Annotated in this window: 89 protein-coding genes, 3 tRNA genes and 3 pseudogenes; 61 read left to right on the top strand and 34 right to left on the bottom strand. The window is 43.5% G+C overall.

What is annotated here, in order from left to right:
- Window positions 1-241: 241 nt before the first annotated feature.
- From E2R66_RS29015 to E2R66_RS18885, 3 genes are read right to left on the bottom strand one after another with little or no spacing between them, the layout of a single operon-like run.
- Window positions 242-1,405, bottom strand: a complete 1,164-nt coding sequence (locus tag E2R66_RS29015) for a DUF892 family protein (protein WP_133233293.1) — start codon at window positions 1,403-1,405, stop codon at window positions 242-244.
- A gap of 43 nt (window positions 1,406-1,448) precedes the next feature.
- Window positions 1,449-1,991 carry a YciE/YciF ferroxidase family protein gene (locus E2R66_RS18890; RefSeq protein WP_133233295.1) on the bottom strand — a complete coding sequence of 181 codons (543 nt, stop codon included), beginning with the start codon at window positions 1,989-1,991 and terminating at the stop codon, window positions 1,449-1,451.
- A 59-nt stretch (window positions 1,992-2,050) separates the two neighbouring features.
- Complete coding sequence (locus tag E2R66_RS18885) at window positions 2,051-2,956, bottom strand: manganese catalase family protein (protein ID WP_133233297.1); 906 nt, start codon at window positions 2,954-2,956, stop codon at window positions 2,051-2,053.
- Window positions 2,957-3,156: 200 nt separating this feature from the next.
- On the opposite strand from E2R66_RS18885, the gene E2R66_RS18880 reads away from it, so the two are divergent.
- The 10 genes from E2R66_RS18880 (at window position 3,157) to E2R66_RS18835 (ending at window position 13,072) form a co-directional block, all read left to right on the top strand.
- Entirely contained in the window at window positions 3,157-5,361 is a 2,205-nt protein-coding gene (locus E2R66_RS18880; protein ID WP_133233299.1) for a glycoside hydrolase family 88 protein, read from the top strand.
- Between the two features lie 822 nt (window positions 5,362-6,183).
- On the top strand, window positions 6,184-6,597 hold the full coding sequence (locus tag E2R66_RS18875; protein ID WP_133233301.1) for a hypothetical protein: 414 nt from the start codon (window positions 6,184-6,186) through the stop codon (window positions 6,595-6,597).
- 7 nt (window positions 6,598-6,604) lie between these two features.
- Window positions 6,605-7,738, top strand: coding sequence for a hypothetical protein (locus tag E2R66_RS18870; RefSeq protein ID WP_133233303.1), 1,134 nt, complete (start codon window positions 6,605-6,607; stop codon window positions 7,736-7,738).
- A 6-nt stretch (window positions 7,739-7,744) separates the two neighbouring features.
- Window positions 7,745-8,659, top strand: a complete 915-nt coding sequence (locus E2R66_RS18865) for a peptidase inhibitor family I36 protein (protein ID WP_133233305.1) — start codon at window positions 7,745-7,747, stop codon at window positions 8,657-8,659.
- A 67-nt stretch (window positions 8,660-8,726) separates the two neighbouring features.
- Window positions 8,727-9,908, top strand: a complete 1,182-nt coding sequence (locus E2R66_RS18860) for an LGFP repeat-containing protein (RefSeq protein WP_133233307.1) — start codon at window positions 8,727-8,729, stop codon at window positions 9,906-9,908.
- Between the two features lie 17 nt (window positions 9,909-9,925).
- Entirely contained in the window at window positions 9,926-10,540 is a 615-nt protein-coding gene (locus E2R66_RS18855; protein WP_133233309.1) for a hypothetical protein, read from the top strand.
- 266 nt (window positions 10,541-10,806) lie between these two features.
- Complete coding sequence (locus E2R66_RS18850; protein ID WP_133233311.1) at window positions 10,807-11,343, top strand: hypothetical protein; 537 nt, start codon at window positions 10,807-10,809, stop codon at window positions 11,341-11,343.
- Window positions 11,344-11,757: 414 nt separating this feature from the next.
- Complete coding sequence (locus tag E2R66_RS18845; protein WP_240049352.1) at window positions 11,758-12,384, top strand: hypothetical protein; 627 nt, start codon at window positions 11,758-11,760, stop codon at window positions 12,382-12,384.
- A 23-nt stretch (window positions 12,385-12,407) separates the two neighbouring features.
- Window positions 12,408-12,728, top strand: a complete 321-nt coding sequence (locus E2R66_RS18840; protein WP_133233315.1) for a hypothetical protein — start codon at window positions 12,408-12,410, stop codon at window positions 12,726-12,728.
- A 29-nt stretch (window positions 12,729-12,757) separates the two neighbouring features.
- Window positions 12,758-13,072, top strand: a complete 315-nt coding sequence (locus E2R66_RS18835; protein ID WP_133233317.1) for a hypothetical protein — start codon at window positions 12,758-12,760, stop codon at window positions 13,070-13,072.
- 562 nt (window positions 13,073-13,634) lie between these two features.
- Here the strand turns inward: E2R66_RS18835 and E2R66_RS18830 are convergent.
- Window positions 13,635-16,034: a glycoside hydrolase family 127 protein gene (locus E2R66_RS18830; RefSeq protein ID WP_240049351.1), complete on the bottom strand. Its 2,400-nt coding sequence runs from the start codon at window positions 16,032-16,034 to the stop codon at window positions 13,635-13,637.
- Window positions 16,035-16,058: 24 nt separating this feature from the next.
- Window positions 16,059-18,428, bottom strand: a complete 2,370-nt coding sequence (locus E2R66_RS18825; protein ID WP_133233321.1) for a glycoside hydrolase family 127 protein — start codon at window positions 18,426-18,428, stop codon at window positions 16,059-16,061.
- Between the two features lie 805 nt (window positions 18,429-19,233).
- On the opposite strand from E2R66_RS18825, the gene E2R66_RS18820 reads away from it, so the two are divergent.
- Together E2R66_RS18820 and E2R66_RS18815 are read left to right on the top strand one after the other, a co-directional pair.
- Entirely contained in the window at window positions 19,234-20,997 is a 1,764-nt protein-coding gene (locus E2R66_RS18820; protein ID WP_133233323.1) for a DUF885 family protein, read from the top strand.
- Between the two features lie 87 nt (window positions 20,998-21,084).
- Entirely contained in the window at window positions 21,085-24,678 is a 3,594-nt protein-coding gene (locus E2R66_RS18815; protein WP_133233325.1) for a family 43 glycosylhydrolase, read from the top strand.
- Window positions 24,679-24,991: 313 nt separating this feature from the next.
- Here E2R66_RS18815 and E2R66_RS18810 read toward each other — a convergent pair.
- Together E2R66_RS18810 and hscB are read right to left on the bottom strand one after the other, a co-directional pair.
- Window positions 24,992-25,071, bottom strand: a tRNA-Leu gene (locus tag E2R66_RS18810).
- Window positions 25,072-25,098: 27 nt separating this feature from the next.
- Window positions 25,099-25,623 carry a Fe-S protein assembly co-chaperone HscB gene (gene hscB / locus E2R66_RS18805; protein ID WP_133233327.1) on the bottom strand — a complete coding sequence of 175 codons (525 nt, stop codon included), beginning with the start codon at window positions 25,621-25,623 and terminating at the stop codon, window positions 25,099-25,101.
- A gap of 267 nt (window positions 25,624-25,890) precedes the next feature.
- On the opposite strand from hscB, the gene E2R66_RS18800 reads away from it, so the two are divergent.
- From E2R66_RS18800 to E2R66_RS18660, 30 genes and pseudogenes are all read left to right on the top strand, one after another.
- The gene (locus E2R66_RS18800) at window positions 25,891-28,365 is read left to right on the top strand and encodes an SLBB domain-containing protein (RefSeq protein ID WP_133233329.1); all 2,475 of its coding nucleotides are present in this window, start codon (window positions 25,891-25,893) and stop codon (window positions 28,363-28,365) included.
- Window positions 28,366-29,451 carry a GumC domain-containing protein gene (locus E2R66_RS18795; RefSeq protein ID WP_133233331.1) on the top strand — a complete coding sequence of 362 codons (1,086 nt, stop codon included), beginning with the start codon at window positions 28,366-28,368 and terminating at the stop codon, window positions 29,449-29,451.
- Between the two features lie 10 nt (window positions 29,452-29,461).
- Window positions 29,462-30,505: a ferredoxin--NADP reductase gene (locus E2R66_RS18790; protein WP_133233333.1), complete on the top strand. Its 1,044-nt coding sequence runs from the start codon at window positions 29,462-29,464 to the stop codon at window positions 30,503-30,505.
- Window positions 30,506-30,518: 13 nt separating this feature from the next.
- On the top strand, window positions 30,519-31,292 hold the full coding sequence (gene rfbF / locus E2R66_RS18785) for a glucose-1-phosphate cytidylyltransferase (protein WP_133233335.1): 774 nt from the start codon (window positions 30,519-30,521) through the stop codon (window positions 31,290-31,292).
- A 4-nt stretch (window positions 31,293-31,296) separates the two neighbouring features.
- A complete protein-coding gene (gene rfbG / locus E2R66_RS18780) occupies window positions 31,297-32,376 on the top strand; it encodes a CDP-glucose 4,6-dehydratase (RefSeq protein WP_133233337.1) in 1,080 nt (359 codons plus the stop codon).
- Window positions 32,369-33,307 (top strand): NAD-dependent epimerase/dehydratase family protein, encoded by a 939-nt coding sequence (locus E2R66_RS18775; RefSeq protein WP_133233339.1) that lies wholly within the window; start codon window positions 32,369-32,371, stop codon window positions 33,305-33,307. Before rfbG ends, E2R66_RS18775 begins: the two co-directional genes overlap by 8 nt.
- Window positions 33,294-35,012, top strand: coding sequence for a thiamine pyrophosphate-binding protein (locus E2R66_RS18770; protein WP_133233341.1), 1,719 nt, complete (start codon window positions 33,294-33,296; stop codon window positions 35,010-35,012). Before E2R66_RS18775 ends, E2R66_RS18770 begins: the two co-directional genes overlap by 14 nt.
- A gap of 24 nt (window positions 35,013-35,036) precedes the next feature.
- The gene (rfbH, locus tag E2R66_RS18765; RefSeq protein WP_133233343.1) at window positions 35,037-36,341 is read left to right on the top strand and encodes a lipopolysaccharide biosynthesis protein RfbH; all 1,305 of its coding nucleotides are present in this window, start codon (window positions 35,037-35,039) and stop codon (window positions 36,339-36,341) included.
- Window positions 36,342-36,388: 47 nt separating this feature from the next.
- Window positions 36,389-36,790: a sugar 3,4-ketoisomerase gene (locus E2R66_RS18760; protein ID WP_133233345.1), complete on the top strand. Its 402-nt coding sequence runs from the start codon at window positions 36,389-36,391 to the stop codon at window positions 36,788-36,790.
- A complete protein-coding gene (locus E2R66_RS18755) occupies window positions 36,791-37,207 on the top strand; it encodes a sugar 3,4-ketoisomerase (RefSeq protein ID WP_133233347.1) in 417 nt (138 codons plus the stop codon). It begins immediately after the preceding gene.
- Window positions 37,197-37,748 carry an acyltransferase gene (locus tag E2R66_RS18750; RefSeq protein WP_133233349.1) on the top strand — a complete coding sequence of 184 codons (552 nt, stop codon included), beginning with the start codon at window positions 37,197-37,199 and terminating at the stop codon, window positions 37,746-37,748. The genes E2R66_RS18755 and E2R66_RS18750 overlap by 11 nt, the downstream gene beginning before the upstream one ends.
- Window positions 37,748-38,845, top strand: a complete 1,098-nt coding sequence (locus E2R66_RS18745; RefSeq protein ID WP_133233351.1) for a DegT/DnrJ/EryC1/StrS family aminotransferase — start codon at window positions 37,748-37,750, stop codon at window positions 38,843-38,845. Before E2R66_RS18750 ends, E2R66_RS18745 begins: the two co-directional genes overlap by 1 nt.
- Window positions 38,846-38,848: 3 nt before the next feature.
- The gene (locus E2R66_RS18740) at window positions 38,849-39,844 is read left to right on the top strand and encodes a glycosyltransferase family 2 protein (RefSeq protein ID WP_133233353.1); all 996 of its coding nucleotides are present in this window, start codon (window positions 38,849-38,851) and stop codon (window positions 39,842-39,844) included.
- A 3-nt stretch (window positions 39,845-39,847) separates the two neighbouring features.
- Window positions 39,848-41,332 carry an oligosaccharide flippase family protein gene (locus E2R66_RS18735; RefSeq protein ID WP_133233355.1) on the top strand — a complete coding sequence of 495 codons (1,485 nt, stop codon included), beginning with the start codon at window positions 39,848-39,850 and terminating at the stop codon, window positions 41,330-41,332.
- A gap of 28 nt (window positions 41,333-41,360) precedes the next feature.
- Window positions 41,361-42,218, top strand: a complete 858-nt coding sequence (locus E2R66_RS18730) for a glycosyltransferase family 2 protein (RefSeq protein ID WP_133233357.1) — start codon at window positions 41,361-41,363, stop codon at window positions 42,216-42,218.
- 1,161 nt (window positions 42,219-43,379) lie between these two features.
- A pseudogene (locus tag E2R66_RS29310) lies at window positions 43,380-43,577 on the top strand (DapH/DapD/GlmU-related protein); the annotation flags it as partial.
- 10 nt (window positions 43,578-43,587) lie between these two features.
- Window positions 43,588-44,751: a glycosyltransferase family 4 protein gene (locus E2R66_RS18720; protein ID WP_133233361.1), complete on the top strand. Its 1,164-nt coding sequence runs from the start codon at window positions 43,588-43,590 to the stop codon at window positions 44,749-44,751.
- 37 nt (window positions 44,752-44,788) lie between these two features.
- Window positions 44,789-45,997: a hypothetical protein gene (locus E2R66_RS18715; protein ID WP_134737948.1), complete on the top strand. Its 1,209-nt coding sequence runs from the start codon at window positions 44,789-44,791 to the stop codon at window positions 45,995-45,997.
- 26 nt (window positions 45,998-46,023) lie between these two features.
- A complete protein-coding gene (locus tag E2R66_RS18710) occupies window positions 46,024-47,004 on the top strand; it encodes a glycosyltransferase family 4 protein (RefSeq protein ID WP_133233365.1) in 981 nt (326 codons plus the stop codon).
- A 59-nt stretch (window positions 47,005-47,063) separates the two neighbouring features.
- Entirely contained in the window at window positions 47,064-47,981 is a 918-nt protein-coding gene (locus E2R66_RS18705) for a glycosyltransferase (protein WP_204985957.1), read from the top strand.
- Window positions 47,982-48,074: 93 nt separating this feature from the next.
- Window positions 48,075-49,028 carry a D-glycero-beta-D-manno-heptose-7-phosphate kinase gene (gene rfaE1 / locus E2R66_RS18700; RefSeq protein ID WP_133233369.1) on the top strand — a complete coding sequence of 318 codons (954 nt, stop codon included), beginning with the start codon at window positions 48,075-48,077 and terminating at the stop codon, window positions 49,026-49,028.
- Window positions 49,029-49,040: 12 nt separating this feature from the next.
- Window positions 49,041-50,042 carry an ADP-glyceromanno-heptose 6-epimerase gene (gene rfaD, locus E2R66_RS18695; RefSeq protein WP_133233371.1) on the top strand — a complete coding sequence of 334 codons (1,002 nt, stop codon included), beginning with the start codon at window positions 49,041-49,043 and terminating at the stop codon, window positions 50,040-50,042.
- 1 nt (window position 50,043) lies between these two features.
- Window positions 50,044-50,607 carry a D-sedoheptulose 7-phosphate isomerase gene (locus tag E2R66_RS18690; RefSeq protein WP_133233373.1) on the top strand — a complete coding sequence of 188 codons (564 nt, stop codon included), beginning with the start codon at window positions 50,044-50,046 and terminating at the stop codon, window positions 50,605-50,607.
- Window positions 50,608-50,777: 170 nt separating this feature from the next.
- A complete protein-coding gene (locus tag E2R66_RS18685; RefSeq protein ID WP_133233375.1) occupies window positions 50,778-52,127 on the top strand; it encodes a sugar transferase in 1,350 nt (449 codons plus the stop codon).
- A gap of 3 nt (window positions 52,128-52,130) precedes the next feature.
- A complete protein-coding gene (locus E2R66_RS18680) occupies window positions 52,131-52,913 on the top strand; it encodes a helical backbone metal receptor (protein WP_133233377.1) in 783 nt (260 codons plus the stop codon).
- A gap of 98 nt (window positions 52,914-53,011) precedes the next feature.
- Window positions 53,012-53,093 (top strand) — tRNA-Leu (locus E2R66_RS18675).
- Entirely contained in the window at window positions 53,067-53,828 is a 762-nt protein-coding gene (locus tag E2R66_RS29005; RefSeq protein ID WP_240049350.1) for an NADP-dependent oxidoreductase, read from the top strand. The genes E2R66_RS18675 and E2R66_RS29005 overlap by 27 nt, the downstream gene beginning before the upstream one ends.
- Window positions 53,809-54,171: a zinc-binding dehydrogenase gene (locus E2R66_RS29000; RefSeq protein WP_240049349.1), complete on the top strand. Its 363-nt coding sequence runs from the start codon at window positions 53,809-53,811 to the stop codon at window positions 54,169-54,171. The genes E2R66_RS29005 and E2R66_RS29000 overlap by 20 nt, the downstream gene beginning before the upstream one ends.
- Before the next feature lie 352 nt (window positions 54,172-54,523).
- A complete protein-coding gene (locus E2R66_RS18665; protein ID WP_133233379.1) occupies window positions 54,524-55,105 on the top strand; it encodes a Crp/Fnr family transcriptional regulator in 582 nt (193 codons plus the stop codon).
- Between the two features lie 137 nt (window positions 55,106-55,242).
- Window positions 55,243-55,680: a nuclear transport factor 2 family protein gene (locus E2R66_RS18660; RefSeq protein ID WP_133233381.1), complete on the top strand. Its 438-nt coding sequence runs from the start codon at window positions 55,243-55,245 to the stop codon at window positions 55,678-55,680.
- Window positions 55,681-55,937: 257 nt separating this feature from the next.
- Here E2R66_RS18660 and ruvB read toward each other — a convergent pair whose 3' ends face one another.
- From ruvB to E2R66_RS18620, 8 genes are all read right to left on the bottom strand, one after another.
- The gene (gene ruvB / locus E2R66_RS18655) at window positions 55,938-56,960 is read right to left on the bottom strand and encodes a Holliday junction branch migration DNA helicase RuvB (protein WP_133233383.1); all 1,023 of its coding nucleotides are present in this window, start codon (window positions 56,958-56,960) and stop codon (window positions 55,938-55,940) included.
- Between the two features lie 148 nt (window positions 56,961-57,108).
- Window positions 57,109-57,840, bottom strand: a complete 732-nt coding sequence (locus E2R66_RS18650) for a polyprenol monophosphomannose synthase (protein WP_133233385.1) — start codon at window positions 57,838-57,840, stop codon at window positions 57,109-57,111.
- A gap of 118 nt (window positions 57,841-57,958) precedes the next feature.
- Window positions 57,959-59,446 carry a POT-type proton-dependent oligopeptide transporter gene (locus E2R66_RS18645; protein ID WP_133233387.1) on the bottom strand — a complete coding sequence of 496 codons (1,488 nt, stop codon included), beginning with the start codon at window positions 59,444-59,446 and terminating at the stop codon, window positions 57,959-57,961.
- 117 nt (window positions 59,447-59,563) lie between these two features.
- Window positions 59,564-60,481, bottom strand: coding sequence for a hypothetical protein (locus E2R66_RS18640; protein WP_133233389.1), 918 nt, complete (start codon window positions 60,479-60,481; stop codon window positions 59,564-59,566).
- 179 nt (window positions 60,482-60,660) lie between these two features.
- Entirely contained in the window at window positions 60,661-61,839 is a 1,179-nt protein-coding gene (locus E2R66_RS18635) for an acetyl-CoA C-acyltransferase (RefSeq protein ID WP_133233391.1), read from the bottom strand.
- 367 nt (window positions 61,840-62,206) lie between these two features.
- Window positions 62,207-62,371 carry an Arc family DNA binding domain-containing protein gene (locus E2R66_RS18630; protein ID WP_133233393.1) on the bottom strand — a complete coding sequence of 55 codons (165 nt, stop codon included), beginning with the start codon at window positions 62,369-62,371 and terminating at the stop codon, window positions 62,207-62,209.
- 10 nt (window positions 62,372-62,381) lie between these two features.
- A complete protein-coding gene (locus E2R66_RS18625; RefSeq protein ID WP_133233395.1) occupies window positions 62,382-62,921 on the bottom strand; it encodes a hypothetical protein in 540 nt (179 codons plus the stop codon).
- 1 nt (window position 62,922) lies between these two features.
- On the bottom strand, window positions 62,923-63,780 hold the full coding sequence (locus E2R66_RS18620; RefSeq protein WP_133233397.1) for an SPFH domain-containing protein: 858 nt from the start codon (window positions 63,778-63,780) through the stop codon (window positions 62,923-62,925).
- A gap of 112 nt (window positions 63,781-63,892) precedes the next feature.
- Here E2R66_RS18620 and E2R66_RS18615 point away from each other — a divergent pair, with 112 nt between their 5' ends.
- The 4 genes from E2R66_RS18615 to E2R66_RS18600 all read left to right on the top strand — a co-directional run bounded on the left by E2R66_RS18615 (window position 63,893) and on the right by E2R66_RS18600 (window position 68,148).
- Complete coding sequence (locus E2R66_RS18615; RefSeq protein WP_133233399.1) at window positions 63,893-65,962, top strand: HD family phosphohydrolase; 2,070 nt, start codon at window positions 63,893-63,895, stop codon at window positions 65,960-65,962.
- A gap of 189 nt (window positions 65,963-66,151) precedes the next feature.
- Window positions 66,152-66,238 (top strand) — tRNA-Ser (locus E2R66_RS18610).
- 248 nt (window positions 66,239-66,486) lie between these two features.
- On the top strand, window positions 66,487-67,722 hold the full coding sequence (locus E2R66_RS18605) for a site-specific integrase (RefSeq protein WP_133233401.1): 1,236 nt from the start codon (window positions 66,487-66,489) through the stop codon (window positions 67,720-67,722).
- 216 nt (window positions 67,723-67,938) lie between these two features.
- Window positions 67,939-68,148: a hypothetical protein gene (locus tag E2R66_RS18600; RefSeq protein WP_134737947.1), complete on the top strand. Its 210-nt coding sequence runs from the start codon at window positions 67,939-67,941 to the stop codon at window positions 68,146-68,148.
- Window positions 68,149-68,395: 247 nt separating this feature from the next.
- On the opposite strand, the gene E2R66_RS18595 is transcribed toward E2R66_RS18600, so the two are convergent.
- From E2R66_RS18595 to E2R66_RS18575, 5 genes are all read right to left on the bottom strand, one after another.
- The gene (locus tag E2R66_RS18595) at window positions 68,396-68,629 is read right to left on the bottom strand and encodes a hypothetical protein (protein WP_133233405.1); all 234 of its coding nucleotides are present in this window, start codon (window positions 68,627-68,629) and stop codon (window positions 68,396-68,398) included.
- 51 nt (window positions 68,630-68,680) lie between these two features.
- The gene (locus tag E2R66_RS18590) at window positions 68,681-69,139 is read right to left on the bottom strand and encodes a PH domain-containing protein (protein ID WP_133233407.1); all 459 of its coding nucleotides are present in this window, start codon (window positions 69,137-69,139) and stop codon (window positions 68,681-68,683) included.
- Complete coding sequence (locus tag E2R66_RS18585; RefSeq protein ID WP_133233409.1) at window positions 69,126-69,692, bottom strand: hypothetical protein; 567 nt, start codon at window positions 69,690-69,692, stop codon at window positions 69,126-69,128. The genes E2R66_RS18590 and E2R66_RS18585 overlap by 14 nt, the downstream gene beginning before the upstream one ends.
- 100 nt (window positions 69,693-69,792) lie before the next feature.
- Window positions 69,793-70,632: an alpha/beta fold hydrolase gene (locus E2R66_RS18580; RefSeq protein WP_133233411.1), complete on the bottom strand. Its 840-nt coding sequence runs from the start codon at window positions 70,630-70,632 to the stop codon at window positions 69,793-69,795.
- Window positions 70,633-70,833: 201 nt separating this feature from the next.
- Window positions 70,834-71,895: an alpha/beta hydrolase gene (locus E2R66_RS18575; RefSeq protein ID WP_240049348.1), complete on the bottom strand. Its 1,062-nt coding sequence runs from the start codon at window positions 71,893-71,895 to the stop codon at window positions 70,834-70,836.
- Between the two features lie 449 nt (window positions 71,896-72,344).
- On the opposite strand from E2R66_RS18575, the gene E2R66_RS18570 reads away from it, so the two are divergent.
- The 3 genes from E2R66_RS18570 (at window position 72,345) to E2R66_RS18560 (ending at window position 74,871) form a co-directional block, all read left to right on the top strand.
- Window positions 72,345-73,286, top strand: a complete 942-nt coding sequence (locus tag E2R66_RS18570; RefSeq protein ID WP_133233413.1) for an NADP-dependent oxidoreductase — start codon at window positions 72,345-72,347, stop codon at window positions 73,284-73,286.
- A gap of 359 nt (window positions 73,287-73,645) precedes the next feature.
- Window positions 73,646-74,377: a hypothetical protein gene (locus E2R66_RS18565; protein WP_133233415.1), complete on the top strand. Its 732-nt coding sequence runs from the start codon at window positions 73,646-73,648 to the stop codon at window positions 74,375-74,377.
- A gap of 86 nt (window positions 74,378-74,463) precedes the next feature.
- The gene (locus tag E2R66_RS18560; protein ID WP_133233416.1) at window positions 74,464-74,871 is read left to right on the top strand and encodes a hypothetical protein; all 408 of its coding nucleotides are present in this window, start codon (window positions 74,464-74,466) and stop codon (window positions 74,869-74,871) included.
- A gap of 239 nt (window positions 74,872-75,110) precedes the next feature.
- On the opposite strand, the gene E2R66_RS18555 is transcribed toward E2R66_RS18560, so the two are convergent.
- From E2R66_RS18555 to E2R66_RS18515, 9 genes are all read right to left on the bottom strand, one after another.
- Window positions 75,111-75,539: a cupin domain-containing protein gene (locus E2R66_RS18555; protein WP_133233418.1), complete on the bottom strand. Its 429-nt coding sequence runs from the start codon at window positions 75,537-75,539 to the stop codon at window positions 75,111-75,113.
- 33 nt (window positions 75,540-75,572) lie between these two features.
- On the bottom strand, window positions 75,573-75,980 hold the full coding sequence (locus E2R66_RS18550; protein ID WP_133233420.1) for a DUF302 domain-containing protein: 408 nt from the start codon (window positions 75,978-75,980) through the stop codon (window positions 75,573-75,575).
- A 5-nt stretch (window positions 75,981-75,985) separates the two neighbouring features.
- Window positions 75,986-76,399, bottom strand: a complete 414-nt coding sequence (locus tag E2R66_RS18545; protein ID WP_133233422.1) for a DUF983 domain-containing protein — start codon at window positions 76,397-76,399, stop codon at window positions 75,986-75,988.
- A gap of 98 nt (window positions 76,400-76,497) precedes the next feature.
- The gene (locus E2R66_RS18540) at window positions 76,498-77,115 is read right to left on the bottom strand and encodes a DUF417 family protein (protein ID WP_240049347.1); all 618 of its coding nucleotides are present in this window, start codon (window positions 77,113-77,115) and stop codon (window positions 76,498-76,500) included.
- Window positions 77,116-77,162: 47 nt separating this feature from the next.
- Window positions 77,163-77,699, bottom strand: coding sequence for a carboxymuconolactone decarboxylase family protein (locus tag E2R66_RS18535; RefSeq protein WP_133233424.1), 537 nt, complete (start codon window positions 77,697-77,699; stop codon window positions 77,163-77,165).
- Between the two features lie 362 nt (window positions 77,700-78,061).
- Window positions 78,062-79,087, bottom strand: a complete 1,026-nt coding sequence (gene ahr, locus E2R66_RS18530) for an NADPH-dependent aldehyde reductase Ahr (protein WP_204985956.1) — start codon at window positions 79,085-79,087, stop codon at window positions 78,062-78,064.
- 48 nt (window positions 79,088-79,135) lie between these two features.
- Window positions 79,136-79,651 carry a DinB family protein gene (locus tag E2R66_RS18525; protein WP_133233426.1) on the bottom strand — a complete coding sequence of 172 codons (516 nt, stop codon included), beginning with the start codon at window positions 79,649-79,651 and terminating at the stop codon, window positions 79,136-79,138.
- 110 nt (window positions 79,652-79,761) lie between these two features.
- Window positions 79,762-80,577 carry an alpha/beta fold hydrolase gene (locus E2R66_RS18520; protein WP_133233428.1) on the bottom strand — a complete coding sequence of 272 codons (816 nt, stop codon included), beginning with the start codon at window positions 80,575-80,577 and terminating at the stop codon, window positions 79,762-79,764.
- A gap of 264 nt (window positions 80,578-80,841) precedes the next feature.
- Entirely contained in the window at window positions 80,842-81,198 is a 357-nt protein-coding gene (locus E2R66_RS18515) for a winged helix-turn-helix transcriptional regulator (protein WP_133233430.1), read from the bottom strand.
- A gap of 88 nt (window positions 81,199-81,286) precedes the next feature.
- Between E2R66_RS18515 and E2R66_RS18510 the strand changes: the two genes are divergently transcribed.
- Both E2R66_RS18510 and E2R66_RS18505 read left to right on the top strand, forming a co-directional pair.
- Entirely contained in the window at window positions 81,287-81,658 is a 372-nt protein-coding gene (locus E2R66_RS18510; RefSeq protein ID WP_133233432.1) for a DoxX family protein, read from the top strand.
- The gene (locus E2R66_RS18505; protein ID WP_133233434.1) at window positions 81,655-82,365 is read left to right on the top strand and encodes a pirin family protein; all 711 of its coding nucleotides are present in this window, start codon (window positions 81,655-81,657) and stop codon (window positions 82,363-82,365) included. Before E2R66_RS18510 ends, E2R66_RS18505 begins: the two co-directional genes overlap by 4 nt.
- Window positions 82,366-82,531: 166 nt before the next feature.
- Here E2R66_RS18505 and E2R66_RS18500 read toward each other — a convergent pair whose 3' ends face one another.
- Complete coding sequence (locus E2R66_RS18500) at window positions 82,532-83,263, bottom strand: hypothetical protein (RefSeq protein WP_133233436.1); 732 nt, start codon at window positions 83,261-83,263, stop codon at window positions 82,532-82,534.
- A 370-nt stretch (window positions 83,264-83,633) separates the two neighbouring features.
- Here E2R66_RS18500 and E2R66_RS18495 point away from each other — a divergent pair, with 370 nt between their 5' ends.
- The 3 genes from E2R66_RS18495 to E2R66_RS18485 all read left to right on the top strand — a co-directional run bounded on the left by E2R66_RS18495 (window position 83,634) and on the right by E2R66_RS18485 (window position 90,650).
- Window positions 83,634-84,479 carry an alpha/beta fold hydrolase gene (locus tag E2R66_RS18495; RefSeq protein ID WP_133233438.1) on the top strand — a complete coding sequence of 282 codons (846 nt, stop codon included), beginning with the start codon at window positions 83,634-83,636 and terminating at the stop codon, window positions 84,477-84,479.
- 220 nt (window positions 84,480-84,699) lie between these two features.
- Window positions 84,700-89,901 carry a sigma 54-interacting transcriptional regulator gene (locus tag E2R66_RS28825; protein ID WP_204985955.1) on the top strand — a complete coding sequence of 1,734 codons (5,202 nt, stop codon included), beginning with the start codon at window positions 84,700-84,702 and terminating at the stop codon, window positions 89,899-89,901.
- 263 nt (window positions 89,902-90,164) lie between these two features.
- Window positions 90,165-90,650, top strand: coding sequence for a YbhB/YbcL family Raf kinase inhibitor-like protein (locus E2R66_RS18485; RefSeq protein WP_133233440.1), 486 nt, complete (start codon window positions 90,165-90,167; stop codon window positions 90,648-90,650).
- A gap of 201 nt (window positions 90,651-90,851) precedes the next feature.
- Here the strand turns inward: E2R66_RS18485 and E2R66_RS18480 are convergent, their stop codons facing one another.
- Window positions 90,852-91,250 carry a DUF1398 domain-containing protein gene (locus E2R66_RS18480; protein WP_133233442.1) on the bottom strand — a complete coding sequence of 133 codons (399 nt, stop codon included), beginning with the start codon at window positions 91,248-91,250 and terminating at the stop codon, window positions 90,852-90,854.
- 62 nt (window positions 91,251-91,312) lie between these two features.
- Window positions 91,313-92,077 (bottom strand): helix-turn-helix domain-containing protein, encoded by a 765-nt coding sequence (locus E2R66_RS18475; RefSeq protein WP_133233444.1) that lies wholly within the window; start codon window positions 92,075-92,077, stop codon window positions 91,313-91,315.
- 165 nt (window positions 92,078-92,242) lie between these two features.
- Between E2R66_RS18475 and E2R66_RS18470 the strand changes: the two genes are divergently transcribed.
- The 7 genes from E2R66_RS18470 (at window position 92,243) to E2R66_RS18440 (ending at window position 106,966) form a co-directional block, all read left to right on the top strand.
- Window positions 92,243-93,388 carry a FecR family protein gene (locus E2R66_RS18470; RefSeq protein ID WP_133233446.1) on the top strand — a complete coding sequence of 382 codons (1,146 nt, stop codon included), beginning with the start codon at window positions 92,243-92,245 and terminating at the stop codon, window positions 93,386-93,388.
- A gap of 185 nt (window positions 93,389-93,573) precedes the next feature.
- A complete protein-coding gene (locus E2R66_RS18465; RefSeq protein WP_240049346.1) occupies window positions 93,574-97,080 on the top strand; it encodes a TonB-dependent receptor in 3,507 nt (1,168 codons plus the stop codon).
- A gap of 5 nt (window positions 97,081-97,085) precedes the next feature.
- Window positions 97,086-99,020, top strand: a complete 1,935-nt coding sequence (locus E2R66_RS18460) for a RagB/SusD family nutrient uptake outer membrane protein (RefSeq protein ID WP_133233448.1) — start codon at window positions 97,086-97,088, stop codon at window positions 99,018-99,020.
- A gap of 45 nt (window positions 99,021-99,065) precedes the next feature.
- A complete protein-coding gene (locus tag E2R66_RS18455) occupies window positions 99,066-100,301 on the top strand; it encodes a DUF4959 domain-containing protein (RefSeq protein ID WP_133233450.1) in 1,236 nt (411 codons plus the stop codon).
- A 19-nt stretch (window positions 100,302-100,320) separates the two neighbouring features.
- A complete protein-coding gene (locus E2R66_RS18450; RefSeq protein WP_133233452.1) occupies window positions 100,321-101,544 on the top strand; it encodes a DUF4998 domain-containing protein in 1,224 nt (407 codons plus the stop codon).
- 94 nt (window positions 101,545-101,638) lie between these two features.
- Window positions 101,639-104,590 (top strand): discoidin domain-containing protein, encoded by a 2,952-nt coding sequence (locus E2R66_RS18445; protein WP_133233454.1) that lies wholly within the window; start codon window positions 101,639-101,641, stop codon window positions 104,588-104,590.
- 87 nt (window positions 104,591-104,677) lie between these two features.
- Window positions 104,678-106,966 (top strand): glycoside hydrolase family 3 N-terminal domain-containing protein, encoded by a 2,289-nt coding sequence (locus E2R66_RS18440; protein WP_204985954.1) that lies wholly within the window; start codon window positions 104,678-104,680, stop codon window positions 106,964-106,966.
- A 155-nt stretch (window positions 106,967-107,121) separates the two neighbouring features.
- Here the strand turns inward: E2R66_RS18440 and E2R66_RS18435 are convergent.
- Window positions 107,122-107,622 (bottom strand): annotated as a pseudogene (locus E2R66_RS18435) (thioredoxin family protein); the annotation flags it as partial.
- Window positions 107,623-107,653: 31 nt separating this feature from the next.
- A pseudogene (locus E2R66_RS29395) lies at window positions 107,654-107,755 on the bottom strand (IS982 family transposase); the annotation flags it as partial.

Below are 107,755 nucleotides of genomic sequence, written 5' to 3'. Positions count from 1 at the left end.
TTCTTGGTTCGACAACGATAGAAGGTTATGCAGAAACTATGAACTGCTGCTTGAAACTTCTGAAAATATGGTCAAACTCGGTGCTATAAAATTATTATTGAACAAAATTTAAACAGGCTCTCACATATTAAACTTTATTTCATGCTGCATTGGATCTCCATGATCTCGGTCGAGGGCTTTTGTACATAATAAATTTAATAGTTTCACAACTTGTTGATAGGTTTAAAACTATCAACTAATCCTATGCCCGTTCTGTGCTGGCCTCATAGTTTACGTGGTTCTCAGCGATCTCCGTCAACAAAGCATCGGCAGATTTTTCCTCGTCGATGGTCTGTACCAAGATCTCGGCAATGTCATAATAGCGAAGCGTTTTAGCCAGGCTGATCATGCCTCCATAAGAAGCGATCTCGTAATGCTCCGCTTTTTGTCCGGCGAAGATCAGGCCTACATCGCGTTGAGCAGTTCCCTCTTCGGTATGGCTGATGATCTCGTCCCCCTCGTCCACGATACCCGACATCGCATCGCATTTAGTGGTTTCCGGCTCCAGGCCCAGCATGCCGAAGATGTGCTCCAGGCGGCTGACATGGGTTTTGGTTTCGTCTAGGTGGTTAATGAAGGCGGTCTTCAATTCCTGTGAGGTAGCGGCTTCAGCCATATCCGGCAAAGTGTCCACCAGTTCCCTTTCGGCCCAAAGGAGGTCTTTCAATTCATTAACGAAAAACTCCATCAGTTTAGAATTGCCGGTACTGGTTGCTTGTAGTTCCTGCCATTCTTCTTCCTGTTCGATATTTTCCGGTTCCGGTGCATGAGCGGTTTGTGTATCGGATTCACCAGCGGCACCTTCGTAAGACGGCTGCTCTGTAAATTGTTCCTGCAGCTCCTGATAAAAAAGTTCGCGCGATCCTGTTGCAGTTGTTTCTGCTGTTTCATAGGTGGCATTATCAGCATCATCCCTTTGGTCGTGCAAGGACTTGATCAGGTCGTGGCCTTCATTGATGCCTTGTTGTTGTATTTGTAAAACCTGCGCCAGTTCCGGGCTCAATTCATTTTCCGGGTCGAGGGAATCACGGTAAGCCGCTTTGGCGGCATCTTCACCACGCTCGCATTCGTTAAGAATGGCTAACAGATCGTTGCCGGTAAAGGTGCCTTTAATATCGATCCAGGCGCGGTGCAGGTCACCAGTGGTACTGGTACCTACAGCCGCTTCACCGCCGTATTGCTGTGCGATATCTGTTAATTCAGTTACATATTGCTGGCTCTCGCCGGCCAGTTTGTTGAAAACGGCTATTAAACCGTTATCATCGTCTTTCAGGTCGGTGCCCGCTTTTTGAAAACCAGTTACACGGTCGTTGTTAATTTTGATAAGATCATTGATCACATCAAATGCTTTTTCAGAGATTTCCATATTTAAAATAGGTATGTTGATATAAACTGATAATTAACCAGGCTTATTCAGCTATAGCTTCGGCGTTAACGAGGCTTTCAGCAAGCGCAGTCAGCGCTTCGTCAGTCGCTTTTTCATTGTCAAGCGTCTGGCCTAATAAGTCAGCTACCTCATTATGGCCCATAGCTGCTGCCAACGTCCGTAACCCGCCATAAGTAGCAATTTCATAATGCTCCACTTTTTGCGCACCCAATATAAGCCCGCAATCCCTGATCATGGTACCCTGGTCGGTATCTTCGATAAGGCCGTTCGCTTCTTCCATGAGGCCGGCCATTGCATCGCATTTTTTGGCTACAGCTTTTTCGCCAAGCGCCTCAAATACTTTTTCAAGTGTCGCTATGTGCATTTCAGTTTCGCCGGTATGTTTGTCAAATGCTGCGGCCAGTTCAGGGCTGGTTGCCGCTTTTTTCATTTTCGGAAGTGCTTTCACCAGGTGTTTTTCCGCCCAGTAAATATCCTTCAGTTCGTCTACAAAGAATTCGTGGAATTCATTGTTCTCCATTTTGCCGGTCTTTGCCGGAGTTGTTTTGTTTGCTGCAGTTTTCATAAGTATGTTAATTGATGTTTATAAATTAATCTTGTTTTCGGAATAAGTACTCCATTGCGCTACGCCTTTCGGATCAGTTTTTTTACTCCTTCGCTTTTGACTTTGCTCATTTCCTTGTCGAGCTTATCCTTATCGGCCAAAGCTTTATCCATTTCTTTGGGCTGTTTAGTCAGGCCTTCGGTTTCTTTTACATAAGCAATTGGTTTCTCTATATAGATATACTCCTTGCCCATACCTTTGATCTCGCCCTCATTCCACGGCCCGCGAACGGTGCCTTCTGAAAAGTTGTAGGCTTGCTGTAAATACCTTGGATCGGCAGCCAGTACCGCAGGCGGGAAATTTGGTTGAATACTATCCAGTGCCGCTTCGAACATTTTGTAGTGAGTCACTTCGCGCGTCATCAGGAAAGAGAGCGTTTCTTGGATATATGGGTCGTCCGTGAATTTCATCAGGTGTTCGTAAACCAATTTCGCTCTTGATTCTGATGCTAGGTTACTGCGCAGATCGACGGTCAGGTCGCCGTTGGAGTTAATATATGACGCACACCAGGGAATACCCTGGCTGTTGCGCGGGGTAACGCCGCCGCCTGTAATAATGGCGAATTGCGGGTTAGCGGTTAATGCCTCGTGAATGATGTTTTCCTTTGCAGCCTTACCGTCCATCACCTGCATGATCTCGCTCTGGTCGGCGGCATCTTTTAACTCGCCATTGACCCCTTTTAACAACATCTGTATAGTAGCGCCGACAATTTCGAGGTGGCTGAATTCCTCCGTCGCGATATCCATCAGCATATCGTATTTGTCGGGGTGCGGCACCTTCGCGCCGAATGCCTGTGTAAAGTACTGCATGGCTGCGGCCAGCTCGCCGTTCTCTCCGCCGAATTGCTCCAGTAACAGGTTGGCAAAACGCGGATCGGGGCGGGATACCCTGGCATTGAATTGTAGAGATTTGACGTGGTGAAACATAGCTGTAGATTTTAATGGTGAACTATTGTTCTTGCAACTTTAAGTCCAAAAACCATCATTTTGGTTAAATAAATATTTTTTAAAGAAAACTTGAAACAATTGACTTGCCGCGTAGTTTATGTCTTATCGTTTTTTATTAGCGCTGCCCGACGTGTTCTCGGTGTATTAAAGTTTTGTTTAGAGATTAAATTTTTATTACAATGAGTGCAATATCACCCTGGGCCGCTGCGGTCAACACCTTATTTCACGGGCAGGACCCACCGACTTTATTTTCGAAGGAGATCCTGGGTTATACCATAAAAGTCCATACGCTGAATAACTCGCTTTGGATCGTGGTAACCTCCACGGAAGGAACACAAGTTGTGCTTCGTCCGGCCTACGCTCCAAATGACCATTTGCAATTAGGGAAAATGACCCGGCAGGATGACGGTATCACCGTTAACCTTTCAGCCAGCATCGGGCATTACGAGGTCAGGCTGCAATTTCCCGACAAGCAAAAGCCGTTGATTCGCTATACGACAACTTTTAAAGCTAATGATCCTTTACTGGTACCTTTCTGGCCGCGGGATATGGTGGTCACCGGGCCGGATGAAAGCGACAAAAACCCAAAAGGCACCATTCTGGTTAGCCAGGTGGGGACTCGATCCGGCTTACAGTATATCAGCCTAGATCAGCCAAAGTCCGGCGCACTGCTCTATTTTCAGAATCTTACTGCGCTAAATGATTATGCCCAGACAACCGAAACCTCCCTGGGGAATGTCGTCGGAGGTACATGGCCCGAAATGGGATTGGCGCTTCCGCCAACTTTGAAAGAAAAGCCTATACCTGCCCACCAGGAAATCGTCCTTTCCGATGCTTTTGTCGCGTTTGGCCCCGAAAACCCGGGGGATGAAATGGCGCAAGCCAAACAGTTCCTGAATTTGCTGGCAGATGTTTATTTATGCCTGCCAAAACCACCTACCAAATATTACAGGTGGCTGGATATGGTTGATAGAGGCTTACATGACCTGGAATTCAGCCATGGATGCTGGTCTCATGGCGCGGGGCAGGATTACCTGAACGCTTATGTAGCCGATTATAAAACCCCGCCGGAATTGATGGTACAGTTAGCCGTGCTGCTGCCGCTGACCGATTATTACGACTGGTGCAAAACCGAATTGCCGTCTATCCGGAAGATACAAAATGGTTTGGATGCTTTTTACAGCAAAGAATTAAAAACAGTGGTACGGTTCCTGCCGTCCCTTGCGAATGAGTTAAGCGGTGATGAGGAACAGTTGCAGCCTAATGTAATGGATTCCTGGTACCTGCACCACCCTTTATTAAATTTGGGCAGGCTGGCGATACGCGGAGATCAGCAGGGCAAAAAACTCTTTTTGGATTCCTTAGATTTTACCGTGCGTGTAGCCCACCATTTTAAGTACGAGTGGCCGGTAATGTACAATATGGAAACGCTGGAAGTAGTTAAAGCGGAAACCCAGCCGGGGAAGGGTGGTGAGAAAGACGTGGCAGGGCTTTACGCGCTGGTCATGCTGCACGCCTGGCAATTGACCAGGGAAAACAAATACCTGCTGGAAGCCAAGAAAGCAGCCAAGACACTACAGGGCAAAGGCTTTGAATTGTTTTACCAGGCAAACAATACGGCTTTTTCGGCCAATGCCATGCTTTGGCTTTATAAGGAAACAAAAGATCAGGTTTATTTAGACCTGGCTTATTTATGCCTGGCCAATATCTTCAAGAACTTTCAGCTTTGGGAATGCACTTATGGCTATGCAAAGGATTACCCTACCTTTTTCGCGATGTTCCCGTTGAATGATGCACCCTATACAGCAGCTTATGAAGAACAGGAAGTATTTGCCGCGCTGCATAATTTCCTGTTATATGCGGAGGACGAAGATATTCTGCCTTCGGTATCTATGTTAATTCCGGAATTCCTGAAATACATTGTTAACCGCTCACCTTATTACTACCCGCCTAACCTGCCAAAGGAAATGCTGTCCGAGGATGTTAAAACTGGCCAGGTGGATCATAAGCTATGGATCGCTATCGAGGATATTCATGATGGTTGGGAACAATCCGGTACGGTCGGTCAGGAAGTTTATGGTGCCGGCGTAGCTTTCGGCATCATCCCGCGCCATTTCTATAAAATACCCAACGAAAATTTTATGATCTATCTGGATTATCCAACTGCTGGCTTTAAATATCGTAAAGGTACCCTCAGCTTTAAGGTCAAAGGTGACGGGCGTTTAAACTGCCGCATGATGATCGTTAACAAAGACAAAAAGGCACTGCCAGCTTTTATAGTTAAAGGTAAGGACGGTGAATTAAAAGGTAAACGACAAAAAGATGGAAATATCGAATACGCAGTCAATGGCGATCAACAAATTAAAGTCAACTGGAAACTGTGAAACAGTGGTATTTATTTAGCCTGTAACTCTTAAGGGAAAGGTCAATAGGAGACACCCGGGCGCGCCTGAACAGGCATGCCATCAATACATCCGCGAAATATGTAATTGAGATTTGCAAAATTATCTTTATACAAATTTCCACCGGAGGCAAGTATCAGCGGACAAGCAAATACTATAGAATAATATTCCTCATTCACCCGTACAGCGAAGATAGCCCACGCCGGAATCAAACGTCAAAGGTACACAAGCGGGCCGTTGTGTCCGCTTCCAGCGGTTGGCCCTTGACATTTTACCCGGCTTCGCGCTTTTGGTTGCTTAGCAGTTGAATAAGGGATGGTGTGCTCTTGACTTGTAGGCGTACAGCATGACGGCAAAAAGTAGGCTGGTCGTCTTAAAAAATGCCTTTTTTTATTCAAAAACATTCATTATGTTTGCATAACAAGTTCATTGACTATCTGTTACGAGTGTTTTTATGATGCAAATGCAATCAAATGACGTCTAATAAAATGAGACCCATTCGGTTACCGTTTACTTAAGAAAACTTGATAACCACATTATAATCAATCATTTAAGGGGTAGGATGATCATCCTGCCATCCCGACTAAAGCGATACCAATCAAGAAAAACCCTCTTTAAAGCAATTTAAAGAGGGTTTTCTGTTTTGAGTTGAATTTTGTATCAGTTCGAATCCGGATTGTGCTATTTTTTATAAACTTTCTGTTAAACCTAAAATAGTTTCAGTTTTATCATGGTATGCCATCCCCCAATTGAGGGATTTTAACAGGCAGCATATCAACCTAGCTTAGTGTCAGCTTTTAAACAATGCCGACAATCAAATTATCCATCTGGCCCAACACCCCTAACCTGCAACACAAAAATGGTACGGCCAGTCGCTGCCTTATTTTATTATTGTTTACCGCCTTATTTTTTTTGGATGCTTGTGCAGCACCTTATTACAGATCCGTTAGCAACATGGGTGGCCAGCCGGCTACGTTGACGTTAGCCAACTGGCAAACCTTATCAGGAAAAATCCGGGTGAGCTCTTTTGATCACTATAGCTCCATCAGCAATATTGCTTTTGCCGAAGAATTGAGCAGGGTACATCAAACTTATCTTCTAAACGAAATACGTTTCCTGGTTTTAACCGGCAGCAGTTACAGCGTAAAAAATATTAAAGGAAACTATATGTGGGGAAGATGGATGAACATGGTTAACGCCTACAATCAATGTCAATAAGTTTTTTATGATGAGAAAATTATTAAAGTTATCGTTTACCGTTGCTGTAGGGCTTGGAGTACTTTTTTCTTGTAAGAAGGCGGCACCTGTAACTCCTGATCAGGCTCCACAGCCTATACCTGTTTTAAGCGATGCCAAACAGCTTACTACCTATGGTTTTGCCAAAAATGATAATCCAATGCTGAGCGCCGATGTGGTCGCTACCGTGGATGAAACCAGCAAAACCGTTAAAGCTACTTTGCCGTATGGCACTGACCTAACTGCCTTGAAAGCCAATTTTACCATCTCTGCCAAGGCTACGCTAAAAACAGGAAGCATTATACAGGTTAGCGGTTCTACTGTTAACAATTTTAGCCAGGCACTTACGCTCACCATTACTGCTGAAAACGGCAGCATGCAGAACTATGCGGCGAGCATCAGTCTTGCTCAGCCCCCGTCAGGAGGAAGCAGTATGGTGATCAAAAGAGAAGAATTTGCCGCCGGACCACCAGTACAAACCATACCCATTTTAACAGCAGATTATACGTACAACAGTTCCAATTTACTTTTAAGTTATAAGGATAACTATGGTACTTATCTATTTGATTACGATGTAAATGGAGTACTGATATCGCAAACTGTTAAAGATAATGCAGGCAACACCAGCAACACGCTTACCTATACCCTGAATACAGCCAAACAGGTAATTAGCATTACGGGGACATACGGACAAACTTTGGAAAACTTTTCCTACGGTGCCTCGGGAGGGCTGATAAAGTACACCAAAAGTTACTTTGGGGTTGTAAAAGACACTTATGAATACACTAACGATAGCAAGGGACGTGTTAAAATGGCAAAATACATCAATAGCAGCGATCCCGCCGGAACTTACACCTTGTTCAATTACGAGTATTACGATGGTGTTTACGACCCCGATCCGATGATCGGCGTGTTCATCAGACCAAGCGTTAGCTATGGCATAGAAACTTCAACCCGCAAAGCTTACGCGCTTAAAAGCTATAGTTCGCAAAAATACGATGCCATCGGAGTAATAGGGAGCAGTACAGTTGGGGCGTACACCTACACCACCAATACAGACGGCTACATTACCGGTTTAACTGATGGTAGCGGCGGCGCTCTTTATAAGTACACTTTTAAATAATATAAAATGAAGAAAACGATATTAACCTTGTTTACCGGGCTGCTGGTGTTTAGTGCTTATGCGCAAATCCGCTCTACCACAATAGCGAAACCCATAAGCCAAAATCTGCTTGTTAATGTTAAGCAAAGAAATATAGAAGCAGAACAACAAGCCTTTGGCAAACGCAGCAATTCCGAAGAGGCGTGGTTTTATGAAAATGCCAATTACGGCGGACGAAAGTTTGTTCTGGAGAGAGGAAGTTATACGCTTAAAGAACTGGGAACTGATTTAAACGACTTTTTAAGCAGCGCGGTGGTTCCATCTAACCTTATTGTTGTTGTTTATACTAATGATAATTTTGATGGCGACTGGTACATTTTAACTCCCGAAAACAATAACAATCTCAATTTTGAAAAAACGGTGGTTGCAAAGGCCAATGTGGGTAACAGATTAATCAGTGGAAAAGCGGACATCAACGATATCATCAGTTCCATTATTATCTATAACCCCGATCAGGATTACATCGATTTTAACAGTTTCGGTGAAAGCAATAATATTTATACCAACCTCAACCAGTTTGATAAAGATAAGTGCTACAGGGCTTTTCCCGGCCCTGGTTTATCTGGTGTTGACGGTCACAACATGGCCGACATAGGCCCCTTGAATGATAAAATCACTTACATCAGACTCAACAATTATCAAATGAGCGTTCAAATCCATCAGGATGCAGGTTTTAAAGGCTATCAGGGTTTACTAAAAAAGGAGGTTAGAGATTATCCACTTTTTGCTAAGCCAACCGATTTGCAAGTGTTGGGCTATATTTCAATGACAGATTGCGGAACTATTACCAGTAGCATAGGCATGGATCGTGCCTGGAAAAACCGGGTAAGTTCTTTCAAGGTAAATATTGGTCCTGGCCGACTCACGGAAATCTATAAGTAAATCTTTTACAGCTTATTACAGCTTTGTTTTAAACAGACCGAATTTAGTTTACTAAATAGTTTCGAAGATGAAAAATATAGTTAACTGCTTAGCCATAATGGTGCTGTTTGGCGCAACAACTGTGAAAGCACAGGTTGGTATCCGTAAGAAAGCAAGCGCCGAGATAACCGCTGTAATGCGCAAAAAAGCAGATGCAGTTGGCATGCGCCCAATGGCAGACAACGCACTGGAAGCAGATAATGGATATATCTATTCCAAAAAAATGGACATTCAGCAGAGCAGTGCCGATGCTATTTATATGAGCAGGTCAAAGAGTGTTCCGTTTGCCGTTTATGGGGCTATTGCATTAAAATATAACGACTTGGGTACCATCCGTTCGGAAATTGGTTACCCGCAAATGGACGAGGCTAAAATGAAAGATGGTGCCTATCAGTTTTTTGATAAAGGAGCCATTTATTGGAGCCCCAAAACAGGGGCGCATCTTGTGCGCGGCAATGTACTGCAACGCTACATGAACGAAAAATATGCCAACGGCTTTTTAGGCTTCCCTGCAGATGATCTTAAAATCACGCCTGATGGCAAGGCGGTGTACTGCTATTTTGAAGGTAGTTGCATTTACAACAATAACAAATATGGTGCTTTTGCTGTGGCCGGTGATATTTTGCGCAAATGGGGCGAAGAGCGTTACGAGCGTGGTTTTTTGGGGTATCCAATTGCCGAAGCAAAAGCGGCAAGGCTAGGCAGTAAATCAAACGAAATCACACAATGGAGCCAGGAGTTTGAGGGCGGCATGCTGGTAGCCAATACAGATGGCTCATTGTTACAGCTGGTGCCGGGAATGAGCATGCAAAACGCCAGGGACTTCCCCGGCATATATGCTACTTACCAAGCCCTGGGCGGCGTTAGCAGTTGGCTGGGCTATCCTACAGAAAAAGCCATACACGGAAATGGCGTTTGGCTACAACAGTTTTTAAGGGGCTATATCTATCGTAAAGACAACGATGCCATAGGTTATACCATTCGCAAAGGCGCAATCTGGAACGAGTTTGCTAAAAGGGGATGGGAAATCGGCTGCGGATACCCAACCGATAACGAGGTGCTGAAAGGAAACACAACCTATCAGGTGTTTAGTAAAGGCACTATTTATTATTTGGGCGATGTTAACCAAACCCTTTGGAAAGAGGGCGACAACGGACAATGGTACCTCGACAAAAAAGGAAAGAATAAAGGCGCGATATCAACTTTTTAAGTTTAACAAATAAGGAAATGAGTAAAAAAATTACACTTGTTGCAGGTATTTTGGCAATAAGCCAACTTGCACTGGCACAAAACAGAATTGATGCCAATTACAAAAAGCCCTCTTTGGGTAGTAAAGTTAGCACTATTGCAACACCAACGCCATTTAATAAAGATTTGATGGAAAAGGTGTATGGTAAAAGCGAATCAGATAAAGTGCTGGATAAATGCCAGGCGGAGTATGATGCCTTCAACCAGAACGGTGATGAAGTTTGGATCTACTCCGATGAATTTTTTAATGGCGAAAAGAAAATCTTGAAAATTGGAGACTATACCTTGTTAGGCAGTGCCAGCACAAGAGAACTGGGTACGAACTGGAACGACAGGATCAGCAGTATGCTCATTCCTTCTTCGTTAAAATTAACCGTTTTTATGGATGATAAATTTAAAGGCCTCGCTGCGTCAACTTCTGGTTTTGGCGTTACCAATATGGAAACCGGAACAACGGGTTTTAAAGGTGATTACTATACGTTTAAATCGGGCGGCAAATACAGTAAGGGAGGACTGTATTTTATAGCTGGCCAGGCAGGTACCGAACAGATACTTGCCAATGACAATATATCCAGTATCAAAATTTACAGGTAAGTTAATGTACGCTCTGTTTTGGTTTTTGTTTTTGTGTGAGCTGCTTTCGCTGCCTGATAAAGTTTAGGTCCAATCTACAACCTGGAAAATATGCGGTATAGCTAATACGCAGTTGTATTTCTTCAGGCTGCCCGAAACTACAGCCAACCGCTCAATGCAAGCTGGCGTATTAAGTACTTACCGGAAATGGGAGCGGAAATGTTAGAGTATTTTAAGTGCAAAAACAGCAAGAAATATAGCGTCACCATTATTATAAAGCCTTAAAAATGAAACTAAAGATCTTAATTCTCACTATGATATTGGTTGCCAACTTATGTTCGGCCCAAACCAAATGGTTTACCCTTTATACAGATAGTGTAGCCGAAATACGGGATGCAAATACGATAGCCGCCAAAGTTATTGCCGATGTTCAAAAGATAAGTGCTACCACACAAATAAAGGCCATAACCATTTTAAACACTACACCTTATTTAATTTATTACGATGGCAAAAAAGCTCCCAAAACAATAAATCTACCTATTTGGGCTCAGGTAATAGAACCTCAGAAACAGTTCTTCTACCAGTTAGCGGGCAACGAAGCCGAAGGGAAGCAGATTTTTGGGTTGTTTTTTAACGGTTTTTACCTGCCGCATGAGCTGGGGCACGCCCTGCAACACACGGTAAAAGGTAAGTTTTTGTCTCCCTATGCCGATGAAATTTTCGCCAACCAGGTTGCCATGTTGTGGTGGCGCAAGCACGGACGGCAAAAGGAACTGGAGCAGTGCTATCAATATGCAAAGAAAATGTACGCCCCAATTGCCTAATCCGGTCCCTGCAGGTCAAAGTGTGGAGGAATATTTTGGCAAAAATTACGAGGAAGCCGCTAAAGACCCTTCTATATACGGGTATATGCAGTTTGGGCAATTTATTGCTGTATACGAAGATAAAAAACTGCCTAGGTTTGATGTATTTGTAAAACAGTTCCTCTTACAACATAAAAACAAATAGCCATGAAAAAAGTAATATGTCTGCTGGTGTTTTTATTAACTGCTACCCCCATTTTTGCGCAAATTTTAAGACCTGTTATTGCGCCGTAGAAACTGGAACCCGAAAACAGGGAAGTTACAAGATTTAAGGAACGACCGCCCAAAGAAGAAGTCTGGTTTTACGAAAATGCCAATTACACCGGCAAGAAATATATTCTGACACGTGGTTTTTACTCCCTTAAAACGCTCGGAATGGATGCCAACGACTTCTTTTCATCAGCATTAATACCCAGGGGTATAAAAGTCTTTGTTTTTGAAGATGACGACTTGAAAGGCAATTGCTATCAGTTAAGGCCTGATTATAAACCAGCTACCAGTATTTTTCAAAGCGTTAACGCCAATTTCGAGAAAGTAGAGGTTTTGACAGGCAAAAACACCCTGAACCAGAACCTGATTGGATTTAAAGATATTAATGATAAAATAAGTTCAATAGTTGTTTTTGACGAAACACAGGATTTTGCAACACTTTACGAAAACCAATTTTACCTGGGTAAAGCAAAAATACTGTATCCGGTAGATTTGGTTAACGATGCCTACAACAATGTAGCCGGAACTTGGGGATATGCCACCTTAGCGCCCTATAACTTTAATAATATCTTATCATCTCTTAAAGCTAATGGTATAGTTAGCGGTTACCAAATATTTCAAGAAAACAATTTCTCGGGCAAAAGCAAACAGTTCTTGTATAATGTACCCAATCTAAAAGATATTGGCTTTTCCACAGGCGCTTTTTTAGACATAAAAAATTCCGACTGGAACGATAGGGCATCGTCTATACTGTTATATTTTAAAACCGGAAAAGTTATTATAGAAAATTAAAAACAAATAAGACTCCTATAACAATGAAAAAAATGAGCTTTCTCGCTGTTGCTTTTTTTGCAGTAGCATTCACCGCAAGTGCCCAAACCACACCTACTGCCCAAAAACCTGAAGCCCCGAAAAAGGTAGACAAAAACATTAAAAAACTGGAAAAAAAGGTTTCCAAAGTTGAAACCCTGACACTAGGAAACGAAGAGGAAATAAGGCAGGAAGAACAGGCCAAACCTAGTCCATTAAAATCAAAGGGGGCAGATAAGCAGCTTAATCCACAACCTTTTCCGCCGACCGATAAAAACACCGGCAAAGCAACGCAGCCCGCTAAAAATAAGAACAGCAACCATTAAATAACCTATAATTTTTAAATCAATTCATCATGAAAATATTAAGCATCATTCTACTATCTCTTTTTTCTTTACAACTACAAGCGCAGCAAAATGCAAAGGATATGGCTGATGCACGTGCGAAACTGCAGGCTTTGACAGCTATGACGCAGGCACCCCAAGGCAAAACCGCCGGAAAAATCACCTATATTGTTAACGGTAAAACCTACACCGAAAGCAATGGTATCAGTACGGTAATCATCAACGGAAAAATTGGTGACATTGCCAATGCAAAGCACTCTGTTAGCATCGGCGATGGAACCGCGCACATATTTAAGGTAGGACAAAGTTACAGTTGTAAGTTTTAATGGTACTTGTCGATGGTGTACAATATGCCCGTCGAGCTAAAGAAAATACTGCTACAATTACCTTTTACGACGGCAAAATAGTTAAGGGGAAATTCTCGGGTACGGTTATAACGAGCAAACCCAAAAGACACTTTCTGTTTCCGGAACTTTCGAATTGAACAACGTAACAATTTTCTAAAATGTATCATGCTCATCTAAAAGGACTTTTGAATTATTAAGAAAAAAACTATCCCTAGGGAATACGAGACCTGAAAGACTTGGTCAGCTACGTGTATGTAAGCAATCTCGTGGAAACATACATGTTGCCTTACTTCTAAATTTTAGTTAATAAGTCAAACGGCTGCAATTGCGGCTGTTTTGCATTGTGCCTTTTAATAATGTGGGTAGTCCAAAGATTATTTACTTACCAATAAATTGAAGCAACCACCACCAAACAAGAGTCGGCTGCAAGTTCTGTATAAAAAAAATATTCTTGTCCCGAAATGGCAAGACATAAAAGAGGCCTGAACTTCGGTGATTAAACCGCGATTCAGGCCTTCTCGCTAACTGGGTCCCCGTTTTCTTATTTCACCACCCATTCATGTATGCCGGTAGAATTACCGGCAGGCAGTTGGATTACCATTTTTAACGCAGTGGTATTAACCGGTTCAAATGTTACCTTATTGTAACCATCCTTGCTTATGATATAGGGAGTTGTGTTTTTTACAGGCACCCATTCTCCGTCTTTTTTATAAAATAGCTGGTATGAAGCCGGTATACGGCAGCCTCCCCATGGTCCGTCGTCATACCAGTAAACTTTCGATTCACTAATAGTAAGCCCGGTATTAAAGTCATATTGCACATACTCGCTGGTATTATGGGTTGGCCACCAGTGGAGGTAAGGGTAATTGGTATCGCCCGAACTGCTTGGTTCATACTGGTCTTTAATGGCCTTGTACATCCTTTTATTTTTTAATGACGAGGATACTGTACTTGTGCTGGCGATGGTTGGTGCCGGTTTCGGGCTTGCGGCCGATGCTTCATAAGGTATCCACACCGTCATTTCACTCGGCCCGCGGTTGGCCCAGGCATAATAGGGAATGGCCCTTACTTTTTGATCTGTTTCTATCAGGCTATCGCTGTTTAATTGCCTTTTGGTGCTTTTGCCGCCAATGCTGATCACGTCGACACCATTTAATAAATCGGGGTCATAGTTTGCTTGTGCAACAGCATTTTTATCAATTAAAATGTTCTGAACAAGGCTGTCGCGGTTGTCTGGTCCTTCAAGGCAATAAACAATCGGTCCTCGCTCCAATGCAAATCGGCCCCTGTCGTCTTTTACTTTCTCGTTAGCCAAAACCTTTTCGGTTTCTAAAGGTAATGCAAGGGAAATTTTATCGCCTTTTTTCCAGTTCCGGTTTAAAACAGCATAGCCTTTTTCGGTTACAAACGATGTTGCTTTTCCATTTACATAAATAACAACAGGCAGCGGAGTTTTATTCATAAATGTGTACAGGTTGCCTGGAACGGGTTGCAGTTTGGCCCAGCCTGGTATACGTATCCTTAAGGTAAAGGCTGTTGCTTTTGCAGGATTTACTGTAATATCCACCTGACCTTTCCACGGATAATCTGTTTGTTGAACAATATTTACGTTGCCCGAAGTAAGTTTAATATTGCTGGTGTTGCTCATGAACAGGTTTACATAGAGATCATTTTTGTTTTTGGCGTAAACGTAACCTGGCAGCGATGGCAAAAAACGCGTCATGTTACTGATACAGCAGGCGCAACTGATCCAGGCACTGCGTTGGTGCTGAAACATGGAAGCTAATGGATTGGGGTAAAAAAAGCGATCTCCGCTTAATGATACGCCCGATAACAGCCCATTATACAGTGTTCTTTCCAGTACGTCGATGTATTTTGAGTCGCCATGAAGTAAAAACATACGATTGTTCCAGTAAACATTACCAATGGCCGCGCAGGTTTCTGCATAAGCCGACATATTGGGCAACTGGTAAGCATCACCAAAAGCCTCGCCTGCACCGGTAGCGCCTATGCCGCCTGTGATATATAATTTTTTATTAACCACATCGCCCCAGATATCATCAATGGCGTTTAAATATTTGGTGTCGCCTGTTAGTGCTGCGATATCTGCCATGCCGGTGTACATGTAGGCGGCACGTACCGCGTGGCCTTCGGCTTCATGCTGGTCAACCACTTTTTTGCTGGCCTGGTTATAGGCATCTCCTTTGGGTCCGCGTACATCTAAAAAGAACTTAGCCAGATCCAGATATTGCTTGTTGCCCGTAACCCTGTACATTTTTGATAAGCCAATCTCCACAATCTGGTGACCGGGATACTCTTCTATCTTGCCTGGTCCAAAGGTTTTTACCAGCAGGTCGGCGTTTTTTATAGCGATATTAAGGAGGGTGCGTTTGCCGGTGGCCTGGTAATGGGCAACAGCAGCTTCGTACAAGTGCCCGCAATTATACAATTCGTGACTTAGTATTTCTTCGTTCACCCAGCGTTTATCACCAATCCATTCGTGCGGTTTTTTTGCATGCACTGTGCGGAAAGTGTATAGGTAGCCATCAGGCTCCTGGGCAGCCCCAATAATATTAATTAGCGTATCTATATACCTGTCAAGCTTTGGGTTCTTTTTATTTTGCATGGAATAAGAAGCACCCTCAATTGCCTTATAAACATCCGTATCATCAAACGGAAACTCGCTCAGCTTATCACCATCCAGCTGTTTGCCCGCCCGCAAAAAGTTATCCATACGGCCATTTTTTTTGCATTGCGCAAGCACATAGGGAATGGTTACATTGGCGTTGACGGCCATTTTGGGTTCCCAAAATTTATCGTTCACATGTACGCTGGTAAATGCTACAGGCTGTATAGGGTAATCCTTTTGCTGCCCAAACACCACGCCGTTTATTCCTATCATCCATAATAGCAAACAAGCTACAGTTCCTTTTTTTATCATGATATCGTTTCTTGAATGCTGTTATTAGTTCTTTACCATGCGGCTGCCATAAACCGGACCCGCACTATTATCTTTTTTAGGTAGTAATTTAACAGTTACTTTTTGTTTACCTTTTGTTAGCTCAATAGGGATGGCGTAACTGATGTCGTAAAAACGGCTTTCCTTATATTGGTTCAAATCTTCAGTGGATAGCTTAACGTTGTCTATCATGATATCAAATACACGGCCGCGGTTATCCATCCCCCAATACGTATTAATGAGTGTGTTTTGGGTGTTGGCATCAATCTTCATTTCATATTGCAGATAACCCCCGTTTTCGGTTGATCGCCATTTTTTCTGATGATCTTCCCCGGTAATCGCATTTTCTCCGCTGAAATTGTGGTCGCGCTCGGGCTGCATTTCACCTATGCGCAAAATATCTGTAGTGCGTGCTTCCAGCTCCTGTTGTTTCTTCCTTTGTTCATCGTATGCCTTTTGCTGTACAGCCCATGTTTCTGGCGTAAACACATCCCAATAAACAGAATAGTATTCGTTTTTGGTTTGATTGAAAGGAATTAGTTTAACTTCAGTCGGGTTTGAAATATTATCGGTACGGAAACTCAATTGCTTTTTATCAACCATCTGCAGCCATTTATTTGGGTCGGTTTCGCTGGTAACAAAAACAGGCACGCCTTTAAGTGGATCGGGCTCCGTATTACCCAAAATACCGGCTAATAAAACCGGTCCGTAGAATACTGCGCGCCTGTTGGCGTTATCCGGCAAGGCTTCGGTGTAAATATCCTCCGGCATGGTAAATTCAATTTTATCGTTGTTTTTCCATTTGCGGTTTAAAACCAGGTAACCCTGTGCATCTATAGTAAGCTGTTGTTTTTTACCGTTTATGCTAATACTGGTATTGTCGGCCCATTTGGGTTTACGTATCCGTATGCCCATTTGAACAGGTTTTGCGGTTGTCACTGTAAGTGTGGTTCTGTCGTTTTCGGGCAGGTTGCTTTCCTGTTTTATGGATAAACCTTTTTCTTTCCAGTTTAACACCGATGGGATAAACAAATTAACATATAAGCTGCCATCAGCACCTCTGAAATATATACTTTCGTTATACTTAACATGATTTTCCATACCCGAGCCCACGCAACAGGTGAAGGTATCAAAGGGGCTGCTATAATCCTTTTTTCCGCCCATCCTCAGCGGCACAAAGTAACACATCATGCCTGTTTCATGGTTTTGCGATGCCAGGATGTGGTTGTATAAAGCCTTTTCGTAATAGTCCATTAACTTTGCTGATGGCTCAAGCGCAAATAAATGCCGGGTGAGTTTAAGCATATTATAGGTGTTGCAAGTTTCGGTGGTGTTCTCGGTAAGTCTATCGTTTAGTTTGCCCGGTTCACTTAAATACTCATAATTGCTGTTGCCTCCTGTGGCATAAGAGTGATTATTTACTACGGTTTCCCAAAAGAAATCGGCAATAGCCTTGTCTTTTTTATCGCCGTTAAGCTCATACCGCCTGGCACTGGCAATTATTTTAGGGATTTGCGTGTTTGAATGTTTTCCAGGCAAGATATCTTGTTGCTGAGCAAGCGGATCTAAAATACGCTTGTCGTAAAACTTGTAGGATAGTTCGAGATATTTTTTGTCGCCATTTATAGCATATAAATTGGTGAGTGTTTCTGCCATGCCACCGTACTCGCAAAGCAACATTTTTTGCAGCTTTTCGTCATCAAGATTTTTGATGGTTTCGCCTGTCCAATCGGCCATGCCTTTGCATATTTTTAGCGCCTTTTTGTTGTTACAATATAAATAGGCATCTAATAAGCCGGCCATAACCTTGTGTACGGTATACCATGGCGACCAACCGCCATTCAAGTCGAACCCGCGTGAACGGATATCACCTTTGGCCACTTCGGCCCAAACCGTATCTTCTTTAGGTATGGCACCTACGTATCCGGTTTTGCGTGCTATCTGGCATTCATTTAGTTCTTCTACAATATAATTTACCCGTTTTAAAAATTCCGGATCGCGGGTGGAAGCGTAATGCATAGAAATTGCTGAGAGGTAATGCCCAAGCGTATGCCCTGCTAACCCCGATGACTCCCAGCCTTCGTACATTTTCCCTTTAGGCTTTAAGCCAGAGTGAGAGCGGAATGCAGATAATAACCTATCGGGCTGAATGGATAACAGGTAAGCCGCATCAACCTGCATTGCCTGTTTAAACGGGCTGTTAAGTAATTGTACATCCTTTAAATCAAAAGTATAAGCCTTGATCTCGGTTTGAGGTTTAACCTTTAAACGGGTGTCGTTCCACTCGGGTACATATGATTGCGCGTAGGTTATGTTGGCCGTTAGAAAGCCCGACACAATAACTACATTTAACATAAACCATTTTTTATTTACCATAGCATTATTGTTTAGTTAGGTCATTTCATGAAAAATCTAAGTTACTGCGGAGGATCGAGCTATTTTAAATCATTATTGGCTATAAGTAGCAGGATTTTAGCTTGTTTATTTTATCGCGTTAAAGTGATTCACTATCCGCTGATAGATGATACTAATTTAATATATGTTACTGTTGTGCTAAATTAATAAATATATACCCTGGAAAACGCCGATACTTTTAATAAAAATAATAAGCATGATAACTTTTGACTGTAAAGTCGAGAGTCGATCCACCTGGTATCCAATATTACCCGGATGTTGAGAATTGCGATATTCAATACTTTGTTTTTGCCAATATTAAGCATTGCTATCGCAATATATTAGCACATTGTGGTTAAAAATTACCTTGTTCGTGTTAGGATTTGGAGTTTGATATCAAATGATTGTAAATTAAACAACAATTAATCCTATCACTATGAAAGTTATACAACTTAATATGCCCGTACCGCATGATACATGATAAAAGCGTGACCGCGAAAAAGGTTTGTAAACCGTATCATCATCCCGCTTAAATCGCTGTAAGGAATTCAACTTGGTTTATAAAGAAACCTGAGGAGAACCTGATTATGGTAAACAATATGCATAATGGTGAGGCAGGTGATGTATTTTGAATAGGTGCTAACACGCCCCGCCTATTCAAAAGTGACCCCGCATATTGTTTATCTTATTCTGCTAAGATTGTAGAAGCATTAACTATTTTTTAATTATTTACCTTTCAAACAATTACCAAGTGATAACCCGTTGTAATCGCATAATATCGAATTTAATGATAGCATTTATGGTCATGATAGCTTTTATGGCCAAAGCGCAGAATGTGTCTTCTTCAAATCCTCTATTTGAACAAACAAGCGAGGTTGCAGGAAAGATTATACAATATGGACAGGATATCAGCGCCATAGATGATTTTTACGCTCCTTATAATGTTAACGAACATGCAGAGTATCAATATAAACTTCATGTTCTAAATTCTCCGGAACAAAGAAAAAGATTATTGGAAATCAACGGGGATTACCTGCATCAACTGGGCGAAATGGATTTTGCATCTATGAGCATATATGGCAAAGTGGATTATATTCTCCTGAAAAAAAGAATTCATTACGAAATTGGTTTACTGAAAAAAGAAGATGAGCAGTATAATCAAGTGGCAAAATTTATTTCATTTTCAGACAGGATTTATGCGTTAGAAAAAAAACGCCGCCGGGGCGATTTTGTTGAGGGAGAAAAGGTTGCCGGCGAATTAGTCTCGATACTACAGCAGCTTAAAAAAGACTCCGTAGTTTATTCCAGGCTGCCCGGTATAGATTTGCCATTGGCAAAAAAAATGCAGGAAGCGCTTTTGGGGTTAAGAGCGAGGTTGAAAGATTTTTATGGTTTTTATTACGCTTATGATCCTTCATTTACCTGGTGGGTGCCTCAACCTTATCAAAAACTTGATAACGCGCTAAAAAAATACAGTGATTTAGCCGTAGATAAAGGCAAACTCAGTACCACCCAAAAAGCCGATAGCAGCGGTATTAAAGGTGTTCCGATAGGCAAGGAGGAATTGACCAGGCAGCTTCAGTCTGAAATGATTCCTTACACACCAGAAGAACTGATAAAACTGGCTAACAAGGAATTTGCCTGGTGCGATAAAGAAATGCTAAAGGCCTCGCAGGAAATGGGTTTCGGCAATGATTGGAAAAAAGTCATGGAAAAGGTAAAAAATAGTTATGTGCCTGTAGGGCATCAGCCGGAACTGATTGTTAAACTATATAACGATGCTATAAGCTTTATTAAAGCGCGCGACCTGATCACCATACCACCACTTGCCGAAGAAACCTGGGGCATGGTGATGATGTCTCCCGAACGACAATTGGTCAACCCATTTTTTACAGGCGGAAAGGAAATCAGTATTTCTTACCCTACCAACACCATGGGCGCGCAGGATAAGCTGATGAGTATGCGGGGCAACAACCCCTATTTTTCGAGGGGGACGGTACAGCATGAGCTGATTCCCGGTCATAACCTGCAATATTTTATGAATAGCCGTTATAAGGCCTACAGGCAGAATTTTACTACGCCCTTCGCTGTTGAAGGCTGGCCATTATACTGGGAGTTATTGCTGTATGATAAAGGCTTTGCCAAAACGCCCGAGGAACGGGTTGGTATGCTATTTTGGCGTATGCACCGATGTGCGCGGATCATATTTTCTTTAAATTATCATTTGGGTAACTGGACACCGCAACAATGTATTGACTTTTTAGTGGATAGGGTAGGCCACGAAAAAGCAAATGCTGAAGGCGAAGTAAGGCGTTCATTTGAAGGTGGGTATAGTCCGCTTTACCAGGTTGCCTATCTGCTGGGCGGATTGCAGCTTATGGAGCTGAAAAAAGAGATGGTTGATAGCGGCAAAATGACCTATAAGCAATTTCATGACGCAGTAATGAAAGAGAATCTTATTCCCATTGAAATGGTAAGGGCCACATTAACTAATCAACCCTTAACCAGAGATTTTACTACCGGCTGGAAGTTTTACGATTTTAATAAGTAAGCAGCCATACTTACTTCCTGCTTTTTGTTTGCGGCTTCTTTGATTTATTAAAATCAACAAACCGAATGGTTATTTATACTCTATAATATGCGTTTACAACGGTGCGTTTTACTGGCTTTTACACTGTTTACAAGTTTCATTACCGCAAAGGTTTCGGGCCAGGGGAAGGCCGTTTCGGCCGGGAATGGTAACCCGATAATTCCCGGCTATTTTGCTGATCCAACGGTAAAGAAGTTTGGAGATACCTTTTACCTGTACACAACTACCGATGGCAACGGCGGAGGCCTGGGGCCATCGCAGGTATGGACTTCAAAAGATTTTGTGAACTGGACAATGCAGGATATGAACTGGCCTACCACACACTATTACTGGGCGCCAGATGCTACGCAGGGTAACGACGGCAAGTATTACCTGTATTATTGCCAGCCAACGGTTGAAATATATGGGGCATCAGCTTCGACACCGGTTGGGCCCTGGACACCTTTATATGCCGACAACAAACCCGTACTTACCAATCTGTATGTGCCCGGTGTAATAACGCTTGACGGGCAAACTTTTAGGGATGATGATGGCAAATTTTACATGACCTGGGGCACCTGGGGTATTTACCCGGGGTATGGTTGTGGTATAGGGCTTTTAAACCCCGATATGAAAACATTTGCTAAAACGGCGCAAATACCCAATACCGATGCTAAAGATTTTTTTGAAGGCTCTTTCCTGTTTAAGCGCAAGGGTATCTATTACCTCATGTACTCATCTGGTTTTTGTGAAAATGAAACCTACCGGGTACAGTATGCTACGAGTAAAATCGGGCCCATGGGAGGCTATGTGTACGGAAAAAACAGTCCGATATTGACCACCAATGCCGATGAAACGGTTCATGGACCCGGGCATAATTCAATATTGCAGGTTGGAGATGATTATTACATCATTTATCATCGGCATAACAACCCGCATTCTGGCGGGGGCTATCATCGCCAGATATGTGCCGATAAACTTGTTTTTGACGCAGATGGCAATATTGAAAAGGTGATCCCAACGCATACGGGTATAGGCTTACTGGCTAAGACCACAATGCCGTATCCAAACCTGGCTTATCAAAAAAAAGTAACGGCTTCTTCATTTTACAACAACGATTTTAAGCCGGAGTATGCAGCAGATGATAACAATGGCACTTTATGGAAGCCTAAAGACAACAGCACGGCACCTGCATGGATACAGGTAGACCTGGGCACTGCAACTACCGTGAAAAAAGTGCTTACACAATTTGAATATGCCGCCTGGTATTACCGCTATTTTATTGAATATTCCGTCAATGGAAAAGATTGGCAAATTTTTGCCGATAAGAGGGATAACCTGTGGCACGGCAGTCCCGCGGTTGACGAAAAGGACGTAAAAGCGCGGTACATCAGGTTGACGATTACGGGGACGGAATATCCGGGTTTGTATAAGGCCGTGTGGAACTTAAAAGTGTTTGCCGACGGTAACCACGAAGTTGTCCCGGCAAATATCCATCCGCCCACAGCCAGAGCCAGCTTCAAACAACAGGGCTTGCTCATTGATGTTGAAGCGGATGGCCTGCAACCCGGAACGATGGTTAAGGAATGGGCCAATAAAGGCAGTTTGGGTGGTTCCTTCAAAACACAAGGCCGATCGCCCTTTGTAGATTTTGTTGCGGGTAAAAAAGCGGTCGTTTTTAAAGCCGGGCAAACCTTGCTTTCTGGTTTTAATGTGCCATACTCGCTGGCTGGCAATAACAGCTATACGGTTTGTTTTTGGGCTCATACAGGCCAGCAACAAGGCGATAATCCGGTGCTTGACTGGGCCGATGAGCGCGGAGATTTAACGGCTGCCACTTTCGGCTATGGTAATAACCGTGATATGGGCGCCGCCCAACATGGCGGATTTGCGGATCTTCCTTATCGAAAGGAAACTGATCTTACCGGCAGGTGGCATTACGTTGCCATCAGTTTCGACGGTACTTTTGAGAAAGTATATATTGATGGCGAACTGAATAACCAGGAAAATAAAATGCTTTTCATCAGGCCGGCCAATAAATTTTTGATCGGTGGTCAGCAGGCCGGCCCCGCCCGTTTCTCAGGGGCGATAGCTTCGCTGCAGGTTTATGACCGGGCTTTAACTGATATCGCAATTAAGACGGCCTTCAGGTATGTAAAACAGCCGGAGGTTGCCGTTTACCTTGATGCGGCCAAGTTGCCTTATGGCCAATTAAAAAGCTGGGATAACGATGGCGAAGCGAGTGGGCGTTTTACCCCGGTGGGTACGCCACCCGAGGTAAAGGATGCTGCCGGGCGGATAGCCGTTTATATAGATAGTAAACATTCCCTGGTATTGAATAAACCTTTATCTATTGTTAAAGGCAAAAAAGGTTACAGCATGGCTGCAATGGTATATAGCCCCCAACCTCAGCAGGGCAAATTTGTCGGCGGTTTTATGCCCGCTACCATCAAAAATAATGATGGCTTAAAATTTAATGCAGGTGCAGGATGGCACCTGCTCGTTAAAACGTACACAAATAACCTCATAAAAGAATACCTGGACGGTAATTTGGCCGCTACGAAACGGGTAAATGTGCCAGCAAAAACAACAAGTACGTTGAGCCTGGGCACCGCAAATCTACATGGTTTTACAGGTTCGATAGCCAGCCTGTTGGTGTATAAACATGCGCTGACAGCTAAGGAAATCAGCGCCCTGACTGCCACCTGGCGTCAAAATATGCACCAGCCTGCCGGGGCCGACCTCGTTTACAAAAAACTACCCAAAGCCTTATCACCGGGAATGATAGCCATGGAAGCGGGTTCGACCGACCGATCAGCTGACCTGCAATATTATTTTTCGGGGGGAGATGAATTAACTCCCCGTAACTGGACTGATAATCCCTACTATATCGATTATGGGCTTTCGCCAAATAAAACTTACCGGTACAGCTATAAGGTAAGGGATAATTTTGGCAATGTCGTCGGTCCTTCTGCCGTTGCATCTGCCGGTACCGATTTATCGCAATTTTCAATAGCAGCGGATGATTTTTCCACTAACAAAGATTTTACTTCGGGCGATGTGGCAGGCTCTATATGGCAAGGGGTGCTGGGTAAAGGAACTACTCAGACGAATACCCAAATAACAGCGGGCGATCATACGCTCCGGTTGGCATCCGTTGGTACCAACTGGGATGGAAACCCACCTTACGGTCCCTTTTTATATCAAAAAGTAACAGGTGATTTTGTGGCCGAAGTGGAGATTACTGATGTGAGCGGGTTGGCACAGAAAAAAGTAGTGGGAAACCATGAGGCAGGGTTAATGGTGAGATTGCCTCGAGACGAGGCGAGCGGCAACCAAGGTGAGCAACTTTTACAAAATGGCATTTTCCCGGCCTGGAACGTAGGTAATATGCTTACCAATCTGGTAAATGGCGACCGCCGGCAAACCAATACCCAATCCGCCTGGAATTTTAACCGCTACCTGCAGATTCAGCGCAGCGGAGATCTTTTTTATATCCGTACCAGTACAGATAATGTGCACTGGGTGGACCTGCCCGGAAGCCCTGTGTTACGCACAGATATGAACGGCAAAGCAGTACAGGTTGGGTTGTACCAATGTACCTATGGCCCCCAACCAGGCTTTGGCAACTTCACAAATTTTAAACTGGTATGGGCCAGGTAGTCCAGCCAAGGAACGTAGCACCAATGAAAAACAACCTCAAAAGTTGTTTTTTTCTTTCCAACAAATCTTAAAAAACGCGTTTCGTCGAGCTGAAAGAATACTCGACTATACAAATATTGAGAGAGCCCAAACCGGAAAAAGTACTTAATTGATTCGTTGGGTTTGATCTCAAGTTGATCCACATAAGAGGGAAAAAGGCCGGTTTATTTTGCCTTTAGTCAACTTGTCAATTCTGCTTAATCCGTGATTGGGTATATGATAAAACAAGAAAGGCTGTAAGTGGTTAGCTTACAGCCTTCTACATCAATTGATGTACCCAGCGCCGGAGTCGAACCGGCACGGTTTCCCACAGGTGTTTGAGACCAGCGCGTCTACCAATTCCGCCAGCTGGGCATGCTTTTATCTGAGGCCATATATCGCTCAGAAGCGGGATGCAAATGTATTCAAACTCTCCCTAATTCGCAACAGATATTTTTGCCTATAGTAAATATTTGCAATTTTATTGAGCCTGTCTTCCTTTGCGGTATCGTCCAGGCTTTCGTATCCGGCGGTAGCTACTGCCATTTCTTCGTCTATATCACCTTGTATGGCAAGTACTTCTGAAGTTATTTCGGCCAGTTGCTGCGCGTCTTCAACTTCCATCAGGCGTTCGTTAACATCCATCATTTCCATTAAAAAATCTGCCGGCAGTTGCGGTTTTGCGCCCTCGTTCACCAATCCGTGCAACTTCAGGATGTATTCTGCAAGCTTATTGGGCTCTGACAGGGTTTGGTAGGCCTTATTGTTTAAGGTAGATAGTTCCAGTATTTCCTGCTGCCGCGCATCATCTTCGTTGGCATAAAAATCCGGGTGGTATTTTTTGCTGAAAGCATAAAACTGTTTTTTTACAGCCGCCGCATCTGGACTAAAGGTTTCTGCAATGTTGTAAAATTCAAAATAATTCATCGCTCAAAATTAAGCTTTTAACTGCCGTTTACCATTTTTGTTGGCGCATTATCAATAATTAACATTTTTCCGACAAACAATTCGACGCGTATTTGGTTAACTTTGACATCGTTAACTTTTGCGGTTAGCTTCAAAATTTAATATATATTTGTAAACTTAAACAGCTCTGCAGATACAATGTTTAATCACAGCTTTAAGCACCCTGCCTATGCCCATTGTGCTTATTTAATCCTGTTTACAGCTAAGCACAGCGTTATTTAGAACCATATGGATCGATTGAAACCCTGCTTTATCCTTTTAGTTACCTTATTGTGGCTGGTATGTATTAGCCCTGCAAACGCCCAAAACCTGCCTCAGAATCTCTCGGGCGTAAATGTAAACGATATGTCCGACGAGCAACTGCGGCAGGCTTTACAACAGGCACAGGCCTCTGGCTTGTCTGATGCTACATTGCTGCAAACCTTGCAGGCCCGTGGGCTTTCGGCAACGCAAATCCAATTATTGCAAACCCGCATCGCTGCGCTACGTAAAACCGCGGGTGCTATACAACCCAGCACACAGGAACCTTCTGTACTTGCTCGTGGTCTTAACTACCAGCCCGATACCAGTAATACACCTGCCGGCGATAAAATTTACGGCTTATTCACGCCAAAAATATTTGGTGCCAATCTGTTCCGAAACAGCAATATCACCTTCGAGCCGAACCTTAAATTGGCCACTCCGGTTAACTATATATTAGGGCCGGATGATCAGTTAAACATTAACGTTTACGGTGCATCTTTAGTTAACTGGAAGTTAGATGTATCGCCCGAGGGCAATATCAATATCCCTGGTGTGGGCATCCTCAATGTATCGGGGAAAACTATCGAACAGGCAACTACATCCATCAAAAGCAAATTGGCTGCCAATAATTATGCGGTGGGGCGCGGTACCAGTGTGCAGGTGGGCCTTGGCAACATCCGCAGCATAAAGGTGATTATGGTGGGTGAGGTGGTAAAGCCCGGCACTTACACGTTGTCATCTCTGGCAACAGCTTTCAATGCCCTTTATGCAGCTGGCGGGCCCGGCGAGAATGGCTCGTTTCGACAGATAGAGATTATCCGCAATAATCGCATCGTCCGTCGACTGGATGTTTACGACTTTTTGGTAAAAGGCGACCAAAAAGATAATATTGGCCTGCAAGATCAGGACATTATACGTGTACCTACCTACCGTACGCGCGTGCAACTAGCCGGCGAGGTAAAAAACCCGGCTTTATTTGAAGTGTTGGCCGGCGAGAGTTTGCAGGATGTGTTGCGTTTTGCCGGCGGCTTTAGCAATGAAGCGTACACTGCCCGCATAAAAGTATCGCAGATTAGCGATCAGCAACGCCGCATTACCGATGTGGTGGAGGCCGATTATAAAAATTATGTTCCGTTGCGTGGGGATAAATTTACGGTAGAGCGCATTCTCAATCGTTTTGAAAATCGTGTTACCATCAATGGCGCGGTGTTCCGCCCCGGAGAGTACGAGTTGCAAAAAGGTTTAACAATAAGTCAACTAATAAAAAACGCAGCAGGCCTGCGGGAAGATGCGTTCAGTGCCCGCGGTAGCATTGCCAGGCTAAAGGCCGACAATAGTTTTGAACTGGTCTCATTCGACGTAAATGAGGTGATGAATAAAACTGCGCCTGATATCCTGTTGCAGCGTGAGGATGTGGTAACCGTAACTTCAATTACCGAATTACGCGATGAGTATCGGATCACCATCAAAGGAGAGGTACGCAATCAAGGTGATTTTCCTTACGCTGAAAACATGAGTGTGGAAGATCTGATAATTAAAGCCGGTGGCTTTACAGAAGGCGCAAGTGCCAGGAGGATTGAGGTAGCACGGCGGACTAACAATGGCGATCCAAATTCTGCAACCAGCACCCTGGCAGAAGTTTTTAACATTGATGTAGACCCGCAATTAAAAAAAAGCAGTGCTAACTTTAAGCTACAACCTTTTGATATTGTGTCTATATACAGCCTACCCGGATACGAAAAGCAAAGTATAGTTAAAATAGAAGGTGAGGTGCTTTATCCGGGTTATTACGCTGTTAAATTTAAAAACGAGAAAGTATCTGACCTGCTTACCCGCGCTGGTGGTTTAACCACATTTGCGGATATAGATGGGGCTTCACTTAAAAGGAACGCGCTGGCCATTTTTGTTGCCGATAAAAATGGCGTTGATACAAATGCTATCGAGACAGATCGTTTACAGCGACTCAACAAGTTGAAACAATTTAATAAGGATTCTACCGTCACCGATTCAAATGAACTGAAATATAATTTTATAGGCATAAACCTGCGTAGTATATTGAAAGCCCCGGGCAGCAATATTGATCTCATAGTGCAGAACAGCGATGTGATAAGCATACCCAAACAGCAGCAGGTTGTGTATGTACATGGTGAAGTGCTATACCCGAGTGCGGTTGTTTTTGAAAGTGGAAAATCATTTAATGATTATATTTTAGGTGCGGGGGGGTATTCTTCCAGAGCACTTAAACGGGGTTCTTACGTAGTTTATGCCAATCATACGGTTAGGGGTACGGGTAAATTCCTGTTTTTCAATGTGCACCCCGAGGTAAGAGCAGGTAGCGAGATATATGTGACCCGCAAACCCGAGAGGAGAGGGCTATCTGCCACCGAAGTGGTCGGGCTTACCAGTGGTTTGGCTTCGTTAGGTGCCATTATTTTGGGCATAATAAATTTAAGCAAATAAATGGAGGGCAAACCGGTTTCGGCACAAATGGAAGTTCAGGAAAACGAAATTTCTTTAAAGGACCTCGTAGGCTATCTGAAAGGAGAGGTAAAGTACCTTAAATCAAGGTGGCTGGTTATTTTGGGCATAGGTGTTGTTGCAGCATTATTGGGCTTTGCTTATGCATTGGTTAAAAAAACGACGTATACAGCTATATCTACATTTGTTTTAGAGGATGGCAGCAAAGGCGGCGGCTTAGGCCAGTACGCTGGCCTTGCTTCTTTGGCAGGTATAGACATTGGCGGCGGCGGCGGCGGCGGTATCTTCCAGGGCGACAACATTCTCGAGCTATACAAATCGCGCCTGATGATAGAGAAAACGCTATTGACCCCAGTAGTTATCGACGGCAAACAGCAGCTATTAATTGACAGGTACATCACCTCCAATAATTTGCTGGAGAAATGGAAGAAAGGCGATAACATCAGCACCATTACATTTACGGGCAGCCCGGGTAATTTTAGCCGCAAGCAGGATAGCATTATCACCGATCTCACCAACAAATTCAACGAGAAAATGCTAAGCGTTGTCAAACTGGATAAAAAACTCAGCATTATAAAGGTAGAGGTTAGCACCACCGACGAGCTTTTCTCCAAAGTATTTAACTCCAAACTTGTAGAAACTGTAAATAACTTTTACGCGCAAACCAAAACAAAAAAAAGCTATCAAAATGTGCAGGTTTTGCAAAAGCAGGCCGATAGCGTAAAGAATGTCCTGGGCTCGGCTATAACCGGGGTTGCTTCGGCAATGGATGCCGCGCCTAACGCCAACCCGGCAATGTCAACCCTCCGGGTGCCGTCGCAAAAAAGGCAGGTAGATGTGCAGGCAAGCTCGGCCATTTACAGCGAAATCGTAAAGAATCTGGAGATATCGAAAATAGCCTTGCGACAGGAAACCCCTTTGATACAAGTGATAGATGAGCCTGTATTGCCTTTGCCTGCTAGCAAAGTGAGTAAACTAAAAGGGATGCTAATGGGTTTTATACTCGGCGTTGTCATCGTGTCGTTATTTTTGGTAGGCAAGCGCGTAATTAAACAAATAATGGCTTAAAATCATCGGGATGCGATTTTTCACTTTAAAAGTTGTAGAGGTACGTACAGAAACAGCCGATACCGTAACGGTTGCTTTTAAGCAGCCTGGCTTAAAAAAAGTGAAATATCAGGCAGGGCAATACCTCACGCTGATGTTCAGAATAAACGGGCGTAGATATATCAGGCCGTATTCGTTTTCCTCGGCCCCACTAATCGATGTTAACCTCGAAGTGACTATCAAACGTTTGCCTGGCGGCGTCGTATCAAACCATATTATCGATACGTTAAAGGTGGACGATATGGTAGAAGTAATGGAGCCCATGGGCGATTTTACACTTAACGAGGCTGCGCTTACTCCCTCTACGCATATTGTGCTATGGGGTGCGGGCAGCGGTATCACCCCGCTGATGTCGATAGCTAAATATGCGCTACATAAAAACTTAGCGGCGCATGTTACGTTGGTGTACGGCAACCGCAACGCCGAAAGCGTGATTTTTTTAGATAAGATAAAGGCCCTGCAAACACAGTTCGGCAGTCATTTTTCGGCATGGCATTTCCATACACAGCCCGCAATCGCTCCCGAAAATCCCAATTTGCTGCAGGGCAGGATAAACCCAGAAAAGGTTTTATCTGTAATGAAAAGTGAGGATAAGCTGGCCAATACCATCCATTATATCTGTGGCCCTTCGGGCTTAAAGGAATCGGTAAGGGCGGCTTTAACTGGCTTGGGAGTAAGCGTTAATAACGTTTATTCAGAAGACTTTGAGGTGGTTAGAGATCCGGCGGAGTTTGAAGGCATAATTACCCGTTCGGTATCCGTAACGCTAAATGGCGTAACCAACCGCGTAGAAGTAGTAAAAGGCAAAAGCATATTGGAAGCAGGCCTGGATGCTCTGCTGGATATGCCATACTCCTGCCAAACGGGCAATTGCCTGGTTTGCAAGGGGCGCGTAGTAAAAGGAGGGGTGAAGATGATAGGGGTGCAGAAACTACCGGAAGGCCTTGCTAAAGGTGAGAGCCTTCTTTGCAGTAGTTTTCCACTTACTGACGGCTGCGTCATCGAAATCGACTAACGACAAAAAAAATATGAAAGTTGTATTATTAGCAGGCGGTTTAGGCACCCGGCTTTCTGAAGAAACGGTGCTGAAACCTAAACCGATGGTAGAGATAGGCGGCATGCCTATCCTCTGGCACATCATGAAGATATACTCTGCACATGGTTTCAATGATTTCATCGTATGCCTTGGCTATAAAGGGTACGTGATAAAGGAATATTTTGCCAACTATTTCCTCCACAAATCTGATGTTACCATCAATCTGGCAGATAACTCCATCAAAGTTCACGATAGCCAGGCCGAGCCATGGAAGATAACGCTGGTTGATACAGGCAACGAATCTATGACTGGCGGGCGAATTAAACGCATACAGCCTTTCGTAAACAACGAACCATTTATGCTGACCTACGGCGATGGGGTAAGCGACATCAACGTTAAAGAATTGGTAGAATTCCATAAAACAGGGGGGAGGCTTTGCACCGTTACTTCGGTACAGCCATCGGGCAGGTTTGGTTCGTTGAATATCAATGCAAATAACGAAGTGCATTCGTTTTTTGAAAAACCTAAGGGCGATGGTTCCTGGATAAACGGTGGTTATTTTGTGTGCGAACCTGGTGTTTTTGACTATATTAAAGATGGAGATAGTACCATTTGGGAAAAAGAACCGATGGAAAGCATAGCCCAAAACGGGCAGATGGATGCCTACAAACATAATGGGTTTTGGCGGCCGATGGATACGCTAAAAGATAAACACGATTTAAACGAAATGTGGGACAGCAATGAATCTCCATGGAAAATCTGGTGAGTTTATGTTAGAAGCACTGAAACACACCTATAAAGGCAAAAAAGTATTCTTAACCGGCCACACGGGCTTCAAGGGTTCATGGCTGTTAAAGATATTCAGCATGCTGGGGGCAGAGGTAAAAGGCTATGCTCTAGCGCCCGAAACAGAATTGAACTTATACAGCGTGATACAGGGTGATACGCTTTGCCAATCGGTGATCGCCGATTTGCGCGATAGAGCTACGCTCACAGCAGCTGTTACCAGTTTTCAACCCGATTTTATCTTCCATCTGGCGGCGCAGCCACTGGTACGGCTATCGTACCAGATACCTTCAGAAACCTTTGAGGTTAACGCTATAGGAACTGCCAACGTACTAGACGCGATGCGGCAGCTGGATAGGCCCTGCAACGCCGTTTTGATAACAACAGATAAGGTTTACCATAACAATGAGTGGGCTTACCCATACCGTGAAAACGACCGCCTGGGTGGCTACGACCCTTACAGCGCCAGTAAGGCCTGTACTGAGTTGGTTATTGATTCGTATCGCAACTCGTTTTTCAATACCAAATCTCATGGCATACATCAAAAAGCCATCGCAGTTGGCCGCGCTGGCAATGTGATAGGCGGCGGCGATTGGTCTGCAGACAGGTTAATACCTGATATTGTGAGGGCTCTTTCTGCTGGTAGGGAGATAGAGGTACGCAACCCTGCATCTATTCGCCCTTGGCAACACGTGTTGGAGCCCCTGCTGGGCTACTTATTGTTAGGTGCAAAATTGGTTAGCGCACCGCAGTCTTTTTCGCAGGCATATAATTTCGGGCCTGATGTTAACGATGCCTTCCCGGTTATCAAAATGGTTGAATTGGCCATCCAATGCTGGGGCAGCGGTAATTATTTTACCAACATAGATCCCAACCAGCCCCATGAAGCCGGGTTGTTAAAATTAGACATCAGCAAGGCAATCGAAGAACTGAGCTGGAAACCCATATTTAATGCAACCCGGGCGGTGCAATACACTATAGATTGGTACAAGAACTTTTATATGGATATGGACAAAGCCGGGGCTTTTACCGAACAACAAATTCATGAATTTTTAAATGGATAAGGTTTTCATTACCGGTATTTCGGGTTTTTTAGGCTCTAACATAGCTAAAGTATTGCTGAATAACGGGCACCAGATTATTGCGAATTACCGGGAAGGCTCCTCTAAGGAATTGTGCCTGGAGTTTGGGGAGCACATAACCTGGATATTACAGGATGAACAAGACGAATGGGTAGATAAGGTAATTGCATGGTCTCCATCAGTAATTATCCATTCTGCTTGGTTGGGGGTAGGGCATCAGCACCGGGATAGCTGGGAAATGCAGTCTTTAAACATCGATTATTTACAAAAGATATTAACCATAGCAGGTAGAAGTAAAGCAAAGCAATTTATAGGTTTAGGCTCGCAAGGAGAATATGGGGTTTATGATGGTTGTATTGATGAAAATTACCCGTTGGCACCCACAGAAGCCTATGGCCGTGTAAAACTTGTTTGTGCCGAGTTGGTGAAACAATACGCTGCACAGTATGGCATAGCGTGGTATTGGCTACGTCTGTTCTCTTTTTTTGGTAAGGGTGAAGCAAATAACTGGCTTATACCATCTCTCGTTAAAAAAATATTAACGGAGAGCGATATGGATCTTACAGCGGGAGAGCAAAAATATTCGTATTTATATGTGAACGACTTGGGCTTAGCCGTCAATAAAATAATAGCAAAGGGGGGCACTTCCGGCATATATAACATATCTGGCAAAAAAATAATGGCTTTAAAAGATTTAGTAGGAAATATCAGGGATAAAATAAATCCTTCATTTCAGCTAAATTTTGGTAAATTACCTTACCGTGCCAATCAGTCTATGCATTTGCAAGGCAATTCGGCTAAGTTTGTAAAAACGTTTGGAGAATTCGATGTATCTGATTTTGATGCTTCTTTATCAGCTACAATTGAATATTTTACAAATAAATTTAAAGAACAATTGAATGAAGGCATCTGATTTTGTAGCTACTTTTTTGGAAAAAAAGGGCGTTAAACATGTTTTCGAGCTATCGGGTGGCATGATAACGCATCTATTAGATTCGTTAAACCAAAAAACAGCCATAAATATAATCACCATGCATCATGAACAGTCTGCGGCTTTTGCTGCAGACGCTTATGGTCGTGTAACGGGTGTCCCAGGTGTTGCGTTGGCCACCAGTGGCCCCGGGGCTACCAACCTTTTAACAGGCATAGGTAGCTGCTATTTCGATTCGACACCGGCTGTTTTTATAACCGGGCAGGTTAACCGTCATGAACAAAAAGGTGATCGCAATATTCGCCAGTTAGGATTTCAGGAAACGGATATCATTGCTATGGCAACCCCCATAACAAAAGCTTGTTTTAAAATTGTAAACGAACACGATTTGCCTGCTGTTATGGAGCGAGCTTTTGAAATAGCCATGGAAGGCAGGCCGGGGCCGGTGTTAGTAGATATCCCAATGGATGTCCAGCGCGCCCAGGTAGAACCACTTCCTGATGGGGATATGGTTCTACCTGTTGCAGGTCCGTCCGCCGCAGTACTTCAGGATATATTCCAAAGCATAAAGCGTGCAAAACGCCCTGTTTTGTTAGTAGGAAGAGGTGTACGCGCGGCTTTTGCAAAGGAGGAGATGGAAGCGTTTCTTCAAAAAACGAAATTGCCGGTAATCACTACATTACTTGCCGTGGATGCTGTAGAATATGATCACCCATCGCGCGTGGGTTTTATAGGCAGTTACGGTAATCGCTGGGCAAATATCGCCTTCGGCGAGTGCGATCTGCTGATTGTAGTGGGCAGCCGTTTAGATATTCGACAAACAGGTGCCGACACCAAATTCTTTGAAAACCGTACCATTTACCATATTGATTGCGAAGCCGCGGAAATAAATAACCGCGTAAAAGGTTGCGTGCCGGTAGTGGCCGATGCAAAGCAGTTCTTTATCGATTTTAATAAAGCTGCTAAAGTGGAGTCATTTAAAAAGCCCAATGAGTGGATAGCATATATTAATACCCTTAAAGTGCAATGGCCCGATATTAAAGAACTTTCACCAGCGGGCATCAATCCCAATTATTTTATGCACACGTTATCGCACAATTCACGTGCGGCAAAATGCTATGTGGCCGATGTGGGTAGCCATCAAATGTGGGCTGCACAGTCGGTAGAAATTTATAAAGACCAACTGTTTTTAACATCGGCAGGTATGGGTGCAATGGGCTATGCCCTGCCAGCAGGTATTGGTGCCTGTTTCGCCTTAAATTTGAGCCCGGTTGTTGTGATAGTAGGTGACGGTTGCATGCAGATAAACATTCAGGAATTGCAAACCATTGTGCGTAATAAATTGCCGGTTAAAATTGTGGTTATGAATAACAAGAACCTGGGCATGATCCGTCAGTTTCAGGATAGCTATTTCGAATCCCGATATCAAAGCACCTATTGGGGCTACAGCGCTCCCGATTTTGAGAAAGTTGCAAAGGCTTATGGGATGGATGCATTAACTATAAGTGCGGAAGATGATATGGAAGATGCAGTAAAATGGATGTGGAACGACACCAACAACAATGCGCCGGTGCTACTGCAAGTGATGATTGACCCGCATACCAATACCTATCCAAAAATTGCTTTTGGTAAGCCAATAACCGAAATGGAGCCTTTTGCAAAACCAATTGAAATGGAAAGTACCTAATACCTACAATATTTAAAAGAACGTATGTTAAAAAACATTACTACCCCTGAGCTGGAAAAAAGCCTTAGAGAGATTGCTAAAGCTAAAACAACGCAAATTATAATACCCGGTAAAAACTATATCCCGGTTACCGGTAAGGTGTTAGATGAAGAAGACGTATTGCTTGGCGTTGATGCCGCGCTTGATGGTTGGCTTACAGCGGGCCGTTTTGCCAATTCGTTCGAATACGATTTTGCTAAATACTTTGGGGCGCATAAGGCATTGCTGGTAAACTCCGGTTCATCGGCCAATTTGGTGGCATTTTATGCGTTAACTTCTACTAAACTTGGCGACCGAGCCGTGAAACCCGGCGACGAGGTAATAACCGTAGCAGCAGGCTTCCCTACCACGGTAAACCCGATGATACAATTCGGCGCTGTCCCGGTGTTCGTAGACGTGGATATCGCAACGCACAACGTGCTGGCTTCAGATATCGAAGCAGCCGTATCGCCAAAAACCAAGGCTATCATGATAGCGCACTCTTTGGGTAATCCCTTTAATTTGGACGAGGTGATGCGTGTGGCTAAAAAATACAACCTATGGGTAGTTGAAGATGATTGCGATTCGTTAGGGGCAACTTACCGGGGCCAAAAAACCGGCACCTTTGGCGATATTTCAACCTTTTCTTTTTACCCTGCTCACCACATTACTATGGGCGAGGGTGGTGCCGTGTTGATCAACAACCCCGAGCTGGCCAAAGTTGCCGAAAGCTTTAGGGACTGGGGCCGCGATTGCTATTGCGAGCCGGGCAAGGATAACACCTGTGGATGCCGCTTTTCGCAGCAATTGGGTAGCTTGCCATATGGATACGATCATAAATACACCTATTCGCACATCGGCTTTAACTTAAAGGTTACCGATATGCAGGCCGCGTTCGGCGTGTCGCAATTGAAAAAATTAGATTATTTCGTACAGCGCCGCCGCGAAAATTTTAAAGCCTTGTACGAGCGCATGAAGGAGTTAGAAGAGATCTTCATCTTACCCGAGGCAACTCAACACGGCGATCCATCCTGGTTCGGTTTCCTCCTTACCCTGCGCGAGGGCGATGCAGCCGACAGGCATATGCTGGTACAACACCTGGAAGAAAAAAAGATTGGCACCCGTTTGCTATTTGGCGGCAACCTGTTGCGCCAACCTGCGTATGCCAACATCAACCATCGCACTGTAGGTAATTTGGCTAATACCGATACCATCATGAACCAATCGTTCTGGTTGGGCGTTTGGCCGGGATTGAATGAAAGTCATTATGATTACATTTTGGGCGTTATTAAGGATTATATTAATAATTGAGTCTATATTTGTCCGCTGTTAAAATTTAATTAATACAACAAAGACAAATGGTTTTATCGGATGTTAGGTTAATAAATCTTCCAAAAATAATTGATGAACGCGGGAACCTCTCTTTTTTTGAGCAAAAAAACCATATCCCTTTTGAAATAAAACGTGTTTATTGGATATATGATGTGCCAGGCGGTGAAGAGCGCGGCGGGCATAGCTATAAAACCAACCAAGAGTTTATTATAGCTCTCTCCGGTAGTTTCGATGTTATCCTTAATGACGGTAAAGACATTAAACGCGTACAACTGAACCGTTCTTATTATGGTTTATTTGTGCCTAAAGGCATTTGGCGACACATGGAAAATTTTTCTACTAATTCCTTAGCATTTGTTGCTGCATCAATTGCGTATGACGCTGATGACTATATACGCTCTTACGACGACTTTGCTAAACTTAAATAAATGAAACCATCCATTTATAACTGTAACGTAATAGAGTTGCCCAAAATACATAACCGCGCGGGTAATATTACGCCGGTAAATAATTATACTGATATTCCTTTTCACGTAAAAAGAGTATATTACTTGTACGACGTTCCAGGGGGAGAAACCAGGGGCGGGCACGGTCACAAACAACTTCACCAAGTTATTATTGCCGCAAGCGGGAGTTTTGATGTGATGCTGGACGACGGGCATATCAAAAAACTGGTAACGCTTAACAGGCCAAATTATGCGCTTTTGATTGTACCTGGTATTTGGCGGGATTTGCTAAACTTTTCTTCGGGCGCTGTATTACTTGTATTGGCGTCAGAAACGTATGATGAGAATGATTATTTACGCGATTACAATGAGTTTTTAGAATTTAAAAGTGGACTATAGAATTCATCCTTTAGCAGATGTGCAATCCTCTAGTATTGGCGAGGGCACAACCATTTGGCAGTTTTGCGTGGTATTTAAACAAGCAATAATTGGCAAAAACTGTAACATTTGCGCCAATTGCATTATCGAAAATAGAGTTTCTATTGGGGACAATGTTACCGTCAAGTCGGGCGTGCAGGTTTGGGACGGGATAACCGTAGATGATAATGTGTTTATTGGCCCAAACGTAACATTCACCAACGATACCTATCCACGGTCGAAAAAACACCTTGACGAATATGGTAAGATTCACGTTAAAAAAGGTGCAACTATAGGCGCAAACTCAACAATTTTGCCCAATGTTATTATTGGCGAATACAGCCTGATAGGAGCGGGTACTGTGGTTACAAAAGATATACCTCCTTTTAGTGTTTGGTACGGTAACCCAGCCGTGCATAAGGGTTATATTACTAAAGAAGCTGTTGTTTTGACGCTGGAACTGACCGATAAAGTAACAGGCGATAAATATTGCCTAACAGATAATGATATTAAAAAAGTGTAATGATCAAATTTTTAGATTTATATAAGATTAATCAGCAATATAGAACAGAGCTAAACGAAGCATATACAAGGGTAATGGACTCGGGCTGGTATATTTTGGGTGCCGAAGTTAAAAAGTTTGAAGAAAGCTTTGCGAAATTTTGCGGTGTTAAGCACGCCATTGGTGTAGCTAATGGCTTAGATGCCCTAATACTTATAATAAGGGCTTATAAAGAATTGGGCGTTTTTAGCGATGAAGACGAAATATTAGTGCCCTCAAACACCTATATTGCAAGTATCTTAGCGATATCGGCAAATAACCTTGTGCCTGTATTAATTGAACCGGACCTGGCCAATTATAATATCGACACAAAACTACTTGAAAGTAAAATTACTAGTAAAACCAAGGGGATTTTGCCCGTGCACTTATACGGTCAACTTTGCCAAATGGAAGAAATAAATGCCGTAGCCCGCAAACACAATCTCAAGGTAATAGAAGATTGCGCACAGTCGCACGGCGCTTCCGTTAACGGAATTAAGGCAGGTAACTGGGGCGATGCTGCTGGCTTTAGCTTTTATCCCGGCAAAAATTTGGGAGCACTGGGAGATGCTGGCGCAGTTACTACAAACGACGATCAACTGGCTGTTACTATTCGTGCAATTATGAATTATGGTTCGCACGTAAAGTATCAAAATAAATTTAAGGGTATAAATAGTAGATTGGACGAGTTACAAGCTGCACTTCTATCAGTTAAATTAAAATATTTAAATAACGAAATTACAGTACGGCGCTATGTTGCAAATCAATACTTGAGCAGGATTGTTAATACTAAAATCGTATTACCCCAGGTTTTATCGCAGGAATGGCATGTGTGGCACTTGTTTGTTGTTAGAACGGCAGATCGTAACGTGTTTCAAAAATATTTGCATGAAAACGGCATACAAACCGTTATTCATTATCCTATTCCACCTCATAAACAGGAGGCTTATAAAGAATGGAACCATCTTTCATACCCTGTATCAGAACAAATACATGATGAAGTTTTAAGCTTACCTTTAAGCCCGGTGATGACAGATGACGAAATATATGGAGTTATTACAGCAATAAACAACTATTAAATTATGCCTTGCGCAGACGTAATCGTTTCGATTGTAATCCCAGTGTACAATGGTGAGTTATACATAGAACAAACAATCAGATCTTTACTCAGTCAAACCTTACTGAATTTTGAGATTATTTGTGTCGATGATAGTTCGACTGACAATAGCCTAAAAATCATAGAACAGCTTCGTTCTATCGACGATCGAATAAAAATTTATACGAAAGCGAATGGCGGTATAGCGGCCTCCGCTGTGAAGTTTGGCTTACAGTATAGCACTGGAGAGTTCTTCATGTATGCATCTCAGGATGACCTTTTTAGTCCAGACCTTCTTGAGAAAGGCGTCGAGTCAGCAAAAAAATTTGGATCAGATGCCATAGTTCCTGAAATGTTTCTATATTATTCGGATACCGATTTGCGGCCTTTCAATTCTGACAAAAGACTTCTCGGTACAACAATCACGGGTAAAGAAGCATTCACTTTATCATTAAAGTGGACGATACATGGGTTTGTACTGTGGCGAATGGATACAGTGAAAAAAGTAGGTTATTTTGATTTTAACATAAGCAGCGATGAATATACCACGCGAATGCTATTTTATAATAGTACTAAGGTGAGCTTTTCGGATGGCGTTTTTTATTACCGCCAAAATAATCCAAATGCCATAACCAAAAAATGGAATATAAACCAAATTGGCTTTGTCGAAACTAATCTGAAACTTCTTTTTTTCTTGGAAGAAAATAATTTTACCGAAAAAGAGTTTCTGGTAGTCGGAAAAAATGTGCTCAATGAATTAGTTAGAGTTAATACCCTGTATTGGAAAAATAGGGCATTAATGGACAATGCTCTTGATATAAAATATCAAATTGCTATGACCGCTCTTTATCATGAAGCTATGAGCGCTGTTCGTAATTTAAAACTTGAAGGATTGAAACTGATTTTTAGGTTTTTATTTGTCACTAATGGATATAGATTATTCTCTATTTTTTGCCGGATAAAAAGTAAGATTACTACGTAAATAATGAGCGGAACTAAGTCAACATATCGGCAAATTGCAAAAACTACATCCATCTTCGGTGGCGTTCAAGTGCTTTTAATATTAACATCGATAATTCGTGGTAAATTCGCTGCCGTGTTTTTAGGGACAGCAGGAATGGGGGTATATGCTTTGTTAAATTCTGCATCTACCATTTTAATTCAGATTTCCAGTATGGGAATTAATTTTAGTGCTGTTAGAGATATTTCACAAGCAACTGAAAATGGAATAGACGTAAATAGAAAGTTGACAGTCTTTATTCGATTGGTAACGGCTTGCTCAATTTTCGGCTTAATTTTAACCTTTATTTTTTCCAGTGTTTTAAGTAAGCTATCATTCGGAAGTTACGATTATTCAGGCACATTTATGTGGCTTTCCATTGCGGTAATGCTAAACATTTTAAGTAACGCCACTACTACGATTCTTCAGGGATTGAGAAAACTTAAAGAAATGGCGAAAGCATCGTTGGTTGGAGCGGTAACCAGTGTCATTTTTTGTGTTCCTCTATACTATTATTTTAAAAATTCCGGAATTGTAGCTGTATTTATCGCGGCCGCTATTGTAACGGTGTCTTCTGGATTATACTTCGTTTTAAGAACGGGTATAGTATTTCAAAAGATATCTATTCGCGATACATTTAAAGATGGTTCAGAAATGATTGGTTTGGGATTAGTATTAATGATATCTAGTTTAATTGGGTCTGCAGTTAGTTATGGGACCGACGCTTTTATAAGGCATCTTGGTTCATTATCTGATGTGGGTCTTTACGGAGCAGGGATTAGTATTACAAATCAGTATATAGGAATTATTTTTACGGCGATGTCTGTTGACTACTTTCCAAGATTATCTGCTATAGCACATGATAACATTAGGGTAGCCGAAACAGTTAATCAACAAGCTGAAATGGTTGTCCTCTTATCTACTCCTTTACTAATTTTTATGATGTTGACAGCTCCTGTGTTAATTAGAATACTGCTTTCAACTCAGTTTTTACCTATCTTGGATTTTGTTCTTTGGGTGGCATTTGCAATGTTGTTTAAGGCAGCATCTTACTCGGTCGGTTATATTTCTTTTGCAAAGGGTGATAAGACGACCTTCTTTATTTTTGAAGGAATAATAAACAGCGCAATGTTCTTAATAGCAAATATCTGCGGGTATAAAATTGGAGGATTAATTGGAGTAGCAGTAGCTACCTTAATTTGTTATCTTATCTATAATATTACAGTTAGTATTGTTGCATTTAAAAGATACGAATTTGCATATACCAAAGATTTTCTAATAATATTTGGTATATCGATATTATTAGCAGCAATAGCCCTTATCACATCATTGTTATTGAAAAATTTGTATGGTTATGGTATAACAACAGTCATCTTGATATTATCCATTCTTTATTCTTATAAGCAGTTAAATGAGAGAATAAGGTTCAAAGATTTGATCTCCTCAAAGCTAAAACAGAAAACCGCTTAAGATATTTTTATTTAATGTTTCTTTCCTAATGAACAATCCATTAGTATCTATTATTGTCCCTTCATACAATCATGCCAATTACGTTGAAGAATGTATTCTAAGTGTGATTAATCAAACATACAACAATATACAGCTTATAGTAATCGATGATGGTTCTAAAGACAATTCAGTAGAAATATTAAAACGGCTTCAACTAAAGCACGACTTTATATTGGACACTCAAACTAATATGGGCCTATCCAAAACGCTGAATAAAGGAATTAAGAATCATGCAAAAGGTGAATTTATTTGTTGTCTGGCATCTGATGATTATATGATGCCAGATAAAATAAAATTACAAGTAGACTATCTGCAAAACAATCTCAACATGGGGTTTGTATTTGGTAAGGCTTACAAAGTGAACGATTCAGGGGAGATATTTGGTAAATTGCCCGAAGTCAAATTGCCGAACCTCAATTTCTCATCTCTTTTGCTAAGTAATTATATACCTGCTTTAACGGGAATGATTAATCGCAAAGCTCTTGATGAAGTTGGACTTTATGATGAAACCAGCTATATAGAAGACTGGGATATGTGGCTTAGAATAGCTGACAAATATTCATTCGGGTTTGTTGATGAGTACGTGGCTTATTATAGATTGCATAATAGTAACATATCTGGTAATTATGGCAAAATGATAGCATCAAAAAAGTATATCGTTAATAAATGGAGAGGGCATAAGTGTTATAAGAGAGCTTATGATGCGGTTCTGTTAGAAGAAATTGATATAGCATCGATATTACAAAAACGCGAAGCTATATCGTTGATAATTAAAGAAATAAGGTTGATAAGAAGAATGCGTTATTTGAAGGCGATTGTTAAATTATTCTTTAAACACAAAATTTAATTGTAAAATATGCTTTTTAAAGATTGAATTTATGAACACTCAGCTTAAGGCGCTTTAAAAGACATTTTCAAGATGGGGATAGTAACAGAAAATTATCAATCACAGTTAGTTTTATTGAACTATAGATTAACCTAGCTAACTAAGGAGAATAAAATACTGTTTATTTTATTTTTTATTTATTGCTTTATGTGTTATAATTGATTGCGTTATGGTTATAGAGTCATACTGGAAAGTACAAGCCGCGGTGAAAACTTTCAGCTCCAACATGTAATTGGGCTTGTCGTTCACCCGAAAGTGGTTCTCGGAGGAAATTGTGTGTTAGGCATTGTGTAACAATTGATAATTAGGTGATAAACTTTGATTTGCCCACCATTGGAAATAACGTAAATATTAGCGCAAACAGTTCTATTTTAGGTAAGATTGTAATTGTGGATATATTATAATTGGTGCTGGCCTTGTGGTTATGAAAACGTGCCAATAAACAGCGTTGTTGCATGTAATCCGGCGCGCATAATAGGGATCTTATAAAATGACCAATATACTCTATATTTTTAGAGGCGAACACGCATCAGGCGTAGAAAGAGTTATGGAGCGCTTAATCAGCCACAACTCATACAAGGCTAATGCGCACATTATTGTATCACGCGGCAATTTTGCTCCCATAGTAACGGCAGGAAAGCTGTGTAAATCTCACAACTTTATCAGTTGGAAAGCTCAATCGTAAATATATAATTAAAGTGCAGTCCGGGTTGATAATTACAGAACTAGAGGCAGGCTAAAAAGAAATAAATGTATTATAAAATTGCTAAAACATTGCTTTATCAGGCCGCCGCTGCTGTACGCATGCGATTTCGACTGGCATATTTACAAAGCTATTTTGATTGCTATATGCACAGAACTACAACAATAAACTTTGATGTTTTGGCCGATGTTAAAATTGGTAGTAAAGTAGCAATAGGTGCAAATAACATTATTCTGTGCACAAACGAAGGGTGTAAAAGCAGCAAAAAATCGACATTGACTATAGGGGAACGGACGTCAATAGGCGAGATGAATAATATTCGTGCAAGTGGTGGCGATGTTATAATCGGTACCGATTGCCTGATTTCTCAATATGTAAGTATCATCGCCAGCAACCATTCTACCGGATTGAACGATTGTGTTAAGGATCAGCCATGGGACGACGAAAAAACTGGGGTGACTATCGGTAATGATGTTTGGATTGGCTGCGGAGCAAAGATATTGCCCGGCGTTACCATAGGCGATGGGGCGGTAGTTGCCGCTGGCGCAGTGGTGGTAAAGGACATAGCGCCCTACACCATCAACGGGGGCGTTCCGTCTAAGTTTATTAAAGCAAGGGCGTAATCAAATGAACACTAGGAAGATACTTTACGTGTTCGGCTCATCGAACTACTCGGGGGCCGAAATCGTGATTACCCGTCTGATGGAGAAAAACCCGCTGGTAGAGCCGACAGTGCTTTGTCCCGATGGGAGCTTCGCAGATCTGCTGAAGAGCAAAAGCATCACTGTCAAAAGCCAAAATGCGCTCAAAGCGCTCAACCGGGCAAATGTACAACGCAGTAAATTGGCAACCTTGCTTATCTTCGCAAGCAATTTCCTGCTGATAAATGCCACGGTTTTCTTCCTGATACTGAGGCGCAGGTTGAATATCGTGCATGCCAATAACCTATCAGCATCGGTATATATTTTGCCGCTCGTAATCGTGTTCAAGGCCTTGAGGTTGCCAGTGAAATTCGTATGGTCTAATCACGATTTGGTTTACCCCGATGGCCAAAAGATGGATAACCTGGCCGAGAAATGCGTTAAACATTTCGATACCACGCTGGCCGTATCGTTGGCAGTAAAGAATAAATTTAGCGCCGGTTTGCATAACAAGATTGAAATATTGTATAACGGGCTCGATTTGGAAGCCTTTAAATTTTCGGACGCATTGCGCAGCACATTCAGGGAACGAATCAGCGCAGGCGACGATATCGTTTTTGCGATAGTTGGATTAATCATCCCCCGAAAAGGCCATCTGCTATTGATGGAAGCCTTTAAAAGGCTTAGCAGGCAATACGATAATATCCGTTTACTTATCGTAGGCAAATTCTTACCCGTAGAGCACGATTATGAATTGGCCGTGCGCGCCCAAGTAGATAACAAAAACATATTCCTGCAGGATTATACCAATAACGTAGTAGAACTGTACTCGGGCATCGATGTGCTAGTAAACGCCAGCCTGCCCGAGATGAGCGAACCCCTGGGCACTACCATTTATGAAGCCATGGCAATTAACCGTATAGCCGTAGCATCTGATACCGGCGGATCGCCTGAAATCATTACCGATAGGGTGGACGCCTTTTTATTCAGGGCGGGAGATGTTGCCGCATTAGAGTTTGTTTTGGCCAACATCATAAACAATTGGGATAAATTAGATGGAATAAGGGATAATGCACGTAAATTAACCGAGGAAAAATTCAATATCGACGCAATGGTGATGAACTATAATACGATATTAAAAATAGCTTAGTACGGCAATGCTTATCATCAACATAGTTTTCCCGATAATGATATTCGCACTTTCGATATACCTTACTAAAGATAAGTACAACGTTTTTTTGATTGCCAATGTAATCGGGCTTTCCACCACCTTCCTGCTCCCCGCCGTGGCCGACATTATCGGCATGGATATCATCAAATCGGCCATCGGCATCTCATTCAACATCGTATCGTACACCTCCCTATTCGTTTTTTATTTGGCGGGTAGGTACTATGAAGGGAACCCGCCCCCGGTAAGCTATACCTACGCCAAAATATCATTTTTCAAGAACTTGTACCGGTTTAGCTTGGCTACCAATTTGGTCTTTATTATGTATATGGTGGCGGTCTATGGCTTTTCGGGCGCGTTCATCAATTCCCGTTTCGTGGTGTACACCGAAAGCAGGGTAGGCACGGGGCACATTTTCTATATAGCTGGGACGTTTTTCAATATCTACGCCCTTGTTGGCTTGTTTTATAATAAGCGCAAATGGCTGCATATCTTAAGCTGCATCGTTTTCGCCTTACCGTATGGCAGTAAGACCAAAATGATTACGGTTTTCATTTACCTGTTTGTCTACATTTTTATGGTGGATGAAAACAGGGCCAAATACCGGCGGAACAGGTATTTGGCGATAATTGCCGTTGTGGTGCCGCTAATCGTTTTCGCGCTTTTCTGGATTACTACTTTCGATTTGGATAGCGTGCAGATATTGCAGTTGGCCTTGGGTTTCGGTAATGAATACCAAACCAACTTCAATGAATTGATCTTACATTTCCATGTGCATTTCAAGGAGGGGTATCAGCACGGCCGTATTTTGTTAGAAGAGGCGTTTTACCCTTTCATTCCCAGGGCATTGTGGCCGGGCAAACCACTATATTTTGGTTCCTTGTTTATTTCTTACAAAGTTTACCCCGAAGTTACCGAGCTTAACCTGGGCGCGCCGTCATTTGGGCCGTTCGGGCAGGCATATGTAGATTTCGGCTTGTTCGGCTTGCTGCAAATCGTTTTCCAGCAGGCAATCTTGGGTTTCTTCATGGGTAAGTATGAGGTGCAGGTACAGCAACGGAAAGATGTTAGGGCATTCATATTGCTTATATGCGTAGCTTTCGGCGGTATATTCGGGCTGGGCGGCGCTACCAATCCGTTGGTGATGATGGTGATGAACCTAATATTCGCAAAATGCCTTATTTTCGCCTCGCGTATCGTGCTCAGGAAATACCAGCCGCAGCTATAATAAACAAAAAGGGACAGGAAAATATAATGAACGTATTTGCAGACGGCAGGTGGGCAGGAGATACAGGGATTGGGCGCTTATATAAGGAGGTGATTAGCCGTACGCCCGAATCCATCAATCTTTCGGTTTTGGAAAGCGATTTTAAGCTCGGCCACCCGCTTAGTCCCTGGTATTTGGGCAAGCAGGTAGAACAAAACAACAGCGATGTGTTTTATTCGCCCTCGTATATGCCGCCCTGGCACTCGGCCATCCCATTCGTCATCACCATACACGATCTTAACCATCTATATTACTATACGCGTTTCCATAAGCTGTACCTCAAGCATTTCATAGCCTACTTGGCTACGAGGGCTAAAAAGGTAATTACGGTATCTAATTACACCAAAGCCGAGATCGTAAAGGCCTTAAAGCTAAACCCAGGTAAGATAGAAGTGGTGTACAATGGCGTAGAGCCGGTTTTTGCGGCGAACACGGAATCATTGAACTTTGGCCGCCCGTATTTCTTTTATATCGGCAACCGCAGGGGCTATAAGAATATCCACCGGATGCTGGCCGCTTTTGCAGCAGCAAGGATACCAACCGACTACATTATCGCCTTATCGGGCAACACGGACGGTGAGATTGAAGCAGCCATAACTTCGTTGAGCCTGAATGAACGGGTTAAATTCCTGGGTAACATCAGCGAAGCAGAATTACCATCGGTTTACAAAGGTGCGTATGGGCTGCTGTTCGTATCATTGATGGAAGGCTTCGGCCTGCCCGTTATCGAGGCCATGGCATCGGGCACGCCGGTGATTACCTCCAACATTACCTCGCTGCCCGAGGTAGCTGGCAATGCAGCGTTGCTAGTTAATCCGCTCGAGACGGCAAGCATCGCGACAGCCATAGAACAATTAGTTGACGATAGCGGCCTGCACACACAGCTAAGCGCTGCAGGCCGAAGGCAGGCCGGCAAATTTTGCTGGGAAAACACCGCCAGGCAAACCTGGGATATTATATTAAAGTAAAACTTATTGCAGCAATAATCATTAGTCAGTGATGTACGAAAATAAAGAAGGAGCACGTTTTGGACGCTAAATATGCCGTTTGCATACCCACCTATAACGCAGGCAGCCTGTGGGAAGAAACGTTGAAATCAGTAGTGATGCAGGATTTGGTAGGTTTCCACAAGCTCGTGGTAGATTCGGGTTCTACTGATAACACTGTGACCTTGGCCGAACAATACGGTTTTACGGTAATAAAGATAGATAAATCCGAATTCAACCATGGCGCAACCCGGCAGATGTTGGCAGATAACACACCAGTCGCTTGCGAAATCTGTATTTTCCTGACTCACGATGCCATCCTGGCAACGTCGGACAGCCTCAGCAAGCTCGTCGAAGCTTTCCATGATGCCGAGGTTGGCATCGCTTACGGCAGGCAGTTGCCTAATAAAAACGCCACGCCTTTAGAGGCGCATTTACGTTCGTTCAATTATCCCGCAGCGTCCAATGTGCGCTCGTTAGCGGATAAAGAGAAGCTTGGCTTCAAGGTGTTTTTTTGTTCTAATTCTTTTTCGTCGTACCGTAAAACGTCATTACAAGCAATTGGTGGTTTCCCAACGGAATCTATCATGGGCGAAGACGCTATAGTAGGCGCAAAGATGATCAAAGCCGGTTTCAGGATAGCTTATGTGGCCGAAGCCACCGCTCACCACTCGCACGATTATAAAATTTCAGAGGAATTCAAGCGTTACTTCGATACCCGCGTTTTTCACGAGCAGAACGACTGGCTAATCAAAGAATACGGCAAACCCACGGGCGAGGGGCTGAAATTTGTGAAATCGGAACTCAAATATGCCTTCTTTCAGCACCAGCGGTACATAGTTAAATCAATTGCTTCTATCTTTGCTAAATGGTTGGGCTATAAAATGGGAGGGGCCTATAAAATAATGCCGCTTAGCCTCGTTAGGAAGCTATCGATGCATAGGTACTATTGGCACTAAACAAAGGCCTTGTAGCTGAACAATATTTAGTAAATGTTTTTAAGGCAGTAGTTACCGGCTATATTAGCCCGGCCGCTATCTTCAACATATCATATGAAATATAAAATTGACACTGCCATTAACGTATTAGTAATCGGCGATCTCATGATCGACCATTACATTTACGGCAACTGCAACCGTATATCGCCCGAAGCACCAGTGCCGGTTGTAGAAATTATACGCGAGCAGCACTTGTTGGGCGGTGCAGGCAACGTATTGAAGAACCTGATTGCATTTGGCTGCCTGGCTGATATTGCCGCCGTAGTAGGCGAGGATGACAACGCGGCAATAGTATTGAGCGAACTAGCCGCATCCAATATTAGCGGAAAGGGCATCTTTAAAGATGCGGAGCGTTGCACCATCATAAAATCGAGAGTATTGGTGGCCAATCATCAGCTTATCCGGTTAGACAAAGAGATAACCAAACCTATCAGTTATCAAAAAGAACAGAAGGTACTTGCCTACCTTAAAGAGCATATCAAAAACCATCATATCGTTTTAATATCCGATTATGATAAGGGTTTACTTACGCCGACTTTGCTTCACGGTATTTTTACCCTTTGCCGAGAATATGGCATCCAAACAATCGTAGATCCCAAGGGGGCGGATTTCGCTAAATATAAAGGCGCAAACACTATTAAACCTAATCGCAAAGAAGCCGTGGCAGCATCTGGTATAAATATAAAAGATTACGACAGCCTTGGCCTGGCCTGTGCCAAAATACAAGAGATTACAGGCTGCGATAGCGTGATTATCACCATGTCTGAAGACGGGATTGCCATTTACGATGCGCAAGGATTACAAATTATCCCAACAAAGGCTCTGGATGTAATAGACGTAACCGGCGCGGGAGATACCGTGCTGGCATCGTTGGGCGTGGCGATAGCATCTGGTAATAGCCTTTACGATGCCTGCAATTTTGCTAACCACGCAGCAGCTGTAGTAGTAAGCAAAGTGGGGAGCGCTACGGCTACTTTGCCCGAAGTGGAACATAAATTCGAGAATTAAGCATTGTGCAATATGGATAGCAATTCGGCCATAATCGTTACAGGCGCAGCGGGTTTTATCGGTTCGTGCATGGTGCAATATTTGAATGAGCATGGCTTTACTAACCTTATTTTGGTAGATGATTTTGGTGCTGATGACAAACAAAGCAACTGGCAAACCAAGAAGTATAAGAAGTTAGTACAGCTCGATATGCTGTTCAAGTGGCTCGAAGGATACGAAGGCCAAATAGCCGCCATCATTCACCTCGGTGCGCGCACCGACACCACTGAATTTGATTACGCGGTTCACCAGAAGTTGAACGTAGATTACTCTATTGCTGTTTGGAACTACTGTACAGTCAACAATGTGCCGCTAATATACGCTTCATCAGCTGCCACCTATGGCGCCGGCGAATTGGGGTACGACGATAATCATGAAGTTGTTGAAGCGTTAAAACCGCTCAATCCCTATGGTATCAGCAAAAACGAATTTGATAAATGGGCTTTAAAGCAGGATGCACAGCCACCAAGCTGGACAGGTTTGAAGTTCTTTAACATTTACGGCCCAAATGAATATCATAAGGCCCGTATGGCCAGCGTGATATTTCACTCCTTTAACCAGATCAATAAAGATGGCGTAGTGAAGCTTTTTAAAAGCCACCGCTCGGATTTTGAGGACGGTCAACAACTGCGCGATTTTGTGTATGTAAAAGACCTGCTTAAGGTGATAAACTGGATGATGGTAACTATGGTTGACGGCGACTGGGCCGAAGAAAAAAATGGGCTTTACAATCTGGGCACCGGCGAGGCACGAAGCTTTTACGACTTGGTTGCTGCCACTTTTAGCGGCCTTGATAAAGAAACTGTAGTGGAGTTTATTGATATGCCAATTGATATCCGCGACAAGTACCAGTATTTTACCGAAGCAAACATGCAAAAACTACATGCAGCCGGTTACAACGATAAATTTTACACGCTGGAAGATGGCGTAGACGATTACGTACGAAACTATTTATCGAAACAAGCATTTTATTAGTATGGAACAATATATCGCATCGCTTTTTGAAGAACACATAAACGTTGCAAAAAAAACGCTGGCAACTTTAAACGGCGATATTGCAAGGGCCTGCGAAATAGTAGTAGCCTGTAGCAAAAACGGCAAAAAGGTACTGCTCTTTGGCAACGGCGGTAGTGCGGCCGATGCGCAGCATATAGCTGCGGAGTTTATAGGCCGGTACGTAAAAGAAAGGCGCTCATTGCCCGCTATAGCACTCACTACTGATACCTCCGCACTAACCGCAATAAGCAACGATTACGGGTACGACCGTGTGTTTGAAAGGCAGGTTGAAGGCCTTGCTGTTGCTGGCGATGTATTGATTGGTTTATCTACCAGCGGCAATAGTCCCAATGTGGTCAAAGCGCTCGTGGCTGGTAAGGCGGCAGGCTGCGTAACCATCGGCTTATCCGGCCGCAACGGAGGGAAAATGAACGATTGCTGCGACGTAAACATCGTTGTGCCATCAGAAATCACGGCCAATATCCAGGAAATGCACATCCTCATAGGCCATATTATCTGTGGCGCGGTCGATGATGCTTTTTAACCGGGCGCATCGTATTTTGCATTAGCAAACAATCGGCTCCCAATTTTGTCGTAAAGTATTCCTCGTTAAGATTGCGGCATTGTTTTGGTAATAATGTTGTTAACAAATACCTGCCATGCGGGTTTTTGTTGTAAAAAACGTACTTTTACTACACCTTACCGGATAAACATATGACGACACGATACTCGAAGCAACTGCCGGGTTTTGTATTTCTAAGTGACCTGCTATTGTTGAATCTTGCGTTGTACAATGCGCATTTTTTCGTATTCGGTGCATTCATTCCGCAAAGTAATTCGCTCACTTTCATATTGTTGGTAAATATTGCATGGGTAATGGTTTCTGCTTTATCGAGGAGTTTTTACGTGTTCAGGCCTCTGCAATTGAGGGACAACATCAACAAGTTCCTCCTCACGTTGATATACCACCTGTTATGTGTTTTTGCCATTATTTATTTCTTTAAGATATTCGATATATCCCGCTCCGAGGTAATGCTCAGTTATAGTCTCTTTTTTGTGTTTGTAGTGATACAAAGGTCGGCACTGTTCTTTTTTTTGGACTATATCCGTAAAAAAGGATACAATCATCGCCAGATCATCATTATCGGCGACAAGAATATTTCAGATCGCCTTGTAAAATCTTTTTCGCAACATCCCGAGTATGGTTATGACCTAAGCGACTTTATTTCTGACGACGAAATAGCAGCGATCTCTGAAGACGAACTGATACGTGGGCTGGTAGAGAAGGCACCTAACGAAATATTTGTTTGCTACAAACAAATGAACCCCGAGCTTTTGAACCGGCTGGTAAAAATGGGAGATGCCTACTTAATTAAGATTAAGGTAGTATCAGATTTGATACTTGGAAATAATTACGCCCATCTCGTTAATTACGATAACGTACCCGTACTGCACCTGAATTCGCACCCCGAGATTGGATTAAAGATACAGATACTTAAAAGGGGTTTCGATGTTTTATTCTCGTCTGTAGTGATGTTAGCAGGTGCGCCCGTGTTTGTGATGCTTTGTGTTGTTACCAAGCTTACCTCTAAGGGCCCCGCCTTTTTTCGCCAGGAGCGAATAGGAAAAAACGAAAAGCCGTTTTACATCTATAAATTCCGCAGCATGCGCGTAAACGCCGAATTGGCGGGCCCGCAGCTTTCTAAAGATAACGACCCCCGAATAACCAAATGGGGTATGATGATGCGCCGCACACGCTTAGATGAACTGCCACAGTTTTGGAATGTGCTAAAGGGAGATATGTCGGTAGTGGGCCCGCGCCCCGAGCGGCAGTATTACATAGAGCAAATTGTTGAGAAAATGCCCAGCTACAAAAAGCTGCTTCGCGTAAAACCGGGGTTGACTTCGATAGGCCAGGTACATTACGGCTATGCCGAAAATGTGGATCAGATGTGCGACCGCATGCGGTATGATTTGCTTTACCTGCAAAACATCAGCCTCAACTCAGATCTGAACATCATCCTCAAAACTGTCAAGGTAATGGTACAGGGGAAAGGCAAGTAATCAATGCCTGTTTTTCATGACCAATTAGGAAGGTCTGTAACCATACTACAGCCGCCGAAAAGAATAATATCCATAGTTCCGTCTCAAACGGAACTATTGTTTTTTCTGGGCCTTGAGGCCGAAGTAGCCGGCGTCACCAAATTCTGCGTTCACCCCGCAGGAAAAGTAAATGGCAAAATTAAAGTTGGAGGAACCAAACAGCTCGATTTGGAGGCCATCTATGCCCTTAAGCCAGATCTTATCATAGCCAACAAAGAGGAGAACGAGCAGAGGCAGGTAGAAGTACTGATGGCGCAATATCCCGTTTGGGTAAGCGATATTAACGATTTGCCCAGCGCGTTGCAAATGATTAGCGGAGTGGGCCAAATAACCGGCAGGGCAAAGGAGGCTGCGCTCTTAACCGACAAAATAAGACAGGAATTTGTCGCACTCGTAAGGCCGGTTACTACATTTATCAGTGCTTATTTTATATGGCGGAAACCTTATATGGTGGCCGGCAGCGGCACGTTTATAGATAGTATGCTACTGTATTGCGGCTTTACAAATGTATTTGCGCTGCCGCGCTACCCGCAGGTAACCAATCAGGAATTGATTGCAGCTGCTCCTCAACTGGTATTGCTTTCTTCAGAACCTTATCCTTTTGCCCAAAAACACGTGGAAGAAATACAAGCACTGCTGCCAAATGCTAAGATAATATTAGTAGACGGCGAGATGTTTTCCTGGTATGGAAGCCGTTTGCTACAGGCTCCTACATATTTTAAGGCTTTACTAGAAACCTTCTCTTAAATTAATAGCAATATAATGCGGTAGATAGCTAAAAATATCAAATACTGTTTTATTATTACGCATTAAAAGCTATCTTTGCACACTCTAAAAAACCAAATGCGGAAGTGGCGTAATTGGTAGCCGCACCAGACTTAGGATCTGGCGCCGCGAGGCGTGGGGGTTCGAGTCCCTTCTTCCGCACAAAAAGTAAAAGCCTTCAAAGTCATTGATTTTGGAGGCTTTTTGGTTCTTGCTATTCCTTGCTATCCACACTCTTGTGCATTCATCGTAAAAAGCTACGGCAAAAAGGAAAAATTACAGCTGGCCGAATTACCGGAACCAGTTGTGAAAGAAAATGAGGTATTGGTACAAATACATTCAGCGGGGGTCAATTTATTGGATTCACTTATCAGAAACGGCGATTTCAAATTATTTTTACCCTATAAGCCACCATTTGTAAACGGACACGACGTAGCAGGTGTGGTAACTAAGGTGGGTTCAAAAGTAAGCAGGTTCAAAATCGGCGATGAAGTGTATTCCAGGGTAGGTGATTACAGAATAGGCACTTTTGCCGAATACATTGCTGTCAATGAAGGCGATTTAGCCTTAAAACCCCAAAACCTCAGCATGGATGAAGCTGCCTCTATTCCATTGGTTGGTTTAACGGCCTGGCAAGCGCTTGTAGAGATCGGAAATGTAAAAAAAGGACAAAAAGTTTTTATTCAGGCAGGTTCCGGGGGGGTAGGTACATTCGCTATCCAGTTGGCCAAACATCTAGGTGCTTATGTGGCAACAACCACAAGCGCCACTAATGCTGATTGGGTTAAAAAGCTTGGTGCAGACCTCGTGGTTGATTACAAAACAGAAGATTTTGAAACTCTATTGAAGGACTACGATTTGGTGCTGCACAGTAATCGTGAATACCAAAATCCTTGACAAATCATTCCGCATCCTGAAAGCTGGCGGGCAGCTGATTTCATTGGTTGGGCCTCCTACGCCGGAATTTGCAGAGGAGATAGGCTTACCCTGGTATCTAAAATTGGTGACAAAGCTTCTGAGCTCCGGCGCAAAGAAAAAAGCAAAAAAAGCGAGTGCGACCTTCCGATTCTTATTTATGAGGGCAGAAGGCAGTCAACTCGCAAATATTACAGCATTGATAGAAGTAGGGGTAATTAAACCGGTGATCGATAAAATATTTGCATTTGAGCAAACTAACGATGCGTTGACTTATGTGGAATCTGGCCGCGCAAAAGGAAAAGTGGTCATCAAGGTAAAATAATAAATATTGGAATGACTGTCCCTGCCATCACAGTTGCAAAACAAAGGATAGTAGGTTATAAATTAAGACATAAGTATTTGAACCGCTTGCTTTTAAACCGCCACGTTAACCGGCTTAACATTGAACTTACTGCTTTAGGTTAGTTAGGACGCTTTGGCGGAAGCAGTATATATAATTCTGACTGTATTGCAAAAGCAATACAGTCACACCTCCGATTATGGTATAAATTAAGTCTAAACCTTTTTTAGCAAATTACTTAACACTTATGTAATGATTAACACGGCGTGCATTCTTCGTAACTTTATCATCGTTTGAATTAGTTTCACTATAATAACTTAACAATTAATAATACATGCACGAGCCCCTTATAACATATATTAATCAATATGTTTCGTCCTCACTTACAGGTGAAGAAGAAAAATTGATTATAACTTCTTTTCAACCCAAGAGACTACGGAAAAAACAATATTTTTTGCAGGCAGGGGAGGTGTGTAAGAATACAGGGTTTATTTTAGAAGGCGCGATGAGACAATATAGCGTAGATGACAAAGGGGGTGAGCATATTGTGCATCTCTATATAGAAAATTACTGGGCAACTGACCGTGAAAGTTCCATAATGCTAACCCCGTCAATATATAATATTGATGCTTGGGAAGATACCCAGTTGCTCATTATTTCCAGAGCAAACATGTTGGATTTGATGAATAAAATACCTGCCTTAGTAGAAATGATTCGTTTGATGGATGAAAGATATGCCATCGCCAATAACAGAAGATTAAGCTCCACCATCAGCAATACGGCAGAAAAACGCTATGAGGAATTTGCACAAAACCATCCCCAGTTTAATCTGCGATTCCCACAACACATTATTGCTTCTTATCTGGGGGTTACCAAAGAAACATTAAGCAGAATTAGAAAGCAATCGCTGAAATAAAGTTGGTTTTAAAGTATGGTTTCCAAAAAAGCGTTGACAAATGTCAATGCTTTTTTTTATCATTTCTCATCGTTGAAGGGCTTAGGGATAATGCAATTTTGCATTGTTAAATCAACTAAGAAATATAAATTACAGAAATGAGCAATACAAATTTTAACACCAAGCCTGCTACCGAACTTCTCCGCAAAAGTTTAGACACCTTTCTTGCCAAAGACATGAAAGGTTGGACGGAACTGTGTGCTGATGATGTGGTAGCAGAATTCCCTTTTGCCCCTGAAGGGTCACAGGCGAAGTTCGAAGGTCGTGAGTCACTTTATGCATACCTTAAAGATTACCCAAGCTATATTGACGTAAAATCTCTGCCTACACTGAAAATTTATGGTACGGATGATGCTAACGTAGCCATAGCAGAATGGAGTGCATCTGGCGTTGTGATAGGCAATGGTAATCCATACGAAATGAGTTACGCCACTTTTGTAACATTTCGTGACGGCCTGATTGTACACTATAGGGAATACTGGAACCCACAAGCTTTTCAAAAAGCGATGAGTGGAGGAAGTTTTGCCGCAGAATAACGTTGGCAGTTAAATAAGCGTCAATGCGTCAGGGAGGAACATGACCTCGATTTATCTTGCGGATTTAGCCAGAATTAAGGATTGATTACCTCTTCAAGAATGCCGTTAACGGTTTTTATATCAGGATGTAACTTCTAAGAGTGCAGGTTCGATAAGCATGATAGGAGATTTGTATAAAGCAGCCCGAAAAGGCTGCTTTTGCTGTTTTAGCACATAGGATGGTAAACGGCGGTTATTTGGCTACAGGGGCTGCTGCATTAAAACAGCGATGGGTTGCCGCCCAGCTTTATCCTGCCCAAATGCTTGTAGGCGGCTTCGGTTGCTTCGCGGCCACGAGCGGTACGCATTAAAAATCCTTCCTGTATCAAAAAAGGTTCGTAAACTTCTTCTATCGTGCCTTCTTCCTCGCCAACGGCTGTAGCAATGGTTTTAAGGCCTACCGGGCCACCTTTGAATTTATCGATAATGGTTGTAAGGATTCTATTATCCATCTCGTCCAGCCCGTGCTCATCCACGTTCAGGGCATTCAGGGCATATTTGGCAATAGCGGTGTCTATATTGCCATCGCCTTTTATTTGCGCAAAATCGCGCGTGCGGCGTAGCAGGGCGTTGGCAATACGTGGCGTGCCGCGGCTTCGGCGGGCTATCTCATATGCCCCCTCATCGCTGATAGGTGTTTTTAAGATAGATGAGGAACGCAGCACAATGGTGGTGAGTAGTTTTGCGTCGTAATATTCCAACCGGGCGTTGATGCCGAAACGTGCCCGTAGCGGGGCCGTAAGCAAGCCTGAGCGCGTTGTTGCGCCAACCAGTGTGAACGGGTTTAGAGAAATCTGCACCGAACGCGCGTTGGGTCCGCTCTCCAGCATGATATCTATCTTGAAATCTTCCATGGCCGAGTATAGGTATTCTTCTACCAGCGGGCTTAAGCGGTGTATCTCGTCTATAAAAAGAATGTCGCCGGTTTCCAGGTTGGTGAGCAGGCCTGCAAGATCGCCAGGTTTATCCAGCACGGGGCCTGATGTTATTTTGATACCTACACCCATTTCGTTGGCTACGATGTGCGATAGGGTGGTTTTGCCTAATCCCGGCGGGCCGTGTAGTAGTACGTGGTCAAGCGCCTCGCCACGTTGGCGGGCTGCCTGCACAAATATTTTTAAGTTGGCTAATATCTTATGCTGACCGGTGAAGTCCTCGAAAGCCTGCGGGCGCAATACTTTTTCTATATCGCGTTCGGCAGGGGAGAGGCGCTCACGGTCGGGGTCGAGATTTTCGTTCATTGCTTGTTAGATATTAGCGATTTGTTGATTCGAGATTAGTTAATTTCTAATCAGTAATCCTTGCTCCAAAGCTAATAAAATTAGTATAAATATCAATCCGCAAATTCATGACAAGAACAACTAACCTCTACCCACCAGCATCTAACCTTTATCCCTCCGGGTACTTCCTGAAAATACTGTTGAGTTTCATTTGCAATACGCCGAATACAGCTTCCTTGAATATCCCCTTCGACATTTTGGAGGTGCCGGCGGTGCGGTCGGTAAAGATGATAGGTATCTCTTTTACACGGAAGCCATGCTTTATAGTAGTGAATTTCATCTCTATCTGGAAAGCGTAGCCTACAAATTTTACTTTATCAAGTTGAATCGTTTCCAGCACCTTGCGACGGTAGCACATAAAGCCGGCAGTGGAATCCTGTATATCGATACCTGTGATAAAACGCACATAAACCGACGCGAAGTAACTCATCAGCACGCGGCTCATTGGCCAGTTCACAACGTTTACGCCCTTAATGTAACGTGAGCCAATTACCGCATCGTTATCATCTATACAAGCCTGGCGCAGTCGTAGTAAATCGTCGGGGTTATGCGAAAAGTCGGCATCCATCTCAAAAATATAGTCGTAATGGTTTTCGATGGCCCATTTAAAACCCCGTATGTAGGCGGTGCCCAGGCCCAGCTTACCCGCTCGTTCTATCAGGAAGAGTTTTTCACCATAATCGCGCTGCAACGACTTTACTATTTTAGCCGTTCCATCGGGCGATCCGTCGTCGATAATAAGCAGGTGGAAATCGTGCACCAACGAAAACACCTTATGAATCATCCGTTCGATGTTTTCTTTTTCGTTGTAAGTTGGTATAATTACTATACTATCAGGCACTTATCGTTTTTTTGGAATTGGGGGTAAATGTATCGGCTAAAATAACCCATTTTATTTGCAATGAAACAAAAAAACAGGAAAGCAATCGCAATCCTGTAATTGTAAGGTAATATTTTCTTTACAGGTTATTGGTATCTGCAATAACTTCGTTTTCGATATATGGGTCGGTAATGTAATTCCTTTCTTTAAGGCGCGACGAAACGATCAGAAACGCGATGACAAACACCATGATAAAAGCCACAAAAAACCATTCGTAATTGGCCCCTTTGAGGTTTTTAGCCCACCAGCCGCCGTCTTCAATAAGGCCGTTTACAACTGCAGTAATTAAATTGCCGAACGATACCACCAGGAACCAAATACCCGACATGGTGCTCTTCATTGATTTTGGAGAATGGGTGTAAGCATACTCTAAACCGGTAATTGACACCAACACTTCTGCCGCTGATAATATCAAAAATGCGAGCACCTGCCACCACATGGATGGTGCGCCACCATGATCGATGCTTACGTGCGTAAAGCCAATAACTACAAACGATAATGCAGTTAGAATTAAACCGGTACCAAGTCTGCGCAAAGGTGTGGTCTTTAATCCTATTTTATCAAACCATGGGTACACCACGTAATTAAAAAGTGGGATAAATAATAACAGGAAAATGGTATTGAATGTAGACATAGAACCGGGTTCTATCTCAAAAGAAGTAAAACCAAGGTTAATTACCCTATCCATTTTTTTGGCATACAACGTCCACTCTGACAGGCACTGATCCCAAACCGCCCAAAAAGCAAGGGCAAAAAAGAAGACTGCAATTACACGATATACTGCTTTAACGCCCTCAACACGCTCGGGATCATAATTGCTCTTTGCAATATCAAGAAACGATTGACCAGGCTTCCGCTTGCTTAAGTTGGTTAAAGCATACCAGGTAATAAACACCAGGTTATTGCGGTTTACGCCTTGCGGAGGCACTTTTACGTACTTTTTGCGGCCCATAAAAAATATGACAGTTGCCAGCGCCATTAATATCCCTGGGATACCAAATGCCCATTTGGCCCCGTAGTATTTGTAAATGGTAGGGATAGCTATTGTTGACAACATAGAGCCCGCGTTGATGCTGAAATAAAACCAGCCGTAAACTTTCGAAAGCAAATCCTGATTGCTGGAATCAAACTGATCGCCCACGTTGGCCGATACGCATGATTTGATACCGCCCGCACCTATGGCTACTACCAGCATACCTATTTCGAAACCACCCAGACTGGTATCGAACATGGAAAGCAAAAGGTGCCCGATGCAATAAACTACGGATATATACAGGATAAGCTTGTACTTGCCGGTAAACCAGTCGGCCACCATGCCGCCTACGAAGGGTAATGCGTAAGCCACCATTACAAACAGGTGGTTCAGCTTGTTGGCGTGTGCATCGGCTTGTTGCGCTAAGGCCGGATTATCTGTTGGGTTAAAAAATTGCTTTACCAAAAACAAGGTAAGTATAGAACGCATACCGTAAAAACTGAAGCGTTCTGCTGCTTCGTTGCCTATGATGAATGGTACGGCTTTGGGGAATCTCGACTTTTTAACAGGGACTTCAGCGATGCTCTCTTGCATTAGTTGTTTGGGGATAAATATTTGCCTAAAATAATACAATTATACTAATCCAGAATTTTATACCGAAATTATTACAAATTGGTATAGCAATGTTGGTTTAAAGGTTTATGCACAGGTTTAATGTTTTTTTAAGGGCACTTGTTCCCTGTCTTTTAAAGCCTGTTTCTTAGGGTCTACAAAGGTGTCGTCTTCCGGCTGCGGTATATTACGCATATCCAGGTTATCCACATAACGCCAGCGGCCATCTTTCAACTGGTAACCATCATAAGTAAGGTCGGGGCCGAAGGTATCCGGGCGATCTTTCATCTTTGGGTCTGGCGGTGAAAGGTGGTCGAAAACGATGAGATGTTGCTCGGTTACGTAACGTAAAAGCATCGATGCCTGGCGGGTGTACTCAAACACAACGCGTTTACGCACCTTGTCGTTGCCATCTAACACGCTCAAACCCAGTATAGGTTTGTTTTCCCGGTCGAACGATATTATTTCTATCACCTTTTTATTGGAGCGAATGGTGTTGCCTTTCCAACCCAGCATTACGTAATAGGGGGTAGCCGCGTTAACCTTAACAATCTTATAATACTGTGCACCAAACCACTTGCGATTGTCGGTGATGCTGTCTTCCGGATTCTTTAGCAATGGCGAGTAATCCTCCAGCGGATACATGAGCAGCTTATCGCTATTCATCTGTATAGTACCATAGAAGCGATAGCTACCATCCTGGTTCATGATATGCCAGCTGATGACGCGGAAGCGATTATCCGGCGCATTGATGATGCTGACGCTTTTTAAAGAGTCGAACCCGTAGTTAAAAGAGTTGCTTATTTTCAAGGCAGAAACCAGCGTGGGTATGAATTTATAATTGGCGGCCTTGCGGGTAAGGTCGTCGGTATCGTTAATGAACCGCTTGCCCAGTATCGCCAGGCTATCTTCATACATGCGCAACATTTTGCGGTTGCCGCTGTCGTCTGAATGCTGGGCTAAAGAAATGCTGCAAACAAATAGTAGGGGAAGAAATAGATATAAACGTTTAACCACTTTTGTATATTGAGGATATAGGGTATAACTTGAAATAGCGGAATTTATTTTGACGGATTTTTTTTGAGGTGCATGTGTCGGCGTTTTTAAATTCCTGAGCAGACTCTATTGATAATTTCTCACGAGTGCCTGAAAGCCAAATGCCTTACATATTCATGAGATGATAAAACTACCTTTTTTTACCTAATATTCTCTATCACCATAGCGCTTGCGCCGCCACCGCCGTTGCATATGCCCGCTGCGCCAAACTTCCCGTTATTCTGTTTCAATACGTTGATAAGGGTAACGATAATACGCGCACCCGATGCGCCCAGCGGGTGGCCGATAGCTACCGCGCCGCCGTTTACGTTTACTTTATCCGCATTTAAGCCAAGCAGTTTATTGTTGGCTACAGATACCACCGAAAAAGCTTCGTTTATTTCGAAGAAATCAATCTGCTGTGCAGATAACCCTGCCCTGTGCAAAGCCAGAGGGATGGCTTTTGATGGCGCGGTAGTAAAATACTCCGGCGCTTGCTGTGCATCGGCGTAAGAAACAATTTTGGCCAGCGGCTTAATACCCATATCCTCAGCTTTTTCTTTGCTCATCAGCACCAACGCTGCTGCACCATCGTTTAGGGTAGATGCATTGGCCGCGGTAACTGTGCCATCTTTTTTGAAGACGGGTTTAAGCGAGGGTATTTTCTCGAATTTTACCGCAGCCGGCTCCTCATCGTTGCTGAACAAGGTTATTTCACCTTTCTTGTCTTTTAATTCTACTGGGGTTATCTCACCGGTGAACTTGCCTGCTGCCTGGGCCGCCTGCGCACGTTTATAGGATTCTATCGCGAAAGCATCTTGTTCTTCGCGGGTTACGTTGCAATCTACTGCGCAAAGCTCGGCAGCCGAACCCATGTGGTAGTCGTTATACACATCCCAAAGGCCGTCTTTAACCAGTCCGTCGGTAATTTGCCCGTTACCCAACCGGTAGCCATTGCGGGCCTTATCCAGGTAATAGGGTACATTGCTCATACTTTCCATACCGCCTGCAAGTACAATTTCGTTATCGCCGTTGGCGATGCTTTGGGCGGCCAGCATAATTGCTTTCATGCCCGATGCGCACACCTTATTTACCGTAGTAGCAGGCAAATAGGGTAGGCCCGCAAATATGGCCGCCTGCGTAGCCGGTGCCTGACCTAAATTGGCCGATAATACGTTCCCCATGTACACTTCTTGTATCTCACCCGGCTGTAAGCCGGCCTTTTCAATGGCAGATTTAATGACTATTGCACCCAGTTGCGTGGCTGATAAATGAGCAAGGCTACCGCCAAAACTCCCGATAGGTGTACGCGTGGCCGAAACGATATATACTTCTTTCATGATTAGAGACGAATTATAATGGTGGGCAAATTTATATTTTTTGCTTTAAGAATAATGCGGTGTGGATAATTTATTATGCATGCATAATAAATTATCTTGCGTTCATGCTTAGATTGATGAGGCACTTTAAGCCTGCAAATAATATGGGTGGATGTAAGTTTGTTTCTTTTTTTGTCTAAACAATTAGACAGCGAAATCCGAACCTAAATATCGTCCTGTTTTTGAAAATCCTTTAATTGATAAAAAATACTTTTTTTAGTAAAAAGTTACAAAATCGAGGAAGTTTTCGCAGGTCGCAAAGTACCTTCAGGGGCTTATGTCGACCTGTTCGTTTCACTTGGAGTTTTCTGAAAGTAGGAGTAACCAATCATGCCTTTTTCTTCCTTGCGGCTTTCTTCCTATCGTTAAGTGCTTGTTGCAGCAAGTACTCTATCTGCCCGTTGGTACTACGGAATTCATCGGCACCCCAGGCTTCCAACTCCTTCAGTACGTCGGGGTTTACCCTCAACACAAATGCCTTTTTCTCTGCCATGCTTTGATATTTACGCGCCTGCCCCTGCAGCAGCGGAGGCTTGGGCCTGTCGTAATAAAATTGTACTAACCCCTATTAAAGCAAACAGTGGCAGGTTAAGCTTGGTTTTTTGTTGTTGAGCGCTTATGGTTACCTCAAAAGGCTTCTTAATGCTAAAGGGCTTCTGTTTCACTTCTAATATGTCGCCTTCTGTACTATTTATTAAGGTTAACGATTTGGAAAAAAGCTTCTTGTAAATAAAAGTAGCTTCAAAACCATTGTCCAGTTTCAGGCTGGTATCCCGTTTCCAATGCGATGGTTTTATACTGCCAACGGTTTTGTCCTCGCCCTCATTCAACAACATGGTATTATTGAACCAGCCTTCCATTTTCAGAGTCCATAACCCATCGGCGGTTTCGATAATGGTGTGCCGCTTCCATATACCTTTGTAGCTTAGTTTGCCGTATATAAACTGCCCGTCGGTCAATTCATAATACGGACAAAACCATTTTTGGCGGGTCACAAACAATTCGTTTGTTTTTAACTGATTGAAATTCCTGAAATCGTTCATTTTAATGATATAAGGTGCCTGTATTTACCACCGGTGATACGGCGCGTTCGCCGCAAAGTACAACCAGCAGGTTGCTTACCATGGCGGCTTTGCGTTCTTCGTCAAGTTCTACGATGTTCTTTTCGGCCATTTTATTCAAAGCCATTTCTACCATGCCTACCGCACCCTCTACAATGAGCCTGCGGGCCGCTATAATGGCCGATGCCTGCTGGCGTTGTAACATGGCCTGTGCAATCTCAGGCGCATAGGCCAGGTGCGATATTCGGGCCTCAATCACTTCGATGCCGGCGCGGTCTAAACGGTCGTTCAATTCTTTTTCCAACATATGGCTTACTTCTTCGGCACCACCGCGGAGGGTTATGCTGGCGGTTTCGTCTTCTATATGGTCGTAAGGGTAGGAGTTTGCCAGGTGGCGTACCGCAGCCTCGCTTTGTATGTTTACGTATTGCAGGTAGTTTTCTACGGCGAAAACGGCCTTGGCCGTCTCTTTTACCTGCCACACGATCACTGCGGCTATCTCTATCGGGTTACCTACACTATCGTTTACTTTAAGCTGCTGCCCGTTAAGGTTAAAGGCGCGCAACGATACTTTCTTTTTTACGGTAAATGGGTTCACCCAAAAGAACCCGCCTGATTTTACAGTTCCCAAATAGTTACCGAACAGGATAAGCACGCGCGATTCATTTGGGTTTACGATGATTAGACCCGAAAGTACGATGATTAGATCGAACAAGGAGATACTGATACCGATGACAGGGTGTCGCTCCACAAAAAAATATGCTGCTGCCCCGCCTAATACAAAGAATAGCAACAGGCCCAAATAGCCCGATGGTGCTGTGATAACTTTTTCAGAGTTCATGGTTATGGTGATTTAAAATGATATCATAAAGATATCAAATTTGATTTGACAAAAACAAGAAAAAAGTACATTTACCGAAACTTATATTATTTTTGATAGGTTAAACAATATAATGGCAAAACTATCATCGGCCCGGCAGAAGGCATTATTGCGCAAATACGCCCTTAACGTTAAGTTTTTTATGGTGATAGTGAGCGTGAGCGTTATTGTGTTCGCGCTGCCGAAGCAGGCAAAATTTGCCTACGAATATGAAAAGGGGAGGATATGGAACCAAAAAGATCTGATATCGCCTTACAACTTCGCCATACTGAAAACCAACCAGGAAATAGAAGCCGACCAAAAAGCCGCCCTGGCTACGGTAACGCCGATATACCAGCTAAACACTGAAGTAGGCAAACAACTTATAGAAGGCTTTAAAACCGATCTGGAGATAAAATGGCATGGCGCGGGTATAAACGACAAGCTTAAATCTCAATATCTCGAGACTGGCGTAAACCTGCTTACCCAAGTCTACAACCGTGGTATATTCAAACCTAATACAAAATACCAGCAGGGCGGACCCGACTATAAGATAACCATACTGAGCAATAACATCGCTACCGAGCGCAATACAGCCGATCTCTTCACCCGCGAAACTGCCATTACTTACTGCGATAATGCGATAGGCAAGGTGCCCTATGTAGACCGGGCATTTATGCTGAACCTGCTACAAGACAGGCTGCAGACTAACCTTGCGTACGACCTTAAACTAACCACCCGCCTGGAGCAGGAGGTGGTAGAAAACCTTTCCATTACCCGTGGCATGGTGCAAAAAGGCGAAACCATTATCAGTAAAGGTTCCGTAATCAATAACGAGGCTTTCCAAAAACTAAACTCTTATAAAAAGGCTTTCGAGGATAACGCCCGTATTAACGGCAACTATAAGCTGGTGTTATTTGGTCAGTTTTTGCTGGTTGGGTTGACGATTACCTTGCTGATGATTTTCCTGTATCTGTTCAGGCGGGACATTTATAATGATAACAGGCTGGTGAGCCTGATATTGCTGGTGGTTACTGCTATGCTGGCCACCTTATCGCTGGCTATTAAGTTGCAGTGGCCGGGCAATTTGTATTATATACCTTATTGCATCGTTCCCATCATCATCCGTATATTGTTCGATACGCGCCTGGCACTCAACATCCACTTGCTGGTAGTGCTTATAGCCGGTTTTTTTGTACCGAACAGCTTCGAATTTGCATTTTTTGAGATAACGGCAGGCATGGTATCAATCTACAGCATCAAGAACCTTTTGCGCCGCGAACAATTCCTCATCTCGGCACTCATCATTACCTTTGCCTATTTTGTTTCTTTCGTGGGTATATCGCTGGTGCGTGAGGGCTCGTTCAGCAGTATCGACTGGGTGGATTTCCTTCCTTTTGCAGGCAGCGTAATGCTCACCTTGCTGGCCTATCCGCTTATTTATGCCTTTGAAAAGGTTTTCGCTATCACATCCGATATTACCCTTATCGAACTCACCAATACCAACGCCCCATTACTACGCGAGATGGCCTTTAGCGCACCAGGCACCTTCCAGCACTCTTTACAGGTAGCCAACCTGGCCGAGAACGCCATCTACGCCATTGGTGGGAATTCTTTGCTGGTAAGGGCAGGGGCGCTGTACCACGATATCGGCAAGATGCAAAATCCGCTGTTTTTTATCGAGAACCAAAACTCGCACTTCAACCCGCACGATAAGCTGCCTTACGAGGAAAGCGCTCAGATCATCATCCGCCATGTGAGCAAAGGCATTGAGATGGCGCGTAAAGCCAACTTGCCCGAAATCGTTATCGATTTTATACGTACGCACCATGGCAACACCCGGGTAGATTACTTTTATCAATCGTTTTTAAAGAATTTCCCCGAAAAGTTCATCAACGAGAACATCTTCCGGTACCCTGGCCCCATACCTTTCTCCAAAGAAGCCGGTGTTTTGATGCTTGCCGACTCGGTAGAAGCGGCATCGCGATCGTTGAAAGAACCTGATGAAGAGTCTATCGGCGTATTGGTGGATCGTATTGTAAAATACAAGCTGGATCAAAATCAGTTGAACGATAGTAATATAACCCTGAAAGACCTGGAAACAATAAAAAGCATCTTTAAACGCATGTTGATGAGCATTTATCACGTTCGGATAGATTATTAGCAGGTTTTGGGTGGTTTATTGAGGGTGTTGCGAGTGGTTTTTTGATGTTTTTAAGGTATTAGTCGCCGTATTTGTAAAATAATTCCACACATAATCAGGCTGATAACTAATAAGTCAAATTTTTTTTTGACACGCAGGCCGATTTGCTATATTTGCAATCCCGAAAAAAGGGAACATGTTTTTAACACTGGTGAGGTGCCTGAGAGGCCGAAAGGATCAGTTTGCTAAACTGACGTACGGGAAACTGTACCGAGGGTTCGAATCCCTCCCTCACCGCTAGGAAGACCAACAAAATCAAACAAAAGCCTCTAAATCAGTGATTTAGAGGCTTTTTCTTTTTTGCAATGTTGCCAAAAATCATATTAATTCACAAAATTAATTGGCGTCATTCGTGTAGTTCGGCTACAAATCAAAAAGACGCTGGGAAAGTGACTTAAGTAACTGGTATTTAGCATGTTCACGATATGGACATCTTGATTTGAAAACGCATTTTTTCGACATTTATTAACGAAAATTAGCGTATTATGTTGGAAAAAAGTTTAGGGTTGATGTTCTTTTTGAAACATCCAAAAAATTATGAACAAGGTGACAAGTATATTTATCTAAGAATTACGGTAGATGGTGTGTCAAAAGAATTATCCACGAAAAGAGTATGGGATCCTGCCAGATGGCATGTAAAAAGTGGCAGAGCGCAAGGGACTAAAGAGGACGCGAAGGCGCTAAATGTAATGCTTGATACTATCACTTTGAAAGCGCAGGAGGCTAGACGGCAGCTAATCGAAGAGAACAGGGATATATCATCACAAGCAATAAAGGACTTTCTCACCGGAATCGATAATCGTAAGATGATTCTTAATGTGTTTGCAGATCATAACAAACAGATAGAAGCACTTATAGGAAAGGAGTATGCTTGGGGGACTTTTGATCTTTTCAACAGGACTTATGATCATACCAAAGCTTTCATAAAATGGAAATACGGTGTAGAGGATTTGGAGATTAAAAAGCTTGATTACGAATTTATCAGTCAGTATTCTTTCTGGTTGAAAACAGTAAGAAATTGTCAACACAATACCTCCGTCAAATATTTGACGTATTTCAAAAAGATCGTCCTTTTGTGTGTGAAACATGACTGGTTGCAAAAGGACCCGTTTCATGCGTTTAAGATGACTAAAAAGGAAGTTGAGAAGCCCTTTTTAACCGATCAGGAACTAGAAGTGATTTCAAAGAAAAAATTCCCCTCCGTCAGATTAAGTAACGTACGTGATCTATTTTTATTCAGTTGTTATACGGGCCTAGCTTATGCTGATTTGAAGAAATTACGTCCGGATGAAATCGGGGTAGGGGTAGATGGTGAAATGTGGATAATGACGCATAGGCAAAAGACAGATACGGCTTCCCGAATTCCTTTGCTAGAAGAATCAGTCAAAATACTTGAAAAGTATCAAGGGCATGCCTGCAGTGTTGTTACAGGCACAGTCTTTCCAATTTTGACAAATCAAAAGATGAACGCATACCTAAAAGAGATTGCTGACGTTTGTGGGATTATTAAAAATCTTACCTTCCATACTGCACGTCATACTTTTGCAACGACGGTCACTTTAAGTAACGGTGTGCCTATTGAAACTGTGGCAAAAATGTTAGGACATAAAAACTTACGTCAGACTCAACATTATGCAAAGGTTTTAGATATGAAAGTTGGAAATGATATGCAGCTGTTACGGGAGATTTTAAGAAAGAGATCGAAAATTAGTGAGGTCTAAACAAGAGATATCAATTATGGAAATGCACCGCAATACTAAGTGAAGATTTTTTATTTTTCGGAACTGCGTTAAGGCTAATGCAGTTCCTAGTCCTTCGCTTTGTTGCTGAGAGCTAAGGTTCAGAACCACCTCTCTAATATATTGTTTATCAGTACTTTGTATTTTAAAAAGTTCCTTACTCTAAGTAATGGCGCAAATAGCAAGTTACTCTAATTGTTGAATCAAATATATGGCATTTTTTCGCGTCTAAATAATTTTATTTCCTTATTGGCCAGCGCCCAGTATGAGGATGCAGAAGGCTGGATATTCCAGTTAAAAGAGGATCAGGAACGTTTTGCCCCCTGGACACAGGATATCGAAAAAATTGAAGCGGCTGTAAAAGCGAGTGATCTTTCAGTACAAATAATCCCTAAGGCAAGAAAGTAGCTGCGATTTTTAAGATTATCTAAGCGGATCTAAACTTCATATCATCGCTAAATATTCTAACCATTTGTTAAAAGCAATGCTGGAAGTTGATGTAAAATATAGAGGGACTTTTAGAAGTATTTAAATATTGATGGCAGAAAAATGAAATCCCCCGAACGCTTGCCGCCAGGGGGATTTCGACCTAAACCTTATCACAATTTGCGGCTGAATGCCGCAATGAATTAGAATGCAATTTAAGAAAAAATATTTACCAGCGATTTTGCTGCTGCTTAAAACGCATAAATTCCCGAAACATATGTTCATTGTACCGCCGCTTCATTTCTTCTCTTTTTAAACGCACAGAGTAGCGCCACAGGAAAATTGCCCATATGCCAAATGCAACTGCAAAACCGGGCCATGGATTGTGTTTCATGCTCAGCGCGCCGAAGAATCCGAAGGTAGAAACAAGGCAGGTGAATATAAAATGGACGAAGTTTTTCATGATTTTCTATACTTAAAGATACTAATTCCGTTAGTATTTTACAAGCCTTTTTCAATTTATTTCGTAAATATTATTGTTATGGCGGGCCGTCTGAACTCTGTCCCGAATGATATCTGTAATATCAGATTCGGGAATTCCCATCAGCAGGATTATTTTGTTTTCAGGATCCGTACTTTTCAGCGTGAGTACCATCAGCCTGAAAAGCTGCAGGAGGAAAGATTGCGTGATGATATAATCTTTAATCCGGAACATTTCCAGCTGATCCACGCGTTTGAAAAAAATGCCATGAGTGATTCGTATAAATTCGGCGGTTATCAGATATTGATAGCTGCGGATATAAAGCAGTCGGTACCATGCTGCGGCTGACGCAGCAATTCCGAATAATATGAAATAAGGCGAGAGCGAGCAGGAAAGCGGAACAAATGTTACTGCCAGCAGGATTAGCGGCAGGTTTTTCATGACCGCGAAAAGCATAGCGGGTTTTAAAAGAATGTCATCAGTTGTTTTCATTTTTCAGCTGGTCTAAAAAAGTTAGAAATTTGACGGGCTTGCGGGTGCGGATACGGGCACGGATGCCGAAGGCTTTGAAAAACAGCGAGAGTGTCTGCTTGTCCTTGTCGAAGATCCGGTACTGTCCCTTAGTGCTGAACATTAACCGTTCACCGACAAAATAAACACGGAGCGGTATTGCCTTAATGCCGGCCGCCAATTTGATATCTGTTACGCGGCCGAGCATGTCGCTGCCGAACACAAGCGTGAATTTGCTTTTCCGGAAGCGATCTCTGATCCACCGAATCTGCTCATCGTGCAGGCGGTTTCCGATTGCAATAAAAGCGAGGAGTTCTGGTCTTGGGTATCGCTGGCGGTTGACTGCGATAAAGGCAATGGCTTCCATTGCAGAATAAGAAATAATAACTTCCGCTGCAGTTTCATTTCCTGCCACCCAGAGATTTATGGTGGTCGGAACTTTGTGAAAACCTTCGCCATAATGTTCGTGATCCTCTCCGTAGCTGAAGAGCAAATCGTCGGTAACAGAAAATAAGGCCTGGATTTCCGGTGGCAAATATGTGAGACAGCAATAAGGGCAGGCCTGAATCAGAACCTGCCCTTTATAAGTCTTCCAGTCGTAAGGATTTTGAAATCCCCCGGGACTAATACTGTGTTTAAGGACGACTCAGAAAAAAGTTGATATAACCCGCAGCGAGCTCAGGCTGCTGATGGTGCGGACCGTGTCCCGAATCATTTAGTATGATATGCTGCATCGTCGGAGCGTGGCGTAACAGCGGAAACCAGTTTTCCACAGCAAAACTAATATCGTGATCTCCCGAAATAACCAATACAGGGTTTTGTATTGTTTGATACTGTCCTCTGAAGTTTTGACTGTCCTCTTTGATCATTGCAGAGCCTCCGAAATATCTTTGAAACTTTTCGGGGGTTGATGGTATTTTGCTGCGGTCAAGACGCTTTGCTATCCTTTCGTGAGACAGGTCTGCTGTTGCTCTGCTTTTTTCTGACGCTGGTTCGAAAAAGAGGGTATACTCATCTTCCAGATCGTTTGCTGGTTTCAATGCCTTTTCAAAAAAACTTTTATCGAAAGGCACCTCGTTAATTCCGGGAGGATTTGTGCCGATAAGCACAGCTTTACCGATTCGCTCTTTATTCAGAAATAATGCGGTCTGGGCTACCAGACCTCCGTACGACCAGCCGGCGACATCAAATTTATCAATTTGCAAATGATCCATAAGGAGGGTGCCAATTCCGGCAACCTCTGTAATATCGAGCGGAAGATCACCCGCAGAGTCTCCTATGCCGGGATAATCGAAAAGGACGATAGTGTGCTGCTCAGCCAGGGTGTCAAGAAATAGCGGATCCCAGGTATCCAGTATTCCGCGAAAGCGGTTGTAGAACAGGAGAGGGGAGCCCTGACCGAATATGCGGTAGGCGATTTTATTGCCTCCCAGGTCTGCAAATTCAGTTTGTGCGTTAAAACTTTGTGTTTCCATTTTGATGTAATTTTTGATAATAAAATTAATCAATCCAATCCCCGGGGAAAGGTACAGTTCAAACAAAGAGTGGTACAAAAGGCATATCCTGTCATTTTAAAACCCGGATAGTGTGAGCGTTCAGCTTTAGAGCCCGCCAGCAAAAAGAGCCGGGTATTTACCCGGCTCCCCTGAGATCGATAAACAATCCGGCAAAAAATATTATTTATTCAGATATTTTTTTAGTTCGGATGATGCCTGCAGGAAAAGTTCCTGTGTCTGCGGAATTGTCGCAAGTCCATTCAGCAAGCCAAAATCGTGTATAACTCCATTATATCTTACTGTAGTGGCTTTTACACCGGCTTCCAGTAACTTACGGCCATATGCTTCACCTTCATCTCTAAGGACGTCATTCTCTGCTACCTGAATCAGCGTAGGCGGTAAACCTCTCAGCTGATCAACGGTTGCCTGTAAAGGTGAAGCAAGGATATTCTTGCGTTTCTCTGGTTCCGGAATATACATATCATACATCCATTTCATTAATGGTGTGGTTAAAAATCTGTCGGATCCATACAGCTGATATGAGGCAGTGTTAAAATCGGCGTCAACAATCGGCCACATCATTACAGCTACCTTAATTTCAGGACCTTTGCGTTCTTTTGCCATAAGAGACATTACTGCAGTCATATTGCCACCGACGCTATTGCCAATCACAGCCAGTCGTTTGCCGTCGACATTGATTTCCGAGCCATGAGCAGCCACCCAGTTCATTGCGGCATATATCTCATTGATGGCCTGCGGGAACTGCGCATCCGGTGTGCGTGTGTAATTAACAAAGACGCCAACTGCGCCGGAACCAACCGCTAAATCCCTTACCATGCGCTTGTGAGTAGGATAGTCGCCAAGTACCCAGCCACCGCCATGGATAAAAATAAATACTGGTAACACACCTTTTGCGCCTGCAGGTCTGACAATATTAAGTTTAATATTGAAACCATCAGCTGAAATGGTTTTTTCCGATTCCGTTATACCGGAGTAGTCAACTTTAGCACTGGCCTGGGCATTAACCAGTACCAGTCTTGCATCGGCAGGTTTCAATGTTTCCAAACCAGGACCGCCGTTATTAAGCCCTTTTAAAAATGCGCGAACGTCAGGGCTAAGGTGTTCGTCAGTTGCAAAATCTGCAACCTGTGCGTTAGCGCTTGAAAATGCGGCAGCCGCCATCAGGACTGCGATTACTGTTTTTCTAGTGTTCTTCCAGAGAGTCATTGTTTCTGTTTTCATGTCGGATAATATTTATGTGAAAATTGAAATTCAATACTCAATGAGCGAGCCATACTTTTAAAATATTGATTTACAGGTTTTTATGCATACTTTTTAATTTTTTTAATTTGCTTTATATCGCTAAAATAACCGGATTACTCTAAATGTCGTCTTCTGAATTCAGCTGGTACACCTTCTTATATGATTTATTGTAATGAAAAATTACCCGCTGGTCGGATGTTTTGGTAGAATGTAAAATACAGTATTCAGACAGCCGTTTTCATTTATCACGGTCATTTTAGTGTACCATCATTATTTTCAGATTTGGAATGGCACAGGTTGCTCTTCTTCAGTTTTATAACACAAAATGCCCGGTGTAAAGGTATCGGTGTTCATTTGTACAATTAAATGTATGATTCGTACAATTATCGGAACCTGAATAGGTATATATTGACCCCAAAATAAACCAAATGAAAGCATATGTATTGAATGAGCCGGGTGATGCCGCTCAATTGGAGATTAAAGAACTTCAGGTACCGCAGCCTGGTCATGATGAAGTACTGATCCGTGTTAAGGCGATCAGCATCAACCCCGTAGATGTAAAAACCCGTGGCGGACAGGGATTCTATGGGCGGCTTAAAGCACTTGATCCCCTCATCCTCGGCTGGGATATTGCTGGCACGGTAGAAAAAGCAGGCGAGGGAGTTACTTCATTTAAACCTGGTGATGATGTGTTCGGCATGGTAAACTTTCCCGGACACGGGAAAGCCTATGCGGAATATGTGACAGCGCCTGCAGGCCAGCTTGCCTTAAAGCCGGGTAATATAAGTTTTGAAGAAGCGGCAGCAGCAACATTGTCTGCATTGACCGCTTACCAGGTGCTGGTTAAACAAGCAGCGGTAAAGGCTGGTCAAAGTGTATTGATCCCGGCGGCCTCGGGCGGCGTGGGACACTATGCGGTTCAGGTTGCCAAATATCTTGGAGCACGCGTTACCGGCACATCATCAGCTAAAAACCGGGATTTCGTTTTGTCGCTTGGAACAGATGAATATCAGGACTATAATCAAACTGACCTCGACAGAAAGGTTAAGAACTTTGATTTTGTATTCGATACCGTTGGCGGCGAAAATATCGACCGTTCTCTTCCGCTCGTTAAAACAGGCGGCACATTGATCAGTATCCCAACAGTTTTAAGTGATGACTTGCTGGCAAAAGCAAAAGGACTGGATGTCAAAGCTTTTTTTTATCTGGTCTCATCGGATGGGGAAAGTATGAAAGAAATTGCCGCTTTGCTTGAAAAGGGTATAGTAAAATCACACGTCTCTGCTGTTTTTCCATTTGAGGAAATGGCTGCGGCTCACCGGGCTGTTGAAAGCGGTAGAACTATTGGTAAAGTGATAGTTACTGTTTAAAAGTATAATCAGGTACAGCTGATGGTCCACGAAAATTCCGCTGATATATTTAATCCGCGGAATTTTCATGGATAATTCTGGATTTTAACCGAATAATTTTACAGGTTTCGCTGATCTTACCTTTCCAAAATCCCTTGAGTATTCATCATAATCATGCTAAAACTTTCTCGTTCAAGGCGTATTAATCAGCCGTTGGTTTTACCGGCTATAACTGAAAACCTTTTTTGACTGATGAATATGATCTTTCTTCAGAGCCAGGTATGCCGCTGTTTGAAACGTACAAGAATTAAAGCTTATCATACATTGCCATCTCTGATCTGCGGTCTAATTTTGTATCTACATAAAACAAAATTTATCATATGAAAGACGGAAGAGAACTTGTCGATCTTGTAATTAATGCGCATGGCGGCATTTATCGGTGGAACCAGCTGAATACGGTGAAAGTTCACGTATCGATAAAAGGAATCACCTGGCCGCGTAAGGGACATCCTGATTCCCTGGATGACATTGTTTTTACGGCCAACTTGCATGCGCCTTATGATTCCTGGACGCCTATTTTCGAAGATGGCCAGAAGACCTATTTCAATGGCCTGGATGTGGCTCTGTTAAACGTTTCGGGTGAAGTGGTGGAAGAATCCAAAAATGCGAGGAAAACATTTGACGGACACGAGCTGCTGACGCCATGGAGCAGGATGCAGCTTGTGTATTTTGTCTCCTATGCAACATGGAACTATATGACGACGCCGTTTCTTTTGGCTCAGCCCGGTGTTCATGTACTGGAAATGGATCCCTGGGAGGAGAACGGCGAAACCTGGAGGAGATTACAGGTTATTTTCCCAGATTATATTCCGACACACAGCACCAGACAGGTTTTCTATTTTTCACAGGAGGGCCTCCTGAAGCGGCATGACTACTGGCCGGAAGTGCTGGGTAACAATTCGGCTGTGCATTATTATTCAGGGTATAAGGAATTCAATGGCATTAAAGCTCCTACAGTTCACCGGATCTATCCGCTGAATGATGCGGACCAGACTCCCGTTAAAGATATATTGCTGGTTTCCCTGGACATATTTAACATAACTTACGAATAACAGCAGAATAGTATCATCTGTCTGACAAACACTAAGTCTGTGTTGAAAAGAAAACCCTATTTAAAAACAATTTAAAAAAATATCACATGAACAAGCATCCGCTAAGAGTATTCAAGGAAACGCCGGGATCGACATTGCAGGAATTAAAAGATTTATTGGCAGAAGACGTGGTTTTTTCAAGTCCTATATTTACAAGGGAAGTAAAAGGGAAAGACCTGGTCGCGAAAGTTATGTTTACGTCTACAACTGTTCGGGAGGGTCATTTTACCCATGAATTTAAACAAGACAATGATACGGTTCTCATATGGGAAGGTAAAATTGATGGGCATAAATTAGTCAGCTTTGAGCTTATAGTTGATGATGAACAGGGGAAGATCAAGTATCGGTCCGTGGCATTCAAGCCATACCCGGTAGTGGAACTCTTCCGTGACGCTATGTATGAAGTGCTGAAAGATCTTATTCCGGAGGATATGTGGCATTTACAGCCGCAATAATATCTGGTGCGTTGGCCGGTTCCGATATTTGCTGAGAGGAGTATAGCGGGCGGTGGTGATGTTGCCGCAGCTTTCGGAATCCGGGAGCTTAGTGAACTTGCTAATAAATATCATGGGTATATATTGCCCCCGGCGTGCAGCTGGCTCAACTGGCGCGATCCCGAATCGCAAAATTAAGAATCAGAAATCCATGTAAAGGTGTTGCCGGCTTTTGCCGGTAACACCTTGATAGGGGAGGATCAGGTGAACGTAACGCCGTATCTGTTACAGATCTCCGTTACTAATTTAAAATCCGGCGGTCCCGCCGGCAACCGGTCAAGTTCTTCGAACATGCCTTCAATACCAGCCGGAACGAGATTGATTTTCAGTTTTGAATCTTTGAGCGCTTTTAGTGAATGAGGAACGCTTTTAGGCAGATAAATGGTATCGCCACTGGTGAGAACGTAGGTTTTATCTCCGGTACACACCTCTACTTCTCCTTCAATGATCTGGAAATTTTCATCCTCGAGGCTGTGTGTATGCAAGGGGACACCTGCGCCTTCCGGAAGTTCCTGCATAATTACCGTAAGTTTTCCGTCGGTATCTTTGCCAGTCAGCTTAAGTATCTGGAGATCGCCTAATACGCTTATTTTTTTACCCTCATCAGCTCTTACAACTGTTGGTTTCATAATTGAATGTATAGATGGTGAATCTTTGAATAATTAAAAAAAAACCTGATCGATGAAACGAACCAGGTTAAGGGGGGAGTCAGCCGCTGTCTCAAACCCGTATCTGCGGGAAATGAACTCATGATCATTAAAAGCGATAAGCGTTTTGCCATCCTGATTCTGCCAGCATATGATCTTCAGGGGGAGATCAAGCGCAATAAGCGGATTGGATGCCATCAAGGCTGCGCCCTTTTGGGGGTTGCCGAACAGCAGGTACTCCAGCGGCTGCAAAGTGATGCCATTTTTTCTTGCTTCTGACTGCTGGTCAATACGGGTGTATACAGTTGCTCCGTGTGATTCTGCATATCTTTGAATCAGGTCCATGGTTTCCTTAACTGGGAGTTTACATTCTTTTATCAGAATTCCCTGAGCATCAGCGGTTGTAATATCTGTTAAGCTCATCTTACTTATTGATTAAAAGGTTTATCCTTGCTTAATTCCGGATTATAATGCAGTCCAGGGGTCAGCCAGTATAAGAGAATGACTCTGGAATAACGAAAATTGAAGGGGGACAGGATTACCGATATAGCCAGAACGACGATCACATAAAGCCAGGGATTATTACTCCCGGTGAGTACACTTATAGCGACAACCGCCGTTATAAATTCAGCTACGTTCATTGCATAACTGACAAACATGGCGACATAAAAATACCCGGGTTCAATCTCATAAGTCAGGTGGCAGTGATCACAGGTCGCGTTCATCTTCTGACCGCCAAAGCCGTACATGCTGTTGGCAAAAATACGCCCTCTTCTGCAGCGCGGGCATTTCGCATGTAGAAACGAAGGCCAGACTGCTATCTTAAATTTTTGAGATTCCATATCGAAATTAGTTATTGATGTATTTAACAGCAGCAGCCCCGATTATTCGGTTGCCTGCCTGCTATTTCCTTTCAAGTTAGTTATTTGTTAAAAACGGATCAGAGACCCGAGCCGCCCGTGCGATTCATTGTTTTCTGGATTCTGCGGGCAGAATCTGCAATCATATAAATGTTGGCGCCCAGCATGATGATGTCTTTAATTACAAGCCTTCCTCTTGCTGAAAGATAGGGAAAACCGAAGTCCGTATCACCCAGTTTTGGCACCCAGCATTCAGGTGTAGTAATCAGGAACGACAGTGTTCCGATGCACATAATTATCAGAAGCAGTCCGGCAGCAAGTCCTGCATAGGGGGTTATATAGTCGATGAGAAGAAGCAAACCCATGCCTACCAGTAAAATCCCGAGACCGTGAGCAAATGCATAGGTGCCGTTATCGGTATGCCACTCCCTGTTATTCTGAATAAGCTCTCCCTCCTTATTCATGTGTTTTTTATAGGAATCGGGTGAATGGTAGAAAAAGGACATCGCCGGGCTGTTAGCGACAAAAGGTACGATTCCGTCGGCTTCGTAGTCTGCGAATTTCAGCGCGCCGATCCAGATCAGAACCAAAGCTATAGCGAATCTGGTAAAGTGCAGTCCAAAGCCTTCTGCGCGGGCGCATAGTGATATGATTGATTTAAAAAGTGAGTTCATTTCTGTTTTTTTTAGTGATAACATCAGCGGTGCCTCTCAGTTTAGGCAGAGCCGGCACCGCCTTTGCACGGTTAAAGTGCCGGAACAGCCGGAAAGTCTACAGGGGGGCTGGTTAAAGCGTATACGTAATTAGTAATGATCCTTAAGCCGGCCAGCATAACTACATCAATAATGCTTCCTTTGCTATATCCCTGATTCAGAAAGTTTTCGACGATTGCCGGCGCAGCCTGCCCTTTATTTTCAGCGATACTTTTGGCCAGTTTTGCCAGGGCATCATATTTGGGGTCAAATGATGCACTGCCGCTGCGGATTTCCATAATTTGTTCGTCGCTGAAACCGTTCATTTTTGCAAATTTACTATGCGCGCTCAGACAGTATACACAAGTGTTAACCTGACTTACAACGAGATTGACAATCTCTTTTTCTTTTCCGGTAAGGGAGGACTTAGCTCCCTGCGCAGCCAGAAAAGCAGATAGCGCATCATCAGAGTAAGCAAAATTCGCATATAGGTTTGGTACAAAGCCCAGTGATTTTTTCAAAGTATCGAAAATGGTTTGATTGGCCGCTGAAACCTCGTTTCTGTCGGGCACGTTAAATATGTTTTCCATGAAACAAAATTAATCTCCCGGAATCCCTGTTCCGATGCACGAGAAAGCGTTTCTGTTGTATAAAACGAATGTATTTCCTAAATAAAAATGGGTGTTTTAGTTATATGATGCCGGGGTGGACGTTAATGCCCATTCAGAATTTACAGGGTTGAGAGGCATAGGTACACCTGCCCAAATGAAGTACGGGATACATGACGGTCAATGGCGAACCGGTTCTTTTGATTATAAATACTTTATTATGAGTATTTATATATTGGAAGGTGTTTTATGAAAGCCGGGAGGCAGTCATCGTTTAAGCGATAGCCTGATGATCTTAATTAAGACCGGAGGATCAGATCTCCGGTCTTAAATTGCCACCCGCGTTAACTTTTAAAATCGGCATCCAGCACTACACGGTAGTTAGCCTTGCCTGATTCAAGATGTTCAATAGCATCATTAATTTTACTCATCGGGAAATGTTCCACCATAGCGCGTATCTTATGCCTGGCAGCAAAACTCAGCATTTTATTAAATGCAATTCTTGAACCTGCAGGTGAAGCAGACACGCTGTTCTGCGGAATTAGCAGTGAGAGAACGGAAACAGGTATGGCTTCGTAAGGAATGCCAACGAAATGCAAACGGCCTTTGGGTGCCAGCATGGCAATTATTCTATCCCATTCCAGTTTAACGCTTACTGTTATAATGATCAGGTCGAATTTTCCTTTCAGGGATTCCCAGTCGGAGGTATCCCGGCTGGACACAATATGATCCGCACCTAGTTTCATTGTTTCGGCATGTTTGGCAGCAGAGGATGAAAATGCAGTCACTTCACTGCCCCACGCATGTGCGAACTGGACAGCAAGATGCCCTAGTCCGCCGATTCCGAATACTCCAACTTTATCAGTGGGCTTTACACCGTATTCCAGCAACGGGTAAAAAACGGTAATTCCCGCGCAGAAAAGCGGGCCTGCGTCGGCAGCATCAATGCCGTCAGGAACAGGGATTATCCATAACCAGTGCGCCTTAATCCGGCTGGCAAAGCCGCCATGATTACCTAAAATAACTGTTTTGAGGTTTACGCAAAGGTGCGGGTCGCCACTCAGACACGGGTCACAATGCCCGCAGCTTTCTTTATTCCAGCCAATTCCGACGGTTTGGCCGATGGCCAGACCTTTATTTTTTGCTACATCGCCGAGCGCTACAATTCTGCCGGTAATTTCGTGGCCGGCTACAATAGGATTAGGAAGTCCGAAATCGCCGTTGAGGGCCGAAAGATCTGTGTGGCAGAGGCCACAGTTGTCGATTTCAACTTCAACTTCTTCAGCGGTTAACGGCGATAATTCGTAAGTGTAAGGAACTAATTTTCCTTTCGGCTCCATCTGGGCCCATGCGTTAACTTTTTTTATCATGATCGTATTTATTATATTTTACTCAGATTCTTAAATGGTGCAATTATCCTAAAGAGCAAGCGGCAGGCTCAGCAGTTCCCAGTCTTCTCTGACAGGTCCGTAAAGACCAGGTACTTTCAGACCTGCGAGACGCATGATTACGGTCATTTGGCTTCGGTGATGAACTTCATGCTGGGTCAGGAGCGAAAGAATATCGCCGCGGCGCCATTTGTGACCGTAAAGGTCAACCTCCTGTTTCAGAATATCATCAGACCATTTTTTTTGGATAGCCTCAGCCATTTTCTCGCGAACCGACAGATATAGACTGGTAATATCAGCCATGTTAGCCGGTAACGGTTCTTCCGGAAGCTCCGCGCCATCCAGCAGTCCGGTCTGTATGCCGATTTGAACCATAATTTGAGGTATATGGAATGCCAGCCGTTCCAGCGTTCTTATTTTTTTATTGATGATTACCGCTTTGGCTTCCTCCGGAATCATCGAATATACTTTGGTTGTTTTTCCTGACTCGCCGATCCAGTCTTCCAGAAATTCATTAATTCGGTAATACATATCGTTTATTTTCAATTAAGCTTGTTTCAGAAATGAGTATCATTCATTTCCAAACGGATTGATGACAGGACAGATCCCTCCAGGGCATACATTTTATTCGTAACATGGAAGAGATCCCGTTCAGATTAAAAATTGAGATATCCGCCATTTACCCAGCGCACCAAAATGTCGGCGTACTCCTTATGCGTATCCTCCCAGGCATAGTGACCGGAATTCAGTATGTTGAATTCATTGTTGGGCAGCTGTTCATGCAATATCTCTCCGTTTTTTAAAATAGCGAGCGGATCGTCCTTTCCCCATATGATCTGTACAGGGGTCTTTATAGCGGTTAAATTAAGTTTTGGCAGGTCGGCCGGCAGCTTTTTCAAAAATAACATTGTATCCCAGAAGCGCCCGTCTTCATAACTGGCCAGATAATCTTCTTTTACATCTTCAGACAGCTGATATTTGGTCATATTTGTCAGCGATCCGGAAATTATAGCTTTAGAGCCGATTTTTTTGAGATCATCCAGCGTCGGATCCATGATCATATTAGTGAGAAATCCAGCCGCCTGAATTGGAAACACGCAGGCTGCACTGCCGATAATCGCGCTTTTTATCTTTTCAGGGTGGTACTGGGCTATAAAAAGCGCTACACTTGAGCCAACATCCGGACCGGCAACATGCATTGGTCCCAGATCAAAAAAATCGATGGCTTTAATAACAAACTCAGAAAGTGTGATGGGTGCGAGTAGATTCTCACGGCTTTGGGATTTTCCAAATCCCGGCAGGTCGATTGCTATCACGTTGAATCTTGACGCGAGCTCATCCCATATGGGTTCGAAAGCGCGAATGCTTTCGGGCAGAGGGCTCAGTAATAAAATGCTTTCCGAAAAATTCCCAACGCTGGAAGCATATCGTATTTCCAGGTTATCAATGGTTGTCGTCTGAAGTTTGTTCATGGCAGTTTAAAAATTAATAAATCTTATAACAGGGGCAAAAATATCACATCACGGAGAACTGATGATGTACATATCAGGCTATGTATGGTACATTTTAGTACCAGTGATATTGCTGAACCAGTTGATTTTCGTAAATCAAAAAAATGAGCGGAAAGACTGCCCAAAGGGGCAGGGTATTTTGAAGGGGAACAGTTATCTGGTTACCTTAAGCTGCCGTGAACAAATATAAGGCTGCTGATTTGGTTACGTCCGGAAATTGGTCTGTTAATGAGTACCCTTTATTGTACGGATAATTTTCTTCCTATGGGTAACCCCCCAGTCCCTTAAAGCGTTTAATACGTCGGAAAAGGTCAGTCCGTATTCAGTTATAGCATACTCTACGGTGATTGGCCTGGTATTGAGAACGGTCCTGCTGATAAGCAGATCTGCTTCCATAGCCTGTAGTTCTTTGGATAACATTCTTGGTGAAATACTCAGCTCTGCAGCCAGTTCCTTGAAACGGTAAGGCCGTTCTGTAAGGGAAAGCAGGATCAGTAATTTCCATTTACCGCTAACAACATCCAATGTATCCTGAACCGCTAATCGGTTCTGTTTACAACTCTCCGTGGTGTGTTTTTCCATGCTGCAAATTTGGTAAGTCGGTATACTCTGAGTAACCGATAACAAAAATATACTTTCCAGTAAATAGTTTTGCCGAAAATTTAAGGCAATGAATAAATTAATATGGATTTTTCAGATTCTGATATGCCTGTTTTTTGTAATGCCGGGAATTATCAAGGTGTCAACCCCGAAGGAAGGGCTGATTGCAAAGAATATGCTTGAGCCCGGAGCATCTGAAATTCCGGTAAGGGCGATAGGTGTGTTTGAATTGCTTGGGTGCATCGGAATAATCCTTCCGGCCTGGAAAAATATTGCGCCAGGGCTAACCCCCTTGTCGGCGCTTGGATTTTGCATCGTGACGGCCGCAGCGTCTTTACTGCATTACAGCAGGGGGGAATATAAAATGCTGACAATATTAATCCCCGTGTTTACGATTTCCGCAATGGTTGCGTGGTATCGGTTTTTTACTAAAATAAGATGAAGATAAAAAAATTAGTATCTGCTGAAAGAGGACTTATTCAGAATCATGAATTTATGGGACACCTTTTGTTCAGCCTTGGTCAGCCAGGTACCGTCAGACCGGATCGTTTTGGAGCCGTTTATGTTTTCAACGATGATGTGCTTTTTCCCGGCGCGTACCTTGGAATGCATCCCCATAAAGATACGGAGATTATAACCATAATGCTGGAAGGGAATGAATCACATGCTGACAGTTTAGGCAATTATCAGGAATTAAAACCCGGCGATGTTCAGCTGATCAGCAGCGGAACAGGCATACGCCATGCCGGTGGGAACCTTTCTTCCGAAATAGCTTCCCGTCACCTTCAGATCTGGGTTCAGCCTGATAAATATATGACATCACCGGCCCTGCAGTTAAAAAGGAGGGAATCGGATAACCGTGGCCGATGGCATCTGGAGGTTTCGCCGGATGGTCAGGACGGATCGCTCATTATAAAACAGTCAGTCTGGATATCAGAGGGTACATTTTCGCATGGTGATATCCGTTACGCTCTTCAAAGCGGCGACAACGGACTGCTGGTTTACGTTCTTGAAGGGCGGGTAAGTATACAAAATGATGTCAGTGCCGAGAAAGAAGAAACGCTTTTTATCACCGGATTATCAGAAGTTACTTTTCATGCCGGGCATCCTTGCAGGCTATTGCTGATTGAAACAGTAATGAACGGATAACTCCATTCCTTCCTTCAGAAAGCTTGCAGCAGCACGAACGGCTAAATTTAAGTTTTTTCAAGAATCCTGCGGGAGGAAAAGATTTGCGGGTTGCGATCCGCCGCCCGGAACTTTGTTCCGGGCTTTTCGAATTTGAATTGGCGGTATCGATTATTGCGGATACCGATTATATATATTCTAACTTCAATACATCGATTGATACCAGCAGCGGTTCTGCCAGGGATATATTCGATGCATCGTCAAGAGGGTAAATTCGATGTTTAGACGGAACTTTGATACCCTGTACTTCGGTATAATCAGAAAAGTAATGGGCGGCTGAGTTGTTGCCTAAAACCTCCGGCCAGTAATCGTGGCGTTTCAATAACCCGTCTTCTGAGATGTAAAAAACCTGTCTTTTACTATGTGTTACAACAGAATCGGGAAAAATTACCTGAAGCCTTCTCCATGTTTCTCCGTTTTCTTCCCACGGGTCCATTTCCAGGAAGTGAAAACCCGGCAAGGCGAATATAAAAGGAGTGGTTAAATAGTTCCAGGTAGCGTAGCTGCAAAAGTAAGCCAGCTGGAGGAGTGTCCATGGTGTCATGATATTATGCCCCTCGAAAGAATTTCTGGCATTTTTCAGTTCTTCTATTATTTCATCTGCTGCGTTGATCAGTAACACGTCTTTACCATCAAAGCTTGTACGCAGTCCGGCTTCAAACATAGGAGACCAGCTGTCCAGCAGAGTATGCATATTACCTGTAAAATAAACATCATTCATCACACCTTCGTGGCCCTTAACGCCCCATGTGATTCCGCCCATCGAAACATGTGCTTTAACAGTGTTGAACTGATTCCATTTTATTAGGCCGCCATGTGCTTCAAGCACAAGATTGACCAGTTGTTTTGCGTCCTTCATATTTTTATATATTATTTATTGTTTCATCAAAAGTACGGTCCGACGGCAGATGTGACGATGTACGAGATGAGCTATTGATGGTAAGAAACGTGGTGTTTGCAGCTGGCACTGATCCTCAGATAAGGGAGCGCGACCGGATGGTGCCAATCAGATTGCGGCACTCAAATCCCGCTGCGAAAAAATCATCGGAGTTTAAAGCTGAAATTTCATGTAAGATCCCCGGGGATTACAAACCGTAAAACGTACTATAATAAACCTGATTAATACATTAACATGGAAGATATCTGAAATAATTTTGTCTCATTCATCTTTGCACCGGGATCGGTTGTCTCGTGAGCATTGAATTAATCATTAAATTAAAATCTATATTATGAATGAGCAAGAATTTAATTATGTCTCTGTGCCTACCAAATACATCGAAGTTGATGATATCAGGTACGCTTACAGAAGTTTGGGAACACCTGCGGAGGTCCCTGTTGTGTGTCTTCAGCATTTTACCGGAACCCTTGAAAACTGGGATCCAATCATCATAGATGGTCTGGCAAAAGAACGCCAGGTTATTCTCATTGACAATACGGGAGTAGGCAATTCCGGCGGAAAAACGCCAGATAATGTTCTTGATATGAGTAAAGATGCCATTAAAGTTATTAATGCACTTGGTATCCATCAATGTGATATACTAGGTTTTTCTCTGGGCGGGTTTCTTGCCCAGGCGATGGCTGATCTCAGGCCTGAACTTTTCAGAAAGCTAATTATCGTTGGTGCAGCACCACAAGGCGCTAAAGCTTTACATTCTTTCCCTCAGCTTGTTGAGAAAGCTTTCGCACTGGAGCCCAAAGAACAATACCTGTATGTCTTTGCAACTAAATCCGAAAAGAGCAGAGCTAAAATCACATCTACGCTAAACAGGCTTTATATACGTAAGGAAGAACGTGACCAGAATGCCTCGATGGATGCGATAACGGCTCAAATCAGTGCATTAACAAGATGGGGAACTGATCCTGTAACAATAGATCTTTCAAAAATTACACAGCCCGTGCTGATCGTACAAGGCAGCAATGATGAGATGATGGACAGTGCTTCATCTCTTGAACTTTACAAAAGTATTCCCAACGCCATATTGATATATTATCCGGACTCTGCCCATGGGTCCTTCAATCAATATCCTGAACTATTTGTAGAGCAGGCTAACTCCTTTCTAAATAGGTTTGAGTAGAGCATATCAATAAATAAAACACCCGGCAGTAACACTGCCGGGTGTTTTATTTATTGTCCGCAGGCCGCTTGTAATTAACAATGTTTATTAAACCTTTAACGCCTGTCACCGTGATATAATAGGGAACTACTTGCTGATGCAGGAGACATTCGGTATACTTGTTCATCTGTTGCCGTATTTCCAGCTGTGAAGCTTCTGCATATTTATTAAATCACGTACTATGAATTCGCTAGCGCCGAATTTGCGATTATCACCTGAAGAAGTTAGCCTGTCTGCAATATTGCAGCTGGTAGCGGATCATTACCGGGCAGATTACGTGCTTTCGTTATTCGCTCCATCAGGTTACGGGCGGTACGGACATTCCTTGTCCGTGCAGAGGTCAGCAACTTTGTACAAAGATGCAGATGAGATACTAAAGCATTTTGCGGAGACAGCACCGGGACCGGACAAGCCGGTATTTTTTAGCCAGGCTGATATTCATGAGTCTCACGAATGGAGCCCGGAAAATCAGGATAGTTCAACTGCCTATTTGTTTTATCCCTTATTGGTCAGCGGAACAGTTGAATCCCTGCTGATTATTGCGCACAGGGGCAGTAAAACAAAAGATATTATAATGCCTGAAGTACTCGTCAATGATATCATTCGTGTGACGGCTGCTGAAACGAGGAAGCAGCGGCTGTTACAGGATCGGTTGTTGACAGACTCCAGACAGTTATACGATGTGAAAAGCGACTGGCAGCTGGCGCGTTTCATTCGGGCGAATTTGAATCCCATTTTTGATCTTGGCGTATCCGGTATATTTGTGTTGCGCAGAGGCTGCCCTGAAGTTGCCTGTGAATTTTTTATTGATCAGGAATCATACAACCCCGCACAATACGGGACTAAATCGAAGGAAAATTTATGTGTTGTAAATAACCAGCAATTCCAGGAGTTTTCAGATCAGTTTAACTGGACATCCCATGGAGATCTTATCCGTTATCTTGACCTGGAAAAGGTCAGCCCGGATGAAACTCTTTTTCCATTTTTCAAGGAACTCCGTGCCCGGGGTTCAAAAATTGCTTCACTGCTGACACTGACTAACGGCCAGGAGGTGGTCGGTTACTGGCTGTCCGTATACCGGGCTGCGAGCTACCCGGCTCTTTTCAGCAACGAATTATTTAAAATCACTGCGGAACTCCTTGCCGCCGCTATTGCTGCTATCCGGGTCCACAATAGTCTCAAAGATAAAGCAGGTAAAGTTGAAATTTTGCAATGGCTTACCCGGCTGCTGGCAACGAGCAGAGACAGAAGGGGGTTGCTCCGAACCATTCGATCCCGGCTGGAAAATATGTTCTCGTTCTCATACAGTTTGATTTGCAGCGTGGAAGATGAGGCGGTTGTAAATGTGCTGCTGACCGATACACAGTCAAAAATACAGTTTCATCCGGAATATGATGATATGAGTTATTCCCGGATAAGCGCGGGTGATTCATTCCTTAACAAGGCTATTCTTACGGCAGAACCAGTAGTCTTTGATTTGAAAAAGCTATCCAGGTCGGCAGAGCTGCCTTTATACATGAAAGTAAATTATGAGTCAGGCACCGTTAAGCTGGTGATGCTCTCTTTGCGTATTAATACAAATGTAATCGGGATCTGGATGATTTGCTTTACAGAAGAGCAGGCCGTTCTTCCTAAATATCTTGAACTGATTAAAATTCTGGCTGCCCCTTTATCCCTTGCTGTCGCCAATATAAGGATGGAAGATTCTTTAAAGAAAAGAAACATTGAGCGGGACGGTCTTATGTCTCTAAGCTCGGATATAACGGGTGTGAAGAATCAGGCAGACCTAAAGGCCGTGCTTAGCCGCCACCTTAATGATCTTTTAGGGCATGCGGACATGGCGGCCTTCGTTTTGTCTGAAGGCGGGGGAATTCGTCTGTTTCTCAGCGCGGAAGATGATACTCGTTTTGCTGCCGCAGCGTGCTGTAACTGCGGGCAGTCAGAATGTGAATGTCAGCTTCTTTTCAGCGGGATTTTTGATTCTTCAGAAGTCAGGGTTATCGACCTAAACGATAGCCGGTTCAGCGCTTTTTTTTCGGTGCAGTCAGGCCGTAAAAGAGATTCCTGCATTGCTGTGTCGCTGAAGAACGATGATCGTCAGATTGGTGTATTCTGCCTTTTCCTGCGCGAGGGGAACGTGTTTACAGAACATCAGCTTACACTGTTTAAAGAGGTCTCTTACCATGTATCTAAAGCGATTTCAAACATCCTGGCTAACGAATTACTGGCCCGACGTGACCAGGAAAAGGGCCTTCTGCTGGAACTAAGTAAAAATTTGGCGTCGGTGCGGCTGAAAGATCAACTCGTTGCAGCTGTTAAAGCCACATTAAAGGCTGAACTGGATTACAGCCATATAGCAATATGTCTTAAAACGGCAGATCGCATTGTTTCATATGCGCTTGATCCTGATTCCAGGATAAAATCTCACCCGGATTATAAATCTGCAACTGAAGGCAATGTTCCTTTCAATGAAGCCTGGGTTAAAATTTTCGAGGAATCCGCCGAACCTGTAGTTATCAAAAAAAGCGAACTAGGCAGTGTACCGGAGATCTCACCGGTTATGGCCCTGAATTTTGAATGCGGCATCAGTGAAATGGTTGTAACGAAATTATATGATGGGGTACGATATTTTGGTTTCTGGGTCATATTTAATGCTAACGAATCAGTGACTCTGTCACAGCGGAGGTTTATACAAATTGTCGCTAATCAGATATCTACAGCTTTGCTGAATGTGATTGCTAATCAGGAGATCGCTGACCGCGATGAAGAACGCGCGTATCTGATTGTGCTGAATAATGCCTTGGCGGGAGTTAGGAACTATTCAGATTTTTACAAGACTGTAAATAGAGAATGCAGTTTAAAATTCGGATATCAAAACAGTTTTATTGTGATTACTGAGCCCGAAAACGGATCAGTAATCAAAGTAATATGCAACGAAAGTACCAGCAGGGTCAGGTCCGTTTTTTCTGCAGAATACAATTCGGACCTGCTAAGTCCCGGCAGCGATCTTCATCAGTTTCTGATGACTGGTATATCGCCCCTGGTCATCAATCCTGATCACAGGCATGGCTTACGGGCTGATTTGCTGAATCTTTTCGATGATGAAGAATGCAGCGACAAAATTATCATCACAAAATTGCATCACAGAGGGAAAACACTTGGAATATGGTGTATGTATTATCCTGTAGATACTCAGGTTGGCAGCCGGTTACTCAGGTTAGTAAGCTCCGTTACGGTGCAGCTGTCAATCGTAATCGAGAATATTTTCGCTGATGAAAGGGAAGCGTTATTTGCTTCGCAGAAAAGTATCTTGTTTTCGCTCGGTCAGCATGTTTCAACTGCCGGTGATTTTAGCGGTCTGACGGAAGCGCTGGATAAGAATGTGAAATCTGTTCTGGGGTACTACCAGAGTGAGTTTAAGATCCTCGATGAAGATAAAAGCATTCTTTTTCCCCGAGTCGGCCAGACTGGTTCCGAAGGGGTTAATACTTCCGATTGTTTAATCGGCTGTCTCAAGCAAACGAAGACCAAACCAATAAAAGATATATTGTCAATTTCAGAGCCAAGGCTTTATGATCTTTCGGATACGTCTGTAGCTGAATGCTTTAGTGAATCCAGTTATCTGGGCGTTTCATTTGTACTGGTGACACGACTTGAGGTTGATGGCAAAATTCTTGGGTTGTGGATAATTTGTTACACCGCCCGTCCCGAAGTAAATCCTGATTATCTTAATTTGGTTAAGGGAATTAGGGATACGCTTTCACTGGGAGTTTTCAACCTGATTCTGAACGAAAAAATTAAAAGACGGGAACATGAAAAATCTTCATTGCTGGAGTTCAGCAGGGCTGTTGCAGGTGTCAGAGACAAACTTGAGTTAGGCGTTATTTTTCATAGCTTTCTTAAAAATCTCTGTAATCTTGATGAACTTAGCCTTCACTGGTTAAGTGAAGACAAGAGTTCGCAGTACTGTTATTTATGGGATACAGATTCCCGTTATGCAGGAGACCCTTATTTTATGCAGGAGGCAGAAAGCACTCGATCTGTAAATGACGGGGTAATCGACCAGGTGCTGAGCACCTCTGCGCCGGTATTCGTGAGCACTGAAGAACTTTCCGGACTGCCGGATTGCCCCGGCTACCTGACGGTTTTTAAAAGATACGGTTTCAGATCTATTGCAGCGCTGCCCATTTTTAAAGGAAAAGAAATTGTCGCTGTCTTGTTTGTAAAGGAATATCACCTGGGGGAGGCGGATCAGCCCCTCTTGCGCAGCCTGTGCTCCCAGCTGGCTATTGCGATTTCGGATCTCATCGCGACTGAGCGGGTCATACACCAGCTGGGGGAGATTAACCGTTATAAAGAGCGGCTGGAGGAGGAAAAAATATACCTCACCCGGGAACTGGAAATTACTCACAATTATTCAGAAATAATAGGCAAAAGTCCTTTGCTGGACGATGTGTTCAAGATGATTTCCCAGGTGGCGATTTCTGATAGCACTGTTCTTATTCTCGGGGAAACGGGAACGGGTAAGGAATTAATTGCACGCGCAATTCATAATAATTCACCGAGAAGAAACAGCCTGCTGGTGAAGGTGAATTGTGCCGCACTTCCCGCTAATCTGATTGAGAGTGAGCTTTTCGGGCATGAAAAAGGAAGTTTTACCGGAGCTACTGAAAGAAGGGTAGGTAAGTTTGAGCTAGCTAACGGCGGAACGCTGTTCCTCGATGAAATTGGAGAGATGCCGCCGGAACTGCAGGTGAAGCTGCTCCGCGCCCTCCAGGAGAAAGAGATTGAGCGGATCGGCGGGAGAGGCGTGATCAGGACCGATGTCAGAATTGTGGCCGCTACCAACCGGGATTTGGAAAAGGAAATAAATTCAGGACGTTTCAGAAGCGATTTGTATTTCCGCATAAACACTTTCCCGATTCATCTTCCTGCACTTAGGGACCGTGCTGATGATATACCTTTGCTTGCTTTGCATTTCGTCAGAAGGTTTGCGAAACGCGCCGGAAAGGAAATCGTCCATATCGGCAGTAGCGCGATGAAACAACTCATGAGCTACAGCTGGCCGGGAAATGTGCGTGAACTGGAACATCAGATCGAACGGTGTGTACTGATGACAAAAGGCTCTGTAATCAAAGATGTTTATTTGCCGTCACCGTTTTTACCGGTAATTGTAAAAGAGGCGTCGTCCCAGAAATTCGTGCCTGGAAAGTTTGACGACTTTGAAAAGGATTATATTCTAAAGACACTTAAATATTGTAATGGCAAGGTAAGCGGAGCCGGAGGTGCGGCTGAATTACTCGGTATTCCGGCAAGCACGCTGACCTCACGGATGAAGCGCCTGAATATCTCGAAAAAGATTGTTGAAAAACACAATGACTGATCCTGTTCAGCCGAATGACAGTTATATGCTGATCATGCGATACGTGCGTTGTGTTAACGCCTTGCAGAGATTGTCAATACCAAATTGTAAGCTCATCATATTTACAAAGCATTAATAGTTATTCAGCGCGGCGGCGGAATATTTCGATATTTCGAAAATCTATGATAATTCATTCTTAATGATTTTCGTTTTCTTTTTATAAGTATTGGTTATCAGGTGTTTATGGTTTGGCATTCGCCTTGTGTTCCCCTTAATAAAAAGAAATGAAGACATTCACACTAAAAAGCCGCGAATTGAGCGGTCAGTTTACCCCTGAATATTTTTTTGATGGTCTGGGTGTCGGCGGGGGTAATATATCGCCGGATCTGTATTGGGAAAACGCTCCAAAGGAGACAAAGTGTTTTGCAATTACCATTTATGATCCCGCAACGCAGTCGGGGAGCGGATGGTGGCACTGGGTTGTCTTCAATCTGCCGGTTGAAATCACCTCGCTGCAAAAAGGAGCGGGAAGCATCTCGCCGGAACTTTTTCCGGCTTCGGCGGTGAGCAGCTTAAACGACTTTGGCAAGACCGGTTATGGCGGTCCGGTGACGATACCGGGTAGCGGCTTTCATCCCTACATTATTACCGTCCACGCCCTGAGTGATTTCCTGGCTCTTGACCGAACTGCAAATCCAGCGCTGGCGGGCATCATGATGAATCCCCTGGTACTGGCAAAATCGTCTATTATTTCGTACCTGAAGGTCTGAGAGAAACAAATTTCAGCTTTGAACCGTCATGTTATAAGCTGTCTGTCATTATTCCTATGATATCATAGGCTTTATTCGGAGGTGATCATACACTTTGGCTGGCCGGTTTTATAGTTAAATACTACCTGTCGAAATAAGCGATATGATTGGAGTAGTTCCTGCAAAGCCTTTAGCTAAAGGGATTTGCAGGAACAGCCGGATTTAACAGACATTACCAGGTATGGGCTCTGCCACCATGCTATTGCCTGAAAGGTCGTAATAGCTGCATACCATTGCTTCCGTGTTTACTACCCATTTTTCAACGCCCGCTTCTGCCACTAATCGACAAAAGGCGAGGAAATCACTTTTACCCTGCTGGTGTTCGGCAATGATCTGCTTAAGCGCGGCGGATGATGCCTTTCCCGAAATAGCTTGTTCCGGATAGATGGGGGCACTGCTGACCTCGTAACCGTTTACGCCATGATAAACGGTGCGCCCGTCTTTAACCATAAAATCATAATGTATCAAGCCCAGTTGTTTGATTTCTTTTACATAAGCGGGGAAATCCGCGCCGCTTTTTACCTTAGCATGTGCTGCCTTCATGTGTTGTATGGTGAACATCTTTTTAATTATTGATGTCCAAAAGTAGCCCGACCATAGTCGCTATGATTGTAAAAATCCGTTTATTTTAACCCTTTAAGATACTGTTCCGGCGTCACCCCTGCGAATTTTTTAAAGTCTTTGATAAAATGGGCCTGATCATAAAATGCAGACAGATAGGCGGCATAGTTTTGCTGGCCGTTCTCCATCGCGGCCAGGACGTTGCGGGCGCGGACTATGGTAGCAAATTTTTTGGGGGAAGCGCCCACTTCCTGCCGAAAACGCTTTTCAAGCGGGCTGGCGCTGATATTTAACTGATCAGCGAGTTCGCCGATCCGAATGGTTCCTTTGGAATGATGGATCAGTTCCAGCGCGCGGGTGACCAAAAGGTCAGGGGGACGTTCATTTAATTGCGCAATCAGGAAAACTTCAACCAGGCTGATCCGTGATTGATCGCTGTCTGCGCCAGCGAGTTGTTCCTCCAGTAGGGCCAGTGCCGCAGGAGGAAAAAAGTGTTCCAGCGAAAGGCTTTGGCCGAAAAGTTCATGAAGCGGTGTCCTGAGGAATCTGGCTGCGCCGTTCTCCCGGAAAATCACCAGTACCGAGCCTATCCCGGCTGTATGATGAAATACCCGGTAAGTATCTCTTAAACCGGTTATACCAGCGGTCGCCAACGGGTGTTGCTGTTCTCCGTTCCAATAGGAAAGTTTACCCTGGTACTGGAAGCCGATCACCAAAACCGTATCGGGCAGGATGGGGTAGGAATTCTCCGGTTCATTTTCTGAAATGACCAAATGCCTGACATAAGGTAATAAGCGTTCACAAGGCAGATGAACTTGGAATTTCATATCTAAAGTTAACCATTATCGAAATACACTGTGTGATGAGCTGTGAATAAAATGCATGATATCCTATGAATAATGACACGGTCTTAAATTATTAATAAATTATTTAATTTCTTATGTGGGGAAGTCTTCCTGTTGCGGTACATGTATATATAAACCAAATATATTATGGACCTTCAGAAGATTAACGACCTGCTCAGCAAGTATGAGCAAGGGACTGCGTCTGAGTCTGAAATTGAAGAATTAAACCAGTGGTATCGCGAAATTGCTTACCAGGACGCCGAATTTCCCGAAAGTGAAGATTCGGCAGGAGATGCTATATTCAAAAGTATCAGCAGCAGGACGCGGCCTGTTAAGAAATTCAACAGATTCAGATGGATGGCTGCGGCTTCGATTTTTCTGGTGTCGGCAGTTACCGTAACTATATTATTTATTAAATATAAGTCTCCGGAGGATAGGAATGGAATTCTGGCTGCTAAGGAGATATTACCGGGCGGAAATAAAGCAACATTAATTTTGGCAAACGGAACAAAAGTCCTACTTGCCGATGCTTCAGACGGCCAGATAGCAAGCCAGAATGGTATGAAAGTTACGAAAGCAGCTGACGGGAAACTGATATACACAGTGGGCGATGTAAATAAGGGCGTCCAAAATTCCTCGGATATCCCTGATTCAGGCGCATATAATACCATCACTACACCTAAGGGCGGGCAATATCAGGTTGTATTATCTGACGGGTCCAGAGTCTGGTTAAACGCATATTCTTCTCTCAAATTCCCTGTGAGCTTTAAATCAAGGAAGGATCGTCGCGTTGAATTATCAGGCGAAGGTTACTTTGAGATTGCCCATGATAAAATGTCCCCTTTCAGGGTTCTGACGCAAAGGCAGACGGTCGAAGTTCTGGGAACTCATTTTAATATTAATGCTTACCCGGACGACAGTTCGGTTAAAACAACCTTGCTCGAAGGATCTGTGAGGATAAACTCGTCAGGTAAAATTGCAGTATTAACACCGGGACAGCAGTCAAATCTTACAGATAGGTTTATCATAGAAGAGGTCAATACTCAGGAAATTGTTGCCTGGAAGGACGGCTATTTCAATTTTGATGATGAAAAGCTGGATAATATTATGAAAAGTATTTCCCGCTGGTACAATGTTGACATAGTTTATCAAGATGAAAAATTAAAAAATGAAACATTCGGAGCGGTAACGAACCGATCCGAGAAAGTAAGCACATTATTAAAAATGATGGAACAGACGGGCAATGTCAGGTTCATGGTCAGCGGAAGCACAATAACAGTTAGTCAGAAGTAATAATTAACCAATAACCAATTTAACCTAATTAACATATGAAAAAAATTTACCAATCTCCGTAGTGTGAAATTTACCGCAGTTTTTAAGAAGAAAGCAGAGGCACTTCCGATGCCCCTGCTCTGATAAGCTTTTTAAAAATCTGGATGTAATTGTCGTAACATTTCAACTTAAAACAGCCTTAACAAATGTATAAAATTTTTGCTGCAAACATTTGTACGCATTCGCGCTACCCTAAGAAATTTTTGCTCGTCATGAAGCTAGCCACGTTTATAGTCTTTCTTGCATTCATGCAGGCAAGTGCAACGGTTTTTTCACAAAACATTACTTTAAAACAAAAAGAAGTAACATTAAAAAAAGTATTTAATGAAATTCATAAACAAACCGGATACAGCGTTTACTGGTCGCCACAGACTATCAGTAAAGTACCCAGAATAAAGGCCGATTTTCAGGACACGCCTCTGGAAGATGTTCTGAAAAACTGCCTCAGGAACACTAATCTGACTTATACAATAGATGGTAAGTCAGTTATTATTAAAGAGAAGAAAGCTGATGCCGTGCAGCTTACCGCTCCGGTTTCTCAGGCAGATATTACCATTACAGGAACCGTACGGGATGGAAAGGGTGTAACGCTGCCGGGCGTAACTATATCCGTCGCAGATAATCCAAAGAAAGGCACCGTAACAGATAACAATGGAAAATTTGTTCTTGACGTTAAAGAGGGGGCTGTAATCAGGGTGTCTTTTGTCGGATTTATTTCCCAGACCTTTACAGTCAGCTCTGACAATAAGGTTTTCAATGTCGTTCTGATGGAAGATGTCAGACAAGCGGAAGAGGTCGTAATTACAGCTTATGGCAAAAGAGAACGGAAAGAAGCGATTGTTGGATCCGTTACCACCGTAAAGCCTGCCGAACTCAAGATCCCTGCAAGTAACCTGACAAACGCTCTTGCTGGTCAGGCGGCCGGTATTATTGCCTTTCAGGGTTCCGGGCAGCCGGGCCAGGATAACGCGCAGTTTTTTATCAGAGGGGTAACCACCTTCGGTTATAAAGTTGACCCGCTTATCCTGATAGACAATATTGAGTTAACTACCAATGATCTGGCCCGTTTACAGGTAGATGATATCGCCAGTTTTTCGATACTGAAAGATGCGAGCGCTACGGCACTTTACGGTGCCCGAGGAGCCAATGGTGTTATTCTTGTCAGCACCAAAGAGGGTAAGATAGGTAAACCGCAAATCAGTTTCAGAGCAGAAAATTCGATATCGCAGAATACCAGCTCACTAAAGATCGCTGATCCGATCACTTATATGAACCTTTATAATGAGGCCAGTATATCAAGACAGCCTACAGCACCTGTCCCATTCAATCAGGACAAGATTATTAATACAGCAAATACTATAAATAAAGGTCCCGGATATAATCCTTATGTTTATCCTGCGGTAGACTGGCTGGGCATGTTACTCAAAAAACAAACCACAACGCAGCGAGGGAATTTAAGTGTCAGCGGCGGTACCCCTTTTGCCCGCTACTATGTAGGTGGTTCATATAATAAGGACAACGGTAATTTAAGAGATGACCCTGCAAATAATAACAGTGCTAACGTTAAATTCCAAAATTATCAGCTGCGGTCGAATGTTAACCTTAATCTGACTAAAACTACTGAAGCGATCATCAGGTTTTCAGGTACCTTCAGCAATTATTCAGGTCCGCTTACGACTGACGGAAGTTTCAGTTCTGACATTTATAAGATCGCCCTGCATACCAGCCCTGTTTCGTTTCCGGCTTACTTCAGCCCGGATGATAATAACCTGGGGACGCAGCATATTCTATACGGTGCCCCTCAGGGGACTTATTTGTCGAACACTTTCAACAATCCCTACGCACTGCTGATGCGCGGGCACAAGACTTCATCAGAATCAAGGGTACTTGCGCAGCTTGAGCTGAATCAGAAATTAGATTTTGTTACCAAGGGACTTAATTTTCATGGTATTTTCAGCACCAACCGTTATTCCTATTTCGATTCTAATCTGTCATATAATCCCTTCTATTACAATATAGCGAGCTATAACAAGGTTACGAATTCTTACACGCTGAACTGGCTGAACCAGGATCCCTCTGATGCGCGTGAGTACCTGAGTTATTATCCCGGACGCACCAACATCAACACCCAGTCATATATACAGGCCAATCTTGATTATACGAAGCAGGTCGGTAATCATAATTTCTCCGGCACGATGATTTACACGCAGCAGGAAACGGTATATTCCAATGCTGAAAAATTAATCGATGCACTCCCTCACCGTAACCTTGGTATAGCAGGCCGTGCCGCGTATAATTACAAGGGTAAATATTTTGCAGAATTCAACTTCGGATATAATGGTACTGAACGCTTTTCCGCTGAGCACAGATACGGCTTCTTCCCGACTATAGGTGCGGGATGGCTTGTATCGGAGGAGAAATTCTTCGAGCCGCTGACCAGCGTTTTCAACCGTGTAAAAGTCAGGGCCAGTTATGGACTGGTAGGAAACGATGCGATCAGCGACAGGCGTTTTTTCTACGCCTCCGATGTTAATCTGAATGGCGGTGCCAGAGCCAGTTTCGGCACTAACGGGGGGTATTCTCACAACGGCGTATCGATCAACAATTACGCTGATCCGAATGTAACGTGGGAAACATCCAGGCAGGCTAACCTTGCGCTTGAATTCACTGCATTTAAGAACCTGAACGTCATTGCTGAATTTTATAACTATAACAGATATAATATCCTGCAGCCGAGAACATCCATTCCGGTTACAGAGGGTCTGGAGCAAACGATCTACGCAAACCTCGGAAAAGCGAATTCAAAAGGTATAGATCTTTCCGCGAACTACAAGCAGGTTTTCAGCAATTCGCTATCGGTTACGGCCCGCGGTAATTTTACCCTGGCATCCGACAAGTATACTCAATTCGAACAGCCCAATTACCCGGAAGCTTACCGTTCCAATATCGGCCAGCCCATCAGGGCGGGTTACGGTTACATTGCAGAACGCCTGTTTGTTGATGATGCTGAGGCGCAGAGCTCGCCTACCCAGCGGTTTTCAAGCACGGCCCGCCTGCCGCAGGGGGGCGATATCAAATACCGGGATCTCAACGGTGACGGGCTTATAGACAGTCGTGACGAAACATTTATTGGTTACCCTCAGGTTCCGGAAATTGTCTATGGTTATGGTCTGTCCACCCAGTATAAGAATTTAGACGTCTCTGCTTTCTTTCAGGGACAGGCAAGGGTATCGTTCTTTATTGATCCCACCAAGGTAAGCCCGTTCGTACAGAGCACGGAAGCTTACGTTTATGGACAAACACAGCTGCTGCAGCAGTTTGCAGACAGTCACTGGTCGCCGGAGAACCAGAATCTCTATGCTTTATACCCAAGGCTTTCCATCACTAAAGATGAAGCGGAAAATAATTTGCAGCCAAGTACCTGGTGGTTGCGGAACGGTTCATTTATGCGACTGAAATCGGTGGAAATAGGCTATTCATTACCGGCTTCCGTATCAAAAAAGCTTGGCCTGCGCAACGTGCGGATTTACATGAACGGTCTGAACCTGGTCACCTGGAGTTCATTCAAATTATGGGATCCTGAACTGGGTGGTAACGGGTTTGCCTACCCGATCCAGAAAGTATACAATATGGGAATTAACGTGAATTTGTAGACAAGATGAAAAAGATAAAAAATATTCAAAAGATAGTACTGAATATCGCCATGATAGCATTAATGCTGGCTGGTGAATCCTGTAAAAAATACCTTGATGTAGTCCCCCCGAATGTCGGTACGCTCGATTATGCATTCCGCAACCGAAATGAGGCTGAAAATTACCTGTTCACCTGCTATAATCCTATCCAGAATCTCAATGATCTGAACAGGAGTCCTGGCTTTACAATTTCTTCGGAACTCATCTTTCCTCTTAACTTAACAGGCGGTTCACCGCTGGACATTTCCGGATTTAACCTCGTAACGGGTGCACAGAATACCGGGAATCCCGGACTGAGTTACTGGGACGGTAACGGCAATGGGGTTAATATGTATCAGGCGATCAGGAAGTGCAATACCATGCTTGAGAATATAGACAAGCCGGTTGATCTTAGCGCCACTGAAAAAAAGAGATGGATAGCCGAGACCAAATTTTTAAAAGCTTACTATCATTACTATTTGTTCCGTCTGTACGGTCCAATCCCGATTAAAGATAAAAATCTGCCAGTTGAGGCTTCTACTGAGGAAACGAAAGTAAAGCGGGAGAGCGTAGATGATGTGGTAAAATATATTGTTGGTTTGATGGACGAGGCTATACCAGATTTGCCTGTGACAATCGATAACCCTGCGAAAGAACTTGGTCGCATCACGGCTCCGGCCGCTGCTGCAATAAAAGCTGAAGTTTTGATGACCGCTGCAAGTCCGTTGTTCAATGGTAATCCGGATTATGTCAACTTCAAGGATAAAAGCGGCAAATCCCTTTTTCCAACTGCTTATGATGCATCAAAATGGCAGACAGCGGCAACGGCCTGCAAGGCGGCGATAGATGCCTGTGAAGGCGCTGGCATGCATTTAAATACCAGTTTTGTACCGGTACCCCAGGTTGCTAATCTTTCGGATTCTCTCAGACAGGAGCTTGTATACCAGAACGCCCTTACCGAAAAATGGGATACGAACCCTGAACTGATCTGGGCCTTAAGTAATATATGGCACGGGCAGGAGTTTTGCATTCCAAGATTAACAGCGCTCGCTAACCAGAAGGATGGACAGAATCCAGGTTATTACGCAGTCCCAATATCTACTGCAGAGCTATTTTATACCAATAAAGGGGTGCCGATTGAAGAAGACAATTCCTGGGATTATGCTGACCGTAACCAGCTGAGAACGGGTGATGCTGCAAATTTTTACTATATCAAACAAGGTTATCAGACAATTAAGGGCCATTTTGACCGTGAGCCACGATTTTATGCGAGCATAGCTTTTGATGGCAGCATCTGGTTTGGCAATGGTGTTCTTGACGGAAAGGCCGCTCTTTATGTGCCGGCCAGAGGAATCAGTTCACTTGCAGGCCCTAAAACACAACAAAAAACGAACATCACCGGATACTGGCCTAAAAAACTTGCCAATTACCTGACCGTCTTCAACGACGGTTTCACATGGACGGATTATTCTATGCCAGTTATGCGCATGGGCGGTTTGTATCTGCTTTACGCTGAAGCGCTCAATGAAGCCAACGGGCCTACTCCGGAGGCGATATCATATGTAGACAGGATCAGGGCGCGTGCGGGTCTGGGCGGAGTCGTAGAATCATGGACGAAATATTCTAAAAATGCCTCGAAACCTGCCAGCAAAGATGGGCTCCGGGCCATCATTCACCAGGAACGCAGAATTGAACTTTGTTTCGAAGGACAAAGCGGATGGGATTTGCGCAGGTGGAAGGAACTGCAAAATGTGCTGAGTACGCCGCTAAGGGGCTGGAGTATTTATGAAAGCCAGGCGATCAATTACTACCGTGCGCTGAACGTAGAAATTCCGGTATTTAACACCCGTGATTATCTCTGGCCCATACCGAACACGAGTATTACAGGCAACGAAAACCTGGTGCAGAATCCTTTTTGGTAGGACAGGACGGCAAACAAGATTTACAGAAAATTTAATTCAGGAAAAATGAAATTTAACAACATAAAAGCAGTACGTTTTTACTGCTATTGGGCATTAGCCTGTATGATACTGATGACGGCCTGCCAGAAAAGCGATATTTACAGGGAACCTGACAGCGCAGATAAATCAAAACCGGAAACTGTCACTGATGTGAAAGTGAAGAATTTCAACGGAGGTGCTGTACTATCGTATAAACTGCCGTCTTCTCAGGACTTGCTGTATGTGATGGCTGAATACAAGATCAACGGGAAATCCGGGAGGCAGACCAAGGCAAGTTACTTTCTGGACACGCTGATAGTGGATGGCTTCGAACGGAGTCAGGAGTATACGGTAACGCTAAGGACCGTATCCAGAGCAAATGTTCAATCGGACCCGGTTACGATCACTGTTCATCCGGATACGCCGTATTATCAGCTTATAAAGAAAACCCTGAAAGTTGCAGCTGATTTCGGGGGAATTAATATTAAGGGATATGCTCCTGGTAAAAGCACAGTCAGTGTTAATGTAGTTGCTTTGGATAATGATTTAAATAAGTATACGATCAGGGACCAGCATTTCGGCATTCAGGATACCATTAATTATTCAGTCCGCGGTTTCGACCCATCTCCTACGAAATTTGGTGTTTACGTTACTGATCAGTTCGGAAACGTCTCAGACACGACTTTGCTAACCATTACCCCGTTATTCGAAACGATGCTGGATAAAACCAAATTTTCTGTTTACCCGAGTGCAAGTGACGCCTATATTGGTTACGGCGGTATACTGCCGTATTTATGGGACGGTCGTACAGATGAGGTAGGCGGCGCTCAGCCATGGCAGACAACAATAGGCCCTGTTCCTAAGCTTATGCAATGTACATTCAGTGTAGGTCGTACCTATAAACTCAGTCACTTTATGATGTATCTGCGCGGCTACGGATATGACAACCCGCAAAGTTTCACAGTTTACGGTTCTAATGCCGATAACCCGCAGGACGCCGTGACACCGGGAGGAACGCCTGCCGGCACAGTTACAGGAGACTGGGTGAACCTGGGCAATTACAATGTTCCTAATCCGCCATCAGGGCTGCCGATAGGAAACACAAACTCAGCTGATCAGGCTTACCTGAATAACGGGGTCGATTTCAATGTGCCGTTCGAAAGTCCTGCAGTTAAACATATCCGTATAGTGGTGACCCGAACTTGGTTCGGCCAAAATTACACCAATATCAGAGAGGTTACATTGTACGGTGCGCCGCAATAATCATTTTAACCAGAAATCAATGAAGATCAAATTACAATATTTATTATGGCTGCTTTTAATTGCTGCTGTAACAGGTTGTTCTAAAAAGAACGAGAATTATAAACTACTTACTGCCGGAGGTGAAATTTACTATCCGGGAGTTATTTTCAAACCTTCGCATAAAGCAGGTAACCTGCGGACAATGCTGCTGTGGAACCCCAGTCCGGATCCTAAAATAAAAAATTACAGGGTTTTCTGGAACAACAAGCAGGATTCGGTGATTATCGATGCAACCAGTCATGATCCGGCGGATACCGTTAAAGTACTGATCCCTGATCTTAAGGAAGGTACTTATAATTTTACGATCTATTCCATTAACACAAATGGCAATATCTCAATTCCGGTAAGTTTGAATGGAGTAAGAGTATACGGACCGATTTATCAGAGCGGTATATTTAACAGGGGGTATAATGCTGATAAACCCTATACTGTTAAGCCCGGTTCAGTACAGCTTAACTTCAATCAGATCAAGGTCGATTCCGTAACTATTAATACCAGGACGGTCATAAAATATATAACTACTGCCGGCAGCACCCAGACGATTTCTCTAAAGCCCTCTGATTCCACTGTAGTTGTTAATGACCTGCAGCTGGGCACACCGGTTACTTATCAGTCAAGTTACCTGCCATTCAAAGGCGCAATTGACGAGTTTACCGTTCAGACGCCGACCACATTCCCGACTATCAAGCTGGAAGGTGAAGTGACAGGGTTCTTTATCAAGAATCCGGGTTACCCTTTCTACCGGAGCGACAATGGTACAGGTAAGTGGGGGCTGCCGAAAGACTGGCAGTATAACAGAAATGTGGTAAACCAGGACGGCGGAAAAGGCGGCGGCTGGTCGACGGATAACGGCGGTGTTATTCACTTCGAATCAAAAGATTATAGCGGAGATGGTATTACTAACGGAAAGGTTTACCAAACTATTTCTCTTCCTGCCGGCCGTTATGCGCTGGAGATAGAAACCGCTGGTAATGGCGGAACTATCAACGCCAATGAAATTGTCGCTTTAGGGGAATCGCTGCCTGATATAGACAACATAGGCACCCCGCTGGCATTATATCACGGAGACCAGAATAGCATCGGTTACAGTCACACGCTGAACTTTACTCTGTCACAATCTTCAACGGTGACTATTGGCTGGGTAGTCAGTACCGGCTCATACACCTATTTGCAATTCAAGGGGATGAAGCTCAGGATCTTGTAATACGACTGATGCTGCTCAGGAAACAGTTTTTCTGAGCAGCATTTTTCAATCCGGCTAATTCTGCCGGAATTTTTTTAAATTATTTATTCGGTTTATGTATAAAATCTTTATTCTTCATATAAAATTCATAGTCGTCAATGTAGTGGTGCTGTTTTTTAGCACAGTTTTATTCGCGCAGAACAAACCATTTGATTTAGGCAGCGGTGCCGGCCAAATCTGGAAAGTTACTCCGCAGTCAGATATTACACATCCCGAGCAGATCAGCGAGCGGAATTATAATACGCAGACCTGGGTCAATGCCATTGTCCCGGGAACTGTTTTTGCATCGTATGTTGCAGCAGGGCTGGAGAAGGATCCCAACTTTGGTGATAATATATATAAAGTTGACCGAAAAAAATATGATCGCAGTTTTTGGTACCGGACAGAATTTGCTATTCCTGTCGCATATAATCAAAAGAAGATCTGGCTTAATTTTAAGGGAGTTAATCGTAAAGCCGATATCTATCTTAATGGCAGTAAGCTTGGTACGCTTGATGGTTTTATGCAGCGCGGGAATTTCGATATTACGGAAATTGCGACCCGGAAGGAAAAGAATATATTAACTGTACTGGTATATATACCTGTTCAGCCGCTGGCAAATGTGGGGAGCCCTAATTATGTTTCCAGTGCAGGCTGGGACTGGATGCCTTATGTCCCGGGCCTTAATTCCGGCATAACGGATAATGTTTTTCTAAGTAATACAGGAGAGGTTACGATAAAAGACCCATGGATCCGTACAAACCTGCCCACTAACGCCAGGGCGGATATTTCCATTGCCATGCAGGTGAAAAATACCAGCGATAATTCACAGAGCGCGACGATTAAAGGTGTGATAACTCCCGGTAATATTGAGTTTGTGAAAAGACTTTCGGTAGGATCCCATAGTATTCAGGATTTAAAACTGGATAAAAAGGATTTCGAGCAGCTGATGATAAACAGCCCCAGACTTTGGTGGCCTAATGGCTATGGTGAGCCAAATTTATACAACTGCCAGCTGAGCGTATCTGTTGGGAATGAAGTATCTGAGGTGCAAAACGTTAAATTCGGAATCAAGAGGTATAGTTTTGATACGATTGGCCATGTGCTGCATGTTGCTATAAATGGCGTTAAGGTTTTTATAAAAGGCGGTGACTGGGGAATGTCGGAATATCTGTTACGCAGCCGCGGAGCTGAATACGATACTAAAGTACGGCTTCATAAGGAAATGAATTTCAATATGATCAGGAACTGGATCGGATCTGTTACTGACGAAGAGTTTTATGACGCCTGCGATAAGTACGGCATTATGGTTTGGGATGATTTTTGGCTTAACGCTAATGAAAATCTGCCGGGCGACATTAACGTTTTCAATGCAAATGCTATAGAAAAGATCAAGCGTTTCAGAAACCATCCGGCAATAGCGGTTTGGTGTGCTGAAAACGAAGGATGGCCAATGGCTCCGTTAAACAACTGGCTTAGGGAGGATCTGGCGACATTTGATGGCGGTGACCGCTATTACCAGCCTAATTCCCATGCGGAGAATCTCTCGGGGAGCGGCCCCTGGGCCAGCAAAGATCCGCGATATTATTTTACGGCGTACCCTACAGGATCAGGCGGTAACAATGGCTGGGGTTTACGCACAGAACTGGGAACGGCGGTGTTCACTAACTTTGAGAGCTTTAAAAAATTTATGCCGGAAGACAAGTGGTGGCCGCGTAACGAGATGTGGAATAAACATTTCTTCGGTCCTCTGGCATTTAATGCCGGTCCCGACGAGTATGATGAAATGGTTTCCCGTTACGGTTCTCCCAAAGGAATTGAAGATTATTGCCGTAAAGCACAGTTTGTAAATATTGAAACCAACAAAGCCATGTTCGAAGGCTGGCAGGATGCCATGGGCGAGGATGCCTCCGGGCTTATGACCTGGATGAGCCAGTCCGCTTATCCGTCTTTGGTTTGGCAGACTTATGATTATTATTATGACCTGACTGGCGCCTACTGGGGTGCAAAAAAAGCCTGCGAACCTTTGCATATTCAATGGAACCCGCTCACTAATGCTGTTAAAATTATTAACACTACCAGGGCGGATGCTGACGGATTGCGAGCTTCGGCAGATGTTTACAATATGGACGGTTCGAAAGTGAGTCAATATAGCATCAGCAAAGCCGCCATTGCTCCGGATAACAGTTCAGGCCAGGTGTTTACACTGAACTTTAACCCATATATAAACGATCTTGCCAAGGGAAAGCCGGTGACATCGTCGTCGTCAGCTAACGGAGATGCGGGGGCTGTCAACGATGGTGATTCACATACAAGATGGGCCAGTAACGGGAACGATAATGAATGGATATATGTAGATCTGGGTAAAGTCGAGAGTGTCAGCGGGGTAGGCCTTAACTGGGAAGATGCCTATGCAAAATCTTACAAGATAGAGGTATCAGATGATGCAAGGAACTGGAAACAGGTAGCTGTTTCCAGAGATGGCCGGCAGGGAATTCAGCGTCTGGCCTTTACTGAAGTTAACGCCAGATATGTTAAAATGCAAGGGCTGGAAAGAGCGACAAACTGGGGTTATTCGCTTTTTGATTTTGAAGTATATCAGGGTGATGTAGCCAGCGAGGGATTGTCTGATGTTCATTTTATTAAACTGAAGTTAGAGAATAAAAATGGCATGACAGTTTCGGATAATTTTTACTGGCGGGGTAACAAGCGCAAGGATTATTCTGCGCTGAGCAAGCTTCCGGAAGTCCGGCTGACGACAAAGTACAGCGTTACGAGGAAAAATGGGAAATGTTTTATACATGCGAATGTCTCCAATCCCGCATCGTCAAAAGGAATTGCGTTTGGCGTCAGAGTTCAGGCGAAGAATATGTCAACGGGGGAACAGATACTGCCGGCAATTGTAAATGAAAATTATTTTACCCTGTTTAAAGGCGAGAGTAAAAATATAGAAATTGAATTTGATGGTGTACTATCAGGCAATGATAAAATTGTGTTTACTGCCGAACCTTTTAACAATGGCAAATAAGTTTTAAAAAAATAATTACACCTATCGGGCAGGGATAGTTCCCCGGGAATCGAATCCCTGCCCTTAAACAACATCAAAACTTTTAATATGCGAATGAAAGCATGTGCAATAATGCTCAGGTTATTTTTCTGCTCATGGCTGATCCTGTCTTTTTGCAGCCCGCAGGTAAGTTTCGGCCAGCAAATTTACAAAGACAGGAAAGCACCGGTAGCAGCCAGGGTGGAAGATCTTCTGAAGCGTATGACGCTTGAAGAAAAAATCGATCAGCTTCAGAATAAAGCCTCCGGGAAAACGGACGAAATAGATAAAATTTTCAATGGGAAAAGCTATGGATGCACACATGAAATGAATATGAGCGCTATGGACTGCGCCCAGATGTACCATCAGCTGCAGACTTATATGCTTACTAAAAGCCGCCTTGGCATTCCGATACTCACTGCCGCAGAGGGGATTGAGGGCATCCTGCAGAACAATTGTACGTTGTTCCCGCAGGCGCTGGCTCAGGGCAGCACTTTTAATCCTTCTCTTATCAAAAAAATGACTGAGGCGGCCGGGTCTGAGGCTGAGGTTATAGGTATACATCAGATCCTTTCGCCTGTACTTGATCTTGCCCGGGAACTGCGGTGGGGGAGAGTTGAAGAAACATATGGAGAAGACCCTTACCTTGCAGCGGAAATGGGAATAGCATTTATCAACGGCTATCAAAAGTACCGTATTACTGCTACGCCGAAGCATTTCGTGGCGCATGGCAGTCCCTCTGGCGGTTTGAACTGCGCAAATGTGAGCGGTGGTGAGCGTGAATTGAGGAGTGTTTACATGTATCCTTTCAGGCGGGTAATTGCTGAAACTATGCCACTGTCACTCATGTCCTGTTACAGTTCATATGATGGTATTGCCGTGGCCGGTTCTCCCTATTACATGACTGATATACTTCGCGGGGAACTTGGTTTCAAGGGATATGTTTATTCTGACTGGGGCTCGGTGGACAGACTGCAGACGTTTCATCATGCTGTTGCTACGCAGGAAGATGCAGCAAAAATGTCCTTGACAGCAGGTGTTGATCTGGACGTAGACGGTGCTTACACGACCTTACAGCGGATGGTTGAAAGCGGTAAATTGGATGTGAAATATATTGACCAGGCGGTCAGGCGAATATTAACAGTGAAGTTTTCCCTGGGGCTTTTTGAAAACCCTTACGGTGTTCCGGAAAAGGTAAAAAAAATCGTGAGGAGCAATGCCAATATAGCCGTCGCTAAAGAGGTTGCTGATGAAAGTGCCATACTTGTAAAGAACAGCAATAATATCTTACCGCTGAATATGGATCGTTATAAGTCTGTTGCCGTGATTGGTCCGAACAGCGATCAGGCAATATTTGGTGATTACTCATGGACTGAGCGGGATACAAAGGAGGGGACGAGTTTACTTCAGGGACTTAAAGAAGTTTTAGGAAAAAAGGTGGTAATTAATACGGCTGCAGGCTGTGACTGGTGGAGCCATGATAAGTCACATATTCAGGAGGCTGTGAAAGCAGCCGCCGCCAGTGATATTGCAATAGTAGCTATTGGCACGCGGAGTACATTTTTAGGTCGCAGTCCGAGATATTCCACTGCAGGCGAAGGGTTTGATTTGTCATCGCTGGAATTGCCCGGAGAACAGGAAGAGCTGTTAAAAGCGATCAAGAAAACCGGAAAACCAATGATCGTTGTATTTATTTCCGGTAAACCCCTGGCCATGCCATGGGTCAAGGATAATGCAGATGCTGTACTGGTTCAATGGTATGCGGGCGAAAAGCAGGGCCGTACGCTGGCTGATATTTTGACAGGGGCGGTTAATCCTTCCGGAAGATTGAATGTTTCTTTTCCGAGAAGCACGGGTAATAGTCCAAGTTTTTATAACCACTATCTAACAGACCGTAATGAACCATTTGACCAGCCCGGTTCCCCGGAAGAGCCCAAAGGTCATTATATTTTCGATAGACCTGATCCGCTTTGGAGTTTTGGGTTTGGTTTAAGTTACACAACGTTTAAGTATAACAGCTGCATTGTTCAGGACTCATTAATGGCCCCAACAGATACTATAAAAGTAACTTTAGAGGTTGAAAACGCAGGTTTGCGGGACGATAGAGAGGTTGTTCAGCTGTATGTAGTGGATAAGGTGAGTTCCGTAGCCACGCCGATTAAACAGTTAAAGGCGTTTAAAAAAGTTTTCATAAAAGCGGGTCAGCGCGAAAAAGTTATTTTGAAAGTTCCTGTAACCGAATTGGGCTTATATAATGAAAAAATGAAGTATGTGGTAGAGCCAGGTGAATTTGATCTGCAGATCGGCAGTGCTTCAGATCAGATTTATTATCATAAAACGATAACCGTCAGCAGATAAAACTGATTAAGCAGCCCTTACATTAGAATCAGCAGTCTGCTGAGTTGCCATAACGACAAATGCCATCACAAAGGGAATAGATTCAAACCGCAGATGAAAAACTTGATTCATCTGCGGTTATGTTTGATTTTAACAGGGGATTTCGATTTAAGAAGTTAAACTTGAGCATAATCCGGGTTGGAAACAGGGTTACTCAGTTCCAGAATTTCCATTTGCAGGGAAACGCCTTTGTCCTGGTTATACCAATTTTGTAAAGCTGAATGTATTTGTTCGTGCGTGTATTTTGCTGACTTGAGTTGTTCATAAAGTTTCTGACATTCTCGTGGCCTTGGTCCCCAAACAAACAAATCCTTATTTAAATTATTTCGAACAACGAGTTTTGGTATAGCCTTACTGTTGCCGCTGAGGTAATTTTCAATGGTAAACGGAAATGCGTCACGTAATTGAATATCGATCTCAATGTTAGCATTAAAAGCGGCTAATTTAAGTATAAAGGGAAGAACATGAGGCGCATCTCCACACCAGGGCTCCGTTATGAGTATCCATTTTTGAATTGTATTAATCCCTTTGATAAGATTAACGAGCTCATCATTCAGTATGCCGTTCTTAAACCACCTTTGCTGACGAAACCAATTCAATTTGGTGTAATTCATGTATTCGGAATCGTCATAACCTGAGTTCGATTAATCAAAAGGCGGCCATCTGATTAGAATAGGTCGATTGATAAGAGATGGACGGTTTTTTAGGAAAAAATGAGTATGCGATTAATCCAGCCACGATATTAGCGAT

This window comes from Mucilaginibacter psychrotolerans (genome assembly GCF_004519315.1).
Lineage (GTDB): Bacteria > Bacteroidota > Bacteroidia > Sphingobacteriales > Sphingobacteriaceae > Mucilaginibacter > Mucilaginibacter psychrotolerans.
The sequence above is the reverse complement of the archived record's forward strand: the minus strand, read 5'-3'. Positions and strand labels throughout refer to the sequence as shown.

Coding starts and splice junctions, on each gene's coding strand:
- E2R66_RS29015 (WP_133233293.1), bottom strand. CDS start 1,405: ATGGAAATCTCTGAAAAAGCATTTGATGTGATCAATGATCTTATCAAA.
- E2R66_RS18890 (WP_133233295.1), bottom strand. CDS start 1,991: ATGAAAACTGCAGCAAACAAAACAACTCCGGCAAAGACCGGCAAAATG.
- E2R66_RS18885 (WP_133233297.1), bottom strand. CDS start 2,956: ATGTTTCACCACGTCAAATCTCTACAATTCAATGCCAGGGTATCCCGC.
- E2R66_RS18880 (WP_133233299.1), top strand. CDS start 3,157: ATGAGTGCAATATCACCCTGGGCCGCTGCGGTCAACACCTTATTTCAC.
- E2R66_RS18875 (WP_133233301.1), top strand. CDS start 6,184: ATGCCGACAATCAAATTATCCATCTGGCCCAACACCCCTAACCTGCAA.
- E2R66_RS18870 (WP_133233303.1), top strand. CDS start 6,605: ATGATGAGAAAATTATTAAAGTTATCGTTTACCGTTGCTGTAGGGCTT.
- E2R66_RS18865 (WP_133233305.1), top strand. CDS start 7,745: ATGAAGAAAACGATATTAACCTTGTTTACCGGGCTGCTGGTGTTTAGT.
- E2R66_RS18860 (WP_133233307.1), top strand. CDS start 8,727: ATGAAAAATATAGTTAACTGCTTAGCCATAATGGTGCTGTTTGGCGCA.
- E2R66_RS18855 (WP_133233309.1), top strand. CDS start 9,926: ATGAGTAAAAAAATTACACTTGTTGCAGGTATTTTGGCAATAAGCCAA.
- E2R66_RS18850 (WP_133233311.1), top strand. CDS start 10,807: ATGAAACTAAAGATCTTAATTCTCACTATGATATTGGTTGCCAACTTA.
- E2R66_RS18845 (WP_240049352.1), top strand. CDS start 11,758: ATGGATGCCAACGACTTCTTTTCATCAGCATTAATACCCAGGGGTATA.
- E2R66_RS18840 (WP_133233315.1), top strand. CDS start 12,408: ATGAAAAAAATGAGCTTTCTCGCTGTTGCTTTTTTTGCAGTAGCATTC.
- E2R66_RS18835 (WP_133233317.1), top strand. CDS start 12,758: ATGAAAATATTAAGCATCATTCTACTATCTCTTTTTTCTTTACAACTA.
- E2R66_RS18830 (WP_240049351.1), bottom strand. CDS start 16,034: ATGATAAAAAAAGGAACTGTAGCTTGTTTGCTATTATGGATGATAGGA.
- E2R66_RS18825 (WP_133233321.1), bottom strand. CDS start 18,428: ATGGTAAATAAAAAATGGTTTATGTTAAATGTAGTTATTGTGTCGGGC.
- E2R66_RS18820 (WP_133233323.1), top strand. CDS start 19,234: ATGATAGCATTTATGGTCATGATAGCTTTTATGGCCAAAGCGCAGAAT.
- E2R66_RS18815 (WP_133233325.1), top strand. CDS start 21,085: ATGCGTTTACAACGGTGCGTTTTACTGGCTTTTACACTGTTTACAAGT.
- hscB (WP_133233327.1), bottom strand. CDS start 25,623: ATGAATTATTTTGAATTTTACAACATTGCAGAAACCTTTAGTCCAGAT.
- E2R66_RS18800 (WP_133233329.1), top strand. CDS start 25,891: ATGGATCGATTGAAACCCTGCTTTATCCTTTTAGTTACCTTATTGTGG.
- E2R66_RS18795 (WP_133233331.1), top strand. CDS start 28,366: ATGGAGGGCAAACCGGTTTCGGCACAAATGGAAGTTCAGGAAAACGAA.
- E2R66_RS18790 (WP_133233333.1), top strand. CDS start 29,462: ATGCGATTTTTCACTTTAAAAGTTGTAGAGGTACGTACAGAAACAGCC.
- rfbF (WP_133233335.1), top strand. CDS start 30,519: ATGAAAGTTGTATTATTAGCAGGCGGTTTAGGCACCCGGCTTTCTGAA.
- rfbG (WP_133233337.1), top strand. CDS start 31,297: ATGTTAGAAGCACTGAAACACACCTATAAAGGCAAAAAAGTATTCTTA.
- E2R66_RS18775 (WP_133233339.1), top strand. CDS start 32,369: ATGGATAAGGTTTTCATTACCGGTATTTCGGGTTTTTTAGGCTCTAAC.
- E2R66_RS18770 (WP_133233341.1), top strand. CDS start 33,294: ATGAAGGCATCTGATTTTGTAGCTACTTTTTTGGAAAAAAAGGGCGTT.
- rfbH (WP_133233343.1), top strand. CDS start 35,037: ATGTTAAAAAACATTACTACCCCTGAGCTGGAAAAAAGCCTTAGAGAG.
- E2R66_RS18760 (WP_133233345.1), top strand. CDS start 36,389: ATGGTTTTATCGGATGTTAGGTTAATAAATCTTCCAAAAATAATTGAT.
- E2R66_RS18755 (WP_133233347.1), top strand. CDS start 36,791: ATGAAACCATCCATTTATAACTGTAACGTAATAGAGTTGCCCAAAATA.
- E2R66_RS18745 (WP_133233351.1), top strand. CDS start 37,748: ATGATCAAATTTTTAGATTTATATAAGATTAATCAGCAATATAGAACA.
- E2R66_RS18740 (WP_133233353.1), top strand. CDS start 38,849: ATGCCTTGCGCAGACGTAATCGTTTCGATTGTAATCCCAGTGTACAAT.
- E2R66_RS18735 (WP_133233355.1), top strand. CDS start 39,848: ATGAGCGGAACTAAGTCAACATATCGGCAAATTGCAAAAACTACATCC.
- E2R66_RS18730 (WP_133233357.1), top strand. CDS start 41,361: ATGAACAATCCATTAGTATCTATTATTGTCCCTTCATACAATCATGCC.
- E2R66_RS18720 (WP_133233361.1), top strand. CDS start 43,588: ATGAACACTAGGAAGATACTTTACGTGTTCGGCTCATCGAACTACTCG.
- E2R66_RS18715 (WP_134737948.1), top strand. CDS start 44,789: ATGATATTCGCACTTTCGATATACCTTACTAAAGATAAGTACAACGTT.
- E2R66_RS18710 (WP_133233365.1), top strand. CDS start 46,024: ATGAACGTATTTGCAGACGGCAGGTGGGCAGGAGATACAGGGATTGGG.
- rfaE1 (WP_133233369.1), top strand. CDS start 48,075: ATGAAATATAAAATTGACACTGCCATTAACGTATTAGTAATCGGCGAT.
- rfaD (WP_133233371.1), top strand. CDS start 49,041: ATGGATAGCAATTCGGCCATAATCGTTACAGGCGCAGCGGGTTTTATC.
- E2R66_RS18690 (WP_133233373.1), top strand. CDS start 50,044: ATGGAACAATATATCGCATCGCTTTTTGAAGAACACATAAACGTTGCA.
- E2R66_RS18685 (WP_133233375.1), top strand. CDS start 50,778: ATGACGACACGATACTCGAAGCAACTGCCGGGTTTTGTATTTCTAAGT.
- E2R66_RS18680 (WP_133233377.1), top strand. CDS start 52,131: ATGCCTGTTTTTCATGACCAATTAGGAAGGTCTGTAACCATACTACAG.
- E2R66_RS18665 (WP_133233379.1), top strand. CDS start 54,524: ATGCACGAGCCCCTTATAACATATATTAATCAATATGTTTCGTCCTCA.
- E2R66_RS18660 (WP_133233381.1), top strand. CDS start 55,243: ATGAGCAATACAAATTTTAACACCAAGCCTGCTACCGAACTTCTCCGC.
- ruvB (WP_133233383.1), bottom strand. CDS start 56,960: ATGAACGAAAATCTCGACCCCGACCGTGAGCGCCTCTCCCCTGCCGAA.
- E2R66_RS18645 (WP_133233387.1), bottom strand. CDS start 59,446: ATGCAAGAGAGCATCGCTGAAGTCCCTGTTAAAAAGTCGAGATTCCCC.
- E2R66_RS18635 (WP_133233391.1), bottom strand. CDS start 61,839: ATGAAAGAAGTATATATCGTTTCGGCCACGCGTACACCTATCGGGAGT.
- E2R66_RS18630 (WP_133233393.1), bottom strand. CDS start 62,371: ATGGCAGAGAAAAAGGCATTTGTGTTGAGGGTAAACCCCGACGTACTG.
- E2R66_RS18625 (WP_133233395.1), bottom strand. CDS start 62,921: ATGAACGATTTCAGGAATTTCAATCAGTTAAAAACAAACGAATTGTTT.
- E2R66_RS18620 (WP_133233397.1), bottom strand. CDS start 63,780: ATGAACTCTGAAAAAGTTATCACAGCACCATCGGGCTATTTGGGCCTG.
- E2R66_RS18615 (WP_133233399.1), top strand. CDS start 63,893: ATGGCAAAACTATCATCGGCCCGGCAGAAGGCATTATTGCGCAAATAC.
- E2R66_RS18605 (WP_133233401.1), top strand. CDS start 66,487: ATGTTGGAAAAAAGTTTAGGGTTGATGTTCTTTTTGAAACATCCAAAA.
- E2R66_RS18595 (WP_133233405.1), bottom strand. CDS start 68,629: ATGAAAAACTTCGTCCATTTTATATTCACCTGCCTTGTTTCTACCTTC.
- E2R66_RS18590 (WP_133233407.1), bottom strand. CDS start 69,139: ATGAAAACAACTGATGACATTCTTTTAAAACCCGCTATGCTTTTCGCG.
- E2R66_RS18580 (WP_133233411.1), bottom strand. CDS start 70,632: ATGGAAACACAAAGTTTTAACGCACAAACTGAATTTGCAGACCTGGGA.
- E2R66_RS18575 (WP_240049348.1), bottom strand. CDS start 71,895: ATGAAAACAGAAACAATGACTCTCTGGAAGAACACTAGAAAAACAGTA.
- E2R66_RS18570 (WP_133233413.1), top strand. CDS start 72,345: ATGAAAGCATATGTATTGAATGAGCCGGGTGATGCCGCTCAATTGGAG.
- E2R66_RS18565 (WP_133233415.1), top strand. CDS start 73,646: ATGAAAGACGGAAGAGAACTTGTCGATCTTGTAATTAATGCGCATGGC.
- E2R66_RS18560 (WP_133233416.1), top strand. CDS start 74,464: ATGAACAAGCATCCGCTAAGAGTATTCAAGGAAACGCCGGGATCGACA.
- E2R66_RS18555 (WP_133233418.1), bottom strand. CDS start 75,539: ATGAAACCAACAGTTGTAAGAGCTGATGAGGGTAAAAAAATAAGCGTA.
- E2R66_RS18550 (WP_133233420.1), bottom strand. CDS start 75,980: ATGAGCTTAACAGATATTACAACCGCTGATGCTCAGGGAATTCTGATA.
- E2R66_RS18545 (WP_133233422.1), bottom strand. CDS start 76,399: ATGGAATCTCAAAAATTTAAGATAGCAGTCTGGCCTTCGTTTCTACAT.
- E2R66_RS18540 (WP_240049347.1), bottom strand. CDS start 77,115: ATGTTATCACTAAAAAAAACAGAAATGAACTCACTTTTTAAATCAATC.
- E2R66_RS18535 (WP_133233424.1), bottom strand. CDS start 77,699: ATGGAAAACATATTTAACGTGCCCGACAGAAACGAGGTTTCAGCGGCC.
- ahr (WP_204985956.1), bottom strand. CDS start 79,087: ATGATAAAAAAAGTTAACGCATGGGCCCAGATGGAGCCGAAAGGAAAA.
- E2R66_RS18520 (WP_133233428.1), bottom strand. CDS start 80,577: ATGAACAAACTTCAGACGACAACCATTGATAACCTGGAAATACGATAT.
- E2R66_RS18515 (WP_133233430.1), bottom strand. CDS start 81,198: ATGGAAAAACACACCACGGAGAGTTGTAAACAGAACCGATTAGCGGTT.
- E2R66_RS18510 (WP_133233432.1), top strand. CDS start 81,287: ATGAATAAATTAATATGGATTTTTCAGATTCTGATATGCCTGTTTTTT.
- E2R66_RS18505 (WP_133233434.1), top strand. CDS start 81,655: ATGAAGATAAAAAAATTAGTATCTGCTGAAAGAGGACTTATTCAGAAT.
- E2R66_RS18500 (WP_133233436.1), bottom strand. CDS start 83,263: ATGAAGGACGCAAAACAACTGGTCAATCTTGTGCTTGAAGCACATGGC.
- E2R66_RS18495 (WP_133233438.1), top strand. CDS start 83,634: ATGAATGAGCAAGAATTTAATTATGTCTCTGTGCCTACCAAATACATC.
- E2R66_RS28825 (WP_204985955.1), top strand. CDS start 84,700: ATGAATTCGCTAGCGCCGAATTTGCGATTATCACCTGAAGAAGTTAGC.
- E2R66_RS18485 (WP_133233440.1), top strand. CDS start 90,165: ATGAAGACATTCACACTAAAAAGCCGCGAATTGAGCGGTCAGTTTACC.
- E2R66_RS18480 (WP_133233442.1), bottom strand. CDS start 91,250: ATGTTCACCATACAACACATGAAGGCAGCACATGCTAAGGTAAAAAGC.
- E2R66_RS18475 (WP_133233444.1), bottom strand. CDS start 92,077: ATGAAATTCCAAGTTCATCTGCCTTGTGAACGCTTATTACCTTATGTC.
- E2R66_RS18470 (WP_133233446.1), top strand. CDS start 92,243: ATGGACCTTCAGAAGATTAACGACCTGCTCAGCAAGTATGAGCAAGGG.
- E2R66_RS18465 (WP_240049346.1), top strand. CDS start 93,574: ATGTATAAAATTTTTGCTGCAAACATTTGTACGCATTCGCGCTACCCT.
- E2R66_RS18460 (WP_133233448.1), top strand. CDS start 97,086: ATGAAAAAGATAAAAAATATTCAAAAGATAGTACTGAATATCGCCATG.
- E2R66_RS18455 (WP_133233450.1), top strand. CDS start 99,066: ATGAAATTTAACAACATAAAAGCAGTACGTTTTTACTGCTATTGGGCA.
- E2R66_RS18450 (WP_133233452.1), top strand. CDS start 100,321: ATGAAGATCAAATTACAATATTTATTATGGCTGCTTTTAATTGCTGCT.
- E2R66_RS18445 (WP_133233454.1), top strand. CDS start 101,639: ATGTATAAAATCTTTATTCTTCATATAAAATTCATAGTCGTCAATGTA.
- E2R66_RS18440 (WP_204985954.1), top strand. CDS start 104,678: ATGCGAATGAAAGCATGTGCAATAATGCTCAGGTTATTTTTCTGCTCA.